Origin of the sequence: Salegentibacter sp. T436 (genome assembly GCF_001932675.1) — a bacterium.
Lineage (GTDB): Bacteria > Bacteroidota > Bacteroidia > Flavobacteriales > Flavobacteriaceae > Salegentibacter > Salegentibacter agarivorans.
In genome coordinates this window covers 3,745,832-3,861,174 of the sequence record NZ_CP012872.1, presented here as the reverse complement: position 1 = coordinate 3,861,174, position 115,343 = coordinate 3,745,832, and the positions used below count along the sequence as shown (strand labels likewise).

Here is a 115,343-nt window from a genome sequence, read left to right as displayed (position 1 = left end):
GAATTATTGGAGGAAAAAGCAGGGTTTCGGAGATCTTAAACAAAAAGAAAAGATTGACAATAGATGTGATTCGAGAATTAGAACGGATTTTAAATATTTCTGCTTCAGTACTTGTGAATAATTATAAGCTGTCGAAGTAAAAAACAAAGGGTACCATCGGTTAATAAACAATTGGTAATTGAAAAGATAAATAATTCAAAACCTGAATATCTACTGTTGTCAACCCTGACCAATGCCATAAATACACAAAACATACGAATGAGGAATTTATTTTTACTACTTCTATTATTAATTTCAAGTCAAGAGAGTTTTTCTCAAAATGAAATTATAGCTGAAGAAGACATTCCAGTATTGGATATTATTATAGATTCGTTGGAAACCGAGTATCAGAACAGTCCCAGATCCAATATAGAATCACTGCCTCAAGGAACCGGGGATTATTTTGAAATAAAAACGAATAAACCTGAAGAATTTATTCTTGCTTTGACCAATGAAGTAGAATTAGACTCTTTGTTGAAAAATTTCCCAAATCTTCAAATTGATCGAGATCTACTGGTTTTAAAAAACAGGGTAGAATATTCCAATGGCGAACAAAAACTACAAATTAAATCTTTTCAAATAAAAAATAACAGTGAGCATCGCATTACAATTGATTATACAGATTCATTGTCTAGGGAAAATATTAAGTTTTATTATACTTCCTACACAAATAAGAAATTAAATTCAACAAATATTAGAGGTTTTAAGATTAAGAAGCATTTTTCAAAAGTCATCTTACCCGAAAAATATGCTGACTGGGTTTCATATACAGACTTTCTTGTTTTACCCAATCAAAATTTATTTTTCAATATTGATAGTAACCACAACTCACTATATAATCGGCAGGAAAATATTATCGATTCCTTAGTTAATTATTATGCAGTAAAAACACATAAACCAAAGCGCTCTAAAAATCAGGAATTTATTTCTTTCCAAAAAAGCTTAAATGATTGGGAGAAAAAAAGATCATTTTTTGCTGATAGCTTGTTTAATGAAGATTCAAAATTTAAGGAATTACTTAATTTATCTTTAGAATATGCCGAAAACGAAGAAAAATCTAACGGTGAATTGGAATTTTTCACTGCGGAGTTAATTTCTAAAAAAAAAACATTGAAATTAATGCGTTTCAACCAGCACGTTGGTTCGTGTAGTTTTGATAATGGTCCAATTATTCAACAAAAAAGGATGGCTAGTTTGGCAGCCCAAATACCAAATTGGGGTGTCTTTATAAAATCATTTTTGAATGTGATGAACGATCAGGTTTCAAGGGTAGCTAATAGTAATATTGCTTCTAACGCGAGAAAAACGTATATAGAAGAATTGAGTAAGCTAAATCTTAATATTCCAAAATTATTACTGGGGTCAAATTTGAGAATCGATAATGAGAACCAGCAACATTACTTTTCGGATGGATCAAAAATAGGTAAAGCTTTTTCCGCATTGGATGAAAAAAATCAGGCGTTTTTTGAACAAACTATTTCAGATTTAATTCAGGATGAGCATGTTGATGCTTTCAATAAATTACATTTTTATAATACTTTAAAACATTATCAATATTTCATAAAAGATACTATTAAAAAGAATGAAATAGAACAAAGAATTACAAAACTAGAAGAGCATATGCCGCCAGTTCTACAATCAAGATTTAAGAACCCAAATAAAGAACTTAAAGACCTTCTACGTGAAGAAATAAATGAACTTGAAAAATTTGAAATTTTAGATACCTCTATCGGTAATATATATTCTTATAGTTATGGCGGAGATTGTTGGATGGCGGAAATTCGAGATAAAGAGAAAAATAGCAAAATAATATATGATCTTACAATGCCAATTGAGGACAGTATTACTCCTCTAGAAAACTTTCTACTTAGAAAAGATTCTTTAACCAATAGAATTAAAGAACATGATTTTATAAATAAACTCTTAAGTACAAATTCAGAGAATCAGTTATATCTTAAATTTACTGGAGATAGGTCATTTTCGAATTTTAGGAATAGAGTTCTAAAAGAAATGCCTAAAAAACTTGAGAAATTAAATTACAATAATGCAATATCCTTCTATATCTCTTATCCCAATAGAAAATATGTTCGATACATTCTACTAGAAAATAGTAATGTAATTATGCTAAGTATACCGAAAGATTTTAAAATCCCAGGATATGATTTTGAAGAATTACTCACAGAAACTGAAGAGAATTTCTTTTCTAAATCCTATAAAAGTTTCAAGATATTTGATGAAAATGGGGAAATGCTGAATTAATAAAGATAAGAAAGTGTCTTATTGCCAGCAAAGAAGAGGTGATTACACTCTAGATGTGATTTTTAGGTAAAATGATTTATTGTAAGCTTCTCTTAAAAGCGAACTTTTTAAAAGTAAAAAATATTATTTTTAAGTAATTACCCTGTAAATTGAATTCTAATGTTAGAACTGGGGAAAGTTTATTTACCAACGTGGCTTTCTTATGACCCGGAAACAAATATGATTTCCCTGGATTTACCTGAAGTTCATACTCCAGATTATTTTAAGAACGTTTTTTATTCTCTACAATTAGTTTTTAGTGGGACTCGTGTTACAGTTATGTACTATGGTGAAGATGACACTTACCTCTCACAGGTTCTTTACTTTGAAAATTGGGATATTGCCGGGGGAGATTTAGAATCAGAAAGTTTCGGTAAAATTCAGGAAAGAGCCTTGAGGGCCCTGGGTAATTATATTCCAGACCTTAATAGGGAGGTATACGATCTTTTTAACGAAGAGTAGACTCAATTAAATAGTGAAAGTTTTTCACTTAAAATTATAAAAAACAACCTACTATTTTTTCTTCTTAGAGTTGTTTTTATCTGAATCTTTAGCTGCTTTTTCTTCTAGCTTCTTCCTTAACTCTTTCATATCCTCACTAATTTTTCTATCCACAATTTTTGCGTAATGTTGGGTCGTTCTCAGATCCTTATGGCCTAGCATTTTGCTTACAGACTCTATAGGCACTCCATTGGAGAGCGTTACAGTAGTCGCATGTATGACGAGCCAGGTGCGTGGTAAGTGTCTTTTTTATTCCACAAAGCACAGCAATCTCTTTTAAAAAAGCATTGTAGTTTTGATTACGTGGAACCGGAAGAATCAAGTCCTTGCCCTTTACTCTTGGATAATCTTTATAGCGTTCAATAATCTCTTCAGCTATTGGGAGTAAGGGGACGCTGGTTATAGATTTAGTTTTCTTTCTTTTTGTTCTTATCCATCTTCCACCATCAATACCTTTAATAATATCCTTTTCAGAGAGTTTTTCCAAATCACCAAAAGCTAAACCGGTATGACAACTGAAAACGAACATATCCCTGGCAATTTTTAAACGGTCAAAATGAAATTCCTTCTCTATCAGGGCTTTCACTTCATCTTCATTTAGGAATTCCCGATCTACGCTTTCATATTGAACCTTATAATTATAAAAAGGATCCCTGTCCATCCATTGATTGGCTAGTGCTATACGAACTATTTTTTTAAAATTGTTGACGTATTTCAAGGCCGAGTTGTGATTACACTTTCTTGTAGTTTTTAAAAAAATATTCAAATCTTGTAATAAACTGGTGGTCTATATCTTTCATTCGGAAATCCTCGGTTTTATAAACCTCCTTTAGAAACTGCTCAAGGTGGTTATAACAGGTCCAATAACGCTTAGCGGTGCTCTTAGAGATACTTTTTCCTGAAAGACGATCCATTTTTTCATTGTGCTCTTTAAACACCTCTAAGGTCATTTTAGATTTGTTTTTGCCAATTCCTTTAAGTTCTCTTATCAAGGTTGTTGCTGTAATTCTTTGATCCTTTTCTAAAAGTGTTTGTTGGATTCGTTTTAGTTTATTTTTTAAAACATCCATATAATTATTTAATTCCTGAGCCTCCTGGCTTCTTCCCATCATTTTTTCAGAATTTACATTCCATTTTCGAGGGTCAACCTTCCTTCCGATACTCATATCAGACCGCTTGGAATTGACTGTAACGCGTAGGTAAATATCACTTTCTGATGATTTATTACTACGGCTTTTTCTAGTGTAAAATGATACGTGATGATAAGTGTCCATAATTTTGAGTTTAAATTGAGTAATTAATGTACACTATTAAATGATAGGTTGGAAAACTTTAATATTTTGTAAACAATTGATATAAAGGCGTTTTTGACGCTCTCAGTGTACAATTTTCCCCGTAGTTATTGGTCACCGGATTGCACACATAATTTTTGATATTATTTGAGTTATTTTGATATTCTTAAAAACAAAAAACCCCGTAAATCCTAGGATTTCGGGGTTTTTGATACATTTTGGAATGTAATAAGTGGAGTCGGAGGCTATTGAATATACTATAATCCAGTTTATTTATCCTATGCAAATAAGTGGTTAAAACCTTTAATTACAGCTTGTTTTATAACATAATATAACTTACTTTTGAAAGTAAATATAAGTATAATTGTCACCTATTTTGTCACCTTTATTGTCACCTCTTTCAAAAGTATAATTATATGACTTCAACTTTTTATCTCAAGGAAGCTAAAACTACTGGCGAGTCCTTAATTTATTTCTCTTGTCACTTTAAAGAGGAAGGTAGGAAATTCGTTTATTCTACCGGTGAAAAAATTGCTCCTATTCATTGGGATCAAAAGAATAAAATGCCTGTAATGCGTGGGAAGAATAAAGCAATCAATCGAGGCTCTATAAAAACACAGTTAGGCAGATATGAAAGTTGTTTTAAAAATACTCGTTCCCGATGTATTGAAATGCAAGAGGATTTCACTTCCCAGGTTTTAAAAACAGCTTTCGATGAAGAGTTTAAAAAATCTCCTACAGGAAAGAATATTTTCTTCGATGCATTCGAGGTTTTTATGGATCAGAAGAAGAAAAACCAGGAGTGGAAAAAATCTACAGAAAAGAGATATAATAATATTCAGAATCTATTAAAATCTTTTCAATCAGAAACAGGGTATAAATTAAATTTTAATGCCATTAATAGTAAGTTTCATTCTGAATTTACCTATTACTGTATGGAAACTAAGGAGCACGTAAATAACACCTATTCCAGGAATTTAGGACTATTTAAAACATTTATGCATTGGGCATTAGAAAACGGCTATACTTATAATGAAGAATTTAAAAAAATAAAGAAAATTCCAAAGGTCGTAACTCAGCAAATAGCGCTGAAAAAATCAGATCTTCAGAAGTTAATGGATCACAATTTTAAACCAAAACAAAAATATTTAGAACGTGTCCGAGATGTTTTCGTTTTTTCCTGCGTTACAGGTTTAAGATTCGGTGAATTAAGCCTTGTATCAAAGAAAAATATCTACGATGGTAACTTACATCTAAAAGAAGAGAAAGGCGCGGAAAAGGAAGCTAGAACAATTCCATTGAATGATTTATCGGAATATATTCTAAAGAAATACAATTACAATTTGCCGCTCATTACAAACCAACGTCACAACGATTATATCAAAGATATTTTTGAGGAGGCTGGGTACACCTGGGAAGTCGAAAAAAACGTAACTAGAGGGAAAAGTGTTGATCGACAAACAATGCCTTTTTATAAACGAGTAAGTACACACACGGCCAGGAGGACATTTATTACAATGCTTAAGCGAGAAGGTAAAAGCGATAAGCTTATTTCTAAAATTACCGGCCATAAAGATCTAAAAACATTAAACCAATATTATCAGGTTGATGATGATGCTAAAAAAGATGCTGTTGCCAGTACTTTTAATATAGAATTTAATCCACTCCGAAAATTAAAATAGTCGCTGATGGAATTCAGAACATTTGCAGTTTCTCGTATTCATAAATATGATGGTGTAATAGAAGAATCACACATAAAAATCGTTTTAGCACATTATTTAAGGGGCTGGGCCGAAGGGTTGAATTTTAAGGATTATAAGAGTTATGCCTTTTCAAGTTTTCTAATTGCGAATGAGGATTCAATTTATTTGCTTACTAATCAAAAAACAGGTCATCTGCCAATTAAAAAAAGAGATTCAAGAATTCTTTTTGAAATCAATGAATTAAAAGGTCACTTAGAGATCTTCCATAGAATTTTTGAATGTGTAAATTTAAATTTTAATGACGTCCAAAAAAAATGTGAAATTCACGCTGTTCAAAATCCAGATCTAAAAATACTTTTGAAGAAGATAAGAAAGGGGGGAATGTCACTTCAAGAAAAGAGAGTGACCATTGGCAATCAATTGAATAAGTCAACTATTAAAGATCTAATATATATGTTGTCCGTTATATACTTGGATTTTTATAAAATATTAGAGGCATATAAATATGAAAAACCTGAGATCTTCGATATTTATATAATAAATGATTTCTCCAAGGATAAATCTAACCAGAGAAAGGTTATAGAACCTATTCAATCCTCTAATACTTCCTCCTATAAAAAAATTGATTTAAATCAGCACGATAAAGTTTTTGAGACCGTATGGCAAGCGGTTCTTTATCATAGTATCTTAGTGGATTGTAAAATTAAAAAGGATTGTTCTAAGAAGGATATACCAAAATTAGTACAGAATTTCTACTTGTCTAATGGGAAGAAAATATCAAAAAATACATTCTACCAAAAGAAAATAGATCTTCCAAATTCAATAAAGTGTTTAAATTCTGAGGCATTATTACCCAAAGGTTCTTACAATGTTAATGATTTTCGATTTGTGAAAAAGCTTTTAGCTAAGGAACATCCAGAGACATTAGAAAGATTCAAGAAAAAGTATTGGCATAATAGCTTATTATAAGGACTTAAATAAGTTAAGCGAAAAAGTAACCCCTTACTGTAACCCCTTACCTATCAAATACCTTTAATTCTTTTACAATTTAGCCTTGAATTTAAAACTCAAGGTAATGGAAAAAATAACTCAAGTACACGGAATCACCAGGGAAGACCTTTTTAATGCATTCCAACGATTGGAGGATAAAATTAATAATCTTCAAGCGGCCAATCGTAAACCAAAAAAACATTCTGTAAAGGAACTAGCTCAGAATTGCGGAGTGGCAGAGCTAACAGTTAGAAACTGGATTACTGATGGTAAAGTCAAGGCTGAAAGGATCGGCCGCAGAATTTTTATTTCTGAAGAAGAATTTCAGAAAGCTTTATCGGAAGTGAAATCAATTAAATACAAAAGGTAGAAATGTAGTGTTTTAAAACACTAGGTTTTTAAGCAATAGTAATTGATTTCTGAGGTAATGAAAGAAAAATACATAAAGCAACCCAATCATATCATCACAGCTAGATTTACCCTGTCCAATCTGGAGAAAAATATTATTTATACAATTCTTAGTCAACTTCAAAAATCAATGAGTAAGGATTTAAATCAGAAATATGTGGAATCTGAAGTTACTATTAAGTTGAAAACCTTAGATAAAAACCGAAATTATAAACGCATTAAATCAGCAATAAAATCTTTGGCCGGAAAGCAAGTGGAATTTGAATTAAACATTCCAAACGGTAAAAAACCTGATAAGATCCAGGCAAACGTAACGTCTCTAGTGAGTGGTTTAAAATACGAGCGAAATTCAGAATTTATTTCTTTTATGGTTCCCTCCCAGGCTAGTAGGTTCTTCTGTTATACAGGGGGAGGATATACTAAATTTCAAAAAACAATCGCTATAAGCCTGACCTCTTATTATTCTAAACGTTTATATGAACTTTGCTGTAGGTGGGCTGATAGGGGAGGATTTGACTGTAAAATTGAAGAATTCAGGAGATTAATGTCTATAGAAAATAAATACAAGCAAATATCCCACTTAAGAACTCGAGTTTTGGAGGATTCACAAAAACAACTAGAAAAATCGGCGGATGTTTTCTTTAAATATACTCTTAAAAAAGAAGGTGGAAAGTATACTGATATCGTTTTTAAAATTCATAGAAACATCCATATTGGAAAGAAAAACCGACAAGTAAGAAGCGATTATTACTCCTTCGTGTATAATTTCCTTAATCAATATTTTCCACGGTATTTAGATGATAGGGCACAAGTATATAGCGATTCTATAGCCTATGCAGACGAATTATATACAGCTTATAAAAGATTCGGTAGATTGGACGATGATCTAACAACGGGTAAAAAAACAAAAAAAGATATTATCAACTTATTGAACGCAGTAATTTTGAAAGAATTAAAAGCGATATAAGGAAAGAAATCAAATCACACTAAAAAAAAGATATGTGTGATATATTCTTTGAACTTCGTCATTTTGTGTGATTGACTTCGTCAATCTGTGTGATTTTACTTTTAAAACTTCGTCATTATGTGTGATTTAAACCTGTTAAGACCTGTAAACACAAGAGCTGAGCGACGACTACAATAAGGTTAACCCACAAGTCTTTACAAGGTTATGGAAGAATATTTGAAAAAAATGCTTTTGAAAAGAAAAAAAGATAACTTTTTCAGCTATTTAAAAAATTTAAAAATTGAGAAATGATTGAAAAGTAAAACTTGGTAAATTGAAAATTTTTGGATCAAATATTTCGTGAAATACAGGAACGGAACCCTCGTCCAAACATTATTTAAGTAAGCATTAAGTTATTTTCATTTCTATTTTCAGAAGCCGGAAAAATTTAGTTTCACAATAGCATTGGAAAAAAAAATATAATATGCATCAAATTAATTTGGGAAATTTTGAAAAACACAAACGTTAATTTCCGGATTTTGGTCTGCAAGATGTGTATTTGTGTCCACAATTTTCAATTTATGGTTCACAAAAACTGACTTGCCGACCTAGCCGGAGAAAAAAAATACTCGCAATTCGAAAATTTTAAAAGGTGGAACAAAGAAAGAAGAGAAAAAAACTTTATAAACCAGAAATTAAAAAAGATTTTAAATGCAAAATCGTGAAGGCTAGGGTAAGTATTGAAGAATTTGAATCAATTAAGGATAAAGCAAATACTGTAAATCTATCAGTTTCAGAATTTTTAAGGCGTCGGGCTTTGAGCGAAGGCAGTACGGCTTTTAATCCTAAAGATATTATAGAGCATTTCTTTCGATATACTGGGGCTGTCAATAAAGTAGGAGTGAATATTAATCAAGTCACAAACTATTTAAACTATTTAAAGAACCAGGGAAGGGCTGAAGCTAAGGAGGTTGAGGAATTTAATAAGCTTTTTCATAAATACGTTTTGGTAATGACCGAGTTGAACGGAATAATGAAGAAGGAACTAAAAAAGATAAAATAAAAAATATAGAATAATTTCTATATTTTATGGAAATGTATTTGAATAGATCAGAATGAAGTTATTTTTTTCCGGCACGCTTGGAAATGAAACAGAATAGATTATTCAATTTGTGCAATAACGGCTTAAATGATATTATAAGAATGAAATGTAAATTTTATGCGAAAAGTTTTTAGTTGCAAAAAAATGTCGAACATCTTGCAAATCTCAAAATCACTGAAATGTTAATTTCCGCGTTTTGGTCTGCAAGATGTGTATTTGTGGCCACAAATTTTCAATTTATGACTCCCAAAAACGACTTGCCAACTTTGTTGGAATGAATATTCGCATAACTCATAGATTAAAGTATTACGTGGCTTGATAAAAAACTATTCTTATCTTTGATAGAGATCTTCTGGGAATTATCTGGAGATCTAAAAACTAAGTAATAAATAATAAAAACTAAATTTTATAAATCCTAAAAATATAATCTATAGAATAAAAAATATATTTTTTATAAAATAAAATTCTTAAGCGTTTAGCTTTTGATTTTGGTCTTAGAAAATCGCCAATTTTTTTACCCACCATTATCAAAGCAAGGCGTCCACGTCACGGCGTGGACTGCTTTTGTTTGGTGGGAAGGTGTTTGGCGATACCTCTGAGACCAGCAAGTTGCAGTTCCACGCTTTTTTTATGCGTGAACTTCAGGATCAAAGGCTGACTTAACCTTTTAAACTTAGCCTATGAAAACTTTTCGATTGCAAAATTACAGCTTTGAAGAAATCTTATTATTAAAAAGCCTGGCCAGGCATCCTGATGATGTTGAATATGCGGTAGAATTAATTGAAGAAGGCCAGGATAAATACGCGTCAAAACGGATATCAAAAATGGTGAATAAATTTCAGGAGGATAAAATCCTCAAATGCGGAATTCATTTACTGGATGAAAACCAGAAGGTACGAGTTCTATTCAATGGCGGCATTCAAAAAATAATTTTAAACGCGCCAAACCCCATTCCTAAAAATATCAGAGAGGAGATAGACCCCATTTCCATTATAAAAAAACTTTCCTGTTCTAATCTTAGCCTCTCCGAGATAAAATACCTCAATAACCTTATTAAAAAAGATATTCTAAATCCTCACGTATGAAAAAAGTAATTTATTTCCTTACCGCAATGCTATTTTCCTGCGGAACAGAAACAAGAAGCCAAGAACTGCTAATTATAAACTATTTAGAAGACGCCTCTAATGGAGTTAAAACAGACCTTAAAATAGATATTTTAGACATTGAAATGTCTGATGTTACCATAGCCGACAGCCTTTCATTTATAGAAACCAAATTCCAGGAGAGAATTGCGAAAGAAGAAGAATCAATTGAAAGTTTCAAATCAAATATAAAATCGGCTAAAGAGGAAAATAAATCATTAGATCGCTCAAATGTTGATAACCTGGCAAAAATCTCAGCTAATAAATCGGTAATAAAACTTTATGAAAATGGCTTAGAGAAAGCTCTGCTTTCACTGAAAAAAAACCAAGATCAGAAAGCAGTAGCATTAGGAAAGTATGAAAATCAGGATGAGAATGTTGTTCTGGTTAAAAAGGGAGTAACTAACTTCTCTTTTTTCAATCCCAAATTAGATACCAGGCAGGAACGAACCGAAACTTTTGTGTTTTCTAAAGATGCCTCAAAGGTTTTAGGAATAATATACAAGGGAAGGTTGGGTAGGAAGCGATGATATTTGAAAAGTTTTCTGAGTGAGCAAATTTTCTTCTGAAATAAATACATAAAATACATTTTATCCCGTCTATTTGTCCTTTAAATATGTATTTTGTGAGTCATAAAAGGAGTTAGCACCCATTTTTAAACAAGCGAAAAACAATTATGGACATAAGATTTCAGGGAAAATATAAATCATTAACAGATTTTGAATGGATCAATATTCCCAATTTTGTAGTATTAACTGGTCCCAACGGATCAGGGAAATCTCAACTTCTTGATATTATACACAACACAATTATAAACAAAAGAAATACATCCGAAAGAGTATCCATTTCAGGAATTCCAATTAATTCAAGTGAAGTAACTTACTTAAAAGGTGAATGGCAGTTACAAAATACCAACCACGTTAATTTGTCAACTATACAACAGCATATGAATGCTCATTATAGTAATTTCAAGGGTGGAAATTACAGGCAACCGAACGAAGGAAACCTTAAAATGTATAGTGCCTGTCAAGAAATTATTAGAAAGACGGGAAAACAATATAACCAAGTAACATTAGAAGAATTTGAAGAATATTTTCCAGAAATTTTGTATGAACAAGAAAGCCAAATAAGTCAGAAAATTGGTGAAGTATTTTATAATTATCGCCTTTCAGAAATTGAACTACAAGCCGAAGGTGAAACACAAGAAAATATCAAAAAGTTAATAGGTGAAAAACCGTGGGTTGTTCTTAGAGAAATAATTAAAGAATCCAAACTACCATTTGATGTAAACGATCCTTCAGATAATAAAATAAGAGATAGCTTTCAATTAAAGTTAACTCATCTAATTTTGAATGAAGAAATAAATTTTAATGATCTTTCATCTGGTGAAAAAGTTCTCATAGCTTTAGTTTTCTATCTTTATAATTCACAAGAAAAGAAAGTATTTCCAAAATTATTATTATTAGATGAGCCAGATGCACATCTACATCCCTCAATGTCTCAACAATTTTTAAATGTTATAAAAAATGTTTTAGTAGACAAATTTGGGGTTCAAGTAATAATGACTACTCATTCTCCTTCTACGGTAATTTTAGCACCAAACGATTCGATATATGAGATGTCAAGAACAGAACCTAGAATTAAAAAATCTCCTTCTAAGAATCACGCCGTTTCATTACTTACTTCCGGTCTAGTTTATGTAGGTGAAGGAACAAAATATTTCTTAGTAGAAGATAATGACGATGTAAATTTCTACTCTTTCGTTTACAACCAATTAACTTCAGACAACTTAATAGATGCGAATATACCATTGGTTTTCATTCCTGCATCTACCAATAATAAATCCGGAGGTAAAGATGTTGTTCAGAATTGGGTAGAAAAGTTGAAATCATCGGGATTAGTCAATGTAGTACAAGGACTGATAGATGCGGATTACGGGAATACAATCTCCGATGGTCTTTATAAGATTAATAGATATAGTATTGAAAATTATTTAATAGATCCTATTCTTGTATACGCAGCGCTAATTGATAAAGAAAAAACACCACAAATTCGGGATATTAATTTAAACGTTGGGGAAGAATATAAATTAAAATTTCTAGATCAGGAAGATTTACAGAAGATCGCTGATAATATCATTTCTACAGTTCAACCATTTATATCAAAATATTTTGATGATTTTGATTCAGCTGAAAATGAAAAAATTGAAGTTGAATTTCAGAATGGTACAAAAATACTATATCCCCGATGGATTTTAGAACGACGTGGTAAGACAATTTTACATCAGGTTTATAATGATGCATTTACAAGTCCTATAATTAATTTTAAAACTTTATTTAAAGCAATGAGGAAGTTGAACTTAATTCCAAATGATCTAACATCTAAGCTAATTGAAATTCAAAACGGGTGCTAACATCGGTTCATCGCAAATAGCGGGTATTGCCGAAAAAGTGTAATTTTAGAAACCAGGAAAGAAAATAGTTAATCCGACAAGTACGCGTCCCTACTCCCGCAACTTGCGATAACCGTAACCGTCAGACTGTCTAATAACCTACTGACTCTTAATAACTTTGTTGATTTCTTATCATTCTGGTTTTATCAACGATTGAGCTTTTGCAGTATCTTCATGCTATGAGATTTATAAAAGGAAAAGATCGCAAACAATCCTCGCTGTTCCCGGTGTCATTAGATGATACCATCGAACAGGAAAACGAGGTCAGGGCCGTAGATATTTTTGTGGATAGCCTGGACCTTGAGCATATGGGTTTTCGGGTACATTTTCCCGAAGGGGGACGTCCAGCCTATCATCCAGGGGTATTGCTCAAGTTATTCATCTATGGGTATATGAACCGGCTTCGCTCTTCAAGGATGTTGGAGCGTGAGTGCAAGCGCAATATTGAACTGATGTGGCTTCTAGGGCAACTTTCCCCAGACCACAATACCATTGCCAATTTTAGAAAAGATAATTCCGAGGCCATAAAAAAGGTGTTCCGAGCTACGGTGGTGCTGGCCAAAAACTTCAACCTTATTGGGGGAAAGCTTATTGCAGGGGATAGTACCAAGCTAAGGGCCCAGAATAGCAAAAAGAACAATTTCAATAAAAAGAAGATCGACCGCCACCTTCAGTATATCGAGAATAAACTTCAGGAATATAACAAGGCCCTGGAAAATGCCGATGGTACTTTAGCTAAAGAAAGCATCCATAAAGAGATGGATAAGCACAACAAACGAAAGAATAATTACCACAGGTTACAGAACCAGTTGGATCAAACCAAAGAAGAGCAGATCTCTACTTCCGATCCCGAGAGCCGGCATATGGTCCTACGCAATAATATTACGGAGGTAGCTTACAATGTCCAGTCCACCGTTGATGCCGAGCATTGCATCCCCATTGATTACGAGGTGACCAATCGCAATGACTCCAAAGCTATGGGGGCGATGATCCGAAGAGCAAAGGCCATCCTGGGAAGCACCGATTTTACCGCACTCTTTGATAAAGGCTACGATACAGGGTCTGAACTGGAAATTGCGCAAAAGCTAAAGATTAAAACCCTGGTGGCTATTCCGGCCCCCGCCTCCAATGCACCAGATCCTAAATACAATATTCAAAATTTTATTTATGACCAGCAAGAAGATCATTATACATGTCCGGAGCAGCATTTACTAAAAACCAATGGGAACTATTACACCAACCACAGGGGAAAATCTAATGAGTCGAAATTCAAACAGTATAAAACAAAAGCCTGCAAGGGATGCCCGGTGCGGGAGTTTTGTACCACGGCCATAAACGGAAGGATCCTTGCCAGGAATATATTTACGGCTGTTTATGAAGAAAACCGAAGGAATATGGAGGCCGATCCTCAATTGTATCGGCAAAGGCAGGCCATCGTGGAACACCCCTTTGGGACTATGAAAAGGCAATGGGGCTTTGACCATATCCTTTCCAAAAAAGGCAAAAAACGTGCTTCTGCAGATGTTGGCTTCATCTTTATTGCCTACAATCTCAAGCGCATCTTGAACCTAATAGGTGAAAAAGACTGGGACAAACTCCTGAAGACTATTCACAGCTATTTTACCACCTGGTTATGCAGCCATAGATCGATTTTAAGGACTAAGAGGCATGTTGATATAGCAGAATACATTTTACCGATCATTTAAAAAACCTTCCCTAAAAAACCTTATTTTAGTCCATAATTGGCAGAAACTAAGAGGTTTTTAGACAGACTGCCGTTGACGATAATTAGAATCAAGATCCAAATGAATACAAAAATTGCAATTTTAAGAGGAATAAATGTAGGTGGAAAAAGAAAAATATTAATGGCTGATTTAAAAGCCTTATGTGAAGAATTGGGATTGGAACAAATAAAAACCTACATACAAAGTGGAAATGTAATTTTTAATTCTAAAAAAGAAAATACTGAATTAGAAGATTTACTTGAAAATGCTATAACAGAAAAATTTGGATTTATTGTACCTGTAATTGTTAGAAATTCGAGCGAATTTGAAACTTCTATTAGTAAAAATCCCTTCTTTAATAAGAATGCTGATATAAACCAATTACACTTGACGTTTTTAAAAGAGAAACCTAAAAACGAATATTTAGAAAAAGTACTATCCTACCATTCCGACCCGGATAAATTTAAAATTGATGAAAAAGAAGTTTTTATATTTTGTGAAGGAAAATATCACGAAACTAAACTAAACAACAATTTTTTTGAGAAGAAACTTAAAGTGGGAGCTACAACCAGAAACTGGAAAACTATCTTAAAATTAATTGAATTAAGTAAAAACTAAACTTTAATGAAAAAAGACCTAATTGCTACAAGTAATATTAAAATACAATCCACCCCTGAGAAGGTTTGGAATGTTTTAACTAATCCCAAAATAATTAAAAACTACTTGTTCGGAACTGAAGTGAAAACCGATTGGAAAGTTGGTAGTCCGATAATATTTCAAGGGGAATATGATGGACAAGAATATTTAGACAAGGGAAATGTAATTGAAAAGAAAGAAAATCAGTTATTGAAATATAATTACTGGAGCGGATTTTCTGGATTAGAAGATAAATCAGAAAACTATTCTTTGATAACTTATAAAATAGATAAGTTAGAAGATAACGCACTAAAATTCACTTGGCATCAGAAAGGATTTTCGAGCGAAGAAGGACAACACCATACGGAACAAGGTTTGAATGAAATGTTAGTTAAAATTAAAAAACTATCGGAAATCTAACTATCGCCAACAAAGACGGTTCATCGCCAATAAGCGGCGGCGTTAGAAAGAAAATATTGAGCTATACATTTAGCTACCATTAATAATTTGGGAATGTAGCCGTGGTTTTCCTTGTATCATTCTCTTTATATTATTGTGAAAAATGGTTTGTTTTGACTGTGATCGATTCAACCTGTATGAATATTCATCCAGGTACCTTCTGACATGTTGTTTTGAAATAGGCGCATGAACTGTCCTCAACCAAGACTTTATCTTGTGGATTATAATATGAAGTTCCTTGAAATTTTTTCCTTTATTACTAGGTACCTGCTCGATATTATACTTTTTCTTTAATGGGCTGTAACCTCGCCATTTGTCGGTAACCACCTTTGCTTCTTCAGATATATGCTGTTCGAACAATGGGGTAAATGACTTGGCGGAATAATCGTCAATTACCTTGGCGTAGGCACGTTTAACTTTGCGTTCTTCATTAAGCTCCACCGCTATTATAACCTTGGTTTTACGGGTGTTGTAGCTTCTGCCAGGAGCATTTTCTTCTTGTCCGCCAATGATAAATTCATCGACATGAACCAAACCTTTCAAAGGATGTTTTTTGCTGCTTTCCATTGCCGAGCGTACTTTGTGCATAAAATACCAGGCTGTGCCCTGGCGGATACCATAACGTTCGCCCATTTGGATACTGGAGAGGCTTTTGCTAGTTGTACTCATCTCAAAAACGATACAAAAGGCTTTTCGTAGCCCGAACTTGACCTTATGAAAAAGTGTTCCGGCCGTTGAAGATTCTACCTTTCCACAACCATAGCAATGATACTTATGGTCTTTTTTTAAGCATCCTTTAGTATGACCGCATTTTGGACAAGTAAATCCATCGTGCCATTTCAAGTTAGCCAAATATTCCCTACATGACCCATCATCCGGAAAGACTTTCATAAAGTCTAGGATATTTTTACCTTTAAATTTATCCATAATCAATGTTTACAAGGGCTAATATACGGCTCTTATATGTATAACTCAAAGAAAATAATTAACTTGACACACAAACCAATACTAAGCCGACAAATCCGCGTCTCTTACTGCGCCAATTGGCGAACCGAGACCGCTGTAAACAATTTTTATATGAAAAATCTGCTCAAAAGCTCCATTTTAACTTTACTCTTGTTAACTCTTAACTTAGGAATTGCTCAAGTAAATCCAGGGGAAAATAATCCGATTTCGACAGAAAGCTATAACTTATATAAACCAGATAAAACTGAAGCTGTTTTAATACTATTTGGTGGATTTCCAGAAAATGGAGAAATGATTGAAAATGAATTTCCTATAACAGATAAAGCTTTAGAAGAAGAAATTGCAGTTATATACATGAATTTCAATAGAAAACTTTGGTTGGAAGAATCTCAGAAAGCTGATCTAGCAAACAATCTAAAGGTATTGTTTGAAACAAATGACCTTCCTAAAAAGAAAATAGTTATTGGAGGATTATCTAGCGGAGGAAGTATTGCACTTCTGATGGGGAATTATCTTACAGAAAATTCTAATTTAAATTTAGAACCAACTGGAGTTTTTGTTGTGGATTCCCCAATAGATCTTGCAGCTTTATATAGAATTACAGAAGATAATATAAAAAGAAATTTCTCAGAAGCTTCCGTTGGAGAAAGTACTTTTATCCACAATTATTTCAAATCTCAACTTGGAAATCCAAATGAAGAAATAAAGCCTTACGAAGATTTTTCAGTATTCACTTGGGAAACTAAAAACTATCAGAACATAGAAGACCTTAAAAACACCAAACTTAGGTTTTATTCAGAACCAGATAAAGAGTGGTGGAAGAAAAATATGGGTGTTGAATATGAGCAAATGAATGCTTTCCACATAAAGAGATTGACTGAATTTTTAAAAGACCAGGATTATAAAAATGTTGAATATTTAACATCAGAGAATAAAGGTTACAGATCCAATGGTGAACGCCATCCTCACAGCTGGTCTATAGTAAACAAAGAAGATTTACTAGAATGGATTTTAGAGGAATAAAAACAATTTACAATAACGCTTCACCGCCAATTGGCGAACCGAGACCGTGTGTTCTCAATAATAAAAATTCATAAAACCACTTGTAATGAAAAATAGGAATAAAATTATAGTCGGTATATTCACTTTGGTACTGGCAATTGTTATGATATTAGCTTTTAATGATGGTAAAACCGACAGTGAAAACGGTAAAGAATTAATAGAAACCTGGAAAGAACATTAATCCGATCAATTCTCAAATTAAGAATAATCAATATGAAAAACCTAACAAAGAAAAAATTTGTACTAATTGTAATATTAATTCTTGCCCTTGCAGAAGTTGGTTCATCTTTCATTACAGGAATATTATCTCCTTTTACAAGTAATTAAATGAGAAAACGAACTTAAGAGGTTTAACCGCAATAGATGGCAACGTCAGAAATAATTAAACTGAGCAAAAACAATCAACGACTACAAATTCACCGCCTTATACATTTTCTGGCAAGATTTTAATTTCAAAATAATGAATATGATTAAGAAATATTTAAAATGGATAATTCCTATAGCTGTTATTTTAGCCATAATTATTTATTTATTCTCATCTTCCGGAATTAGCGACATTGCTACAGATTATGCTCAGTCATATGCTGATACTGAGCTTTACGAAAATGCCCTAGATAAAGCAAAATCGAATAAAAGAGTTACTGAATTGCTTGGAGAAATTGAGCCGATAGATAAGCTTGCAATTTTAGAAGGCCACGTTAATTATTCAAATGACAATAAAACTGTCAATTCCTCTATTCGAATAAGAGGGAATAAAATGAAGGCAATTATGGATATAAGTGCAAATCGAGAAGACAACGTATGGAACTATGAGAAAATAAACATTCGAGTGAAAAACCCGCCGGAAAAGAAACAGACCGTTGAAGTAATTCCGTTGTAGTAACTAAAGAGGCTAATACTGCGGTTATTTCAATCTTTCCTTATAATCTGCTGCATTGCTTCAATAAAATCCTTGTCTGATTCCTTATCAATCTTGTCTTCAATAATTTTGAGATGTTCATCAACATCAATATCCGAATTACCATTCAGCCTGACCAGAATTTCTACCTGGGCTTCTAAGATAGCCCGGAGATAATTGTGATTTATGATATGATAGGAAAGCAAATTAGTGGCATAATTTGCAATATCAATGGGTGTATTTTCATTTTTCAGATTTTCTAAAATTTTATTAATATCCATAAGCTTTTAATTTATGTTTAGACGCTAAACCTCCAATGCAAGAAATTGAATACCGGTAAGTTAATGATTCTTAGTAAATTATTTAGCAGGTGGAATTTCAAATTGGAGGTGTTTTATAAATGGAAGTTGAAAAAATTACAATCTCCATACATTTTATTAATCTGAATTTAAAACCCTATTTTTAGACTCCAAATCCAACCCCGTTTATGAAGTCAACTGAAATCGAGGAAAAAGTAAAAACGCTATTCCAAAATTTTGATCGTGAGAATTTTATATATGATTTATTAAGAGCGTACGGAATCTCCAAAACCTCTATAACCCGCTTACAAAAAGGTGATTTCAACCTATCAAAGAATGAGGGCGAGATTCTGTATAAGAAGAAATTACTTTTTAAAGAAACCGATAGTGACCAGTTATTAGCGATTATCGACGATTTATCTAAAGAAGAGAATTTAAAGCATAATCCCCGTTTTGTGGTGGTGACTAATTATAAAGAATTAGTAGCCAAAGACACGAGAACAGGTAAAAATCTGGATATTGCATTAAAAGACTTACCTAAAAATTTCAGTTTCTTTTTACCCTGGGCCGGCCAGGAAGTCTACGCTGCCAAAAATGAAAATGAAGCAGATCGAAAGGCTTCATATAGGATGGCTAAACTTTATGATATACTGGTGACTGAAAATCCAGAGGTAGCTGAAGATTATGGACATAACCTGAATGTGTTTTTCTCCAGGCTTTTATTTTGTTTTTTTGCTGAAGACACCGATATATTTCCGGTAGAAGGAATGTTTACGAACACTTTGATGCAGCATACGCAAAAGGATGGTAGCGACGTTCATTTATTTCTAAAAAAGCTGTTTAAAGTACTTAATACAAAGGACAACAGCAAAGAGGCAAAATATCTTAGCGAATTCCCATATGTAAATGGTGGTTTGTTTAAAGATGAGATAGTGCTGCCTAAATTTAATAGTGAAGCACGTAGAATAATTGAAGAATGCGGCGACCTTGATTGGAAAGAAATCAATCCTGACATTTTTGGGTCGATGATTCAGGCAGTAGTTCATCCTGGGGAACGTGGCAATTTAGGGATGCATTATACTTCGGTACCTAATATTAAGAAGGTTATTGAACCTTTATTTTTAAATGGGCTGTATGAGGAGTTAGAGAAAGCTAAAGGAAATGCAAAAAAGCTTCGCAGACTCATCACCCGTATCAGTAAGCTTAAAATATTTGATCCTGCCTGTGGGAGTGGAAATTTTCTCATTATCGCATATAAAGAAATGCGAAAGTTAGAGATTGAAATTTGGCAGGAAATTCTGGAAATAGAAAAACAACAAAGTTTTATTTATTCTGAAATTAAACTCACCCAGTTCTACGGGATAGAAATAGACGATTTTGCACACGAAATTGCAATGCTTTCACTTTGGTTAACCGAGCACCAAATGAATAAATATTTTGAACAGGAGTTAGAAATGGGGAAAGCTCTTCCTATTCTACCGCTTAAAGCTTCAGGTCATATTACGCGCGGCAACGCTACACGAATAAATTGGGAAGATGTTTGTCCCAAGAAAGAAGAAGATGAAACCTATTTATTAGGAAATCCACCTTATTTAGGGTTTCGAAATTGGAACGCTGAACAAAAAGAGGATATGAAATTAATTTTTCAGAATTTAGGTAAGGTGAAACGTCTAGACTATATCGCTTGTTGGTTTATTAAAGCTTCAAATTATATAAAGGAAGGGAATTCAAAATTTGCTTTTGTATCCACAAATTCTATCTGTCAAGGTGAGCAGGTAAGTCTTCTATGGCCACTTATTTTTAATAAAGATTTAGAGATATTCTTTGCATACCAACCATTCAATTGGAGTAATAATGCGAAGAGGAATGCTGGGGTTACAGTAGTCATTGTTGGTATCAGGAATAAAGAAGATGCTGGTAAAAATCTTTATATGAACAATATTAAAAATAAAGTTAACAACATAAGCCCTTATTTGATACCAGGTCGTTCCGTCATTATGTACCAAAGAAAGGAACCTCTTTCAAGTTTTCCCAGTATGGTATTAGGCAGTAGTGGAATAGATGGTGGATTTTTAATGGTCAGTGAAGAAGAACGAGTGGACTTTTTAAAGGGGAATCCAAAATCTGAAAAGTTTATTAAACCATTTATTAGCGGAGGAGATTTTTTAAATGGAATTACTAGGTATTGTTTATGGATTAATGATGAAGATTTGGAAGAAGCATATTCCATTGATTCCATTAAAGATAGAATCGATAAATGTAGGAATTATAGATTAAAGGGAGGACGTGACGCAAAAAAAGCAGCTGATGTGCCACATAGATTTTTTTATAGGAAGTACAAAGATACTGATTGTATAATTATTCCTAGAACTAGTTCTGGGCGAAGAAAATATTTGCCCTGTGATTTTTTAGAATCAGGGACTATTATTAGTAACCAGGCTTTTGTTATTTATAATTCCGAACCATACCTTTTTGGGATAATTTCATCTAAACTTCACTCGGTATGGATGTCTATTACAAGCGGCAAAATGAGAAATGATTACAGTTATTCCGTTAATTTAACTTATAATACGTTTCCATTCCCAGAAATAACAGCAAAAGACAAAGAGCGTATAAACCTACACGTATTTTCGGTATTGGAAGAAAGAGAGAACCATCCGGAAAAAACAATGGCACAGTTATATGATCCTGATAAAATGCCTGCTGGATTACGCCGAGCTCATAAAGAATTGGATGAAGCCATAGAGCGTTGTTACCGTCTTAAACCATTTGAAAATGATACCGAACGTCTGGAATATCTTTTCAAGGAATATGAAAAAATGATCAATAAGAATACGCTTATGGAAAAAGGGAAGAAGAAAACTACAAACAAAAGAAAGTAAATATGGAAACCACTCAGACCAAAGTTCTTAAAGCATTAAAAACGAATGGTAGAATTTCATCTACCAAAGATACTCCTGAAGAGGAATCTGTTATTATTGATAAACTTGAAGCTTTTGGTCTTATCCAAAATCATAGAAAGTATTCCTATAAACCTACTCAACGTTTTCATCAATTTTCCGAAGAATTAATTGCAACTCAAACCCCGATTGAGAATTTTCAGTTTAAAGAAGATAAGATCTCGCATAACACTTATAACACTACCATAAATGCAGAACGAATTGGTCAGTTTGCACAGGGTAGTGGCATTTTTCATTTTGATCAAATTAACGTTGATGCTATTCAAAGGACTTTAGAAGAAGTATTAAATCCAGATCAATTAAATGAAATTAAGGAAATTATTAATAAAAAGGATGGGAATCATTTGTTCAGTAAGTTAAAGAGCTTTGGTTCAGATGTTCTTGCAAGCGTCGTTTCAGGAATTCTTACAAGTCCTGGAATATATTCTTAGAATACCAATTCAAAAAAAGTTCGGAAAAATTAAGAACTTTTAGTTATCTTTGTAATTAGATTATAATGAGGTTAATTAATAAAAAGGCACTTGAAAAACTCAAAAGGAAGAAAAGGGGTAATGCTTCTTTAGCTTCAGAAATTGATTTGCTGATTAAAGATTTTGAAACTTATAACTGGCAGAACCAGGAAGAGCTAAAGAAAGATCGCAAAGACGCAGATTGCGTTCATTCTGAAGGTTTCTATTTTTTCAATATAGAAATTCATAGAACAATGATTCTGATTGAATTTGAGGACAATGAAGCTACCATAATATGGGTGGGAGATCACCAGGAATATGAGCGGGTTTTTAAAAATAATAAAATTGCCATTGCAAATTGGTTAAAAAGTAAGGACTTAATCTAGATAGTTATGAAAACACAATTTGATGTAGATAGTTTCCTTGAAAAAGGTAAAATCCAAAACGAATTGGATTTTGAAAGGGCTTTAATTGCGGATAGAAAGTTAAGGGTAATGGTAAAAGAAAACCCTAAACTAAAAACTGTTCGTAAAAAGCTTCGCGATCTTATTGAAGCCTATGAAAATAAAACCTGGTCACCTGATGCTAAAATCACAGAAGATAAACTTAAAGAAAGTGATTGGGCTGAACAGACGGCAGAAAAGGAACGAGTTTTTATCCATAACAGGAAAAAGCTGATTAAAAGTAAGCTGAAAGAATTAGACCTTTCACAACAAGACTTTGGAGTAATTTTAGGTCATACAAGCAAATCGTATATGTCTGAATTGATGAATGGGGTGAGTCCTTTTTCATTAAAAGATTTGGTAGTAATAAGCCAACTTTTAAAAATTGAGTTAACTGATCTGGTGCCAACATTTTTACCTCAAAAAGAAAGAATCAAAATCAAGACTTCCATCAGAAAATTAGATAATCCTAAGCTTAGTTTAAGCGAAGATGATTTTGCCCTGGCTTAAATTTATTTTGCTCAGCCCTATTAATTTCACCCATTACCTTTAATAAAACTTATGCCAGATTTAGTCCACGTTACCTACAAACAAACCGGAAAGAGTAAAAAAACTAATGAATATGGAATGCGCGAAATGCAGGCTAGGGCTTATGACGCCAGAACCGCGCAGTATTTATTAATTAAAGCACCGCCGGCTTCAGGAAAATCAAGGGCTCTAATGTTTATTGGGTTGGATAAACTGAGAAACCAGGATATCAAAAAAGTAATAGTAGCAGTACCCGAACGGTCTATTGGAAATTCTTTTTCTACTACAGACTTAAAATCTTATGGTTTTTTTGAAGATTGGAAGCCTAATCCCATATATAATTTATGCACTCCTGGTGGTGAAAAAAGTAAGGTAAACGCTTTTACAAATTTTTTAAAAAGTGATGAAGAAATTCTTATCTGCACCCACGCCACCTTGCGTTTTGCTTTCGATGCCATTGAAGAAAAAGATTTAAACGATACTTTGCTGGCCATTGATGAATTTCACCACGTCTCCGCAGATGCCACTAATCGACTTGGCGAAGTATTGCGTACTATAATGGTGAAATCTAATGCACATATAGTCGCTATGACGGGATCTTATTTTAGGGGCGATAGTGTGCCAGTTTTACTTCCAGAAGATGAAGCAAAGTTTATTAAGGTTAAATACGATTACTATGAGCAGCTAAATGGTTACGAATACCTTAAATCCTTAGGTATTGGTTATCATTTTTACAGAGGAAAATATACCGGTGCAATTCACGAAATTTTGGATGAGGATAAGAAAACCATTATTCATATTCCCAGCGTAAATTCCGGAGAATCGGAAAAGGAGAAATACGAAGAAGTAAACCGTATAATTGATAGCTTGGGAGAGTTGGATTATCAAGATCCAGTAACCGGTGTTTTGTATGTAAAAAGTAGAGACACGGGCAGAACATTAAAAATAGCCGATCTGGTAAATGATAATCAGAAAGACCGGGATAAAATCCAAAATTATTTAAGGGGAATAGGTAGCGAAAATGATATTGATATTATCATTGCCCTGGGAATGGCGAAAGAAGGTTTTGACTGGCCTTACTGCGAACACGCTTTAACGGTAGGTTATAGAGGTTCTTTAACTGAAATAATTCAGATTATTGGCCGGGCAACAAGGGACAGTAAAAATAAAAATCACGCACAGTTTACCAATTTGATTGCCCAGCCTGATGCAGCTGATGATGAAGTAAAGTTATCGGTGAACAATATGTTGAAAGCGATCACTGCGTCGCTACTAATGGAGCAGGTTCTTGCACCTAATTTCAAGTTCAAAACAAAGGATGACACTAAAGATTACGATTCCGATGATGATGAAATCAATGAAGCAAAGGAAGATGATGATAACCATATTTATATAAGGGGTTTTAAAGAGCCTTCTACTCAAAAGGTAAGTAATATTATAGAGTCTGATTTAAATGACTTAAAAGCGAAAGTATTACAGGATGATGATATGATAAAGGCGATGCCAGGGAATGTTGAGCCGGAAGTAATCAATCAGGTCTTAATTCCCAAAATTATCAGAGAAACTTATCCTGATTTAACCGAAGAAGAAGTTGAAGAAGTTCGGCAGCATATTGTGGTTGATTCTGTTGTCAAAAATGGTACGATTGAAGAACAGGGCGATAAGCGATTTATTAAAATGGCCGATAGCTTTGTGAATATAGAAGATATCCACATAGATTTAATAGACAGCATCAATCCGTTCCAAAAAGCTTTTGAAATACTTTCTAAATCGGTTACCGCTTCTGTATTTAGGGCAATTCAGGAAACCATTGATGCATCCAGAATTACAATGACCGAAGAAGAAGCTATCATTTTATGGCCTAAAATAAAAGATTGGGTTCAGAAAACTGGTAATCAACCTGATATAAAATCTTTAGACCCTAAAGAAAAGAGAATGGCTGAAGCCGTGATTTTCCTGAAGGAATTAAAACGCAAACAGAAACAGAATGTCTAAGAAGAAATTAAGTATAGAAGATATATTGGAGGACGATGATCTCGGTATTTTGGATTCTAAATCGAGTAAATCTTCAGTTAAATCTGAAGATCAACGTCTAATTGATTCTTTTAAAGAAATCAATAGTTTTATTGATGCCAATGGAAAAGAGCCGGAGCAAGGCGGTGGAATATCTGAAATGCGTTTACAACTTAGGCTAAAAGGGTTTCGCGAATCCAAAAACAAAAAAGAAATTTTAAAGCCATATGATAGGCATCATCTTTTATTTCAAAAGCAACCCCCTAAGTCTGTTGCAGATATTTTTGAAGATGATGAACTCGATCTTCTAAGTCCTAATACTGAAGCTGAATCGATCTTTGATTTTAAACATACACCAAAGAATATAGAACGCGCTGAATCTGATTTTGTAGCGCAAAGAAAACCTTTAACCGATAAGGAATTTGAATCTTACAAAAGCCTTTTTAAACAGGTGCATAAAGAAATAAAGTCTGGAAAAAGAATCTTAAGAGAATTTAGAAATACTGATAAAAACCTGAAAGAAAAACACTTTTATATTCTGGACGGCATACTTTGTTATCTGGAACTGGCCAATATTGAGTTGGTAGAGGAAAAAAATATGGGTGGGAAAAGGTTGCGAATGAACGGTCGCACCAGGACAATATTTGATAATGGCACATATAGCAATATGCTTTACCGTTCCTTAGGCAAGCTTTTAACCATAAATGGACGAGTAGTATCAGAAACCGATGAAGCCGCAGAAAATGAACTGTCAGTTAATGCCACACAAGTAGAACCAGAAGATGTTGAAAGTGGCTGGATTTATGTTTTACGTTCAAAATCTAAAAATCCGGAAATTGCTTCTATAAATAACCTTCACAAAATCGGTTTTTCTACAGTTGATGTAAAAAGAAGAACTGTAAACGCAGCGAATCAATCTACCTATCTCAATGCCGATGTGGAAATCGTAGCAACTTTTAAATGCTTGAATTTAAATACGCAGAAATTTGAAAACTTGATTCACCGCTTTTTTAAAGATGTTCAACTTCAAATCGATATTTTAAGTCAGGGTAATCAACGGATTTCCCCCAGGGAGTGGTTTGTAGTTCCCTTTCCTATTATAGAGAGGGTAGTAGAGCTTTTTATATCTGGAGAAATCGTGAATTACCGGTATGATGTGGAGAATGAGGCGATTATTGAGATTTAAGGAAATTTCTCAATTTTATCTTAGCTACCGGTAAAGACAAAGTAGATATAAATGTAATACTGCATTTATTAGTACGTTAGCGGTCAGGCAATAAAACGACCCGAGAAACAAATCGGGTTATTTTTAAAATATTGTATTTTAGCATTTGCTTAAATAAACAAGTTGACTATCTTTGTGTTTATGGAAAACAATTCTTGCATAAGACAACAAGCGGACATTAAACAAATCAACCGTTGTAAAGACCGAGTTGCAGAACTCAACGGCTCGTTTGACTACTTATCGAACGGACTTGAATTGGCGGGTAACAACGTCAGACTGAAAATCCTGTTCCTGCTTTATGAAGAGAAACAACTTTGCGTTTGCGACCTGAGTGATGTTCTTGGAATGACCATTTCGGCAGTTTCTCAACACCTGCGAAAACTCAAAGACCGAAAACTCATTGAAACAGAAAGGCAAGCACAGACCATTTTCTATTCGCTGACAAACGAATACAAAAACTTGCTTGAACCGTTTTTCATAATACTTGACGAAAACAAAATTTTGGAGACAATATGAAAAAGGACAATAAACTAATCGGAGCAGGAATTTTAACGGCATTCGCTGCTTCTCTATGCTGTATTACACCAGTTTTGGCACTAATTGCAGGAACAAGCGGACTTGCTGCCTCTTTTTCGTGGCTTGAACCTTTCCGACCGTATTTAATTGGTTTGACAATTTTGGTTCTTGGTTTTGCTTGGTATCAAAAACTAAAACCGAAAAAGGAAATAGACTGTGATTGTGAAACTGATGAAAAGCCAAAATTCATTCAGAGTAAAAAGTTTTTAGGAATTGTTACAGCATTCGCAATTGTAATGCTTGCCTTTCCTTACTATGCACATATTTTCTACCCTAAGACAGAAAAACAAGTAATAGTAGTTGACAAATCAAATTTACAGACCGTTGAGTTTACTATCAGCGGAATGACTTGTGCAGGATGCGAAGAACACGTAAACCACGAAGTGAACAAACTTTCAGGAATAATCAAATCAACTGCTTCATACGAGAATGGAAACGCAATCGTTGAATTTGACAACTCAAAAACTAACATAGCCGAAATCGAAACAGCAATTAACGGAACAGGATATTCAGTAAGAGACAAAAAGGAAAAATAAAATGGAAATAAAATTGCAATCAACAATCACTTGCCCCAACTGCGGACACAAAAAAGAAGAAACAATGCCGACAGATGCTTGCCAATACTTTTACGAGTGCGAAAACTGCAAAACTGTATTGAAACCACAACAAGGAGACTGCTGTGTTTATTGCAGTTATGGGAGCGAGAAATGTCCACCAATTCAACAAGACGAGAAATGTTGCTGACCGAAGAAAAAAAGCCCGAACCGCTAACAATGTATATACAAAATAGGCGAAATAGCAGTAAATTCAACGGTTGTAGCTCGCTTCAACTTCATCTCGGTTTGATAAGTTTGAAGCCCGCAATCGCCTACTTTGCATATACTAAACGTTATCATTAGTAGATCAACCACATTTTTCTAAAGATTCAAACATTTTCATTAATGCCGTGACGGCAAGTATTTCTTTGTTGTTAGTTGAACCAGAGAGTAGAACCTGGATATTTTATTTATTCCTCGGTATATCTATATATTTAGCGTTGAGCAGCTACATATTAATGTGGCTTAAAAATAGGCCACTGGCAAACGAAAACGAATATGTTCAGTTTTTTCCCGAATAACCGGGAAGTGGGCAGACCTCAAACCTTATTTTCCGCATTTTTTCTGTGGGGAGCTATTTATCAATTTGGACCAGGGAGGCCATTGCTGCTGGGAAAGCATTAAAATCAAATGTCCGATGATTTTTGAAGTTCCAGAAATAATAGAAATAGAAGAAGAAAGTCAAATAGAAGTCACTTAACATGAATCTGATATCTACAACCTGAATCATCATATATTACTATATAGCTAAGTCATTTTGTCACCTCGTTTGTCACCTTAAAATAAATAGCCCCGTAAACATTGATCTTACGGGGCTATCTAGTGGAGTCGGAGGGGTTCGAACCCTCGTCCAAACAAGCAATTCAGATGCTTTCTACACGTTTAGTTTTCACTTAAATTGTCGGGAAAAAGTCTGGCCGAAAACTACCTAACTTCTTCCGTATCCTCAATTAGATTTTAGAACTGCATCAAGGTCCTACAGTTCCTATATTTACTTTATCGGTGCCCCTAATGCGAATGCCGTAAATCAAGGCCTTCGCGGGACATCTTGGCTCCCTGTCTTACAGGGACTAAGCAATCCTACTGTGATTCGGATTATGCAGCCAAGGCGTAGTTATCTTCGCCGTTTAAAAAAGTGTGAAATATGAGATTTACGAGCTATATCCCAGCGCTCGACGTGCTTACAACTCAATTAGACTCGCTGTCAAAACCAAGTCGACCCCATAAATAAAGAACATTGTTATTTCCGCAAAGGCGGAAATCCAGTCAGTTTTTAGCTGCTCTGAGCATGCAAAGATACAATTTTAAATTCATACCTTTGAGTTACACACATAGAAGTACAAAACCCATACCATAAATGATAAAATTTGCACTGATTAAAGAAGAAAAAACGCCATCAGACCGTCGCGTAGTTTTTTCACCTAATAAATTAAAAGAACTCGTAAAAAAGTTTCCGAAAGCTAATTTTAAAGTGCAAAGTTCTAATATTCGTATTTTTACCGATCAGGAATATCGAGATGCCGGTTTTGATGTTACTGAAGATGTTTCAGATTGCGATGTTTTACTGGGTGTAAAAGAAGTTCCACTACCGGCGTTAATTCCGAATAAAAAATATTTTTTCTTTTCCCATACCATTAAAAAGCAACCTTATAACCGCGATTTGCTTAGGGAAATTCTAAAAAATAATATCGAATTATACGACCACGAGGTAATAGTTAATCAAAAAAATCACAGGCTTATTGGTTTCGGCCGATATGCAGGTCTGGTAGGAACTTACAATGGATTTAGAGGAATTGGTTTAAAAGAAAATCTATATACTTTACCGAAAGTAAAATCTCTGCCAGATCTTGATGCCATGTTGGCAGAACTCGATAAAATTAAAATTCCGCCAATTAAAATATTACTAACCGGCGCAGGAAAGGTGGCCCGGGGCGCAAAAGAAATTTTAGATCATTTAAAGATCAGAGAACTGGACGTGGAGGATTTTCTGGAATTTAAAGGAGAAGAGCCGGTATATTGCAATATAGATGTGCTTGATTATAATAAAAAGAAGGATGGCTCAGCGGGCAGTCATAAAGAGTTTTTTAAAGAACCCGGCAAGTACGATTCTAACTTTTTGCGTTTCGCTAAATGCAGTGATTTCTTTATATCGGGACATTTTTATGGAGATGGAGCGCCAGTATTTTTTACTGCTGAAGATGCAAAGTCTAAAGGTTTTACTATAAAATATATAGCAGATATTTCTTGTGATATCAATGAGCCTATTGCCAGTACAATTAGGCCTTCCACCATAGCTGAACCTTTTTACGGTTACGATCCTACAACTGAAAGCGAAGTAGATTTCCGTGAGAAAGAGAGTATCCTGGTTATGGCGGTAGATAATTTGCCTTGCGAATTACCCAAAGATGCCAGCGAAGGTTTTGGCGAAATGTTTATGGAACACGTGATCCCGGCTTTCTTTAATAATGATAAAAATGGCGTCTTAGCCCGAGCGCGGATGACTCAAAATGGCAGGTTAACTCCAAAATTCAGTTATTTACAGAATTATGTAGATGGAGTATAGGATCTGTTCATAATAATCTCTAAAATAAGACAGCTTAAAAGTCCTAACAGGTAAGCAAGCAAATCCCAAACCGAAAAACTGCTACCAAGTATTATCATTATAGGTTTGGGTGGCTGGTATTGGAGTAATTTTACGATATCAATAAGCTGGAGAAATTCTATTATAAAGGAGAATATCAGAACAATAAATAGGCTTTTATAAATGGAGAATCGGCTTATTCCCATTAGGAAACAATAAAGCATTATTACCACCAGGAAATCCCCGAGGTATGGTCTTATAAAATCATCTTTTATAAAGCTGGCGATAAGAATTTCAGTAATTAACAGGGAGAAAAAGCCAATGAGATAGTTTTTTCTGCGATTTCGGTTAAGTGTGAAGATGCTCAATTTTTATTCTTTAGATTCTTCTTTTTTCTTGTGTGGTATATGCATTTTGAATGTCTAAGGATTTAATCTCTTCTTGATATTCTGAAGGTAGGATCAGCGATTTAAGAAGTCCGTCTATTTTTATAATTCTGCTAATTTTATAAATAGGGATCACCGGGTTTAAGAAAGAAAACTTACGCAAATTTAAATAGTTACGAACGCTAACGGGAGTAATAAGGCTTTGTGTTTCCATTAATAGCCTGTAACGCATTAACCCCAGGTGTTTGCGGTACTGTTGGTAAAGGTCTTTGGTATATTCTCCATACTTAAGGTTTTGCTCCAGGTGTTCCTGCCGCATCTTTTCAAATTCGTGGAAATTTTTTGGTAGATATTTTAAATTCATTCTTTTACCTACCCTAAAAAAAACATCAAAAACTTCTTTTTTTTCAGAAAGTTCTAGCTTGCGTTCCAGGATTTCAAAAGACCTGATAGAATAATCTATAAGCATAAAAAGCACGTCCCGGTAAGCCCAGTCTGGAATATTTTTTCCGCGTTTATTTTCCAGCGAAGCGTGAATAGAATTTATATGATCTATTGCCTTAAGTGCCGACGATTTTTCAGCAAAAACTATTTCCCGGGCATAGGAAACCGTTGAGAAAAGCCTGCCAAGCGGATCTTGAGGTAAACGGCCGGTATAATAAAGCCAGTCTACAGCTTTATTGAGCGCAAACTCTGCCGAAGCCCCGGCGAAAATAAAGAGAATGGTATCACCCTTTCCCCAAATTTCGCGAACTATAGAGTTTTTATTTACAAAATATTGCATTAAGCGATTTTAAAATATTGTTCTGATAGTTTTTTTAACTTCCGGCAAAAGGAGTTCCAAAAACACCAACAGCAAGTTCTGCCCAGATCATAAAAAATACTGCAAGAATAATTCCACCGATTATAAGTCGGTTTTTACTGCTGGAAACCTTTCTCAACACAAGGTCAATTCCCAGCCCGGTAACCAGGAGTAAAATTCCCATAATAATAAAATCTGAAACAGTCCAAACCACTTCACTGCTAAACTGCATCGCGATAAAGGGAATCAATAAAAGTGCTCCCACGATAATTAGGATAATTAAAAATCGGTTAGTTTTCATAATAATAAATTTGATTAATAGTTATTTTAAGTACTTTGAATTTCAAAGTTGAATGATAAAAAAATAGGTTTATCCTTATTGCCTCTGTTGCTTTAATAAGTTTTCAATGGCGTCTATATGTTTCTGAAAATCCTTTCGGCCGGTTTTAGTGGCACTGTAGCGTGTATTTGGTTTTCGGTCTATAAAAGATTTTTCTACCGTTACATAACCTTTCTTTTCCAGGGCTTTAATATGGCTCGCAATATTACCATCGGTAACTCCCAGGAGTTCTTTTAGGCTTGTAAAATCAGCATATTCATTTACCATTAATACACTCATTATTCCCAGGCGTACCCGGTGATCAAAAGCTTTATTTATATCACTTATAATATTTTTCATTAAGCATTTTTTCTGTCATACTTATTGTACATCCAGATACCGTAGGCAATATGAAAAAATCCGAAACCAACTGCCCAAAAATATAATCCGTAGCTCAAAAACTGGGTTGCAATAAGGCCCAGGACTAAATTTGAATACCCTAAACTTCTAAGATCGCCAAAAGTATATTTGCTGGCATGAATAAGGGCAAGCCCGTAAAAAATAAGCATAGAGGGAGCTATAAGTCCTATAAGATTATATTGCAAAAGGATTAAACAGAAAATTCCACCTGATGTTAAAGGAGCAAAAAAATTGATAAGTAATCGTTTGCTGGTGCTATCCCAGCTTTTTTCGTTTGTTTTTTTAGCTTTCCTGGTGGTTAGAAAAACCGCCGTACCAATAGCCAGAAGAAGAACAGCAAGAGCTAATAAAAATAACTGCGTCAATATTTTCGCGTCCATTGAAGCCGGGCTCAGCGAATCTATGGCTGAATTATGCCCATCCAATAAACCTTTTCCAACTATAGCTCCAATAATTGCATAGCCACCTGCAAAAACTCCCGCGAGCCCGCTTAGGGAAATAAATCGAGAAGAGCGGTTCATCATGTGCTTGATGTCGCTTAGGTCTTGAACATACTTTTCATTTTCCATTATAAAGTACTTTGAAATACAAAGTAAAATAAAAAACTTCAATTATTCGTTAAAAATCATCAAAATATTAAATTGGCCTGTTTTTTTAATTTTTTTCCGAACTTTATCCAAAATCAGAAATATGATAAACCGAAATTTCTTTGTTTTACTGCTTTTCATTTTTACCGGAACTACTCTTTCTAGCCAGGAAGTAGAACTGATGAGTTACAATATTAAATATGCCAATGAAAATGATGGTGAAAATTCCTGGTCTAATCGCAAGAACCATATAACCAAACAAATTAAGTTTTACGAACCCGGGATTTTTGGAGTTCAGGAAGCTTTGGCGATTCAGTTAAAACATTTCAAAGCCGAAATGGATAATTACAAATATGTTGGAGTAGGGCGAGACGATGGGAAAGAAGCCGGTGAATTCAGTGCTATTTTTTATAATGCTGAAGAGTTTGAAATGCTGGAAAATGATACTTTTTGGCTTTCGGAAACTCCAGCTGAAATTTCGGTAGGATGGGATGCTGCGATGGAAAGGATTTGTACTTATGCAAAATTCAAAGAGAAAAAATCGGGAAAAGTATTTTGGGTTTTTAATACGCATTTTGACCACGTTGGAGAAAAAGCTAGGGAGAACAGTGCAAAATTAATCTGGGAAAGAATTTCAGCATTAAATAAAGAAAATCTGCCGGTGATTTTAATGGGTGATCTAAACCTGGAACCCCATACTGGCGGAATAAGATTTTTAATGCGAAAAATGAATGATTCTAAAGCGGTGGCTAAACTCGATTTTGGACCAGAAGGTACTTATAACGGTTATAATTTTGAGGAATCCGTAACTCGAAGAATTGATTATATTTTTACTTCAGATGAGATTGAAGTTAAAAAATATGGCGTTTTGAGTGATTCCAAAGACCTAAAGTACCCTTCAGACCATCTGCCGGTTTGGGTGGAAGTTGATCTTTAATAGACCCATTTCTGGAGATATTTTTTAAAACTTTTCTCTATAATCTATCCGTAAAAATTCGTCATCCTAAACCAGGTTACAGGATGACGAATTTTATTAGAACTATTTAGAAATCCATAACGGTACTTCGGGGTTTTTCCCGAATAATTCTTCGGTTACACTTCCCACTAATAGGCTGGAAATATTATTCGCACCTTTATCTGCCACAATTAAAATATCAACGTTATTTTTCTTTGCACATTCCAATAAATTGCTGGCCACACTGGCGTCCCTGCCGGGAATAATTAAGGGAGTCACTTCGCCCTGGTAATCTAATTTGATAAGAAATTTATCTCCTTTTTCCCTGGCGTGTTTTTCAATTTTCGGGGCCATTGCTTCTTTAGGAACATAAGGTGAAAATTGCACCGGTACCGAATATACATGTGCGGCAGTTACAGGAGCCGAAGTAGCCTTTTGAAGCATTTGAGCTATTGGAAATATTTTTCGGGATTCACGGGAAAAATCGGTTCCTGCCCAAATTGTTTTTATTTCTGGATGAAAGTCTCGTGGAACAGAGAGAATATCACATTTTAAAAGACGCAGCAATTTATTGCTTACAATTCCGGTTCCTTTTTTTCTGTTCTTGTTTCCAACCATCACCAGGTCTATATAATATTTATTGGCGATATAATTTATCAAAGATTCGGTATAAGGGTCTTCCGAAATAAGAACTTCCCATTCTGCCTTACTATTAAAATGGGTTTCTACTTTTTCATTGAGTTCGTCGCCAATTATCTCATCAAGATTTACATCTTTCATTTGTTCATCAAAAAGCGAAGAAATCTCATATTTCTTAATATTATGAACAAAATATACTTTTTTAATCTTTAGCGTCTCCGATAGGAATGAAGCATATTTTATAACTGAATTATCAATGTCTGAAAGGTCTAAGGCAACCAGAATGTTGGTGAATTTTTCCATAATGCCTGTTTTTTAGTTTTGGTTATTTTTTTTCCCGAGGTTTCTTTTCTTAACAATATCATTCACGATATCTTCATAATTTTCCATCTCCTTTTGTTCTTTTTTATCCTGCATTTCTACCAGGTCTTCTTTTAAACCTTTGTAGAGAGAGTAGCACATAATAAGCAGAATAACAGCAAAGGGTAATCCCGTAACTATGGTTGCGGTTTGGAGCGCTTGTAGCCCGCCACCAATTAATAAAACTGCGGCTACAGTTCCTTCGGTAACTGCCCAAAAGATTCGCTGACCTTTTGGTGCATCTATTTTTCCTCCAGAAGTTAAACTATCAATTACCAAAGATCCAGAATCTGATGAGGTAATAAAAAAGCCGGCAATTAAAATTACTGCTACTACATTTATTACCATAGAAAGCGGGTAATCTTCAAAGAAAACAAATAGGGCAGTGGCAATATCATCGTTAACGGCGTCTATTATACTCATATCCCCACCAAGCGCTTCCTGGATTGAAACACTACCAAAGGCTGAAAGCCAGAAGAAAGTTACTAAAGAAGGTACTAATAATACACCTAACACAAATTCTCTAATGGTTCGTCCTTTAGAAATACGGGCGATAAACATCCCAACAAATGGCGACCAGCCAATCCACCAGCCCCAGTAAAACACAGTCCAGTCGTTTTGCCAGGAGCTATTAGTGAAAGTTTCACTCCAGGTAGAAATTTCAATAAAATTGAAAAGATAACTTCCGGTATTTTCAACAAAAGATCTAAAAATAAAAACGGTAGGACCAAGCACTAAAGCCAGGCCAAGCAAAAGCAAGGCAACCCGCATATTCCATTCACTAAGAAATTTAACTCCTTTATCTACCCCAAGAACTACTGAAATTGTGGCAATAAGCGTAATTCCAGCAATCAATAATACTTGTGTAGTAATTCCGCTGGGAATATTGAAAACGTGATCTAAACCAGAGGCAATTTGCTGAACCCCGAACCCCAGCGATGTAGCTAAGCCAAATAAAGTAGCTAGAACCGCAAAAATATCTATTGCATCTCCAATTTTTCCATAGATTTTATCTCCCAGGAAAGGATAAAAAATAGAACGTATAGTTAGTGGCAAACCTCGAGTGTAGGTGAAATAAGCAAGTGCCAGGCCAACTAAGGCATACACTCCCCAGGCGTGAAAACCCCAATGTAAAAATGTGAAATTCATAGCTTCCTGCGCGGCAGCTGCAGTTCCTGGTTCACCGGTTGGAGGTGCTGTAAAATGCATTACAGGTTCGCCCACACTAAAGAATAACAGCCCAATTCCCATCCCTGCGCTAAACAGCATGGCAAACCATGAGAGGGTTTTAAATTCGGGTTTGGCATTTTGGCCACCTATGCGCATATTCCCAAATTGCCCGAGGGCCAGGTAGACCAGGAAAACCAGGAATATATTTACACACATGATAAAAAACCAGTCGGCATTATTGGCAACCGCGGTTTGAATATCTGCAAAAATAGTTTCTGCCTGTTTTTCAAAAATGAGGGTAAGAGCGATGCTTACAATAATTATAAAGGATGAAATAAAGAAAACGGGACCGTTTACTTCTAATCCAAAAATTGACTTTTTCTCATCGCTTCTGGTAACTTTCTTTGCCATATAAGTGGTTTTCAGAAATTAAATTAAAAATAGTAGCCTATGTTGATGTTGAATCTTGCTTCCCATTTTGCATCAGTGTTACCGGCTGCAAAATCGTCTACAAAATTACCTCCCAACCAGGAGTGATTATAACCGGCGGCGTAATCTATATAAGTATAAACCTGCCCGGCGGTAACCAGTACTCCTGTAACGTTCATATAAGAATCAGTAAAATTGCTCTTATGTTTTTGCATATAACCAAAATCGTTATAGAATTCCAAATTAGAAACGGGCCCCAGGTTTACAGGGATATTTCTTGAAATTGCCAGGGAATATAAATTAAAGTCGGCAGCAACTTCATAAGGTGCGCCATAAGCACCAAAACTTAAAGCTTCCCTGCTTTCTCCTTCGGCATTAATTGGATTATGCGAAGCGGTTAAAGCCTGGGCTTTTAAATTCCAACGATTTTGAGTGATTTCGTAATGCGCGGCCAAACCGTAATGGTTTCCGGTTTCCTGAGTGTCTAAATTATATAGGCCGCCATATTGTGCCGAAACGCCTAATCTATTAGCAGCCTTATCCCCAAATTTATAAACAAATTTCCCGTTAAATTGATTTATTTCTTTGTTTCTGCCTACAACGTCATAAGAATATCTACTGGTAGAAGATTCGGTATCACTGCCAAATCGCAATTCTTCCGAATTTTTAAAGAAAGCAAAGTGATATTCATATTTCTCCCCGGCGTGAATATATTTTATGCCCATATCGTGATCGTCTTCCAGCCCCATATAATAGGTTAAATTAAAGAACCAGTTGTGGGAATTATATTGCTGAATACCAAATGGAACCTGGGTAAGGCCAATTTGAATTTCTTCTATATCATTAAATTTATATCCCATCCAGCCTTGCTTCATTACGCCACCGCCAAAAGCGTCAGAGTATAATCTATATTCAGCATTTAAGTAAACCCCTTTATATTTTGCATTGAAGTTTACTCTAAAAATATCGTAACCAAAATCACCACCACGGTTTTTTTGTCCGTCTTTCCAGGAAGAAAGGTTGTAATTATAACGAAGCGCACCACCAACAGATACTTCTGGTTCTTCCTGCGCAGTTAAAGGAGCTACTAAAAATATACAGAAAATAGCTAAACAGAATTTCCAGGTAAATACACCTTTCGAAATAGGTTGTTTTTGCATTAAGGTTTAGGTTGGTTGAATTTCAAATTAACTTAATTTAAAACGGAAACTCTTAATAATGAATTAGATTAACTTTTATTTAATTAAATATAACAGCTGTTAAGAGAGCTATAGGTTTTGTTTACTAGCAGGAGATAATTAAAGCTATGGACAATAAATGCCCTCCAGCAGCTTTAAAATATAAAAGATTGCAACTGAAGAAAAACAACCTTAAATTTTGATGATTTTATTAAATAGGGTAGTGCAATAACAATCACACCCAAGACATATGACCGGGTGTTTTGATAAAATAAGTGGTAAGTAGAACGACATCCACCTTGGACTTAAAGAAATTTTTATAAGCTATTTACCGTTTTTCTTATTGCAACTAAATTACCTAGTAATTTCTCTAGGTAATTAAGATCTAGCATATTGGCGCCGTCACTTTTAGCATTAGCCGGGTCAAAATGAGTTTCTATAAACAGGCCATCTACTTTATTTACTATTCCTGCGCGGGCAATAGTTTCTATCATTTCTGGTCTGCCCCCGGTAACACCGCTGCTTTGGTTGGGTTGTTGGAGAGAATGAGTAACATCTAAAACGGTAGGAGCAAATTCACGCATAGTGGGAATTCCCCTAAAATCTACAATCATATCCTGGTAACCAAACATAGTCCCACGATCGGTAACCATAACCTGCTCGTTATTGCAATCTGTTACTTTGGTAACCGCGTGTTTCATACTTTCAGGACTCATAAATTGTCCTTTTTTAAGATTAACCACTTTTCCGGTTTCTGCGGCGGCAACTACTAAGTCTGTTTGCCGCACCAAAAATGCTGGGATTTGGAGAATATCTACATATTCAGCAGCCATTTTTGCGTCGCTTATTTCGTGAATATCGGTTATAGTAGGGATCTCAAAAGTTTCAGAAACTTTTCGAAGAATTTTTAAGGCTTTTTCATCTCCAATTCCTGTAAAACTATCAATTCTGCTGCGATTAGCTTTTTTAAAAGATCCTTTAAAAACGTAGGGAATTTCCAGTTTATTGGTTATTTCAACTACTTTTTCAGCTATTCTCAGCGCCATTTCTTCCCCTTCAATTGCACAGGGCCCGGCTAGTAAGAAAAAATTGTTAGAATTAATATGTTTTAACTGCGGAATCTTTTCAAGTTTCATAAAATGGGAATTAGGAAAGCAAAGATAACAGAATTAAGCGGGTGTTACAATTCAAAAAATAAGTGTTTTCCCGAGTTTAATTTTCTACTTACTACATTATACGTAAGAACTATTTGTTGTAATTTCCCGTGGTAATTTTTAAAATATGGAGCTGCAACATTTGCTAATTTCTGAACTACAACACGAAGTTGTGCTTACCGAAAAATTTTTGAAACGTATTCCTGCCGATAAATTGGAATGGCGACCACATAAAAAATCAATGAGCATAAAGCAATTGTCGAATCATCTTGCTGAAATTCCAAGTTGGATAACCGCTACTATGGAAATGGACGAAATGGATATGGTTGGTTATAAATCTCCAGATTTTGATAGTATTGAGGAAATTCTTGAAATATTGCAGAATAATACCTCTGAAGCCGAAGCTGCTTTAAGAAAACCGGATAGTGAATACGAGAAAAACTGGAAAATGATGCAGGATGGCAAAGTGTTAATGGATATGCCTAAATATTCTGTTCTTAGAATGATGGTTCTTAATCAATTGCCACACCACAGGGCGCAATTGGGCGTTTATTTTAGATTACTGGATATACCGGTGCCGGCCACTTATGGGCCATCAGCCGACGAAAATTAAAAGATCAATTTTAAATTCTTAGCTTTGCAAAAAATTTAGCTATGCAAGGATTAAAAGAACAGTTCAGTAATTATTATACCCCTAAGCGTTTACTTATCAACGCACTAATAATGACGGCTGCTACCATTTTCTTTATCTATCAAAGACCCGAAGAGCCTTTGTTTGGTGTTGGTTTCGGAACAATTGCGGCTATTTATTTTGGTTTTTTCGTTTATAAAAAGCTAAAATCTACCTCCTGATTTTATTAAATTGCATTTTCAAAATTAACCTTTTGAATATCAGTTAATTTGCTTCTATATTTTTTATTTTGAATTAGTCGCCTTAGATACTTGTATCTTTAAAATTAGCCGTACATTTGCAGCCTTAAAAATGAGGCGCTTATATGACAGCTATTAAAAACATCGCGATTATCGCGCACGTAGACCACGGTAAAACTACCCTGGTAGACAAGATTATGTATCACTGCCGTTTGTTCAGGGACAACCAGAACACCGGAGATCTTATCCTGGATAACAACGATCAGGAACGAGAACGTGGTATTACTATTACTTCTAAAAACGTATCGGTAGTCTATAAAGACACCAAAATCAATATTATTGATACTCCTGGTCACGCCGACTTTGGTGGAGAGGTAGAGCGAGTATTAAATATGGCCGATGGGGTTCTATTATTGGTAGATGCCTTTGAAGGTCCAATGCCGCAAACACGTTTTGTGTTGCAAAAAGCTATAGATCTTGGGTTAAAACCTTGCGTTGTAGTGAATAAGGTAGATAAACCAAACTGTACTCCAGATGAGGTGCACGAAAAGGTTTTTGACCTTATGTTTGAATTAGGTGCCGAAGAATGGCAGCTTGATTTCCCAACCGTTTACGGTTCAGCACTTAATAACTGGATGAGCGACGATCCAGATGTAAAAACAGATAATATTGAACCGCTTCTTGATATGGTACTGGAACACATTCCATCGCCTAAAGTACAGGAAGGTTCTCCTCAAATGCTTATTACTTCTTTAGACTTCTCTTCTTTTACAGGAAGAATCGCTATAGGTAGATTACAACGTGGGCATTTAAAAGAGGGAATGCAGGTTTCATTAGTGAAGCGTGACGGAAGTATAAAAAAGACAAGAATAAAAGAACTTTTTATTTTTGAAGGTTTAGGCCGTAAAAAAGTAGACGAAGTTCAACCAGGTGATATTTGTGCTATTGTTGGTCTTGAAGGTTTTGAAATTGGTGATACTATTGCTGATATTGAAAACCCTGAAGGCCTTAAGACCATCGCTATAGATGAGCCTACAATGAGTATGCTTTTCACTATTAACGATTCTCCTTTCTTCGGAAAAGATGGAAAGTTTGTGACTTCAAGGCATATTAAGGAAAGACTTACCAAAGAATTAGAGAAAAACCTTGCCCTTAGGGTAAAGGAAACCGATAGTGCCGATAAATTTTTGGTTTATGGCCGTGGGGTAATGCACCTTTCTGTACTTATTGAAACAATGAGAAGAGAAGGTTACGAGCTTCAAATTGGACAGCCACAGGTGATTATCAAGGAAATTGATGGTGAAAAATGTGAACCGGTTGAAGAACTAACTATAGATTTACCTGAAGAAGTTTCAGGAAAAGCGGTAGAAATGGTAACGATGCGAAAAGGAGAAATGCTAAGCATGGAAACCCGTGGCGAACGTATGATTATTCAGTTTATGATTCCTTCCAGAGGAATTATAGGTTTGCGTAACCAGTTGCTTACTGCTACTGCAGGTGAAGCAATTATGGCTCACCGTTTTAAAGAATATCAGCCGTTAAAAGGTGGAATTCCACAGCGTCAAAACGGTTCTTTAATTTCTATGGAACGCGGAAAAGCAATTCCTTATTCTATTGATAAATTACAGGATAGAGGGAAGTTTTTCGTAGATCCGGGAGAAGAAATTTATGAAGGCCAGGTTATTGGTGAAAATTCCCGTCAGGATGATATGGCGGTAAATATTACCAAAACCAAAAAGCTTTCTAACGTTCGTTCTTCTGGAGCCGATGATAAAGCTAAGATTGTGCCTGCACTTAAGTTCTCTTTGGAAGAAGCTTTAGAATATATTCAGAAAGATGAGTATGTTGAGGTTACTCCAAGTCACTTAAGGTTGCGTAAAATTTATCTTACCGAAAACGAGCGTAAGAGAAATAAAATAGTTTAATCACTCAACTTTAAAGAGTTTGTTTGGAGGTTGCTTTCTCCGTCACCCTGAACTCGGTTCAGGGTCTAACATGTTAGATTCTGAAACCAGTTCAGAATGACGAGTTCGGGAACTTTTTCAAACAAACTCTTCTTTTTTTATATGGAATTCCTAGGAATTAGTCTTACTGAATGGATAGGTTATCTAGCCTCCTTTTTTGTAGCGATTTCTTTCTTTATGAAGAATATCATAAAGCTTAGAATTGTAAATAGCCTGGGTTGTGTCTTTTTTATTGTCTACGGAGTTTTAATAGATTCCTGGCCGGTAATTATTACCAACGCGGTAATTGTTTGTGTAAATTTCTACTACCTCTTTATCAATAAAAAACCGCACAGGGTAAAAGCTGATGAAGTTCAGCCTTAAACCGATTTTTGAACAACTTCAAAAACACGCTGCCCGTCACATTTTAAAGTTTTTGAAGGATATTTAAGCAGTAAAGCATAATCGTGTGTAGCCATAAGAATGGTGTTCCCATTTTTGCTAATTTCCTGAAGTACTTCCATAACTTCTACTGAAGTTTGCGGGTCCAGGTTTCCAGTAGGTTCATCGGCAAGAATAAGTTCGGGGTCGTTTAAAAGAGCACGTGCAATAGCTACCCGTTGCTGCTCCCCACCAGAGAGTTGATATGGAAATTTAAATCCTTTAGATTTCATTCCTACTTTATCTAAAACCTCGTCAATTTTAAGATCCATTGCTTTTTGGTCTTTCCAGCCGGTTGCTTTTAGTACAAAAAGTAAATTGTCTTTTATATTTCTATCGGTTAACAATTTAAAATCCTGGAAAACAACACCAAGTTTTCGTCTTAAAAAAGGAATATCTTTTTCCTTAAGTGTACGCAAATTAAAGTCTACAATAGTTCCCTCACCTTCGGTAAGTGGTAAATCGCCGTAAAGTGTTTTCATAAAACTACTTTTCCCGGTTCCGGTTTTACCAATAAGATAAACAAAATCGCCTTTGTTTATGTGTACATCTACTTCAGATAAAATAAGGCTTTCACGCTGATAAATAGCAGCGTTATTTAATTCCAGGACGGTATTAGACATAAAGTTTTAGGCTTTTCTTCAGTGTAAAAATATCGGTAAATATACATTTTTCAAAAGGCGCGGGTTTACTTTTTTTTACATTAACATAATTATCACTTTATATCGGCGTTAATAAAGCAAGGTTTAAATTATCTTTGAATACTCAACTTAAAAATCAATAAATGACACCTAACAAAATTTTACTGTTTGTTGTTTTAATTTTCTTCTCTTTTAAAGGAATTTCTCAGCGATCGGCTAACTATACCCACGATCTCGCTGAATTTAACAAAGCTCTTGAACTTTATAATAATCAGCAATTTTTGGCTGCCCAAAACTTGTTTGATGAAGTAAAAGAGCAAACCGATGACGAGAAAATTGAAGGAGATTGTGCTTATTATATTGCCAATGCGGCCGTAAGGTTAAACCAGCCCGGTGCAGACCGGTTAATGGAGCGCTTTGTAAGTCGTTATCCCACCAGCACAAAAACTAATTCGGCTTATTTGGATGTAGCCGATTATTATTTTCAAACCGGAAAATATTCCCTTGCCCGCAAGTGGTATGATAAAGTTGATGAAAAAAGTATGAGCAGGACAGAAAGGGAACGCTATTATTTTAATAATGGCTACGCCTATTTTAGAGCTAAACAATACGACCAGGCCCGCACATATTTAGAAAGGGTTCGGGATTCGCAGGAGTTTGGTTCGCAGGCAAAATATTACATTGGTTATATGGCCTACGAGGGTGATGATTATGAGGAAGCCAATCAAAATTTTGAAGCGGTACGTAGTAACGACAGGTATAGTGAAGACCTTTCTTATTTCCAGGCCGATATGAACTTTAAACTCGGGAATTTTGAAGAAGCCATAAAACTGGCTAAAGAACAATTACAAAGTTCTAATCGTATAGAACGTTCGCAATTAAATAAGATTATTGGTGAAAGTTATTTCAACTTAGAGCAGTATGAAGAAGCGCTGCCTTATTTAAAAGAATATGATGGTGAACGCGGAAGATGGAATAATACCGATTATTACCAGTTAGGTTATGCTTATTACAAGCAGGGAGATTACGAAAAAGCGATTTCTGAATTCAATAAAATTATTGATGGAAAAAATGAGATTGCCCAAAACGCCTATTATCATTTAGCGCAATCTTATTTAGAATCTAACCAAAAACAGCAAGCTTTAAACGCATTTAAAAATGCCAGTGAAATGGATTTCAATTCTCAAATCCAGGAGGATGCGTATATGAATTATGCAAAACTCAGTTATGAGATAGGAAATAGTTATGAAAGTCCGTCGCAGGTTCTAATCAATTATATTGAGAAATACCCGGAATCTGAAAACCGGGAAGCTATGGAAAGTTTACTTATAGATTCTTTTCTTACTTCAGGAAATTTTGAAGAAGCGATGCGCTTGCTGGAAAACAATCGCAACTTTAGCGATAAACAAGCCTATCAAAAAGTAGCTTACTATTACGGACTTCAGTTATATGAAGAAGGTGATTATGAAAGAGCGATTAATAATTTTGAAAAAGCGCTTTCTGAACCCAGAGATCAAAAAATTACGGCTAAAGCTACTTTCTGGAAAGCCGAAAGTGAATATAACATCAACCGAATTGATGATGCGATAATAGGTTATCGGGAGTTTTCCGGAATGAATGCTGCACAAGGCACCGATGAACTGGAAAACCTGGATTATAATCTTGGTTATGCATATTTCAAAAAAAATGAATATTCGAGAGCAATTGAATTCTTTAAGCGTTATTCAGCGAATGGATCTAGCGATGTTGCCCGTAGAAATGATGCTTTATTGCGTTTGGGTGACACATATTTTGTAAGCAGCCAATATTGGCCGGCCATTGAAGCCTATGATGAAGCACTTTCGCTAAGCGGCGATAATGATTATGCTGCGTTTCAAAAAGCAATGAGCTATGGGTTTATTGATAGAAGAGACACCAAAATTTCTGACCTAAAAAGCTTTATAAATCAATATTCTCGTTCTTCTTTTAGAGACGATGCAATGTACGAATTGGGAAATACTTATGTTGCTGCAAATAATATTTCTGAAGCCTTATCTGCTTACGACAGGCTAATTAGAGAAGTGCCTCAAAGTGCATTTGTACCCAAAGCAATGCTTAGACAGGCGCTTATTCATTATAATGCCGATAACGGCAACCGTGCTTTAGAAAGATTAAAAAAGGTGGTAAACGATTATCCTAATACACCTGAAGCTATGCAAGCCGTTTCTACAGCAAGAATGGTTTACGTAGATCTTGGCCGAACCGATGAGTATGCCAGCTGGGTACAAAATATAGATTTTGTTGAAGTGACTGATGCCGATTTGGATAATACTACTTACGAGTCTGCAGAAAATCAATATTTCAAGAATGAATATGACAGGGCGATTAGTGGCTTTGAAAATTACCTGCAACGTTTCCCAAATGGAATTCATTCTATAAACGCGAATTTCTATTTAGGACAAATGTATTTTAGAAATGGAAACAAGCAGAAAGCGGCTGCCAATTACCGTTCTGTAGCCAATAAGCCTAAAAATGAATTCACTGAAGATGCGCTTTCAAGGCTATCTGAAATCTTACTTGAAAATAAAAATTACCGGGAAGCGGTAAGTTATTTAGAAAGATTAGAGAAGGAAGCGAGTTCTGAACAAAATGTGATTTTTGCACAATCTAACCTTATGAAATCTTATCTTGAATTAGACCAGCCAGAAAAAGCTGCAACTTATGCCGATAAGGTGTTGGCTAATTCAGAGTCAGATTCTGAGGCGAGAAACGATGCGCGTGTAATAGTGGCACGTGCTGCTTTTGCTTCCGGAAATATGAGTAAAGCAAAAAATGCTTATTCAGAAGTTCAAAAAACTGCTAAAGGAGAATTAGCTGCTGAAGCTTTATATTACGATGCTTACTTTAAAAATGAAAGTGGAAATTACGAAGCTTCTAACGCAGCGGTGCAAATCCTGGCAAAAGACTTCTCTGGCTATAAACGCTGGGGCGCTAAAGGCTTGGTTTTAATGGCCGATAACTTCTACGAGCTGGATGATGCTTACCAGGCTACTTATATTCTGGAAAACGTAATCAATAATTTCTCTAATTATCCTGAAATTGTTCAGGAAGCTAAGCAGGAATTGTCCAGAATAAAGACAGAAGAAGCAAAAACCAATTCTTCGGTAGAAGCGAACAACTAATTCAACTTTCAATCTAACATTTAAGAATTTCTATATGCAAATGTTTTCAATAAAAAGAAACCTGTTTTTAAGTCTGTTTTTAATGAGTGGGCTTCTTTTTGCTCAGGATCCTATAGACAGCGAAACTGTAACCGTAGTAAAACCATATACCCCAACAGTTAAAGATGCAAATAAAATAAAGCAAACTCCCAAAGAGTCAGATTCTATACGTACAGAAAAAAGACCGGTGCAGTACAGTATATTTTCAGTGCCTGTAGCTTCTACTTTTACACCCGCAAAAGGGCGTGCTACCACAGTAGAAAGAGAACGCCCGGTAAAGGTTTACGATAATTATGCAAGTCTTGGATTTGGAAATTATGGCAACCTTTTAGCTGAATTTTACAGTAACCTGGAAGTGAACCGCACCGATAATTTTGGGGTTTATTTAGACCATAATTCGTCCCAGGGTGGAATTGACGGGATTGCGCTAGACGATAAATTTTATGATACCGAGCTTAACCTAAGTTATAACTCAAAAACGAGGAATTTAGGTTGGAAAACCGAAGTAGGAGCGCAGCACCAGTTATTTAACTGGTATGGTTTACCGCAAGATGCTAATTTTAGCAACGAAGAAATAAATTCAATAGATCCTGCACAGAATTATTTTTCAGCTTATGCAGGAGCCGAAATTGAGCTTTACGATTCTTTTTTCGATAATGCCCGTGGTACTTTTAGGCATACCGGAGATTCCTATTCTTCTTCAGAAAATCATTTTGATGCCCGCGGTACTTTTGAACTGAATATTGCCGATGAGCTAATCACCACAAATATTTATACTGATATTGTAAACGGACAAATGGGAGAACAATTCCTGGCAACCGATACTTATGATTATACTTTTATGAATTTCGGTATAAATCCCAGTTTATTAATTTTAAGAGATGACCTTACGTTAAATCTTGGTGTTGCATTTTTCTATAGTCAGGATGTAGAAAATAGTGATGGTAATTTTTATATCTATCCTAAAGTAACCGCTAGCTATAGATTAGGTGGCGATTATTTTACCCCTTACGCCGGTTTGGAAGGTGGCCTGCAACAAAACACTTATTATAGTTTTATAAAGGAGAATCCTTACGTTTTTCCGGGCTTGGTAATAAAACCTACAGATAATGAGTATAATGCTTATGTTGGTGCCAAAGGAAAGTTAAGCAATAGTATTTCTTATAATTTCAAAACCGGTTATGAGTCGCAATTTAACAAAGCATTGTTTAGGCGAAATGCCCGGGCTAACGATATCACTACCGAAAATTATGCCTACGGAAATTCTTTTGAAGTGGTTTATGACGATGTAAAAACCCTTTCGGTTGCCGGGGAATTAAATGTAGATGTAAACCGAAATTTTAGATTGGGAATTAATGCTGAATATTTTAATTACAGCACAGATAACCAGGTTGAAGCCTGGAACCTTCCAGATTTTAAAGCTTCATTAAATGCCGATTATCAAATTAATGAAAAGTGGTATACCGGCGCTAATTTATTTTACGTAGGCGAGCGTTTTGACCAGGAAAGAATTGCTTCAGCAGGAGAGCCTTCTATGAATACAATTAGCCTGGATAGCTATTTTGATGTAAACGCTCATTTAGGCTATAGGTTTAATGATAGGCTTTCAATATTTGCTAAAGGAAGTAACCTTTTAAATAATGATTACCAACGTTGGACAAATTTCCAGGTACAGGGATTACAAGTACTGGCAGGAGCGACTTATAAATTCGATTTTTAATAGAAAAGCCATCTTTAAATTAAAAAAAGCATCATTTATTGATGCTTTTTTTTGTTATTAATAATATCTTGGGCCAGTTAATAGCCGGTAGGTAGCTTCAATTCAAGTGTTTATAGGAGTTTGTAAGGTAAAATTCCTTAACAATAACACAACATTGGAAATTCAAAATTAACAATAGAACTAACTAATATTGTATCCAAATTTTTAAGGGGGTCTTTTAGTAAAGACCAAAATCTAAGTATCAAAACTATTAAAAAAGCTACTTAAATGGCAAAAGGCAAAAAGTTTAAAAGGAGTGACCGGTCCCGTCCCTATTTGAATATTCTGGACTTTATGGTTCAGGAAAAGGCATTCCTTGCAATTGTTATAGTTGGTATTATTATGGCCGGAATTTTTACCGGTAATAAAACTGCAGCCATGTGGCTTGGTTTTTTCTTCGCTGCCTATGCAACGGTAGCTAATGATAGTATCCAGTCTTTGGGAACTTTTATTGAAAGTAATAAAGCCAAACGTTGGTGGATTCTATGGCTCTACGTAGGTACCATCTTTTTGGGAGTTGTAAGTTTCAGTTGGTTTTATTTTGATGGAGATGTGACCTTTCAGCGTTTGCTGAAACCCGATGGAACCTCACCTTATCCGCACCCTGAATCTTTCAGTTTCTTTCAAATTATAGCACCTTTGGTGCTATTAATCCTCACCAGGCTTAAAATGCCGGTTTCTACCACTTTTCTTATTTTAAGTGTGTTTAGTGCCGATACCTCTGGGATTACCTCGGTAGTTTGGAAGAGTTGGACAGGCTATATTATGGCTTTTATACTATCGTTTTTAGTATGGTATCTTTCTTATAATTTTATAAAAAAATACTTTAAAAGCAGGAAATTTAATCACAGCTGGACGGCAGTTCAATGGATTGTAAGTGGTACACTGTGGGGAGTTTGGGTAATGCAAGATGGAGCTAATATAGCAGTATTCCTTCCGCGAAGCCTGGACACTTTCCAATTTATAGTCTTTGCCTTAACAATATTTGGTGGCCTGGGACTATTATTTTACTTAAGGGGAGATAAAATTCAGGAAGTGGTGAGTGAAAAATCCAGGATTTCTGATATTCGTGCAGCCACCTTAGTAGATTTAACCTACGTAATCCTGCTTATTTACAAACTATTTATAAGTACCGTACCAATGAGTACCACCTGGGTTTTCCTTGGAATTATTGGTGGGAGGGAAATTGCAATTAGTTTGGCAAGAACTAAAAAAGGTAAAAAACACCGTAAGAAAGCCGGTAAGATGATCTTTAAAGATTTCTCTTACGCGATGATTGGTTTATTCGTTTCTGTAGCACTTGCTGCAGCGGCAAACAAAAGTATTCGCGATCAAATTATCAATGCTATTTTTTAAGCAGTAATTAAATAAAACTCATAAAATGCGCCTTTAACGGGCGCATTTTTGTTTGCCCTGCATGCAAACAATTCCGGGACTTGAAAGAAAGCCCGCTCACCTGATCGGAGGGAAGAGCAATGTAAAGTCAAGTGCGTCACTGGCAACGGTGGGGTGTGAAGGAAGACCTAGCAAGTTAGTGGAACATAGAGAAATCGAACCGATTCTGGCATATATTGGGGGTAAGGTTGCAAAAAGTGCCGATGCCCAAAATCCGAATAGCAATATATGTTAAAACGGATGGCTTCACTAACAGGAATGTTTGCTTAACGGGGGAAGCCTGATTATTCGCCTTTCCAGGCTAAGCAGAAACAAGTCGAGAGACAAGGATTTGTTATGGAAAATCAGGTGGCAGATGAGTCCGTAGTAGTGAGAAAATTTAGGCCTGAGAAGCACTGGTGACAGTGTGGAGGAGAAAACCCAAATGACATTGCACAAGAATCGCATAATCGGTTGCAATGACTGTCACAGATTAACTGTGGCGGATGCGAAGGGACGAAGTTAAATTAAGTACAGGAAGTTCTTTAAAGGAATTAGCCATAAGCGAAGACAATCGGAATTGAAACATTCTGAGGAATTGCAGCAAAGAGGAGTGACGAGCTAACTCTGGCTGTTAATCCGCGCGAGTATTGAGTAGTAAGATTTTCTTTTACTGTTATAGATTGCCACAGTGCTAAAGACAACAGTATACCTTATGAACAAACAATCTGTCTAATTCTGCCTAAAGAAATAAACCGTACTGCAAAGAAGAGAAAGTTTCATTATGCGAAAATGGTACAGTCTTATAGACAAGGTATATGCATTACCGAGGCTGGAACAAGCCTACCGTGAGGTAAGGAAAAACAAAGGTTCCAGAGCCAAGGGAGTGGATAACCAAAGTATAGCTGATTTTAGTTCAGCTTTAGAGGAGAATTTGTGCCAACTCTCCAGGGAACTGAAAGAGGGGAGATATAGGCCACAGCCGGTAAGGCGGGTCTATATCGATAAACCAGACGGGAGCAAGAGAGGATTGGGTATCCCAACCATCAAAGACCGCATTGTACAACAATCGCTGCTTAATGTGTTGCAACCTATCTTCGATCCCGAATTCCATCCCTCCAGTTATGGGTATCGTCCTAAACGAAGTGCTCATCATGCCATTGCCAAAGCAGAGCGCTTTAGTCGGTACTATGGTCTGGATCATGTAGCAGACATGGATTTATCCAAATGTTTTGATACTCTAGACCATCGGCTGATAGTGCAAAGCGTGGGCAAACGGGTAAGCGATGGAAAGATACTTAAACTGATAGGGAGCTTTTTAGAATCCGGCGCACTTGATGGAGCGCGCTTCACACCTACAAAGAAGGGGAGCCCACAAGGGGGAATTATCTCACCGCTTCTGATGAATATCTATCTGGACGCATTCGACCAGCATATGAAAAATTCAGGCATACGAATGGTGAGGTTTGCTGATGACGTGCTGTTGTTTGCACCAACCAAAGCTCAAGCTGGAAAATACATGGCTAAAGCCACGAGTTATCTGGAAAAAGAGCTTCGGTTAGAAGTGAATAAAAACAAGAGCAGTCTGACAAACCTTGAAGAAGGCATCCACTATTTAGGTGTGGTGATAAAGCCCTATGGAGTAGTGGTATCCCACAAAAGCATCAAGAGGTTCAAAAAGAAAGTAAAATTACTAACCCCTCGAACTAAAGGGCAAAGTATAGCTTTCTATATTAAAGAACTGAACCCGCTATTAAGGGGTTTTGCCAATTACTTCCGAATAGGCTTGACCAAAAAGCTGTTCCAGGATCTTTTAAGCTGGATCAGGAGAAGGTTACGAATGATGGTGATGAAAAGCTGGAAAAGCTGGAAACCTCTTCACCGACAACTAAGGCGTATGGGCTATAAGGGGAATTTTCTTAAGATATCGGTAACCCGATGGAGAAACTCCTCCACCAATTTAATACACTATGCCCTGCCCAATAAGTACTTCTCAGAATTAGGGTTGTACGCAATGGACACAGTTGAAGGGAATACTTTGCATCAGTACTATCAAACAGTACTGAATAAGATTTAACATGAGCCGTGTACGAGACCCGTATGCACGGTTCTGGAAGAGGGATGAAGATAATAAATGCTCAAATATTTATTATCTTCACCCTACTTGATTATTTTTATACGAAAATTGAAAACAATGAAAAAAATATTACTTCTTGGGCTATTCAGCCTGATGCTTATTTCCTGTAATTCTATAGATAAAGAAAAAGCCGACCTTCTGGTTTTTAATGCTGAAATTTATACTGTGGACGAGAACTTTAGTACTGCTGAAGCTTTTGTAACTAAAGACGGTAAATTTCTGGAAATAGGCACAGCTGAAGCGCTTGAGGAAAAATATGATATAGCTGAAAAGCTTGACGCAGGAGGCAAAAGTGTATTTCCCGGTTTTATAGACGGGCACGCTCACTTTTACCGCTTGGGCTTACAGCAACAACGGGTAGACCTTACCGGCACCAAAAGTTTTGATGAGGTTGTACAACGAATTGTTGATTTTCAAAATCAACGTGGCGCAGAATTTATAACCGGGAGAGGATGGGATCAAAACGATTGGGAAAACAAAGAATTTCCCACAAAAGATACCCTGGATGAATTATTTCCCGATACTCCAATTGCTGTTACCCGTATAGATGGTCACGCACTTTTAGCCAATCAGGCTGCGTTAGATAAAGCGGGAATAACTACCGAAACTCCTTTTGATGGTGGCGATATTGAACAAAAAAATGGCAGGCTTACCGGCATTATTGTAGATAATCCTATGAGTCTAATTACCAATGCCCAACCGGAACCTTCTACGCAAGAGCAGGTGAACGCCTTGCTGGACGCTCAAAAAATTTCTTTTGAATACGGACTTACCACAGTGGTAGATGCGGGAATTGATAGGGAAACTATAGAACTTATGGATAGCCTTCACCAGGAGGAAAGTCTTAAAATAAGGCTGTATGCGATGATTAGTAACACCGAGGAGAACCTTGATTATTATCTGGACAAAGACCCAATTAAAACCGAAAGATTAAATGTACGGTCGGTTAAATTTTATGGCGATGGGGCACTGGGTTCCAGGGGCGCGGCTTTAAAAGAAGAATATAGCGATCGTGCCGGGCATTTTGGAGCATTACTTTCACCGGTTGAAGATTTTAAAGAAACCGCTGAACGCCTTGCTGCTTCAAAGTTTCAGTTAAATACTCACGCAATTGGAGATTCAGCTAATTACCTGGTTTTAAAAATTTACGATGAACTCTTAAAAGATGGTGGAGACCGCCGTTGGAGGGTAGAACATTCCCAGGTGATAGATACGGCAGATTTTAAATATTTCAGCAAAAATATTATTCCGTCGGTACAGCCTACACATGCAACCAGTGATATGTATTGGGCAGAAGATCGTTTGGGTGAAGAAAGAATGCAAGGGGCATATGCCTTTAAAAAATTACTGGACCAAGCTGGGATTGTTGCCCTTGGAACCGATTTTCCGGTAGAAGAAGTGAGCCCGTTTCTTACTTTTTACGCGGCTGTAGCTAGACAGGATACTGATAATTATCCTGAAGATGGCTTTATGATGGAGCAGGCCTTATCTCGCGAAGAAACTTTAAAAGGAATGACTATTTGGGCGGCTTACGCTAATTTTGAAGAAAAAGAAAAAGGAAGTATTGAAGCAGGTAAATTTGCCGATTTTATAATTCTTGATAAGGATATTATGAAAGTTGATGCCGCTGAAATTCCTGGAATAAAAGTTTTGGAAACTTACGTAAATGCTGAAAAAGTATATTAATGCATTCTATTAAAATAGATATCTTTGCACCTTAAAAATATAAGAAAATGAACGACGGATTATATGCAAAATTTTATACCACTAAAGGCCAGATTTTAGTGGAACTTGAATTTGAAAAAGCACCCGGTACAGTGGGTAACTTTGTAGGTCTTGCTGAAGGTAAAATGGAAAACGAAGCTTTTCCGCAGGGAAAACCTTATTATAACGATCTTAAATTTCACCGTGTGATTCCTAATTTTATGATTCAGGGTGGTGATCCCCAGGGTACAGGTGTTGGTGGCCCTGGTTATAAATTTGAAGATGAAATTCACCCCGATTTAAAACACGATGCCCCGGGAAAACTTTCTATGGCAAACGCCGGTCCCGGTACTAATGGAAGCCAGTTTTTTATTACGCATACCGAAACTCCCTGGTTAGACGGGAAACACACTGTTTTTGGTAGCGTTATTGAAGGCCAGGATGTGGTAGATAGTATTAAGCAAGGAGATAAAATTGAAAAATTGGAAATCCTTAGAGCTGGAGAGAAAGCAGAAAACTATAATGCTGTAGAGTCTTTTAGACAATTTGATGGAGCTAAAGCTAAAAGAGAAGAAGCTGCTAAAAAAAGGGAAGACGAACTGCTAGGAAAACTTTCAGAAGGTTTTAAAACCACAGAAAGCGGACTTCGGTATAAAATTGAAAAGAAAGGCGAAGGCGCAAAACCTGAAAAAGGACAAACCGTTTCAGTTCATTACAAAGGAATGCTTACCGATGGTAGTGTTTTTGATTCTTCTTACAAGAGAAATCAGCCGTTGGAATTTCCGGTAGGAGTTGGGCACGTAATTAGCGGATGGGATGAAGGTATTTTACTATTGAATGTTGGAGACCAGGCTCGTTTTGTGATTCCGTCGCATTTGGCTTACGGGGAACAGGGCGCCGGTGGTGTGATACCGCCAAACGCAGCTTTGGTTTTTGATGTGGAATTGGTTTCGGTAAAATAACAGCCCCCTAACCCCTGGAGGGGGAATTTGAATAAAAAAAGACCTCACAAGTTTCGAAACTTGTGAGGTCTTTTTTTATGCGTCATTCTGAATTTATTTCAGAATCTAAATTGTTTCGAAATATAAAAGCTTAGAATCCCGATTCAAATTCAGAATGACGTGCTTAATAGCAGTTCGTTTTACTTAGAATCTGGTTGCGGGGTCATTCTAAGGTATGGTTTTACCTCTTTAAAACCTTTAGGGAACATCTCTTTGGCATCTTCATTAGAAACCGAAGGACTTATCACTACATCGTCTCCGTGCTTCCAGTTAGCCGGTGTGGCTACTTTTTGATAGGCGGTAAGTTGTAGCGAATCTATTACCCTAAGTAATTCATCAAAATTTCTCCCGGTACTGGCGGGATAGGTAATCATTAATTTAATGGTTTTATCTGGCCCAATTACATAAACCGAACGTACTGTAAGCGTGTTGTCGGCTTTTGGGTGAATCATTCCATATAGGTTAGAAACCTTCTTATCTTCATCGGCAATAATTGGGAAATTAACCGTAGTATTCTGGGTTTCGTTAATATCGTCTATCCAGCCTTTATGAGATTCAACGCCGTCTACACTTAAAGCCATTACTTTAGTGTTACGGGCTTCAAATTTATCTTTATATTTCGCTACCGTTCCTAACTCGGTAGTACAAACCGGAGTATAATCGGCAGGGTGCGAAAATAAAATTCCCCAGCTATCTCCTAAATAATCGTAAAAATTGATTTTTCCTTCTGAAGTTTCAGCATCAAAATTTGGTGCTTTATCTCCTAATTTTAATTCGCTCATAATATTATATTTTTAGTGATTCGAATTATAAAATTAAAGAATAATATTCAGTAAAACCTATTAAACCAATAGGATTTACTTGCTTTGTGATAAGATTAACTGATTGTTACTTTTTGCTTTAAAAATGAGCAAATTTCTATGCTTAAGATTCCGGGGCATATTTCCATTTAATACTACAGCCCAAACTGGGTTTCTGTAGCTCAGGAACTTTTTTATTAGAAAGAACGGCATCCATAGCATCCCGCAAATGTCTACCGTTTACGGGAATTCCATTTCCGGGCCTGGAATCATCTAACTGGCCGCGATAGATTAGTTTTAATTCATCGTCAAAAAGATAGAAATCTGGTGTACAGGAAGCTTTATAAGCTCTTGCTACTTCCTGGGATTCGTCATAGAGATAAGGAAAAGAATATTGATGTTTCCTGGCTACCTCGTTCATATTATCAGGATGATCTGCCGGGTAATTTTCTACATCATTACTCATAATAGCGGCAAAACCAAAACCCAAAACACGGTAATCGCCCGCCAGTCTCACTATTTCTTCGTTTACATGTTTTACAAAAGGACAGTGGTTGCTTATAAACATAATTAAAGTGCCCTTTTTTCCCCGAATATTTTCAAGAGAATACCTATTGCTGGTAATTACATCTACAAGGTTAAAATCTGGGGCCCTGGTACCCAAAGCGATCATATTTGAAGCAGTTCTGGCCATAGTCTCTTTTCTTATAAATTTACTCGATAGTTGAGAATTAAAATGCTCCCGTGCTTGCCTTGAAATTAAAATATTTTTCCATATTTATGCCTCACTGGCTCGCCACAAGGTAATTTACGAATTCACTTCGGAATAGCCACTTTTTTTCTAAATTGGACTTAAAAATAAACTATGGAAATTTCCTGGAAAGATTTTGAAAAAGTGGAAATGCGAATAGGGACTATTACTGAAATTTCCGACTTTCCTGAAGCTAAAAATCCTGCCTATAAAATGCTTATCGATTTTGGAAAAGAAATTGGGGAAAGAAAAACTTCCGCTCAAATCACTAAGCGTTACAAAAAAGAGGATTTACTCAACAGGCAAATTGTAGCGGTGGTTAATTTTCCGAAGAAACAAATCGCTAATATTATGAGCGAATGTTTGGTTTTGGGGGCAGTAGGTAAAAACAATGATATTGTGCTACTAAACCCCGATTTTAAAGTTGAAAACGGCTTGCGGGTAGGTTAAAATTTAATCTTCTATTTTTTCATATTTACTCCCACAAGCTTCAATACATCTTGGGCTATGAGGATAAATAAATAATTTTCCTTCTTTTAATTCATATTTAAGCTCAAAAGTATTTTCACCGCAATCTGTACTTATCATTTTTTCAGCGTTATCGTACGAGGTTTCATTTATTTCCTCTTCGTTGCAAAAGCTACCTGAAGTCTTCACTAAACCATTAGAGGTAAATTCGAGGGTTCTTCCATTTTCAACAGTTTGCCAGGTACCGCTTCCGTCACCGGGATCGGCGAGGGTTTCGGTTAATTGCCATATTCCGGTAATTTCTTGGTTATCTAAATTAAGGTCTGGACTATTTGGAGTGGTAGAACAACTTGTTATCGCTGCGAATAATACAATAAAGAGCAAATTTTTCATCTTTTGGTTTTTAGTTATATTAAATAGATGCACACAACCGCAAAAGGTTGCGTGCATCTATCCAGAAATTTACATCTCATCGCCAAAGAAGATAGCATTCATCAATAATTTATTGGTTCCAAACCAGAAAGCTCTAAAGTTGGTATTATCGGTGAACAATATAACATTTCCGCGTCCCATTCCTGTATGTTTAAACGGAACCGTCCCGGCAATAGAATCTAATCTCGGTGCGCTAATATAACCGCTTAGTAAAGGTTCCTCGGTATACTGAATTGGATTATTATAACTCTGTTTATCTGCTTCTACAAAAATCGTAGTATTTCTAAATAAAGGAAGTTTATCATTTGTATAACCAAAGTTCGCTGGATGAGAACGATCTATATTAGCTTCAAAAATAGCGCCGCCAATTCCCTGTGCACCTCTAAAATCTCGTTGTTCTTCAAAACTAATATTTTCGGCCACCAGGCTGTCTTTTTTAATTTCGAGATCCATAAAATCCTCTTTTTCAAAAAATCGAGCGGCATTGCGATAACCAATTAAAGTTCCGCCATCGCGAACCCATTCTTTTAATTTATCAATATCACTATCATCTAAAGCGCTGCCCCAGGAATTTGGCAGAATAATGTCAGTATATCTACTTAGATCTGCTCTTGAAAAATTTCGGGTGTCAAGTTTTGTAATTTTCATGTCGTAACGCTGATCGAATAAATGCCAGATCTCACCAGCATCGTACGGCGTGATCCCTTCGCCTACAATTAAAGCAACTTTAGCAGGTTGCAATGCTCTAAATTGATTACTTCCAAGGTTTACGCCCTGGGTTAGACCGGTGTTTATCCCTTCTATTTGTACATTTGATTTTTGAGATACTTCTTGCAGAAATTGGTGCATTTTATCAGCCTCTAATTCTTGATTTTGAACCGGAATTAAAATTGTTCCATAATCGTATTCTTTATTTTCCAAAGAAAATGGTTGCATCCCAACTTTTGCACGCAAACCTTTTTCCAGGATCATATTTAAAGCTTTCGGTGAATAGAAATCGTGCCAGTGCATCACATAAGCATAATTGCTTATTTCTACCTGATCAATTTCTGGCTTTTCCAGGTTTTTTATTTTCTCCCCGGCTTTATTCATTTTTACGTCTTCAGCATAATCCAGGTTGAAAGCTAAAGGAAGCGTCCAGGCCGAAATATCGTAGAATAAACTATCTTCAAACTCGGTTCTACGCTCAAACATAGCTTTTACCAATCTATGCTGGCGCTGATTTTTAGGAACTACATAAGCCGAATTTTTTTTGAAATTCTTCCCGTCAGATTCAAAATTTTCCTTGATTTTATGAATTTCTATTTTATGTTTTTCCAGGATTTTCGCCAGTTCGTAAGCTGATGAAGCATCTTTTTCACTGCCGAAAACATAAGCTCCATTTTCAGCAGAATTGCGGGCATTCTTATAAAAATTGCGTTGATAATTAAGAATTTTCTCTCGCATATTTTTAGCAGCCTCTAAAGTAGAAAGTGCCGCAGTAAATTGATTTCTTATGGTGAACGGAAAAGTAAGAATACCGTTATCGGTTTCCTGGGCGTGGCCACGGGAACTTCCCTGTTCAAAAAGAATTCCTATACTTCCATTGATATCGGGGAAAGTAGAGCCTTTTCCGTAGTAAAAGTCGTCGTAGTTCTCTTCGGTATAATAAAAGGAGCCTAACTCATCAAAAGCTGCTGCGTGATAAGTGCCGATTTCCTTTGTAAGTTCCTGGTTAATATCGGGCGTAAGCGGGTGTGTTCTTGAGGGAATTCCTGGCTGAAAGAAAAAACTGGAATTAGAGCCCATTTCATGATGATCGGTTAAAATATTCGGCATCCATTTATGAAAAGTTTCAATGCGAGCCTGAGACTCCGGTAATTGTACCGGCAGCCAGTCACGATTCATATCAAACCAATAGTGATTTGTTCTTCCGCCCGGCCAAACTTCATCGTACTCCCTATCCTGCGGATCGGGATTTATATTTTCACTTTTATGGGTGTTAGCCCAGTAGGAGAAACGTTGTAAACCATCAGGATTAAAAGCTGGGTCAAAAAGAATAATCGTATTGTCTAATAATTCCTGAACTTCCTCACCTTCAGCCGCAGCCAGGTGATAAGCTGCTAAAAGCGCAGCATTAGAACCGCTTGCTTCGTTCCCGTGAATGGAAAACCCCTGGTTTACTACAATGGGCATTTCTTCGGTATTAAGCGAAGAAGCGTTTTCCCGGGTTAGAGCAAGATGATTTTCCCTGATTTCTTCCAGGTTATTATGATTTTCTTCTGAGGTTATAATAAGCAGAATAAGCGGTCTGCCTTCATAGGTTTTGCCGCGATTTTCTACCTCAATTCTCGGGGAAACTCTTGCAAGTTCCCGCATATAATTTAAAAGTAAATCGTGGGTTACGTGCCATTCTCCCGGGATGTAGCCAATAATATCCTGGGGTTTTGGAATTTCTTCATTGTAACTTACATCCTGGGGTAGGTAATAATCTAAACTCAGTTCTTCTTGTTGGGCAAAAGCGCTAAAACAAAGAAAGAAAATAAGTAGGGGTAAAAGTCTTTGCATGTTATTTTTATTTAGTTATAAATATAAAAAAACCGTCCTGAAAATATCGGGACGGTTTTGTAGAGTTTTTAAATAGTTAACTCGAAACAAATGCACGAGGCACTTTATAAAATTACTGTAATTTTAAGTTAAGCATTAGAGCAATTAATCTCAATGCTCAGGTAAAATTTTAGATGTCGTCAAAACTCACATCGGTAAACTTCTCTGGAGAAACACCTTGCGTCTCACCGTTTTCTGAAGTTTCATATTCTTTTTTGAAATCTTTCTGGTGACGTTCGCTAATTACCTCTTCTCCTTTTTCATTCAGAATAAAGTCGGTCATTTCCTGTAAAATTTCATTAAAACCGGCAAAATCCTCTTTGTAAAGGTAAATTTTGTGTTTTTTGTAGAAAAAAGAACCGTCATCGTTGGTAAACTTTTTACTCTCGGTAATAGTTAGGTAATAATCGTCTGCACGTGTGGCTCTCACATCAAAGAAGTAAGTTCTTCTTCCGGCCCTTAGCACTTTAGAGAATATTTCTTCTTTCTCCATCATTCCCTTGTCGCTCATAAAATAGATTCTTTATAATTTGGTTTAGTACTGCTCAAAAATCTAAAAATTTTTAACATCTAGCAAAAAATTTTCACATTTCTTTTTCATTTAGCTGTTTTGCATACAATTCTTTGTAATAGCCTTGCTGGTTTAGTAATTGGGAATGAGTCCCTTGTTGCACTATAGCGCCGTCTTCCAGAATAATAATTTTATCGGCATTTTTTGCTGAAGAAATCCTGTGACTTACAATTATGGTCGTTTTTTCTTTTGAAATTTTAAAAAGGTTATTCAGTATAGCCTCTTCAGTTTCAGTATCTACGGCAGAAAGACAATCGTCAAACAATAAGATCTTAGGATCGTGAATTATGGCACGCGCAATAGAAACACGTTGCTTTTGACCGCCGGAAAGCGTTATACCGCGTTCTCCTAAAACCGTATCATAACCTTTGCTGAAGCCAACAATATTTTTATGAACCGATGCATTTTTGGCAGCTTCAAAAATTTCTTCGTCGCTGGCATTGGTTTTTCCGAATTTGATATTGTTTTTAATAGAATCACTAAATAAAAATGCATCCTGGGGAACGTAACCAATGCTGTTTCTTAAGCTATCCAGGTTTAGATTTTCAATATTTTTTCCGTCTATACTAATAGTGCCCTGGTCAACATCATACAGTCTTCCAATAAGTTCCAGGATGGTAGATTTTCCTGCGCCGGTTTTTCCAATTATGGCGAGAGTTTCTCCACTTTCAACTTCAAAAGAAACATTTTTAAGCGCAGTAATATTCGTATCATCGTAGGTAAAACTCACATTATTAAAAGCGATGCTCCCGTGAATTTCATCTGGTGTTTTTTTCTTATTCGTAATTTCAGGTTTTTCGTCTAAAAATTCATTGATGCGTTCCTGGGAAGCATCAGCTTGCTGTACTAAAGAAGTTACCCAACCTATAGATGCAATTGGCCAGGTAAGCATATTTACATAGAGGAGAAATTCAACAATAACTCCAATATTATCAATCTCGCCGTTTATATATTGATTACCACCTATATAAATTACCAGTACATTACTAATCCCTATTAATAATACCATTAGCGGGAAGAAAAAAGCCTGGACTTTAACCAAATCAATATTTTTATCGCGACTTCCATTAGCCAGGTCTACGAAATTGTGGTTAATCTGGGTTTCCATCCCGTAAGATTTTATAACGGCAATTCCACTGAAACTCTCCTGTGTAAATGTATTGAGCCTGGAAAGATATTGTTGCACTACAGTACTGCGTTTATGAATGGCAACGCTAATTTTATAGATAGAAAATGCTAAAACCGGTAAGGGTGCTACAGTATATAAAGTGAGCTCTGGCGCTGCCTGAACCATAAAAATTAAAACCACAACGGTAGAAGTGAACGTGGTAACCGTGTACATAATGGCCGGGCCAAGGTACATCCTTACTTTACTCACATCTTCGCTAATTCTATTCATTAAATCGCCGGTACGGTTCTTTTTATAAAAATTAAGCGAAAGTTCCTGGTAGTGTTTGTAAATCTCGTTTTTAAGATCAAATTCAATATAACGCGAAACCACAATAAAGGTCTGTCGCATTAAAAAGGTAAGAAATGCAGCTACTAATGTTGCTCCTATAATTAGCGCAATGTTTATAGCAAGTTCGGTTCTAAGAACGTCAATAGTACTTATTTCACCGTTAATATATTGCTCTATCGCATCAGTAGAATCACCGATTAACGGAATATAATACAATGCGAAAATACGGGCAACGATGGTAATTACGAGGCCAATTAGTAGTTTCCATTTATACTTCAGGAAATATTTATTGAGATGCTTAAGGTTCTTCATTTAAGAGTAAAAAAGCTAAAAATTGAGGATATGTTATTTTAACACGTTTTAAAAACCTCTTTGTTGAAATATTCTTTATTTTTGCCCTGTGATTTTCAGAAATATGAAAACACTAATTTATAAAATGTAACAAGTTATGCAAGTTGATGTTCTAAATGCAAATGAACTTAAAAAGTCTGCACCGGTATTCGGTCAGCTCTCTTTTGACAACCACGAGCAAGTAGTTTTTTGCAACGACAAAGATACAGGTTTAAAGGCAATTATTGGTATTCATAACACGGTTTTAGGACCAGCACTTGGTGGTACCCGAATGTGGAATTACAGCAGTGAATGGGAAGCCTTAAATGATGTTTTGCGTCTTTCTCGAGGTATGACCTTTAAAAGTGCGATTACCGGACTTAATCTTGGCGGTGGAAAAGCCGTAATTATTGGGGATGCTAAAACCCAAAAAACTCCTGAACTTATGAAAAGTTTTGGACGTTTTGTAGATTCCCTTAGCGGAAAATATATCACAGCAGAAGATGTGGGAATGGAAACTGCAGATATGGATACTGTTCGTGAAGTAACTAAATACGTTACCGGAATTTCTGAAGATAAAGGTGGAGCAGGAAACCCATCTCCAATAACCGCTTACGGTGTTTTTATGGGAATAAAAGCCGCTGCAAAACACAAATTTGGAAGTGACGATCTTGAAGGGAAATCCGTATTGGTTCAGGGGATTGGTCACGTTGGTGAGACCCTTGTAGAGCATTTAACTCAAGATGGAGCTAAAGTTTTTATCAGTGATATTAACGAAGAACGTCTTGAAGCAGTAAAAAATAAATATGGAGCAATTATTTATGATGACGCTGATGTATATGCAGCCGAAGTAGATATTTACGCCCCCTGTGCCCTTGGCGCTACCATTAACGATGATACAGTAAACCGTATTAAGGCTAAGGTAATTGCCGGTGCTGCCAATAACCAGTTGGCTGATGAGGTTACTCACGGTACAATTTTAAGAGAAAGAGGAATTGTTTACGCTCCGGATTTTCTAATTAATGCCGGCGGAATTATAAATGTTTACGCCGAATTAGAGAATTATGATAAAAAGGAAATTATACGTAAGACTGAAAATATCTACAATACTACGCTAGAAATTCTTTCTAAAGCAGATAAGGAAGATATGACATCCCACTTTGCAGCACTTAAAATTGCACAGCAAAGAATTGATGATAGAAAAAAACAAAATTTGAAGTAATCAATTTCAAAAGTTTGGTATTTTTGCAAGGCGAAAGAATATTCTTTCGCCTTTTCTAATTCTAAAAAGTTCTTTTACACTTATGTTGACAAGAAGACATATTCGGGTTAAAGTAATGCAATCACTTTACGCCTTTAACCAAAGCCAAAACGACAACCTGGGAACCGAGGAGAGATTCCTGCTTAAAAGTATGGAAGAGATGTACGACCTGTTCCTTGTACAATTAAGCCTAATTGCAGAACTAAAGGGCCAGGCCGAAAACTTTTTAGAAAAATCCCAACAAAAACATCTTGCTACCAGCGAAGATAAAGATCCTAATAAAAAATTTGTTTCTAACGCCATTTTTGAAATTCTAGAGCATAATGAAAGCCTGCAGGACGCACTGGAATCAAGAAAAATAACACACTGGAAAAGGGATGATGATTATGTACAAATTATCTGGCAGGAGATAAAGAAGAGCGATCTTTACGAAAATTACATGGAAACCCGCGATTCCAGTTTTAAAGAAGACAAAGAGTTTATCATAGCTATTTTTAAAGAAGTAATAGCACCCAATGAAAAATTATACGATTATCTAGAAGATGCGAAACTTACCTGGGTAGACGATCTACCGCTGGTAAACACGGCCGTGCTGAAATTCCTTCAGAAATTAAAGCCTAATTCTGCTGAAAATCTTAAGATAGGGAAACTATATAAAAATGAAGAGGATAAAGATTTTGCCAAAGAATTATTCAGAAAAACGTATTTGAATGATGAAACTCTGGCCAACGAAATGCTAGGGAAAACCCCCAATTGGGATAAAGATAGAATTGCTGAAATTGATATGATCCTTATTAAAATGGCAATTTGTGAGTTTTTAAAGTTCCCATCAATCCCGGTAAAGGTTACTATTAACGAATACCTGGAACTTGCCAAAGAGTATAGTACCCCAAAGAGTAGCATTTTTATTAACGGAGTTTTAGATAAACTTTCTAAAGAATATAAAGATGATAATAAGTTAAATAAAGTAGGGCGGGGCCTTATGTAGTCAATAAAATTTCTTATTTTTAAAAATTAAATTATAAAGTTCACTATTATGAAAAATGGAATCTTAATGTTAGCTGCAGTAGGGGCGCTGCTATTTACTTCTTGTAAAGAAAACAACAATAACGCCTCAGAAAAAGTTAAAGCCGAAAACGTAGAAAGCGCTGCAGAGCGTGATGCTCAGGCTACTGTTTATCCTAAAATGGAATTTGAGAAATCTGAACATGATTTCGGGAATATTCCAAAAGGTGAGAACGTAGAGCATACTTTTACATTCACTAATACCGGCCAGGCACCATTGGTAATTACCAATGCAAAAAGTACTTGCGGTTGTACAGTACCAACCTGGACCAAAGAACCAATTCAGCCAGGAGAAAGTGGTGAAATGTTGGTTAAATTCAACGGTTCTGGAAAAGGACAGGTAACAAAAACTGTTACAGTAACTGCTAATACTGAAGCTGGTACAGAGCGTCTTAGAATTAAAGCCTTTGTAGAAACCGAAGAAAATGCTAGCTAGTAAATGGATCAATTAACCCAGTTTGCCCCAATAATATTAATGTTTGTGGTGGTGTATTTTTTTATGATACGCCCGCAAATGAAAAAAGCTAAACAGGAACGTAATTTTGCATCAGAATTAAAGCGTGGTGACCGTGTGGTTACCAAAAGCGGAATGCACGGCAAAATTGTTGATTTTAGCGAAAAAAATAATGCGGTAATTATAGAAACCGGAGCAGGAAAAATAACCTTTGATCGTTCTTCCATCTCGATGGAAATGAGTAAAAAACTCAACGAACCGGCGAAGCCAGAAAAAGAAAGTAAGGCAAAAGCTATTAAAGAAAAGAAATAGTTTTTTCTGTTTTAATCAATAGAATTTAGAATCCCCAGGCCATAGCGCTGGGGATTCTTATTTTATAGAAGATTTAAGAACTGTAAAAAACGTCATTCTGAACTCGTTTCAGAATCTAAGATATTAGAAACAGAAACTGTTTTAGGTTCTTATAAAAGATCTTAGCAATTTTTATACTTATCATTTAACCCGACCCCGCTTAGAATCATCGGTTTAATTTTCTCCAGGCGGGATTTTTTTGTAACCTCTCTTTTTGCTTCAGAAATATAATCGGCGTATTCCCTTTGTTTACCTTTAGTTAACTGATAATAGGAATTCTTGAAATGTTCATCTTTTTCTAATGCCTCTTTGAGATCTAAAGGCAGTACCAGTGTTTTATTTTTTAAAGGTTTTATTTCTTTTCCTTCCCGTTGATTCTGTATGGCTTCGGCTATATACTTCTGAAGAATTTCCGGTTTTATTTCATCTTCTTTTTTAAACCTTATTTGTCTTAAAGCTTTGGTTTTATCTTCCTGGGCATTGTAAAGTAAAGCGGTATTTTCTTTTAATAAAGCGCCATTAAAAAACCAAAGTGCACAATGATTTTTAAAAGCAGCCATTCCTACTACATTTTTCCCATCTAAAGCATAAACGGGTGCACCCCATTTTATACATTCTTCCAATTCAGTGTTTTGTAGTATTTCACGTAAAGAAAGTAATTCCTGCTCCCAGGTTGGGTGGGTTTCAATATACTGATCTACCGATTTTACTGCCATTTTTAACTTTTAGACAAACTGATTACTTATAATTTTCTGAAGTTAATTCAGCGATTTTAACAATTACTTCAGTGGCTTTTTGCATACTTTCTACCGGTACATATTCATACTTCCCGTGGAAGTTGTGGCCGCCGGCAAAAATATTAGGACAGGGTAGTCCCATGTAACTTAGTTGCGCGCCATCAGTTCCGCCACGAATTGGTTTTAAAATAGGCTCAACATTTACTGCCTTCATTGCATTCTCAGCTATTTCAATAATATGCATTACCGGCTCTATTTTTTCTTTCATATTAAAATATTGATCGATAATTTCAACTGAAATACAATCATTTTCATATTGCGAACAAATCTCTGAAGCCAGGTCCTGTATCATTTCTTTACGAGCTTCAAAATGGCCTAAATCGTGATCCCGAATTATATATTCCAACACGGTTTCTTCAACATCGCCTTTCATATCACTTAGGTGAAAAAATCCCTGTCTGCCTTCAGTATGCTCTGGGGTTTCCAAACGCGGTAGCGAGTTAATAAAATCTACGGCAATATACTGGCTGTTTACCATTTTATCTTTTGCGTAGCCGGGGTGAACACCTTTCCCATTAACTTTAACAATTGCTTTTGCGGCATTAAAATTCTCAAATTCCAGTTCGCCAATTTGGCTACCATCCATAGTATACGCCCATTCTGCACCAAATTTTTCTACATCAAATTTATGAGCACCACGACCTATTTCTTCATCGGGTGTAAAACCTACCCTAATTTTCCCGTGAGGAATTTCAGGATTATCCAGCAAATATTTCATTGCGGTCATAATCTCGGTAATTCCCGCTTTATCATCGGCGCTTAAAAGGCTGGTACCATCGGTTGTAATTATAGTTTGGCCTTTATATTGTTTTAAATCATCAAAATATTCTGAAGATAATATGATGTTTTTTTCCTTATTCAGGATAATATCATTACCGTCGTAATTTTCAATAATTTGGGGTTTTATATTGGTAGCATTAAAATCTGGCGAAGTATCAAAATGCGAAATAAATCCAATTACCGGTACTTTATGCGGAACATTTGCCGGGAGCGTAGCCATTACATAGGCGTGATCGTCTATGCTTACCTCGGTCATTCCCATTTCTTTTAATTCACTAGCCAGTTTTTGGGCTAAAACCCATTGTTTGTCGGTGCTTGGAGTTGTTGTGCTATGGGGATCGCTTTGGGTATCAATTGTAATATAGCTAATAAAGCGATCTATGATGCGCTGTTTATTAATCATTGGTTAGTAGTTTGATTCAAAATTAAACATTCACGTTTCAGCTTCAAAACCTTTTAAGATTTACTGCCGGTTTTTTATGATTTCTGCTATTTTTGCACAAACCAACCGCCATGTATAAATCTTCGATTAGGCCTTTATTATTTCGTTTTGACCCGGAATGGGTACATCACTTCACCTTTAAAACACTAAAGAAATTCGGCAAAACAGCTGCTTTTAAAAGTTTTGTGCGGAAGAATTTTCGGGTGGAAGATTCGAGGTTAGAGCGTGAAGTTTTCGGTTTAAAGTTTAAAAATCCGGTTGGGCTTGCTGCCGGTTTTGATAAAGACGCAAAGCTATTTCAGGAATTATCAGATCTTGGCTTCGGTTTTATTGAAATTGGTACCGTGACTCCAAAGCCGCAACCCGGAAATGAAAAAAAGCGATTATTCAGATTAAAAGAAGACGGCGCGATTATTAACCGAATGGGTTTTAACAACGATGGTGTAGAAGCCGCTGTTGAAAGACTAAAAAAGAATAAAAACGTGCTGATTGGCGGAAATATTGGTAAAAATAAAATTACGCCAAACGAGAATGCCGTAGACGATTATAAGATTTGTTTTGAAGCACTCTACAATTATGTGAATTATTTTGTGGTAAATGTGAGTTCCCCCAATACTCCAAACTTACGGGAATTACAGGATAAAGAGCCACTCACTAATTTACTAAATACGCTGCAAAGCTTAAACGCTACAAAGCCAAAACAGAAACCAATTCTACTAAAAATTGCACCCGATCTTACTGATGCGCAACTTTTAGATATTATAGACATAGTTAAGGAAACTAAAATTGCCGGGGTTATTGCTACAAATACCACCATTGCGCGAGATGATTTACAGTCAGAAAACAAGAACGAAATGGGCGGCCTAAGCGGAAAACCCCTAAAAAATCGCGCTACAGAAGTGATTAGGTTTCTTTCTGAAAAAAGCAATAAAGCTTTTCCTATAATTGGTGTAGGCGGAATTCATTCTGCAAAAGATGCTTTGGAAAAACTTGAAGCCGGTGCCAGTTTAGTACAACTTTATACGGGGTTTATTTATGAAGGCCCAGAATTAATAAAAAAGATTAACCAGGCAATTTTAGCTAAAAACAAGTCATAAATGAAGAAATTTCACCTAAGTTTTTTATTAATAGTTATAATTAGTCTTGATGCCTATAGCTTCTCTGAAACTACTTCTGAAGTTACCCATACAGTAATTAGGAATGGGATTAGTTTAGGAACCGTTGTAGCTGCCATCACCTCATGGGAGCGTAACCGTTCGGTTTTATTAATGATTATACACGGAATTTTTAGCTGGTTTTACGTGATTTATTTTTTGCTTACTAGGAAAAAATCTGAAAGAAGATAAATTTTGTTAGAACAACTTATTCCGTTTTTAACTGCCTCGGCAATTCTTACCATTTCTCCCGGTCCCGATATTATTTATGTAATGGTACAGGGAATGGCCAATGGAAAAAAACACGGTCTTGTAACTGCTTTGGGGCTTGCTGCGGGGATTATTATTCATACCAGTCTTGTGGCCTTTGGAGTTTCAGCTATAATTAAAAGTTCTGAAAGCCTCTTTTTTATTATTAAACTGTTCGGCGCTGTTTACCTTTTATATCTCGCCTGGCAGGTTTACAAAAGTGATCCCGAAATTGCCTATTCGGCTGAAGGAATAAAAGAAAAATCCCTGTTATCACTTTTTAAACAGGGTTTTATAATGAATATGCTGAACCCTAAAGTTACTATCTTTTTTCTCGCATTCTTTCCGGGTTTTCTTTGGGAGCCCGGAGGAAATACAGTGATCCAATTTTATATTCTGGGAGCCATTTTTATGCTTTTAACCATTCTTATTTTTGGAAGCGTAGCCTTGCTGGCGGGAAAAATATCTACCTATCTTAAATTACATAAACATTCTGGGGTGGTTTTAAAATGGTTGCAAATTGTAGTTTTTATAGGAATTGCAGTTTTTATATTAGTTTAAAAGAAACTTAGTTAGAGCGGTGCTATTATACTTTCAATTTAATAAAATGAATTAATTTCTAAAGGTTTTTAGATATTCCTTAAAATACTATCTTTGAAAGTATGGATAAAATCAAGCTTATAGAGTGTCCACGAGATGCAATGCAGGGAATTAAAACCTTTATTCCTACCGAAAAAAAGGTACAGTATATTCAATCTTTATTGCGCTGCGGATTTGATACCATAGATTTTGGAAGTTTTGTTTCCCCTAAAGCAATCCCGCAAATGGCAGATTCTGCCGAGGTTTTATCCAAACTAGATTTGAGCACCACTAAAAGTAAATTACTGGCTATTGTTGCCAATACCCGGGGTGCAGAGAATGCTTCCGTTCACAACGAAATTGATTATCTGGGCTATCCGTTTTCTATTTCTGAAAATTTCCAGATGCGTAATACGCATAAAACCATCGCCGAATCGGTAGATATTTTAAGTGAGATCCTGGAAATTGCTGAAAAAACAAACAAAGAAGTAGTAGCCTATCTTTCTATGGGCTTTGGGAATCCTTATGGAGATCCATGGAATGTGGAGATAGTAGGGGAGTGGACAGAAAAATTGTCGGCCATGGGAGTGAAAATCCTTTCTTTATCTGATACTATTGGGAGCTCTACTCCTGATATAATTGAATATTTATTTTCAAATTTAATTCCAGAATATCCTGAAATTGAATTTGGAGCTCATCTCCATACCACCCCAACAAAGTGGCACGAAAAAATTGATGCAGCATACAAATCGGGTTGTAGAAGATTTGACGGAGCGATCCAGGGATTTGGCGGTTGCCCAATGGCCAAAGACGAATTAACAGGAAATATGCCTTCAGAAAAAATGCTTTCCTATTTCAATTCCAAAAAAGCAGATTCAAATATAAAAATGACGAGTTTTGAATCGGCCTATAACGAAGCATCTAAAATCTTTACCGCTTATCATTAAATCTTATAATTTAATTTTCTGATAACTAATATCTTTTAAGCCAGATTTTGCTATAAAAAGCTTATATTTGCACGCAATTAAATCTTTAATTGCTATGATCGCACACGATTCCAAAATCTTAGGAGAAGGCCTTACTTACGATGATGTATTGCTAGTTCCCGCTTACTCTGAAGTACTACCTCGAGAAGTAAGTATTCGCACAAAATTCACAAAAAACATTTCTATAAATGTGCCCATAATCTCGGCCGCAATGGATACGGTTACCGAATCCAGGATGGCTATTGCTATGGCCAGGGAAGGCGGAATTGGTGTTTTGCATAAGAATATGACTGCCGAGCAACAGGCACTTAAAGTTCGTAAAGTAAAGCGTGCCGAAAGCGGAATGATTATAGATCCCGTTACTTTACCTATTACTGCCAATGTGAGCGATGCGAAAGCAAATATGCGCGAGCATAGTATTGGTGGAATCCCAATTGTAGACGATGATGGGAAATTGCTGGGCATTGTTACAAACAGGGACCTTAGATTTGAAAAAAATAATAGCAGGCCAATTGCTGAGGTTATGACTTCAGAAAACCTGGTAACTGTGGCCGAAGGCACTTCGCTGGACGAGGCAGAAGATATTTTACAGGAAAATAAGATTGAAAAACTTCCTGTGGTTAATAAAGATAACAAGCTTGTTGGGCTTATAACTTTTAGGGATATTACTAAACTTACCCAAAAGCCTAATGCAAATAAAGATAGCTTTGGAAGACTTCGTGTTGCTGCAGCCATTGGGGTAACCGCAGATGCGGTAGATAGAGCAGAGGCTTTGGTTAATGCAGGGGTAGATGCAATTATTATTGATACTGCACATGGGCATACCAGAGGTGTGGTTTCGGTTTTAAAAGACGTAAAAGCAAAGTTCCCTGATTTAGAAGTGGTAGTAGGAAATATTGCTACTGGTGAAGCTGCTAAATATTTAGCTGAAGCCGGAGCAGATGCGGTAAAAGTAGGAATTGGTCCCGGTTCAATTTGTACTACCAGAGTTGTGGCAGGAGTTGGATTTCCTCAATTTTCTGCAGTTCTTGAAGTTGCAGCAGCACTAAAAGGAACTGGCGTTCCGGTAATTGCCGATGGCGGAATTCGCTATACCGGTGATATTCCTAAAGCTTTAGCTGCCGGAGCCGATTGTGTAATGCTTGGATCCTTGCTTGCCGGAACTAAAGAATCTCCAGGGGAAACAATTATTTACGAAGGAAGAAAATTTAAATCCTATCGCGGTATGGGATCTGTAGAGGCTATGCAAAAAGGCTCTAAAGATCGTTATTTCCAGGATGTGGAAGATGATATAAAGAAACTTGTACCGGAAGGTATTGTTGGTAGGGTTCCTTATAAAGGAGAGCTGGAAGAAAGTATACACCAGTTTGTAGGTGGTTTAAAAGCCGGGATGGGTTATTGCGGCGCGAAAGATATTCCAACATTAAAGGAGAATGCAAAGTTTGTGAAGATTACCGCTTCAGGAATTCACGAGAGCCACCCGCACGATGTAACTATTACCAACGAGTCGCCTAATTACAGTAGGTAGACTAGACGGCTATTCAAAAATATAGACCCCACAAGTTTTATGAACCTGTGGGGTCTTACTTATTTATTCCAGTATTAAATGAAATAGAGTCTCTAAACTCTATTCTTCTTCTTCTGTTGTTTCAGGAATTTCAATTCCCATTTTATTCATTACTTTTTCGGTAATATCATATTCTTCAGCCGAAAAAGCAAGACTGTTTCCACCGGCGTGAAGAATTTGCGTAAAACCTTCTTCCTGTATTACTGCTCGCATAGCGACATTAATTTTTTCGTAAAGCGGATTGGTAAGTTCGTTTCGTCTCATTTGCATCATTACCTGGGCTCTTTGTCTAAATTGCTTGATTTGGTTTTCCAATTCAATAATTTCAGATTCACTTTGTTGCCGGGCTTCATCGGCAAGTGTTTCTACATTTGCCTGGTAGCTCTTTACCAGGGTGTCATATTTTTTCACACTTCCCTGGAAATCTTGTTGTAATTGCTTATCGTAAGCCTGTAAGCCTTCATTTACCTCTTCCATTTCGGGCATTTGGGAAAGGATGTAATCGGTATCTATGGTTCCTACTTTTGTTTGTGCGCTAACAAAAACGCTAAAACATAAAAAAGCAATTAATAAACTGCTGCGTATCATAATAATATTGTTTTTGGCAAATATAATAGCAGGTTTTAATTATTCATACAAAATCTCTTAAAACTATTGCAGCTTCAAAATTATTTTAGTCATTTTCAATTTAACAAGCCTATTTCATTTTAAAATTATAATTTTAAGAAGCTTATAATCGTTTAGCCATAAGCTTGTAGAACCTATAGGAATTCTTATTTTTGCCTACGCGCAAATTACAGGCTGTTAGTCTTTTAAAAATGGTATGTAAATTGCTATCTCAACTTAATGAATTTGAAGATATCATCGTTTTTTATAGTTTCTTTAATTGCCGCTTTTTTGCTCGCAAGTTGTACTTATTTTGAGAAAGATGAAGCGCGTAAAGTGATAGTAAGAGTGAACGATTCTTATTTGTATGAAGAAGATATTAATGCTTTAATTAACGAAAATACGTCTACAGAAGACAGTAGTCTTATTGTGTCTAATTACATTACACGTTGGGCAACACAGCAATTACTTATAGACCGGGCGCAATTAAACCTTCCTGAAAGTCAGCAAAAAGAGTTTAGAGACCTTATAGAAAACTATAAAAATGAACTTTATACAAGTGCATATAAAGATGCTGTAGTAGGCAGGCAATTAGATAGTAGTTTAACCAAGAGCGAGAAAAAGGTGTATTTTGAAGAAAATAAAGGAAATTTTAAACTTACTGAAGATTTATTGAAACTAAGGTATGTAAGCCTGGAAGAGAATAATACTAATATAGAGGAAATAAAAACTTATCTCAAACGCTTTAATGAAGAGGATAAAGAAGAACTTGAAAAATTATCGCTTCAGTTTAAAAATTACTCGTTAAACGATTCGGTTTGGGTAAAGATTAAAACGGTTTACGATAAGATCCCCGCGTTATCATCTAATAATAGGGACAATCTATTAAACAAATCTAATTTTTTTGAGGTAGAAGATTCATTAGGTGTATATTTGATCTACGTAAATGATGTGTTGGAACATGGGCAGGATGCTCCATTTGAGTATGCAGAACCTACCATAGAAAAGATTTTGCTTAATAAGCGAAAAAGAAATTTAATAAAAGAACTGGAAAAAGATATTACAAAAGATGCAATTAAAAATGAACAATTTGAAATCTATAATTAAAAATACGGGCTTTCTTTTGGCCGTTTTACTGGGTTTTACCGGTTATTCGCAAGATGTGATTGTAACCGATAGTACCTCAATTCAACCAGAAGAGGAGATCGCACAAAATACCGTTGCCGAAACTAACAATTCAGAACGTCGTAAAGTAGACGGAATTGCGGCTGTAATTGGAGATTATATTATTCTTGACAGCGATGTAGATATGATGTACAAAGATATGCAAAGCCAGGGAATGTCTACTGCAGATGTGACCGATTGCCAACTGGCCGGTTCCCTTATGGAAAACAAGCTTTATGCACACCACGCCATCCAGGATAGTATTATTGTAATGGATGCCGAGGTTAATAGTTATATAGATCAGCAAATTTCTGAAATGGTACGCCAGGTAGGTTCTATGGATAAAGTCCTGGAATTCTACAATAAAGAAAATGAAGCTGAATTTAGAAGCGAATTGTTCGAGCTTAATAAAGAGCGACAGTTAGCAAACCGTATGCAGCAAAGAATTGTGGAAAATGTAGAAATTACTCCTGAAGAAGTAAGAGCTTATTACGAAAGCATTCCCGAAGACGAATTACCGGTTTTTGGAGAAGAAGTAGAGCTTTCTCAAATTGTTATAGAGCCGGAAATTCCTGAAAGTGAAAAACAAAAAGTAATTGATCGTTTAAAAGACTTTAGGGCAGATGTTTTAGATAACGACGCCAGCTTTGCCACTAAAGCGGTGTTATATTCTCAAGACCCTGGAAGTGCAAGGGACGGGGGTAGAATTTCTCTTTCAAGAAAAGATAATTTTGTAAAAGAATTTAAAGACGTAGCTTTTAGTCTTCAAGCAGGGGAAGTGAGCGAACCTTTTGAAACCGAATTCGGTTTTCATATTATCCAGGTAGATAGAATTAGAGGACAAAACATAGACCTAAGACATATACTACTTATTCCAGATGTTACCAATGCTTCAGTAGAAGAAGCCAAGGCAAAAATTGATAGCATTAGAAAAAGAGTAGACGAAGGGGTTTTAGATTTTGCTGAAGCTGCCCGTGAATTTTCTGATGAAGAAGAAACCAGGGGAGATGGTGGGAAACTTATAAACCCAAGAACGGGTGATACTCGTTTTGAACTTTCTAAGATAGACCCAAAATTGTATGATGAGGTAGGAGATTTGCAGGAAGGTGAACTTTCTTTAAGAATGCGCGACCAGGATAGAACCGGGCGCCCGTTTTTTAAACTTATAAAAGTAAATAAAAGAATAGCGGAGCACGAAGCTAATTACGCTACAGATTTTACAAAGATCAAAGAGCTTGCGTTAAGAGATAAACAGTTAGAAGCTATAGAAGAGTGGCAACAGGAAAAAATAGGAGATACCTATATAAAAGTAAACGGAAAGTTTAAAGACTGTGAGTATAGCAGTAACTGGTTAAAAAAATAGCATTTTATCAATGTCAGACGTTGCTCTAGTAGAAAAACTGGTGGTTAAACACCGGGATTTAAAGAAAGAAATTGCCAAAATAATAGTAGGGCAGGATGTGGTTATAGACCAAATCCTGCTTTCGGTTTTTTCAGGAGGGCATTCGTTGTTGGTTGGGGTTCCCGGTTTAGCCAAAACCTTAATGGTAAATACCATTTCCCAGGCTTTAGGCCTCGATTTTAAAAGAATACAATTCACCCCAGATCTTATGCCCAGCGATATTTTGGGCGCAGAGATCCTGGACGAAAACAGGAGCTTTAAATTCATAAAAGGTCCGGTTTTTTCAAATATCGTCCTTGCCGACGAGATTAATAGAACCCCGCCTAAAACCCAGGCTGCTTTATTAGAAGCTATGCAGGAAAGATCTGTAACCGTTGCCGGGCATAATTACAAGTTGGCCAATCCTTATTTTGTACTAGCTACTCAAAACCCAATAGAGCAGGAGGGAACCTATCCCTTACCTGAAGCGCAGTTAGACCGGTTTATGTTTTCTATTCTTCTGGAATACCCAAGTTTTCAGGAAGAAGTAGACGTGGTGAAAAGCACAACTTCAGATAAAACTCAAAAGATAAATGCGTTATTTTCTGCGGAAGAAATCGTAGAAATTCAGCAATTAATTCGTAGAATTCCTGTGGCCGATAATGTGGTGGAATATGCTGTGAAACTGGTAGGAAAAACCAGACCAGGTTCTCCTGAAGCCCTGCAATTTGTAAAAAACTATTTAGATTGGGGAGCAGGGCCAAGAGCCTCTCAAAATCTTATTCTTGCCGCTAAATCTCACGCAGCGGTGAATGGAAAATTCTCCCCCGATATTGAAGATGTACAGGCGGTAGCTATTGGAATTTTACGCCATAGAATTATTAAAAATTACAAAGCTGAAGCCGAAGGAATTTCAGAAGAAAAAATAATTCGAGACCTTTATTAAGAGCTGGGATTTCGCTTAATTCTATTTGAAAATAATTGGGCATAACTTTCGTACTGGAAGGCTTTTCTATTTTTGGGGCTTTTTTCTCAATTCTGAGAAAAAAACTTATTCCACCTTTAAAATAACAGGTTCAAGAAATTCAAGTAAGGTCTCACCAGCATTTGCTTATCAAGAATGGGTTTAAATTTTGATTTATTCAGTACGAGTAATTGAATTTTTGAGAATTCGGTTATATTAATTTGCGGAATTCATAATATTCATCCCCAATATTATCTTTAGTTGAATTTAAGTTATTATAAATTATGAAATGTAAAATTATTTTCATTAAATTTTGATAATCACTTCTTATTTTCAAAATCCACTCGAAATCCTTAAATTTGCTAGACTTTTTTAGAACTAAATATATAATAATATGGCATACGATATTGATATGATCAAGAAGGTGTACAGCCAAATGGCCGAACGTGTGAATACTGCACGTGAGGTGGTTGGAAAACCTTTAACCCTTTCAGAAAAAATCCTTTATTCGCATTTATGGGATGGTGCAGCCAAAGAGGCTTACCAAAGAGGAAAAGACTATGTAGAATTTGCGCCAGACAGGATTGCCTGCCAGGATGCAACGGCCCAAATGGCTTTATTGCAGTTTATGCAAGCCGGGAAAAAACAGGTTGCAGTTCCAACTACAGTGCATTGTGATCACCTTATCCAGGCCAAAATGGGAGCTGCAATAGATTTGCAGGCTGCCAATAAATCAAGTAGTGAAGTTTTTGATTTTCTTGAATCTGTTTCTAACAAATATGGAATTGGTTTTTGGAAACCGGGAGCAGGTATTATTCACCAGGTTGTTTTAGAAAACTATGCATTCCCTGGAGGAATGATGATTGGTACCGATTCTCACACGGTAAATGCCGGTGGGCTTGGAATGGTTGCCATTGGTGTTGGTGGTGCCGATGCGGTAGATGTAATGGCCGGAATGGCCTGGGAGCTTAAATTTCCAAAACTTATTGGCGTTAAACTAACCGGAAGCCTTTCTGGATGGACCGCTGCAAAAGATGTAATTTTAAAAGTTGCCGGGATTCTTACTGTAAAAGGGGGAACGGGAGCAATTATTGAATATTTTGGCGAAGGTGCCCGCTCTATGTCGGCTACCGGAAAAGGAACTATTTGTAATATGGGAGCTGAAGTTGGTGCCACCACTTCAACTTTTGGGTACGATGAGTCTATGGACCGTTACCTACGTGCTACAGATCGTGCTGAAGTTGCAGACGCCGCCAATGAGATTAAAGAACACTTAACAGGAGATGATGAGGTTTATGCAAATCCTGAACAATATTTTGATGAGGTAATTGAAATTAATCTATCAGAATTAAAGCCTCACCTTAACGGGCCATTTACGCCAGATTTAGCAACTCCTATTTCTGAAATGGGTGCTAAAGCAAAAGAAAACAACTGGCCAATTAATGTAGACTGGGGATTAATAGGATCCTGTACCAACTCTTCTTATGAAGATTTAACCCGGGCAGCTTCTATCGCAAAACAGGCGGTAGATAAAAAAGTAAAAGCAAAATCTGATTTTGGTATTAATCCAGGATCTGAACAAATTAGGTTTACTGCAGAACGTGACGGATTGTTAAAGATCTTTGAAGATCTTGATGCTACAATTTTCACCAATGCCTGTGGACCTTGTATTGGCCAATGGGATAGAAGTGATAGAAAAGGGGACGAGAAAAACACTATTGTGCATTCTTTTAACCGAAACTTTTCAAAACGTGCCGATGGTAACCCAAATACCCACGCCTTCGTAGGTTCTCCAGAGATGGTTGCTGCAATAGCGATTTCAGGTAGATTGGATTTTGATCCAACTCGCGATAAGCTTATCAATGAAGATGGGGAAGAAGTGATGTTAGACGAACCAACAGGAATTGAATTACCTTCTGATGGGTTTGATGTTGAAGAAGATGGGTATGTGCCACCAAACGAAGATGGAAGCTCTGTAGTAGTAAAAGTAGCTGAAGACAGTGAAAGACTACAGTTATTAACTCCATTTGAGCCCTGGGATGGTAAAAATCTTATGGGAGCTAAGTTGTTAATTAAAGCTTTTGGTAAATGTACTACCGACCATATTTCTATGGCAGGACCGTGGTTACGTTATAGAGGTCACTTAGATAATATTTCTAACAATTGCCTTATTGGGGCTATTAATGCTTACAATAAAAAGACAAACTTTGTAAAAAGTCAACTTACCGGTGAGTATGACGGTGTTCCCGCTGTACAACGTACTTATAAAAAAGAAGGTGTTCCAACTGTAGTTGTAGGAGACCACAATTATGGGGAAGGTTCTTCTAGAGAGCACGCGGCTATGGAGCCTCGCCACCTGGGAGTAAAAGTGGTATTGGTAAAATCTTTTGCCCGTATTCACGAAACCAATCTTAAGAAACAAGGTATGTTAGGATTGACTTTTGACAATGAGGCCGATTATGACCTTATCCAGGAAGACGATACTTTCAACTTTATAGATCTTGAAGATTTTGCTCCAGACAAGCAAATTACTGTAGAGATTGTACATGCTGATGGTAGTAAGGATACTATTAAAACAAACCATACTTATAACCAACCTCAAATTGAGTGGTATAAACATGGTTCAGCTTTAAACTTAATTAAGAAGCAAAACGCCGCTTAATTAGTTTAGGATTATATTTATAAAGAGGCTGATTAATTTTTGATCGTCTCGTCATTCTGAACTTGTTTTCAGAATTTAAATTCTTAGGAGTTAGACCCTGAAACAAGTTCAGGGTGACGTGGAGAAAATCAATTTTAATCAGCCTCTTTTTTATGGATTAAATTTAGATGTTAAGTACCTTTGTTATATACGTCTAAGTATTAAAATTCGGCAATGAAGAAGCTTTTCAAGAATCAATGGTCTAACATTATTTTTATTGTAATTATCCTGGTAATGATTATCCCACAAACCCGGAAACCCATTCAAATTGTGGTAAATAAAATTTTTGCGTTTAGCCCTTCGGCAACAGATGAAGAAGACAGGAAAGAGCTGAAAACTTACAATTGGACCTTGGAAACGAAAGATGGGAATAGAGTTGATTTTGCTGAATCTAAAGGAAAAGTGATAATCGTAAATTACTGGGCTACCTGGTGCCCACCCTGTATTGCTGAAATGCCAAGTTTCCAGGAACTTTATACAGATTATAAGGACGATGTAGCATTTTATTTTATCTCTGGCGAAGATCACGAAACTACCAACAACTTTCTGAAGCGTAAAGGCTATAACTTCTCCAGTTACAGGATGCTCTCAGAAGATCCCAAACCTTTAGATGGTTATACCTTACCTTCTACTTATGTAATTGATAAAAGCGGAACTATTGTAGTAGATAAAAAAGGCGCGGCCGACTGGAATAGTCAGAATTTTAGAAACCTGTTAAGTCAGCTTTTAGCTGAATAAATTAAAAGGTTTTCCTGAAAAATGATTTCACAAAATCGAAACTATAAAGCGAAAACATAATTTTTAAGTCTTCTGAAACTGAAGTTTCTTCATCCAGGTATTTAAAAATATCCTGTGGAGAATTTTTAGTGTAAAATTTGGTAAAAATTTCTTCTCCTTTTTGATTATTCTGGGCGAGTACATCCAGAAAAATTGCATCGTACTTTCTGAATTTTTCATTGATTAAGTTTTCTCCCGGTATTTTTCCGCTTTTAATATTTTTAATTATTCGGTTTATACGCTTTTCTGTGTTTTTAAACGAATAACCGGTAGAAGGTTTTACCCAGCCACCACCGGTACCAATTTTGGTAATTTGTTTAGTGTTTGCTTTATTAAAAGGGAAATCGGTCATTGGGATTATGCCGGTTTCAGTGCTTTTAATCGTAAAATCCTTTGTTTTTAAAACCTTTTCAAAATATTTCTGAAGCATTTCGTCATACACTTTATCTTCAGTTAAAAAGGGAGAGAAAAAAGTATATTCAACTAATGCTTTTCTTTCAGTAAATGGGAGGATATAAGTAAAAGCGGTAGCGCCGGGATACTTAATTCTATAATCCATCATCGTAAAAGAATCTGGGCTAAAAGTGGGTTTTTCGGTTTCTACTTCCCAGCCTTTAAAATGCTGAAAAATAGTAGTGTGTTTTTTACTTTCCAGGTAAGAAGGATCTACCCTGCTGTCAAAAAAATGAGTAGCGCCATAAGATGTTTTTCGGCCTTTGGCTTTCATAGTTACGGGATCAATTTTCTGAATTTCATCGGTAATAAATTCAATATCACCAGATTCTTCTATCTCTTCCTGCAATTTTTGATGATAATCTGCAGCCTTTATCATCTTATAGGAATAAGGGGAAAGTTGTAATTCTATATTTTCTTCAGAAGAAATGAATTTTCCGTTATTCCAGGATTTGGTAAGTAGATGATCCCATTTGCCTGAGCCTTTTTCCCAATAACACCAGGTTTTAACCGGAACAGAAAAATCAGAATCTATTATGGCAATCTTTTTTCCTTTGAAAAAAACATCCCGGCTAAGTTGCCGGGCTAATTGAAGGCCTGCAAGTCCTCCACCAATAATAACATAAAAATATACGGGACCTAGCATAAATTACTAACGCAGCATTACTATTTTATTTTTTAAAGTATTTGAAAGGTACGAATAACATTCCAAAACATTCGCCATCGTCTTTGCCAAGATGTTTATGATGCATTTTATGTGCTCTTCTTATTCCTTTAGCGAAACGGTTATTAGCATTTCTAAACATTTTAAATCGTTGGTGTATAAAAATATCGTGAACCGTAAAGTAAGTAATGCCATAGGCTAAAATTCCCAGGCCAATGGGTAGGCCAATCCAAACATCTTCATAACGCCAAAGTAGGAAAAAACCAATACTAACCAGTGCGTAAAAAATAAAGAAAAGATCGTTGCGTTCCCACCAGTGGCTGTGGTCTTTGTGGTGGTGGTCTTTGTGCAGTTTCCAGAGTAATCCGTGCATAATATATTTATGGGTAAACCAGGCCATTCCTTCCATACCGGCGAAAGTGCCCAGAAAAACCAGAATCCATAATAAAATATCCATATTAAATAAGTTTTAATCTATAAGAAATATACGATTTGGCCAAGAGCCCTGCTTTTTGATAATCTGGAACCCTTATCCTGCTGTTCCTAATTTCTAAAGAAGGTACTTTTTTAAGCTTGTGCAATAATTTTCTATAATAAATATATGCGGTGTAAACACCAAATTTAGCTTCTACTGGTAAATGCGAAATTCCGCTTAAACCATGTTTAAAATCTTCTTCTATTTCTGCTATAATCTTTTGTTTGCTGGCTTCATCTAATTGTTCAAGATTGGTGCCGGGGAAATAACTACGGCTAAGATCTTCAAAATCGGCTTTAAGGTCTCTTAAAAAATTCACCTTCTGAAAAGCAGAGCCTAAACTCATTGCAGATTGCTTCAGCGATTCATATTTTTTATGATCCCCCTTTACAAAAACCTTTAAACACATAAGGCCTACTACGTCTGCACTTCCGTAGATATATTCTTTATATTCGGCAATACTAAGATAGTCAGATTTATGCAAATCTAAGCGCATACTCTTCATAAAAGCGCGATAAAGCGATTCGTCTATTTGATACTTATGTACGGTTTCCTGAAAAGAATTTAAAATAGGATTTAGGCTAATTTTATCTTTAATTGCTTTATAAAGATCTACTTCAAAATCGTTAAATAGTTTTTCCTTATCATAGTCATGAAATGTGTCTACAATTTCATCGGCAAAGCGCACAAAGCCATAGATATTATAAATATCCTGACGAATAGAGGGCGCGAGCATCCTGGTTGCCGTAGAGAACGAGGTGCTGTAATGGTGAGTAACAGTTTTACTACAAGCCCGTGAAACATTGTCAAAAATGGCTTTCATAATTTAATTTTCTTTTTGAATTAATCCCGCAGCGAGCTTTCCCGAAATAAGGGAAGGAGGCACGCCGGGGCCGGGAACACTTAACTGCCCGGTAAAAAATAATTTGTGCACTTTTTTACTCTTTAATTTAGGTCTTAAAAATGCAGTTTGTAAAAGGGTATTTGCCAGGCCATAAGCATTACCCTTATAAGAATTATAATCTTCTTTAAAATCTTTAACACAAAATGATTCTTTAAAAAGAAGATGATCGGTTACATTTTGATTGGTTAAACTTTCAAACCGGCTTATAATTTTCTGAAAATATTTCTCCCTAATTTCTGGAGTATCTTCCACATCGGGTGCCAGCGGAATTAAAAATATACCGGCTTCTTTTCCTTCTGGCGCGGCGGCATCATCTGTAACTGATGGAAAGCTTGCATAAAACAACGGATTTTCTGGCCACTCGGCATCATCGTAAATTGCTTTTGCGTGTTTCTCGAAGTCGGTATCAAAAAATAAGGTATGATGCGTTACATTCTCTAATTTCTTATTAAAACCGGCAAAAAATAATAAAGCTGAAGGAGCAAAGGTCTTTTTTTGCCAGTAAGACTCCTTGTATTGTCTTTTGTATTCCGGCAGTAAAGTTTCGGTATGATGATAATCGGCACCGCTAAGAATATAATCGGCTTCTATTTTTTCACCGTTTACCTGCATTCCTGTTGCGGTATTGTTTTCAACAAAAATTTCAGAAACCGCGGCATTCGTATTTATTTTAACTCCCAGGGAATTAGCCAGGTTTTCCATGGCTTCAATCACCTTATACATTCCGCCTTTGGGGTGCCAGGTGCCCAGGCCAAAATCGGCGTAATTCATAAAACTATAAAAAGCCGGGGTGTGGCTGGCTTTAGCTCCAAGAAATAGTACCGGAAATTCAAGAATTTGAATAAGTTTCTGGTTGGTAAATTCTTTCCTGACTTCTTTAGAAATTGTGCTAAAAAACTGGCCTATTTTGCCTGCGGTGGTGGGCGTAATTAATTCTAAAGGAGAAACGCCGGGGCGATATACCAAATCTTTAATGGCTATATCATAATTGTTTTTAGCTTCCTCAATAAACTGTTTTAGCTTTATTGAACTCCCGGGTTCTTCGGCTTCAAAAGCCGCGCAAATTTTATCGAGGCTGTCTTCTATGGTAATGCTATCATTTTTTCCGAAGAAAACTTTATAAGCGGGACTTAGTTTTTCCAGCTCATAATAATCTGAAGGTTTTTTGCTAAAATCGGCAAAAAAACGTTCAAAAACATCGGGCATCCAATACCATGTAGGACCAATATCAAAACAGAATCCGTCTTTTTTTAGCTGGCGTGCCCGCCCGCCGATGTTTGCATTTTTTTCAAATATATCTACCCTATAGCCATCTCTTGCGAGGTAGCAGGCCGCAGCGAGGGAAGCAAATCCGGAACCAATAACAGCAACTTTCTTCTTCATATTTAAAGGTTATCTATAAATTGGTTTAGGTTGGTGTGGGTTTTCACAAAAGCGGGAAGCTCTTTATGCTGAATTTCCCTTATTTTATGCCCAAAAAGTAATAATTCGTAAGTTTTCTTTTCGCAAACTTCCTCGTTAAATTGATTTATAAAATCTTCTACATCTCCGGGTGCGGTGGTAAAATAACTTACAAAACTCAGGTTGTCGTGGCGCTCTAACAGATAGCCAAGATCGGTTAAAGGTAAACTTGGGCCCAGATAAATTGCCTGGTTCCCGTGATATAGAAGTTCATAATACAGGTAAATAATCCCAATATCGTGAATTTCATTTTCGGGAAGAAAGAGTACGTATAACTTATCGGAAGTTGGTTTGACCTCTTTCTTTATTTCAGCGAGATTAAAATATAATTTTTGTTTAATAAGATCTACAATATAATGCTCGTGAATTGGCTTAATGGTATCGGTTTGCCACAACATACCAATTTGCTCCAGTAAGGGAAGAAAAACCTGGTGAAAAATTTGCCTGAAGCTTTTATCTTTCTGTAGCGTCTCGTATGTATTATTAAAAAGCTCTTCATCAAAATTCATCATAGAAAGTTTAAATGAATTTTGAGCTCGGTTTTCTTTACTTGTACTGGCAGAAATACTTCTTACCATTTTAGCAATTTCTTCATCACTGAGTTTGGAAATCCTTGAGATTTTATAGCCGTGTTCGTTTAAGAAAGCAACGTTTAAGATCTTTTGAAGATTAGAACTATCGTATGTCCTTATATTTGTAGAAGTACGATCGGGATTTAAGATATTATATCTTTTTTCCCAAATTCTTATGGTATGAGCCTTGATTCCGCTTAAATTTTCAAGGTCTTTTATACTGAAATTTTGCTTAATTAGTTCCATATTGTGTTTAAGATAGTCAAATCTAATTAAAATTGAACATTAAACACTTTACGAAAGTGTTAAAATGTTTAATTGTTTAGTTAAAAAGTTAAACACTAAAATTTATGACGACGATTTCTTCAAAACTTGTCCTTATAACCGGTGGCGCATCTGGTATAGGAAAAATAATGGGCAGGGAAGTATTAAAGCATGGGGGTAAATTGGTAATTTGGGATGTGGATAAACTCAATTTACAAAAAACACTTAATGAATTTGAGGAATTGGGGGAGGTATATGGATACACCATAGATATCACCAATACCGTGTGGGTAAAGGAAATGGCCAGGCAGGTAGAGGAAGAAATTGGAGGAATTGATATTTTAATCAATAATGCCGGAATTGTGTATGGTGGTTATTTTCACGAGAATTCTTCAGAAAAAATAGAAAAGACAATGAAGGTAAATGCCATTGCCCCAATGCAACTTGCATTAACTTTTCTTCCCGGTATGATCAAAAGGAAAAGAGGTCATATTTGTAATATAACCTCTTCTGCCGGTCTGGTCTCTAATCCAAAAATGGCGGTTTACGCCGGCAGCAAATGGGCTGCCACCGGTTGGTCTGATAGTTTACGGTTGGAAATGGAACAGCTTAAAACGGGCGTTGGCCTAACCACGGTTACTCCTTATTATATTAATACCGGAATGTTTGACGGGGTGAAATCTAATATCCCTATTCTGGATCAAACTAAAGTGGCTAAAAAAATAATTAAAGCAATTGAAAAGAACAGGATCTATCTAAGTATGCCGTGGAGTATGCGTTTTGTAAGATTTTCACAGGGACTTTTTCCAATTTGGTTTTACGATTGGTTTGTAGGAAGGGTAATTGGGGTGTATAAAACAATGGATGAATTTAAAGGTCGAAAAAAATAAGGATATGGAAGAAACTTCAGCAAAAGAGATAGCCGAAATATATAAGAATCAAAGAACGTTTTTCGCTTCTCAGGAAACTAAAAGTATAGATTTCAGGCTTCAGCAGTTAAAGAAATTAAAAAAAGCCATTCTTCAATATGAAGATAAAGTGAATAAAGCTTTATGGGAAGACCTTCATAAATCTAAGGAAGAAGCTTTTCTTACCGAAACCAGTTTGCTTATAGAAGAGTTGAATTATCATATTAAAAGCCTCAAGAAATGGTCACAGCCTAAAAAAGTAGGGACACCTTTACAAATTAAACCTTCCGGCTCAAAAATCTATTTTGAGCCCCTGGGCATTGGTCTAATAATCGCGCCGTGGAATTACCCGTTTCAGCTTACTATAAATCCATTAATTGGTGCCATTTCTGCCGGATGCTGTGCGGTGCTAAAACCTTCACCAGACACACCAAATGTAGCCAGGGTTATAAAAGAAATGATTTCAGAATTTTTTCCTTCAGAATATATTTCGGTAGTGCAGGGAGGGAAGGAAGCTAACCAGGAGCTGTTTAAATTTCCATTTGATGTTATGTTTTTTACCGGTAGTCCGGGTGTGGGGAAAACCGTAATGAAAGCTGCTGCCGAGCATTTAAGCCGAGTGGTTTTAGAACTGGGAGGTAAAAGCCCCTGTATAGTAGATAAAGCGGCAAACCTAAAAATTGCCGGAAAAAGAATTGCCTGGGGTAAAATTATAAATGCAGGCCAAACCTGTATCGCACCAGATTATTTGCTGGTTCACAAGGATATTAAGAAAGATCTCTTAGCTGAAATTTCTAAATCTTTTGAAGAAATGCTGGGAGATAATATCGCAAATTCTAATCATTATGGCCGAATTGTAAACCCAAATGCAATGAATAGGTTAATGAAATATTTAGATGGCGATATATATTACGGCGGAAAAGTAAATTTAGAAGAAAAATATATTGCTCCTACGATTTTAAATAACGTAAAACCTGAAGATGAGATTATGCAGGAAGAGATCTTCGGGCCTATTTTACCGGTAATGGAATTTGAAGAAATAGAGCAAGCTTTATCTTATATAAACAAGAATGAAAAACCGCTTGCACTTTATTATTTTGGAAAAGATAATGGCGCAGATCAAGTTTTGCGGGAAACAAGTTCTGGGGGAGCCTGTATAAACGATACGCTCTTACACGTAGCGAACCATAAATTGCCTTTTGGAGGTGTGGGAAATAGCGGAATGGGGAAATATCACGGTAAAGAAAGTTTCCTGGCTTTTACGCACGAAAGAGGCGTGGTAAATTCAACTACAAAACTGGATATACCATTAAAGTATCCACCTTATAAGTTTTTTGGATTAATAAAGAAAATAGTAGGATAGGAATTTAGAAAGTGCCCGGAGCGGGAGTCGAACCCGCACGCCCTAATGGACACATGGCCCTCAACCATGCCTGTCTACCAGTTCCAGCACCCGGGCTTAAAACAAGTCTGGAAATAGTACATTTCCTAGGGCTGTTGCAAAAATTGAATTCAAAGAATTCTGAACTTAAAAAGTGATCTGGCTGGGGCTCGAACCCAGGACCCTCTCCTTAAAAGGGAGATGCTCTACCAACTGAGCTACCAGATCGGTTGTGAATATTTCAAAAAAATAAATTCAATTAAGAATTCTGAACTTAAAAAGTGATCTGGCTGGGGCTTCCCGAAACTCTACTTTACTGCGTTTCGTTAGGGACAGGTTTCTCGCCAACTAAATCAAAATTTATTTTGTGATCTGGCTGGGGCTCGAACCCAGGACCCTCTCCTTAAAAGGGAGATGCTCTACCAACTGAGCTACCAGATCAATAAAAAGCATCCGTCTTTTTGCGAATGCGGGTGCAAATATACATTCATTAATTTATTTTTCAAGCCTAAATTGAGATAAATTTATATTAGATTTGAATCCTTCTAATAATAAGTACTTTAACTATGAAAATTTTTTTAACCGGGTATATGGGATCGGGTAAGTCGGTGGTAGGAGAGAAGCTTGCTAAAAATCTGAATTACAAATATGTAGATCTCGATGATCAAATAGAAGTGATCCAGGGAAAAAGTATTAATGATATTTTTGAGGATAGAGGCGAACTTTATTTTAGAAAACTGGAATCACAAATTTTAGACGATATTTTGGAAAATAATTCAGATATGGTGATCTCTTTAGGAGGGGGAACGCCATGTTACGGAGATAATTTTGACCGAATTTGTGCCCAAAAAGATGCAAAAAGCATTTACTTAAAAGCATCTATCCCAACATTAACCGAAAGGCTTTTCCAGGAAAAAGTTCATAGACCGGTAATTAGTCATTTAGACTCCCGGGAGACTTTAGAAGAATTTATTAGGAAACATCTCTTTGAGCGCGCCTATTATTACAGCCAGTCGGATATTACCGTAAACGTAGACGAAAAAGAACCTGAATTTATTGTAGATCAAATTATAGAAAAACTATAAAAGCTCTGCTTTAAATTTATTTGCTTCAAAAGAAACTTCTACCATTTCGTTTAAAGAAGTGGAGAGCGAAATTCCTTTAAAATCGGCTTTTACAGGGTATTTTTTATGATTTCGGTCTACTAAAACCGCTGTTTTAAATTGTTTAAGCGGAACATTTAAAAAATGTCTTACGCCATAAATTAAGGTGGTCCCAGAGTTTAAAACATCATCTACCAAAATAACCGATTTATCTTGATAAACCTCGGGTTCCAACGAAGTAGTAATTTCTTCCAGCGGATTTTTCTTATTTACGTAAACTTCGCACAACTTGATTTTTAGCGGAGAAATCGTTTCTAAAGCTTCTTTTAAATGCAAGGCTAATTGATGGCCCTTTTTAGAAATACCGGCAAGAATAATTTCCTTTTCATCAATATTGCTTTCGTAAACCTGGTAGGCTATACGTTTAATTTTATGCTGAATTTGTTCGTGATTTAAAATAAGTACACGTTCTTTCATTTGCTTATATGTTTGGGTTCAGCGTCAAACTGACTTTTTTCTGAATTTAAAAAATAATTCGTTTCCCTGCCTTGGTTTTATAGAATTGTAGCAGGTTTCGAGGATTTCAATTTTAAAATACGGACTAAAATACGTTAAATATTCTTCTTTGTTTCCGCCAAAAGGCGGACCTTGTTCTGTAAGCGGAAATTTAAAAAGCAGTCCGCTTAGCAATCCATTCTCATTTAAAATTTCAGCAGATTTTTTTGCATAATCCTGCCTGGAACTTACCGGAAGCGCACAGAAGAAGGTTTGCTCTAAAATAAGATCAAAAGAATCTTCAATTTCAAAGAAATTAATGGGCAATAATTGTTCTTCCGGAAAATTGGGTAAACGGTTTTTTAGATTTTTTAGGGGATTTTTGCTAATATCGGCTACATATACATTTTTAAAACCCTGTTTAAATAAATATTCGGCTTCATAGCCATTTCCGGCGCCGGGAATTAATATTTTAAGTTCCCTGTCTGCAAGCTGATCTATATACTGTTTCAGTGGGGGAGATATTTCGCCAATATCCCAGCCGGTTTGGTTTTCTTCGTAGCGTTGCGACCAAAATGCCGAAGAAAAACTACGATTTGATGTCATCTGGATTGGGATCTGTGTTTTCAAACCAATCGTCTATATCACGACGATCTTTTTTAGTAGGTCTTCCTGTACCTTTTTTACGATAATAATCTTTAGAGTATTTTAAAAGCTCTAATTTTTCAAAAGCTTCTTTTGGGGTTACATCAATTATATAAAGATTTACCAGTTTTGCGCCAACCCGGTTGGGCGGAAGGTCTAAAACTTCAATTTGATAATCTATCTGGTTTTTTCTTACGGTAAGTTTATCGTTTGGAAAAATTTCTTTAGAGGGCTTTACATTAGCGCCATCTACTTTCACTTTTCCCTGCTTGCATGCGTTGGTGGCAATGCTTCGGGTTTTAAAATATCTTACGCACCATAAAAACTTGTCAACTCTCATAAAATCTCTCCTTTAAAACTGCGTTAATCTTAAACAAAAATACAAGAATATTGTATCTTGCGCGCCAAAAATAAAGACAATGCGATTAAACAAATTTTTTATTCTAAGCCTTATTTCAGCTTCAACTCTAATTTCCTGTAACGATGATGATAATAGAAATACGCCGCAAATTGAGGAAAGAGACCCTGAAGAGCAGGCTTTGACTGATGCCGATTCAATAAATAATTTCCTGGACACCCATTTTTACAATTACGAAGAGTTTGAAAATCCTTCAGATGATTTTGATTATATGGTTCGTCTTGATACAATTGCCGGTGAAAATGCAGATAAAACACCACTTTCTGAAGAGGAAAACCTGATTATGAAAACGGTGGTGAATAATGATGTAGAATACAATATGTATGTATTAAAGGTTAGAGAAGGGGAAGGCCAACAACCAAAATTCACCGATTCTACTCTTGTTAGTTACCGCGGGGAACTATTAAACCTTACCGCTTTTGATAATGCAAATACACCTGTTTGGTTTGATCTTACCACACTAATAAAAGGCTTTACTGAAGGAATTATAGAATTTAAAGGAGCTTCGGGATATAAGGTAAATCCAGATAATACGGTAGATTTTAATGACGATTATGGCATTGGAGCTTTAATTTTTCCTTCAGGTTTAGGATATTTTTCAAGTTCACAAACCAGTATTCCACCTTATAGTCCTTTGGTTTTTAACGTGCAGTTATTCCGTGTTAATGAAACCGATCACGATCGGGATGGTATTCCCAGCTGGATGGAAGATTTAAATGAAAATAACAATATTTTGGACGATGATAGCGATGGTGACGACACTCCAAATTTTGCTGATGCCGATGATGATGGTGATGGAAAACCAACCCGTGATGAAATAATTATCAATGAAGATGGTAGTATAGAGTTTCCAGATTCTAACGGAAATGGAACTCCAGATTATTTAGATCCCGATACTTTTGAATAAGTAAAAGCTTAAGTATTTTATATAGAAAAGAGGTTAAGTAGAAAGTTAACTTAAACGTCATCCTGAACTTGCTTCAGGATCTAAGTTGTTTTAAAACATATTAGAAGCTGAAACTAGTTCAGCTTGACGAAGAAAGTCTTTTTACTTAACCTCTCCTTTTTTATTAAACAGAATAGAACTTTCCTGTTTGGTTACTTTTAACTTAAAAAGCGTAAGACAAACTCAAAATCCATTGAGAAGGTCTGGAATCTATTGAAAAATTATCTGAAGCTTCTTCACTAAAAGCGGTATTTTCGGTAAAAGCGCCTTCATATCTTACATCAAAACCTAATCTACCCAGATTTATACCGGCACCTACCTGGTAACCTACCGTTATATCTTTTTCAACATCGCCAATTTTTAGCGGAGTATCTTCCAGCTCATTATTTATAATATACTGAAATGAAGGACCTGCTTTTATATTTAAGGGTCCTAAAACATTTACGCCCAATAAAATAGGCGCATCAATTTTATCAATTTTATAGTTGAAAGTTTCATATTCGGTATTCAGGCGAGTGAACATTAGTTCTGGCTGAAGAAAAATTCCCACAATCTCAAAACGACTGAAAAGCCCTATATGATACCCTGATTTTTCTTTACCTTCAATGATATCTCCTAAATCGTTAGAAGCATTTTCCATTTTAAGATCTCCGGTAGCCCCGTAGTTGAAACCACCTTTAATTCCAAAATCTGCTTCCTGTGCTATGAGTCCAGCAGAGGAGCACACAAAAAAAGCGATAAACATTAATTTTTTCATAGTAGATTGTTTTATTGTTAGGTTTAAATAACGCACAAATAGTGCCTGTTATTTTTTACTGAATAAAAAAAGCCTTTAAGAATCACATTCTTAAAGGCTTTAAAGATAATTAAAAAGAAGTTTTATTTTCTTTTTAGCACTTTTTCTGTGGCTTTAATAATCGCTTCTGCGTTAAGTCCGTATTTTTCAAATAATTGTTCCGGGGTGCCGCTTTCTCCAAAAGTATCCTGGGTGGCCACAAATTCTTGTGGTGCCGGATTATTTTCGGCTAAAGTGCGGGCAACGCTTTCTCCAAGACCGCCAAGGAAGTTATGTTCTTCGGCAGTTACCACACATCCGGTTTTCTTAACCGATTTGATAATGGCTTCTGCATCTAAAGGTTTGATCGTGTGAATATTGATCACATCAGCACTAATTCCTTTTTCTGAAAGTTTTTGGGCCGCCTGTATCGCTTCCCAAACCAAATGGCCGGTAGCAATTATAGTTACATCATCCCCTTCATAAAGTTGAACTGCTTTCCCAATTTCAAACTTTTGATCTTCCGGAGTGAAATTAGCTACTTTTGGTCGTCCAAACCGAAGGTAAACCGGGCCATCGTGCTCAGCAATAGCCAAAGTTGCGGCTTTGGTCTGGTTAAAATCGCAGGTATTTATTACCGTCATTCCTGGTAACATTTTCATAAGGCCTATATCTTCCAGGATTTGGTGGGTGGCTCCATCTTCTCCTAAAGTTACTCCAGAGTGAGAAGCACAAATCTTTACGTTCTTCCCCGAGTAGGCGATAGATTGTCTAATTTGGTCGTAGACTCTTCCCGTCGCGAAATTTGCAAAAGTACCTGCAAATGGAATCTTCCCGCCAATGGTAAGACCTGCGGCCATTCCCATCATATTGGCTTCGGCAATTCCTACCTGAAAGAAACGCTCCGGATTTTCATCTATAAAATCCTGCATTTTAAGCGATCCTATAAGGTCGGCACAAAGTGCTACTACGTTAGGATTGGTTCTGCCAAGCTCGGTAAGTCCCGCACCAAAACCGGAACGGGTATCTTTTTTTCCTGTATCTGTATATGTCTTCATTCTAAATTTCTTTGTCATTTCCACTTTTCTGGAAATCTATATTATTTTATATCCATTCCCCTTAAAATCAAATTCCTCCCCTTCGGGGAGGCTAGGTGGGGCTTTTAATAATCTCCTAAAGTTTCAGGATTTTGAGAAAGCGCAGTTTCTAATTGCTCATCGTTAGGCGCTTTTCCGTGCCAGGCGTGGGTATGCATCATAAAATCTACACCATTACCCATAACGGTAGTCATAAGTATACAAACCGGTTTTCCTTTTCCGGTACGGGATTTGGCTTCAGTTAATCCATCAATTACCTGTTGCATATCGTTACCATCTTCAATCTCCATTACATCCCAACCAAAAGCTTCAAATTTAGCTTTCAGGTTACCCATTGGTAAAACGGTTTCTGTACTTCCGTCTATTTGCTGGCCATTTACGTCTACTGTAGAAATGATATTGTCTACCTTATTACCGGCGGCATACATAATAGCCTCCCAGTTTTGACCCTCCTGTAATTCACCATCTCCGTGAAGGGAAAATACTAAATGCTTATCCTTATTCAGTTTTTTAGCCTGAGCAGCTCCAAGAGCAACCGACATTCCCTGGCCCAAGGAACCTGAGGCAACACGAATTCCCGGCAGGCCTTCGTGCGTTGTAGGGTGCCCCTGCAACCTGGAATCTATAAGTCGGAAAGTATTTAATTCATCTACAGGAAAATAACCACTACGAGCTAAAACGCTATAGAAAACCGGTGAAATATGACCGTTGGAAAGAAAGAAAAGGTCTTCGTCTTTCCCGTCCATATTAAACTCGGGTTTGTGTTCCATAATTCCGCCCTGGTACAAAACGGTGAAAAATTCTGTGCAACCAAGCGAACCTCCCGGGTGTCCCGAATTCACCTTGTGAACCTGCCTTAAAATATCCCGGCGTACCTGGGTGGCAAAATCTTCTAATTCTTTGATCTTTGACATTAAAGTAAAATTGTGTTGTTAAAATGATAGCCACAAAAATAGCTTTTTATAAAGCTTTGTCAAAGTGCTTGCCTTCCAGTTATTAAGAAAACTAACCAAGTAACTAACAATTTCCTGGTGTAAACTTCTTTTATTAAATTTTCAATCGATTGCGATATTTGAAAGCTCGGCTGTCTTTAAATCAAAAAAAAATTTTAATACCCCTTGGGTTTGTCAAAAGGAAGTTTACTTGAGTATCTTTGCACTCACTTAAAAAGTATTATGAAATTTGATTTGTTGAGTACCGATACCGGTAGTAAAGCCCGCGCCGGGACCATTACCACCGATCACGGTAAGATTGAAACTCCTATTTTTATGCCTGTTGGTACAGTAGCTTCGGTTAAAGGAGTACACCAGCGGGAACTTAAAGAAGACATTAATCCTGATATAATTTTAGGGAATACCTATCACTTATATTTACGTCCCCAAACCGAAATTCTTAAGAAAGCCGGTGGCTTACATAAGTTTATGAACTGGGATCGAAATATTTTAACCGATAGCGGTGGGTACCAGGTATACTCTCTTTCTGCGAGAAGGAAAATTAAGGAAGAAGGGGTAAAATTCAAATCACATATAGATGGTTCTTACCACGTTTTCACTCCAGAGAATGTGATGGAAATTCAACGGACTATTGGTGCCGATATCATTATGGCATTTGATGAATGTACACCATATCCTTGTGATTATAAATACGCAAAACGTTCTATGCATATGACGCATAGGTGGCTGGACAGGTGTGTAAATCATTTGCAAAAAGTAGATCCTTTATACGGGTTTGATCAAACGCTTTTTCCCATAGTTCAGGGAAGTACTTATAAAGATTTAAGGAAACAATCGGCAGAATATATAGCTTCAGTAGGAGCAGAGGGTAATGCGATTGGCGGACTTTCAGTTGGAGAACCTGCTGAAGAAATGTACGCGATGACAGAAGTTGTTACTGAAATTCTTCCGGAAGATAAACCGCGATATCTAATGGGAGTAGGTACACCTATTAATATTTTGGAAAATATTGCACTGGGAGTAGATATGTTTGATTGTGTGATGCCTACCAGAAATGCCCGTAACGGGATGCTTTTTACGGCTCACGGGACAATTAATATTAAAAATAAAAAGTGGGAAGACGATTTCTCTCCTCTAGATGAAATGGGAACTACTTTTGTAGATAAAGATTATAGCAAAGCTTATGTTAGGCATTTATTTAGTGTAAATGAACTTCTCGGCAAGCAAATTGCTACTATTCATAATCTCGGATTTTACATGTGGTTGGTACGTGAAGCCAGAAAACATATCTTAGCCGGAGATTTTGCCAGATGGAAGAATATGATGGTAAAACAAATGGATAAAAGACTTTAGACTTTGAAAATTTTAGATTGGTACATATTAAAACGTTATTTGGGAACTTTCTTCCTTATGCTTTTACTATTTATACCAATTGGAATTACAGTTAATCTTGCTGAAAAAATTGGGAAAATACTGGATAATGAAGTACCTTTTATAGAAGTGGCTCTTTATTATGTAGACTTTACAATCTATTTTGCCAATTTATTATTTCCGCTTTTCCTGTTTTTATCGGTGATTTGGTTTACCTCCAAACTTGCAAATAATACTGAAATTATTGCCTTTTTAAGTAGTGGGGTTTCCTTTTGGAGGTTCTTAAGACCTTATCTTATTGGTGCAACCATTGTTTGTATTTTAGCGCTCATTCTTGGTATGTTCCTCGCACCAAAAGCCAGTAAAGGTTTTAATGAATTTAAATATGAATATCTTAAAAAAGGAGCCGAAACCCAGGAAACCAGGGATGTATATAGGCAAATAAATGATAACGAATTTATCTATGCCAGCCATTTTCAGCCATTGGGGAAATCGGCTAGAAATTTCACTTTAGAACATTTTGAAGGCAATAAACTTGAATATAAAATAAGTGCCTCCAGCCTAAGATTTAATCCTGAAGACACCACTTATTCTTTAAGGAATGTAAATAAACGAATTGTTGGGGTAGATGAAGATTCTATAATTCATCAAAATAAACTGGATACCATTCTTCCTTTTGAATTTGATGAATTAACCCCTGAAACTTATATCGCCGAAACTTTAAACTATACCGAGCTAAACGAGTTTATTGAACAAGAACGCCGCCGCGGTTCTGGAAATATAAATAGATATTTGGTGGTAGCTTATAAGCGATGGAGCATTCCTGTTTCCGCATTTATTCTTACCATAATTGCGGTAGCTGTTTCCTCTATGAAACGTCGTGGAGGGATGGGTGTAAACCTTGCCGTTGGAATTACTTTAGCCTTTATATTTATATTTTTCGATAAGGTTTTTGGGACTATGGCCGAGCAATCTACCTTTTCTCCTTTAATTGCTGTTTGGTTTCCTAATATCAGTTTTGGTATTCTGGCAATTTTTCTACTTTATAGAGCCAAAAGATAAGAGAAGAAATTTCTCAAAATTTAATGGTCTTTCTGTATAATTCTTCCTTTTAAAGTTTGTTATATTTGTAGGCTAATAAAAAACAAACCATATCAACTTATGGAATATTTAGAATTTGAATTACCCATTAAAGAGTTGGAAGAGCAGTACGCGAAAGCCTGTAACATAGGTGAAGAGAGCGATGTTGATGTTACGGCTACCTGCAGACAAATTGAAAAGAAATTAAAGGAAACCCGAAAAGATATATATAAGAATTTAACGGCCTGGCAACGGGTTCAGCTTTCCAGGCATCCAAACCGCCCCTATACTTTAGATTATATAAATGCAATTTGTGGTGATACTTTTTTAGAGCTTCACGGCGATAGAAATGTAAAAGACGATAAAGCAATGATTGGCGGGCTTGGTAAAATTGAAGACCAGAGTTTTATGTTTATAGGTCAGCAAAAAGGCTATAATACTAAAACGAGACAATATAGGAATTTTGGGATGGCAAATCCTGAAGGTTACCGTAAAGCTTTGCGTTTAATGAAATCTGCAGAGAAGTTTGGTCTTCCTGTAGTGACATTTGTAGATACTCCGGGAGCATATCCTGGGCTTGAAGCTGAAGAACGCGGCCAGGGAGAAGCTATTGCCCGCAATATCCTGGAAATGACAAGGTTAAAAGTGCCAATTATTGTAGTTATCATTGGAGAAGGTGCCAGTGGAGGTGCTTTAGGAATTGGAGTTGGCGATAAGGTAATGATGCTTGAAAACACCTGGTATTCGGTAATTTCTCCTGAATCTTGTTCTTCTATTCTTTGGCGTAGCTGGGAGTATAAAGAGCAGGCGGCAGATGCTTTGAAACTTACCGCTAAGGATATGAAAAAACAGAAATTGATAGACGAAATTGTAAAAGAACCAATTGGAGGTGCTCATAGCAATAGAGAGGAAACTTTTAATACGGTAAAAAATGCAATTTTAGGAGCTTATTCTGAATTTAAAAACTTATCACCAACAGATTTAGTTAATAAAAGAATGGATAAGTATTTAGATATGGGGGTTTTTAAAAGCTAATACCTTACATACCATAACTTCTTAAATTTCCGAAACCCTGGTTTCGGTTTTTTTTGCACTTATCAACACTATTATTAAGTTTTCAACAGGCAGATTGTTGATGACTGGTTAATTAAGTAAGTGAATTATAATTAAGATGCTCTTAACAAATTTTATACTTTCGTGATATGGAAAAAATCACCGCCCCACAACAATTTTCGGCAAAGAAAAGCAACGTAATTAGCCTTGAAAAAGGAAAACTTCCTCCACAAGCTGTTGATTTAGAAGAGGTTGTGTTAGGGGCAATGATGATTGATAAAAAAGGGGTAGATGAAATTATTGATATCCTTAGCCCTGATGCTTTCTATAAAAACTCCCACAAATTAATTTTTGATGCCATACATAAACTCTTCGAAAATACAGAGGCGATTGACTTATTAACCGTTTCTAACCAATTAAAGAAAGATGGTAATTTTGAAAAAACCGGGGGTGATTATTACCTTATTCAGTTAACTCAAAAAGTATCATCTTCAGCGCATATTGAATTTCATGCGCGTATAATTCTTCAGAAATATATTCAGCGTAGTTTGATTAAAATTTCAAACGAAATTATTGAAGAAGCCTACGATGAATCTACAGATGTTTTTGATCTTTTAGACAGTGCTGAAGCCAAATTGTACGAAGTAACCCAGGGGAATATTCAAAAATCTACAGAGACTGCTCAAAGTTTGGTGATTCAGGCGAAGAATAGAATTGAAGAGATCTCGAATAAAGAAGGTTTAAGTGGTGTTCCTTCAGGATTTGATAAGTTAGACCAGTTAACTTCCGGGTGGCAGCCCAGTGACCTTATTATTGTTGCTGCACGTCCGGGTATGGGTAAAACGGCCCTTACCTTATCTATGGCCAGAAATATTTCTGTTGGCCAGAATATGCCGGTAGCATTTTTCTCTTTGGAGATGTCGGCAGTACAGCTAATTACCCGATTAATTTCTTCGGAAACCGGTCTTTCTTCAGAAAAATTAAGAACGGGAAATCTTGAAAAGCACGAATGGGAACAACTTAATGTGAAGGTAAAAGATCTTGAAAATGCACCTCTATTTATAGATGATACGCCTTCACTTTCAATTTTTGACCTTAGGGCAAAAGCCAGGAGGTTGGCTTCCCAGCACGGGATTAAGCTTATTGTAATTGATTATCTGCAGTTAATGACTGCCGGTGGAAGCCAGAAAGGTGGCGGAAACAGGGAGCAGGAAATTTCTACAATTTCGCGTAACCTTAAAGCACTTGCCAAAGAATTAAACATCCCAGTAATTGCACTTTCCCAGTTATCACGTGCCGTGGAAACCAGGGGAGGAAGCAAGCGACCATTGCTTTCTGACCTTAGGGAATCTGGAGCGATTGAGCAGGATGCCGATATTGTTTCCTTTATTTATCGTCCCGAATATTATAAAATTGAAGAGTGGGATGATGAAGAACGTACACCCACCGATGGGCAGGGAGAATTTATTGTTGCCAAGCACAGGAACGGTGGACTGGAAAATATACGTCTTAAATTTATTGGTCATCTTGGTAAATTTGATAACTTAGAAGAGTTCGATTCGCCTTTTGAATATCATTCAAAAATGAATACCGGCGAAAATGATGAGAATGAATTTAATTCTCCAAACCTGCCTAATCCAAGTGCGAACGAAGCTTTTGGTAGCTCTATGAATAGTGGGTTTAATAATGATGACGATGACGAAGTTCCATTCTAAAAATTCTGATAAAATAAAGAGGAGTACACTTAATAACATTGTTTTAAAAGACCAGAAAAGCGGGAAATTTACCGTTCTTCTGGTCTTTTTTGTTTTCCTGTTTCTAAATTCTATTCAGGTTTTAGCATCACAATTGCTTATTCCTATGGACGGAGACTCTCAGAAGAATCATTTAAAAGCTTACGGAATAACCTATTTTGCTTTAGAAGAAGAGTTAGAAGTTAGATGGTTGTTAAATTATCGCGGTGGTTCGTTTTTAATTTCAGATACCGAAGAATTACGTAAAGAATGCCAAATACGAGGAGTTTCTTTTGAAGTAATAAGTGACGATAAAACGCAGTCTATTTTAGAAGAAATCAGTAGTCCTTCCCAAAATATGGAGACCGTGGTCTTAGAGAAAGCTCCAAAAATTGCGGTTTATTCTCCCCAGGGAAATAAACCCTGGGACGATGCGGTTACTATGGCGCTTACTTATGCTGAAATTCCTTACGAAACTATTTACGATGAAGCCGTTCTAAACGATGCCCTGGTTTTATTTGACTGGCTTCATTTACACCACGAAGATTTCACAGGCCAATACGGGAAATTTTACAGAACATTTAGAGCCACGCCCTGGTATATTCAGGAAAAAGAAGAATCTGAAGCTTTGGCGCAAAAGTTAGGCTATGATAAGGTTTCACAAGAGAAATTAGCCGTAGCTCTAAAGATAAGGGATTATGTTGTTGGTGGCGGCTTTATGTTTGCCATGTGCAGCGCTACCGATAGTTTTGATATTGCTCTCGCCGCAGAAGGCGTGGATATTGCTGAAACTATGTTTGATGGTGACCCCAGCGAACCCGGTTATCAATCTAAAATCAATTTCAGTAATACTTTCGCTTTTACCGATTTTACTCTGGAACGAAGCCCAATGGTTTACGAGTTTTCTTCAATAGATATGACTGCTAAAAGAAATATTCCGAAGGAAACCGATTATTTTACGCTGATGGATTTTTCAGCAAAATGGGATGTAGTGCCAACTATGTTAACTCAAAACCACACGCGATTGGTTAAAGGATTTATGGGGCAAACTACAGCATATAACCCTGATAATATTAAAGCCAATGTCCTGGTGATGGGAGAGAGTAAATTAAATGGTGAAGCACGTTATATTCACGGAATAAAAGGAAAAGGATTTTTCACTTTTTACGGAGGCCACGATCCTGAAGATTATCAGCATAGGGTTGGGGATCCAAAGACCGAACTTGATTTACACCCAACTTCCCCGGGTTATAGGCTGATCCTAAATAATGTGCTCTTCCCGGCGGCGAAGAAAAAGCCTCAAAAAACCTAAGATGAAACTAAGTCTTTTATTGAAAATACTAAGTGTGGTCAACTTAATTTTTGTAATATTTCTCATATTAGATTTAACTAATATAATTACATTGCCTTCTTCGGTATATGGAATATTATTAATTTCAGTTGGGATTTTAACTGCAACAGGAATTTATTTAAAAGAAAATAATAAGAAGTAACTATGAAATTCTTTCAGAAGGAAATAAAATTAAAAGCGAGATCAAGAGGTTTTCATATTGTCACTGGCGAAGTTGAAAATGAATTAACCGAATTGAAGGAAATTAATTCTGGAATGTTGAATGTTTTTATTAAACATACTTCAGCAGGAATTACCATCAATGAAAATGCCGATCCTACGGTGCGCGATGATTTTGAGAGTCATTTTAATGAAATGGTTCCGGAAAACATGCCATATTACAAACATACTTTAGAAGGGGCAGATGACATGCCTGCGCATATAAAAGCATCTTTACTTGGCAGTTCGCTTCAAATTCCTGTTACAAATGGAAGATTAAATTTAGGAACCTGGCAGGGAATTTATTTGGCAGAACATAGAAATAATGGCGGTTCCCGAAAATTAGTTTTAAGCCTTTACGGAGTTTAAGCGGAGATACCTATACGCTGAATTGGCTGATAATATTAGTGTACTGGTGGCAAATAATAGATCATTAGTAAATATAAGTACAAAAAAATCCGGCTCAAAAGAACCGGATTTTTAAATAAGAGAGTGTATAACTGTTTGTATTTACTTTACTTTATCTACAACTGCTTTAAAAGCTTCTGGATGGTTCATTGCCAAATCGGCAAGTACCTTACGGTTTAAACCTATTCCATTTGCTTTTGCAGCTCCCATAAATTGAGAATAAGACATACCGTGTTCACGGGCTGCAGCGTTGATACGCAATATCCACAGTGAACGGAAATTACGTTTCTTTACTTTGCGGTCTCTATATGAGTAAAGCATTGCTTTCTCTACCGCGTTTTTGGCTACTGTCCAAACGTTTTTACGACGTCCGAAGTAACCTTTTGCTTGCTTAAGAACCTTTTTTCTTCTGGCTCTCTTTGCAACTGAATTTACTGATCTTGGCATATTTATATGTGTTTTGTAGCAGGCGGTCGATAATCGACACTTTTAACTTAAACTTCAATCTGTCACACTAAGCGCAGTCGAAGTGTTGCCCAACTCCAGGGTTTTTAAATTAATTAAACCGTTAAGAGCTTATTGTTACTTTAAACGCAACATAAGTTTAACATTGTCCTTATCTGCATCGTGTACTAAAGTACTATGCGTTAAGGCTAGCTTACGTTTTTTAGACTTCTTTGTTAAGATGTGACTTTTAAACGCGTGCTTTCTTTTTATTTTACCAGTACCGGTAAGCTTAAAACGCTTTTTGGCACTAGACTTTGTTTTCATTTTCGGCATGTTATCCTCTTTTTATATTATAACTCTCTTATTATTCTTTATTCTATTTTGCTTTTCTTGGAGATAAAAACATAGTCATACGTTTTCCCTCAAGTTTTGGCATTTGTTCTACTTTTCCAAGTTCTTCAAGATCCTGAGCTAATCTAAGCAATAGGATTTCCCCTTTATCTTTAAAAACGATAGATCTACCTTTAAAAAATACAAAAGCTTTTAGTTTTGCACCATCTTTTAAAAATTTCTCTGCATTACGTTTTTTAAACTCGTAATCGTGATCATCTGTATTAGGACCAAAACGTATTTCTTTTACAACAACTTTGCTCGCTTTGGCTTTCATTGCCTTTTCGCGTTTCTTTTGTTCGTAAAGAAACTTTTTGTAATCCATCGCTTTTACCACCGGTGGTTTAGCATCTGGAGATATTTCTACCAAATCCAAACCTAAATCTTCGGCTATGGTTAATGCTTCTTTGGTTGGATAAACGCCCATTTCTACATTATCACCTACAAGGCGAACTTCTTCTGCCCTGATTTTTTGGTTAATCCGGTGTTGATCCTCTTTAACTGCTCTAAGCGGTCTTTTCGATTTTTTTCTACGTATTGCTATGGCTGATCTATTTTTGGTTAAACTTCAAACGTCTTCAACGTTTTTTTGATTTCGTTATTTATAATTGCGGCAAAGTCTTCTACTGGCATAGTGCCAATATCGCCTTCCCCTCTCTTTCGTACAGAAACCGTACCATCCTGTTCTTCCTGTTCCCCTATAATCAACATATATGGGAATTTGTTCATTTCGGCTTCCCTAATTTTCTTCCCAATGGTTTCATTTCGGTTGTCTGCCAAAGCGCGAATTTCGTTATTTTCCAGCAAAGTTAAAACTTTTTGGGCGTATTTTTCATATTTCTCACTGATTGAGAGCACCATAGCCTGCTCGGGCATCAACCATAATGGAAAGTTACCTGCTGTATGTTCCAGTAATATGGCGATAAAACGTTCCATACTACCAAATGGCGCACGGTGAATCATGACCGGGCGGTGTGTCTCATTGTCACTTCCTTTGTAAGTGAGTTCAAAACGTTCTGGCAGATTGTAGTCTACCTGAATGGTGCCAAGTTGCCAGCTTCTGCCAAGTGCATCCTTCACCATAAAATCTAACTTAGGTCCGTAAAACGCGGCTTCCCCGGTTTCAACAACATAATTAAGCCCTTTTTCCTTAGCTGCATTAATAATGGCAGTTTCGGCTTTTTCCCAAACATCGTCAGATCCTATATACTTCTCTTTATTCTCCGGATCTCTTAAGGAAACCTGGGCGGTGAAATTTTCAAAACCTAAAGAATCAAATACATATAAGGTAAGGTCTATCACTTTTTTGAATTCCTCATCTAATTGATCTGGAGTACAAAAAATATGAGCATCATCCTGGGTAAAACCTCTAACCCTGGTTAAGCCGTGTAATTCTCCACTCTGTTCGTAGCGATAAACGGTGCCAAATTCAGCAAAACGTTTTGGAAGATCACGGTAACTCCAGGAGCTAGCGTTATAAATCTCACAGTGATGCGGGCAGTTCATAGGTTTTAATAAGAATTCTTCACCTTCATTAGGGGTATGAATTGGCTGAAAACTGTCTTCACCGTATTTAGCATAATGGCCGGAAGTTACATAAAGTTCTTTTTGACCAATATGCGGACTTACCACCATCTCGTAACCTGCTTTTTTCTGTGCCTTTTTTAAGAAATCTTCCAGTCGTTCTCTTAAAGCCGCTCCTTTTGGTAACCATAATGGAAGTCCCTGTCCAACTTTTTGAGAAAAAGTAAATAACTCAAGTTCTTTTCCAAGCTTACGGTGATCCCTTTTCTTAGCTTCTTCAAGTAGTTCTAAGTATTCTTTTAGTTCTTTTTGCTTCGGAAATGAAATTCCATAAACACGAGTTAACTGCGGATTGTTTTCATCGCCGCGCCAGTACGCGCCGGCAACACTCATTAACTTTACCGCTTTAATAAAGCCGGTATTTGGAATATGGCCTCCGCGGCAAAGGTCTGTAAAGTTGTCGTGATCGCAGAAAGTGATCTCACCGTCTTCCAGGTTTTCGATTAACTCTACTTTAAACTGGTTATTTTGTTCCTTATAATAGGAGAGGGCATCTGCTTTTGAAACTTCCCTTAATTTAAAGTCATGTTTTTCACGGGCAATCTCAAGCATGCGGTCTTCGATCTTTTTAAAATCGTTTTCCGAAATCTTATGTTCGCCAAAATCTACATCATAATAGAATCCATTTTCAATTGCCGGACCAATGGTTAATTTAGAACCGGGATACATTTCTTCTATAGCCTGGGCCATTACGTGAGAGGTAGAATGCCAAAAAGCTTTTTTGCCGTCGTCGTCCTTCCAGGTAAATAAGGTTAAACTTCCATCTGTAGTTAATGGCGTAGAAACTTCTACGATATTATTATTGAATTTTGCTGAAATTACGTTTCGGGCCAGTCCAGAGCTAATGCTGTTAGCAACATCCATTGGAGTGGTACCTTTTTCAAATTCTTTTATACTGCCATCGGGCAAGCTTACCTTAATCATGTATATGTAGTTTTAATGAGCGCAAAGATAATAGGTTGATTTTGCCTGCGCAATATACTTATATATAAAGGAGGATATTTATTGCTGAAATATTAAAAAGAAGTAGTTTTTCTTTATGCTGAAACATTAACTTTTGTCTCCCCAATATTTCTTTAAAATTTTTTATCTTACAAGTTCCTTTTATTGAGAAGTTTAGGAATTGGTTTTAAGATTTCTTTAAAAAATTATTATTTGGAGCTTGCGGGGGAATAAAACAGCAGTATATTTGCACCCGCTTTGGGACACAACTAGGGTTGGGAAGTAAAGTGGGAAGTTCATTACATATTGGGATACGGTGATTTTTTAAGGAAATAAAAGCTTAAAAAAATAAAAGTAAAAAAACTTATTTTTTTACTTGCCAGAATCAAAAGAGGGTGTATATTTGCAGCCGCAAAAACAGCGAAGGTTTTTATAGGAAACGGGAGTTGTTTTTAAAGTTCTTTTGAGAATGGAAAGCTTTAAAAAAAAGTCAAAAATTTTTCTAAAAAAGATTTGGCGGGTAAAGAAAAAGCATTGTATATTTGCAGCCGCTTACAGCGGAAACAAGTTCCCAAAAATACTGAAAAGAAATCCCGGGTGGGTGAGATAGAGAGAGGTTCGAGTCCTTTAATTTCGGCAAGAATATCCTGGGTAATACCGGGGAAGTTCATTGATTTATTGAATTGACAGCGCGTACATTTTTCGAGAGAGAAATGATACAAATAATTTAGAATTAAGACTAGAGAAGTCATCTTTGAGTACAGACGATTTGATTGTTGTAATTATATTTAAGAAACAACGATGAAGAGTTTGATCCTGGCTCAGGATGAACGCTAGCGGCAGGCCTAACACATGCAAGTCGAGGGGTAACAGGGAAGAGCTTGCTCTTTCGCTGACGACCGGCGCACGGGTGCGTAACGCGTATACAACCTACCTTTTGGAGGGGAATAGCCCAGGGAAACTTGGATTAATGCCCCATAGTATGGGAATATCTCCTGATATTTTCATTAAACATTTATGGCCATTAGATGGGTATGCGTCCTATTAGTTAGTTGGTAAGGTAACGGCTTACCAAGGCAGCGATAGGTAGGGGTCCTGAGAGGGAGATCCCCCACACTGGTACTGAGACACGGACCAGACTCCTACGGGAGGCAGCAGTGAGGAATATTGGACAATGGGCGAGAGCCTGATCCAGCCATGCCGCGTGCAGGAAGACTGCCCTATGGGTTGTAAACTGCTTTTACAGAGGAAGAACCACTCCCACGTGTGGGAGTTTGACGGTACTCTGCGAATAAGGATCGGCTAACTCCGTGCCAGCAGCCGCGGTAATACGGAGGATCCAAGCGTTATCCGGAATCATTGGGTTTAAAGGGTCCGTAGGCGGGCAGTTAAGTCAGTGGTGAAAGTCTTCCGCTCAACGGGAGAACTGCCATTGATACTGATTGTCTTGAGTTATTATGAAGTGGTTAGAATGAGTAGTGTAGCGGTGAAATGCATAGATATTACTCAGAATACCGATTGCGAAGGCAGATCACTAATAATATACTGACGCTGATGGACGAAAGCGTAGGTAGCGAACAGGATTAGATACCCTGGTAGTCTACGCCGTAAACGATGGTTACTAGCTGTTCGGCCCGATTAAGGGCTGAGTGGTTAAGCGAAAGTGATAAGTAACCCACCTGGGGAGTACGTTCGCAAGAATGAAACTCAAAGGAATTGACGGGGGCCCGCACAAGCGGTGGAGCATGTGGTTTAATTCGATGATACGCGAGGAACCTTACCAGGGCTTAAATGTAGTCTGACAGGAGTGGAAACACTTTTTTCTTCGGACAGATTACAAGGTGCTGCATGGTTGTCGTCAGCTCGTGCCGTGAGGTGTCAGGTTAAGTCCTATAACGAGCGCAACCCCTGTGGTTAGTTGCCAGCGAGTAATGTCGGGAACTCTAGCCAGACTGCCGGTGCAAACCGTGAGGAAGGTGGGGATGACGTCAAATCATCACGGCCCTTACGTCCTGGGCCACACACGTGCTACAATGGTAGGGACAGAGAGCAGCCACTTCGCGAGAAGGAGCGAATCTACAAACCCTATCACAGTTCGGATCGCAGTCTGCAACTCGACTGCGTGAAGCTGGAATCGCTAGTAATCGCATATCAGCCATGATGCGGTGAATACGTTCCCGGGCCTTGTACACACCGCCCGTCAAGCCATGGAAGCCGGGGGTACCTGAAGTCGGTCACCGCAAGGAGCCGCCTAGGGTAAAACTGGTAACTGGGGCTAAGTCGTAACAAGGTAGCCGTACCGGAAGGTGCGGCTGGAACACCTCCTTTCTAGAGCAATGCACTTTAAGTGCAACGCGCAATAATCAAAAGGGAAGTTCTTAAAGACCTTTTTTGGTCTTGATTCTAAGCTGTCGATTTAATATTTAAAGAATAAAGGACAGTCTCATAGCTCAGCTGGTTAGAGCGCTACACTGATAATGTAGAGGTCGGCAGTTCGAGTCTGCCTGAGACTACGACGCGCTAAGGCGCAGTTCAAAGTTAAAGGTTCATAGTTCAAAGTAATTTGAATTTGAGACAACAACGTTCATTACAAATTGAAAGGAAATTTTAGAAGTTGGGAAACCAGTTTAGAGTACGCAGTGAGCAGTACGCAGTACAGTTTTAACTGAATACTGAATACTAATTAACTGCCAACTAACAAACGGGGGATTAGCTCAGCTGGCTAGAGCGCCTGCCTTGCACGCAGGAGGTCATCGGTTCGACTCCGATATTCTCCACGATTCCTTAAGATCTAGGGGAGATAGGTAATACAAACATCAGGAAACGCGTAAGCATATTCGTTTGTTTGCCATTGATTTTAGGTTGCTTAAGAGGAAAAAAGTTCATTGACATATTGAGAAACAAAGAATACGAGAAAACTACAGTTATAGAAGTTTACTTTTATAACGAGGTAAATTAATTAAATTAATAGAATATATTGTGATTTAAGGTCACGAGAAATTCGAGCATAAGCAAGAAGCATACAAGCTAGATAAGGGCGTATGGGGAATGCCTAGGCTCTCAGAGGCGAAGAAGGACGTGATAAGCTGCGAAAAGCTGCGGGGATTGGCACATACAAGTTGATCCGCAGATATCCGAATGGGGCAACCCACTATACTGAAGGTATAGTATCCGCAAGGAGGCAAACCCGGAGAACTGAAACATCTAAGTACCCGGAGGAAGAGAAAACAATAGTGATTGCGCTAGTAGCGGCGAGCGAACGCGCATTAGCCCAAACCATAAGGTTTACGGACCTTATGGGGTTGTAGGACCACAACATTTGTTGCAAACAGAATTAGAACAGGTTGGAAAGCCTGGCCATAGACGGTGACAGCCCGGTATAGGTAAAGAATGCAATGATAGTGGTATCCTGAGTAGTGCGGGGCACGAGAAACCCTGTATGAATCCGGCGGGACCATCCGCCAAGGCTAAATACTCCTGAGAGACCGATAGTGAACCAGTACCGTGAGGGAAAGGTGAAAAGAACCCTGAACAAGGGAGTGAAATAGATCCTGAAACCATACGCTTACAAGCGGTCGGAGCCCTTTAGGGGGTGACGGCGTGCCTTTTGCATAATGAGCCTACGAGTTACCGTTTCCAGCAAGGTTAAGCAGTTCAGCTGTGGAGCCGTAGCGAAAGCGAGTCTTAATAGGGCGAATTAAGTTGGTAATGGTAGACGCGAAACCGTGTGATCTACCCTTGGGCAGGTTGAAGCTGTGGTAACACATAGTGGAGGACCGAACCCGTTGACGTTGAAAAGTCTTGGGATGACCTGAGGGTAGGGGTGAAAGGCCAATCAAACTCGGAAATAGCTCGTACTCCCCGAAATGCATTTAGGTGCAGCGGTATAATAGTTTTATAGAGGTAGAGCTACTGATTGGATGCGGGGGCTTCACCGCCTACCAATTCCTGACAAACTCCGAATGCTATAAAATGTTTTATATCAGTGAGGGCATGGGTGCTAAGGTCCGTGTCCGAGAGGGAAAGAACCCAGACCATCAGCTAAGGTCCCCAAATATATGTTAAGTTGAAGAAACGCGGTTGGACTGCCCAGACAGCTAGGATGTTGGCTTGGAAGCAGCCATTCATTTAAAGAGTGCGTAACAGCTCACTAGTCGAGCGGTCCGGCATGGATAATAATCGGGCATAAACATATTACCGAAGCTATGGATTTCATATTTAGATATGGAGTGGTAGGGGAGCATTGTAACAGAGATGAAGGTGTACTGCGAGGTATGCTGGATTGGTTACAAAAGAAAATGTAGGCATAAGTAACGATAATGCAGGCGAGAAACCTGCACACCGAAAGACTAAGGTTTCCCCAGCTATGCTAATCAGCTGGGGGTTAGTCGGGACCTAAGGCGAACCCGAAAGGGGTAGTCGATGGACAACAGATTAATATTTCTGTACTTGCCCCACGTTAAAGCGGACGGAGGCGAACAGTTGGTGCGTGCTGACGGAATAGCACGTTGAAGGGAGTGGTAACACCCCGATAGTACACAAAAGCTTCGGCCGGCGTGATAATCCAGCGAATCGACTTCCAAGAAAAGCGAGTGGTGGCAACCCGTACCGTAAACCGACACAGGTAGTTGGGATGAGAATTCTAAGGTGCTCGAGAGATTCATGGCTAAGGAACTAGGCAAAATGGGCCCGTAACTTCGGGAGAAGGGTCGCCCCGCTTTAGGCGGGGCCGCAGTGAAGAGGTCCAGGCGACTGTTTATCAAAAACACAGGGCTCTGCTAAATCGAAAGATGATGTATAGGGCCTGACACCTGCCCGGTGCTGGAAGGTTAAGAGGAGATGTTAGCTTCGGCGAAGCATTGAATTGAAGCCCCAGTAAACGGCGGCCGTAACTATAACGGTCCTAAGGTAGCGAAATTCCTTGTCGGGTAAGTTCCGACCTGCACGAATGGTGCAACGATCTGGACACTGTCTCAGCCATGAGCTCGGTGAAATTGTAGTATCGGTGAAGATGCCGATTACCCGCTACGGGACGAAAAGACCCCGTGCACCTTTACTATAGCTTAGTATTGACTTTGGACAAGTGATGTGTAGGATAGGTGGGAGACTTTGAAGCGCCGTCGCCAGGCGGTGTGGAGTCATTGTTGAAATACCACCCTTTACTTGTTCGGAGCCTAACCTCATTAGATGAGGGACAGTGCTTGGTGGGTAGTTTGACTGGGGTGGTCGCCTCCAAAAGAGTAACGGAGGCTTCTAAAGGTTCCCTCAGCACGCTTGGTAACCGTGCGTAGAGTGCAATGGCAAAAGGGAGCTTGACTGAGAGACATACAGGTCGATCAGGTACGAAAGTAGAGCATAGTGATCCGGTGACACCGCATGGAAGGGTCATCGCTCAAAGGATAAAAGGTACGCCGGGGATAACAGGCTGATCTCCCCCAAGAGCTCACATCGACGGGGGGGTTTGGCACCTCGATGTCGGCTCGTCACATCCTGGGGCTGGAGAAGGTCCCAAGGGTTGGGCTGTTCGCCCATTAAAGTGGCACGCGAGCTGGGTTCAGAACGTCGTGAGACAGTTCGGTCTCTATCTGTAGTGGGCGTTAGAAATTTGAGTGGACCTGATCCTAGTACGAGAGGACCGGATTGGACCAACCTCTGGTGCACCAGTTGTTCCGCCAGGAGCATTGCTGGGTAGCTACGTTGGGAAGGGATAAGCGCTGAAAGCATATAAGCGCGAAACCCACCACAAGATGAGATTTCTTTAAAGGACCGTGGGAGACGACCACGTTGATAGGCCATAGGTGTAAAGGCAGCAATGTCATAGCCGAGTGGTACTAATAATCCGTAAAGCTTGATGCGACGCTTCCTATCCTGCAAGGGATGGGAAGCACTTGAATGCTTTTACCGCAGTACTTTCTTTATTCTTTGTTTCTTATATATGTCAACTTATTAGGTATGACATCTAGTAGGGACCAGGGCATTACTGCCCACTGGTTACTGAACACTGCATACTAAAGACTTAAGGTGGTTATGGCAACGGGGCTCACCTCTTCCCATTCCGAACAGAGAAGTTAAGCCCGTTAGCGCAGATGGTACTGCTATTTGTGGGAGAGTATGTCACCGCCTTTTTTTTAAACCCTTCATCATTCATTTGGTGAAGGGTTTTTTTATGGGATGAAGTGAAAAAAAATATTCTCGGTTTCTTCAAACTAACTTTATAAATATAGGTATAGAGTAGATAGACTAAAGTCTATAGGAAAGTCCTAAAGAGCCAAAATTATATCGAATTAACTATAATTTGCTTATTGAAGGTTGATAAACTTCAGCTCATATCAGTTTAAATAAGCCTTAGCATTATAAGTTAAAATTTATTAAGAACTGGTTCTTTTTTAGAAGGAATACAATTCGATTTTATAAGAATGTTTTAGTCAAAAATCGATTTAACAATGGTCATAATTCCTCGAAACATTAAAAATATTGCTGCTATAAGAGCAATAATCCCTACGATTAATACAGGTATATAATATGGATGATCCTGATTATTAAATGCGGTAAACAGTACTGAAGGGCCTATTAAGCTTAGGGGCAAGGCAAACGCCAGATACTTAACTCCTTTTCCTAATATTTTTTTATTAGTATGTTTCATCTTACTTTCTTAGAGTACAATATATGTAGTAGAATCGACTTCTGAAAGTCTAAAGTATCCAAAAGGATAATTTTCTGGATTGGTTTGATTCACTATATTTCCTTTAACTGTGGCGGGTTGTGACTGGAACGGGCCGCCTCCGTTATTGCCTCCCTGGGAACGAAGTATAAATAAATAATTATAAAAAGGTTCTGATATTCCTTCCATAGTAATGTGAATTTCATTTTCTGCCGCCAAATCTTCGTTAGAATATGATGAGGAAACATGGTTGCCATCTGTGAATTCATCTTCATAAATTTCCAGGGAGAATTTAGAAGTAGTGATATTACTAAAGCTAAAAAGGTAGAAATTGTCCTCACCGGCCGGATCTGTGAAAAATACTTCAACCTCAAGGTCTTCACGTGTGAATCCGCCTTCATCATTCTGTTCAATATAGTCTATACCTGCAACAGGAACAAAACTGGAAGTAGCCGTGTAAATCTCATCATTATAGCTTATTTCCAGCGTATAATTTTCGTCAAATTCCGGAATAAAATTAGAATTTTGGTATATACCATTTTCCTGATGAGTAAAATTAAATTCTTCACCACTACCAGTTTCAATAATTACTTTAGCTTCTGTTACCGGCTCAATTCCTTCTTCGTAAAAGCCAATGGTTTCTGATAGTTTTATTTGCTGATTGTTACCCGGTGTGCCTATATACCATAGCATAGAAGCGTCTATCACTAATCTTGGTTCACTTTGATCCAAATCTAAATCTATTACTTCTTCGCAAGAAGTGAATGTAAGAAGAAGGATTATAAGTGATAAAATATATAAATTTTTCATCTTAAAAACTGAAATTATAGGTTATAGAAGGTATTATTCCGAACAGACTTAATTTAGCCGATTCGTTTCTTCCGGTATCTTCATTCTCCCTAAAACTTATAGAATTAGCATTTTTCCGGTTATAAACATTGTAAATGCCAAAATTCCAGGAAGATTGAAAGCCTTGTTTTTTATTAGGTTTCGGAATATACGTAGCAGAAAGATCGAGCCTGTGGTAGGCCGGTAATCTATTACTATTTCTATCTCCATAAACCGGAACATTTATTCCGTTAAAATCATATTGCCCTGTTGGGTAAGTGACCGGTAAACCTGTTTGAAATGCAAAATTGGCACTAAAATCCCATTTCTTATTATAATCGTAAGTGGCGGTAAGACTTATATCGTGCGTTTTATCGTAGTTAGTTGCATACCACTTTCCATTATTAATTCCGCTTTCCGCCGTAGTTCTTCCGGGAGTTTGTTGCTCAGATCTTGACAGGGTATAGGCGAGGCAACCAGTAAATCTACCTTCGTTTTTCTTTGCCAAAATTTCCAGACCATAAGCCCGGGATCTACCATTTAAAATTATAGTTTCAATATTATTATTAGCGATAAGATTTGCTCCATTAACATAATCTATCCTGTTTTGAATATCCTTATAAAAGATTTCAGTCTCCAGGCTATATTTTCCGTCATCAATATTTCGAAAATACCCCAGGGCGTATTGATCTAAAATTTGAGGTTTAATAAAGGGTCCGCTGGGGGCCCATACATCAAGAGGAGTGGGAGAGTTAGTGTTGGAGATTAAATGTAAATATTGAGCCATCCTGTTATAACTCGCTTTAACCGACTGATTTTCGCTGAAATTATAAGCTAACGCCAGCCTCGGTTCAAAGTTGGAATAGGTTTTTATAACCTCAGATCTGGAATAGGAATTCTGGTCTACAGGTTGCGCTTCTTCATAAATATCTAATGCTTCATTATAAATAATTGGGTTGTCATTTTCATATTCATTTAAACTTTCCTGGCCTAATCGTAAAAAATTACTAAATCTAAGTCCGTATTCTGCCGTAAGTTTATCTGAAATATTATGTTCTACGGAAAAGTAAGCCGCATTTTCAAGTGCATATTTATCGGTTAGTTTAAAGAAATTTATCCCAGAGTTTTCATCTATTGGAGCAATCTCTCCCGGATTAAATTCATGGTATGTACTGTGGAGACCGTACTCTAATTGAAATGTATTGTTTAAATAGTGGTTAAAATCATATTTTATATTGAGGTTCTTTATACCACTGTCCCAATTGAAGCCAACAAAATTAAGGGTTAAACCATAGTAATAATCACTATAAATAAGTGATAAATTGGTAAAAATATCATCTGAAACCACGTGATTCCATCTAAGGTTAAAGACTGAATTTCCGTAGGTATTTAAAAAGTTTTGATTGATATCAAAAACATCGCGGCCAAAATATCCGGAAAACAATAGCTTATTTTCATCATTTAACTTGTAGGTTAGTTTTGTATTGAGATCATAGAAGTAAGCAGAGTTTGGATTATCGGCCAATTTCAGGAACAAATGCGCATAAGAACTTCTACCGGCAACCAAAAAAGAACCTTTATCTTTTACAATGGGTCCCTCAGCCAGTAACCTACTTGAAATTACCCCAATTCCGCCCTGTGCTTTAAATTCTTTACTATTACCGTCACGTTGATAAATATCAAGAACAGAGGATACCCTTCCGCCATATTTAGCCGGAATTCCACCTTTATATAATTTTAAATCTTTTACAGCATCGGGATTAAACACCGAAAAGAAACCAAAAAGGTGAGAAGAATTAAAAATAGTAGCTTCATCTAATAGAATTAAGTTTTGATCTACCGCGCCACCGCGTACATTAAAGCCAGATGCGCCTTCTCCTGCATTAGAAACTCCCGGTAGGAGCAATAATGATTTTACGATATCTACTTCTCCAAAAACCACCGGTAATTTTTGAATGGTATTAATAGAAAGTTTATTAACGCTCATTTCCGGACTCTTAATATTAAAACCTTCACTATTAGACTTTATAACTACTTCGTCTAAATTTTCAGAACCTTCAGTCATTTCGGTATTAAAGGTGGTATCTTCTGCGATAGTTATTGTTTCTCTTATGGTTTGAAAACCCAGGTAAGAAATTTCAAGTGTATAAGTACCTTCCTGCAGTTTTATGGAATAGAATCCATATTCATTGGTAACCACGCCTTTTTGTTCTTCCGGAATAATAACATTTACACCTATTAATGTTTCATTACTGGACGCATTGGTAATAGTTCCTTTGAGCGTATAGGTTTCCTGAGCATTGATTCCCATTGAAATACACAGGAAAAATAATAAAAGCGGAAAGTGAAATAATATTTTCAAATTTTTTAGGTAAAGATAGTGTAGAAACTCTGTAAAATTGAAAATATACAGAAATTATTAAGATTTGTTTAAAAAGATTAAACAAAAAAATAAAATAAAAAAGCCGAAAAATTAATTTCGGCTTTTAAAAACTATTAAAATTATAAATTTATCCTAGAATATCATTCAATAATTTGCTTGGTCTCATAGCCTTAGAAGTAAGATCTTCGTCTGGTTTATAATAACCTCCAATATTTACAGAAGATCCCTGAGCATCTATTAATTCCTTATTAATTTGCTCTTCGTTTCCTTCTAATTTTGAAGCAACATTAGCAAAATGTTCTTTTAACTCGGCATCCTTATCTTGTGCGGCCAAAGCCTGTGCCCAATATAAAGCCAGGTAAAAATGACTACCGCGGTTATCCAATTCGTTTACTTTTCTGGATGGCGATTTACTATTTTCCAAGAATTTATTGGTAGCGTCGTCTAATGCTTCAGAAAGCACAAGCGCTTTTTTATTCTCATATTTTTCGCCTAAATGCTCTAAGGAAGCTGCAAGAGCAAGGAATTCTCCAAGAGAATCCCAACGCAAGTGGCCTTCTTCAAGAAACTGTTGTACGTGTTTTGGTGCAGATCCACCGGCACCGGTTTCAAATAATCCACCACCATTCATTAAAGGTACAATAGACAGCATTTTTGCACTGGTTCCTACTTCTAAAATTGGAAAAAGGTCGGTTAAATAATCTCTTAACACATTACCTGTAACAGAGATGGTGTCTTTTCCAGCTTTTACTCGTTCCAGCGTATATTTGGTAGCTTCAGCAACCGACATTATTTTAATATCTACACCTTGAGTATCATAGTCTGGAAGATATTGATTCACTTTTTTAATAAGCTCAGCATCGTGAGCACGATTTTCATCTAACCAGAAAATTGCCGGCCAACCGGTAGCTTTTGCTCTGTTTACCGCCAATTTAATCCAATCCTGGATTGGAGCATCCTTAACCTGGCACATTCTCCAGATGTCGCCTTCTTCAACTTCGTGCTCTGTCAAAGTTTTTCCACTTTTATCAATTACACGCACAGTACCGGCAGCGGGAATCTCAAAAGTTTTATCGTGAGAACCATATTCTTCGGCTTTTTGAGCCATTAAGCCCACGTTAGGAACAGTTCCCATGGTAGTAGGATCAAAGGCACCGTGCTTTTGGCAGAATTCAATAGTTTCCTGGTAAAGGGGAGCATAACTACTATCTGGAATTACCGCTTTGGTATCTTGAGTTTCGTTATTTTTATTCCACATTTGGCCCGATGTTCTAATCATAGCGGGCATAGATGCATCTATAATCACATCACTTGGTACGTGAAGGTTGGTAATTCCTTTATCAGAATTTACCATTGCTAAATCTGGTCCTTCTTCAAGATCGGCTTTTATTTTAGATTCAATTTCTGCTTTTTTATCGGCAGGAAGTTTTTCAATGGCATTTAATATATCTCCCAGTCCGCTGTTTGGATCTCCTCCTGCGTTTTTAAGCTCTTCGCCATATTCGTTGAAAACATCTTCAAAAAATACGCGTACTGCGTGACCAAAAATAATGGGGTCTGAAACCTTCATCATCGTGGCTTTCATATGTAAAGAAAAAAGCACTCCTTTTTCTTTAGCATCTTTAACCTGTTCTCTAAGAAACTGTAAAAGTGCTTTTTTACTCATTAAAGTGGCGTCAATAACCTCTCCTTTAAGCAAGTGCAAATTATCTTTTAGAAATTTTTTATCGCCATCTTTAGAAGTAAATTCAATTTTTACATCGGTTTCCTCGTTAAGGGTTAGAGATTTTTCATTGGCTTTAAAATCTCCACCATTCATTGTAGCCACATGAGATTTGGAATCTGAACTCCATTCTCCCATAGAATGCGGATGTTTTTTAGCGAAATTCTTTACCGCTTTTGGAGCTCGTCTATCTGAATTTCCTTCACGTAGCACTGGATTTACCGCACTACCTTTTACTTTATCGTAAGTAGCCTGGATTTTCTTTTCTTCATCATTTGAAGGTTCGTCTGGATAGTCTGGTAATTTATAACCTTTTTCCTGTAGCTCTTTAATGGCAGCTTTTAACTGCGGAATAGAAGCACTGATATTAGGTAACTTAATAATATTAGCTTCGGGTTTTTTAGCCAAATCACCAAGTTCGGCTAAATCATCGCTTACTTTTTGATCGTCTGAAAGGTATTGTGGAAACTGAGATAAAATTCTACCTGCCAGGGAGATATCTTTAGTTTCCATCCCAACATTTGCCGCTTTGGTATACGACTTTACAATAGGATAAAAAGAATAGGTAGCTAAAGCCGGGGCTTCATCTGTTTTGGTATAAATGATCTTTCCAATCTGTGTCATTTTGTAATTTTTATAGCTGATTAATTTTGAAATGTCTAAACTCAATGAACGCCCAATTTTCACTGGGCGTTCGAGCTCTGCGCAATATAATATTTTTCAAGCTTTTATCATAGCTGAAGCAAGGTTAAAGCCTGTTAATTATTACAAAAAGGGCATAAAAAAAGCCATTTCATCTTAATAACTAAAATGAAATGGCTTCAACTGAAATAATACGTTCTCACTGAATTTTCGAAATTCTTTAAGGGAAAAATCCCGGTGTGCATTATTTCAATGATTCAAAAATAAAAACTTAGTAAAGTTAGATTTTTGAATCTAAAGGGTTTTTATCTTTCAAACTATTTTTGACCTGGCAAAACATGAGCGTTATATAGAAGATAAAAACCGTATGTAAAGGATTTTAAGCTTTACGCGGAATTTCAATTTAATAAGAAATCCTTTTGTCATTCCCTTCAACTAAATTCCATATTAAATATACAACAAAACGACAGTAAAATAAAATTTTTAACTTTTTGTTATACAGTGAGTTGGAAGCCTATAGAATGCCGATATTTACGCATAAAAAAGCCCCGAATTTCGGGGCTTTCTATATTATTAAATTTGAAGCAGTTTACTCGGTTACTG

The 115,343-nt window shown here is 36.7% G+C and carries 106 protein-coding genes, 5 tRNA genes, 3 rRNA genes and 1 other RNA gene (2 of these 115 running past the window's edge); 68 read left to right on the top strand and 47 right to left on the bottom strand.

The window, feature by feature from the left end:
* From AO058_RS17275 to AO058_RS17265, 3 genes are all read left to right on the top strand, one after another.
* Window positions 1–140, top strand: the end of a protein-coding gene (locus AO058_RS17275) for a helix-turn-helix domain-containing protein (protein WP_075327668.1). 229 nt of this gene lie to the left of the window's left edge; only the last 140 of its 369 coding nucleotides appear in the window; its start codon lies beyond the left edge, outside the window; its stop codon occupies window positions 138–140.
* Window positions 141–258: 118 nt separating this feature from the next.
* On the top strand, window positions 259–2,298 hold the full coding sequence (locus AO058_RS17270; RefSeq protein ID WP_075327667.1) for a hypothetical protein: 2,040 nt from the start codon (window positions 259–261) through the stop codon (window positions 2,296–2,298).
* Between the two features lie 159 nt (window positions 2,299–2,457).
* Window positions 2,458–2,799 (top strand): hypothetical protein, encoded by a 342-nt coding sequence (locus AO058_RS17265; protein ID WP_075327666.1) that lies wholly within the window; start codon window positions 2,458–2,460, stop codon window positions 2,797–2,799.
* A gap of 187 nt (window positions 2,800–2,986) precedes the next feature.
* Here AO058_RS17265 and AO058_RS18820 read toward each other — a convergent pair whose 3' ends face one another.
* Entirely contained in the window at window positions 2,987–3,604 is a 618-nt protein-coding gene (locus AO058_RS18820; RefSeq protein ID WP_335740072.1) for a site-specific integrase, read from the bottom strand.
* The gene (locus tag AO058_RS18815) at window positions 3,570–4,112 is read right to left on the bottom strand and encodes a phage integrase SAM-like domain-containing protein (RefSeq protein WP_250637706.1); all 543 of its coding nucleotides are present in this window, start codon (window positions 4,110–4,112) and stop codon (window positions 3,570–3,572) included. The genes AO058_RS18820 and AO058_RS18815 overlap by 35 nt, the downstream gene beginning before the upstream one ends.
* Before the next feature lie 434 nt (window positions 4,113–4,546).
* Here AO058_RS18815 and AO058_RS17255 point away from each other — a divergent pair, with 434 nt between their 5' ends.
* The 11 genes from AO058_RS17255 to AO058_RS17205 all read left to right on the top strand — a co-directional run bounded on the left by AO058_RS17255 (window position 4,547) and on the right by AO058_RS17205 (window position 15,653).
* Window positions 4,547–5,812: a site-specific integrase gene (locus tag AO058_RS17255; protein WP_075327665.1), complete on the top strand. Its 1,266-nt coding sequence runs from the start codon at window positions 4,547–4,549 to the stop codon at window positions 5,810–5,812.
* Window positions 5,813–5,818: 6 nt separating this feature from the next.
* Window positions 5,819–6,802 (top strand): hypothetical protein, encoded by a 984-nt coding sequence (locus AO058_RS17250; RefSeq protein WP_075327664.1) that lies wholly within the window; start codon window positions 5,819–5,821, stop codon window positions 6,800–6,802.
* A gap of 106 nt (window positions 6,803–6,908) precedes the next feature.
* On the top strand, window positions 6,909–7,193 hold the full coding sequence (locus tag AO058_RS17245; RefSeq protein ID WP_075327663.1) for a helix-turn-helix domain-containing protein: 285 nt from the start codon (window positions 6,909–6,911) through the stop codon (window positions 7,191–7,193).
* A 57-nt stretch (window positions 7,194–7,250) separates the two neighbouring features.
* Entirely contained in the window at window positions 7,251–8,198 is a 948-nt protein-coding gene (locus tag AO058_RS17240; RefSeq protein WP_075327662.1) for a replication initiation protein, read from the top strand.
* Window positions 8,199–8,829: 631 nt separating this feature from the next.
* Complete coding sequence (locus AO058_RS17235) at window positions 8,830–9,240, top strand: plasmid mobilization protein (protein WP_075327661.1); 411 nt, start codon at window positions 8,830–8,832, stop codon at window positions 9,238–9,240.
* 719 nt (window positions 9,241–9,959) lie between these two features.
* Window positions 9,960–10,364 (top strand): hypothetical protein, encoded by a 405-nt coding sequence (locus tag AO058_RS17230; RefSeq protein ID WP_075327660.1) that lies wholly within the window; start codon window positions 9,960–9,962, stop codon window positions 10,362–10,364.
* On the top strand, window positions 10,361–10,951 hold the full coding sequence (locus AO058_RS17225) for a hypothetical protein (RefSeq protein WP_075327659.1): 591 nt from the start codon (window positions 10,361–10,363) through the stop codon (window positions 10,949–10,951). The genes AO058_RS17230 and AO058_RS17225 overlap by 4 nt, the downstream gene beginning before the upstream one ends.
* Window positions 10,952–11,097: 146 nt before the next feature.
* Complete coding sequence (locus AO058_RS17220) at window positions 11,098–12,834, top strand: AAA family ATPase (protein ID WP_075327658.1); 1,737 nt, start codon at window positions 11,098–11,100, stop codon at window positions 12,832–12,834.
* A gap of 218 nt (window positions 12,835–13,052) precedes the next feature.
* Complete coding sequence (locus tag AO058_RS17215) at window positions 13,053–14,579, top strand: IS1182 family transposase (protein WP_075327657.1); 1,527 nt, start codon at window positions 13,053–13,055, stop codon at window positions 14,577–14,579.
* Between the two features lie 99 nt (window positions 14,580–14,678).
* On the top strand, window positions 14,679–15,215 hold the full coding sequence (locus tag AO058_RS17210) for a DUF1697 domain-containing protein (protein ID WP_075327656.1): 537 nt from the start codon (window positions 14,679–14,681) through the stop codon (window positions 15,213–15,215).
* Window positions 15,216–15,221: 6 nt separating this feature from the next.
* The gene (locus AO058_RS17205) at window positions 15,222–15,653 is read left to right on the top strand and encodes an SRPBCC domain-containing protein (protein ID WP_075327655.1); all 432 of its coding nucleotides are present in this window, start codon (window positions 15,222–15,224) and stop codon (window positions 15,651–15,653) included.
* A 69-nt stretch (window positions 15,654–15,722) separates the two neighbouring features.
* Here the strand turns inward: AO058_RS17205 and AO058_RS17200 are convergent, their stop codons facing one another.
* Window positions 15,723–16,619, bottom strand: a complete 897-nt coding sequence (locus tag AO058_RS17200) for an IS1595 family transposase (RefSeq protein WP_057481168.1) — start codon at window positions 16,617–16,619, stop codon at window positions 15,723–15,725.
* Between the two features lie 150 nt (window positions 16,620–16,769).
* On the opposite strand from AO058_RS17200, the gene AO058_RS17195 reads away from it, so the two are divergent.
* The 3 genes from AO058_RS17195 (at window position 16,770) to AO058_RS17190 (ending at window position 18,600) form a co-directional block, all read left to right on the top strand.
* Window positions 16,770–17,681, top strand: a complete 912-nt coding sequence (locus tag AO058_RS17195; RefSeq protein ID WP_075327654.1) for a hypothetical protein — start codon at window positions 16,770–16,772, stop codon at window positions 17,679–17,681.
* Between the two features lie 85 nt (window positions 17,682–17,766).
* A complete protein-coding gene (locus tag AO058_RS18850; protein ID WP_257787183.1) occupies window positions 17,767–17,901 on the top strand; it encodes a hypothetical protein in 135 nt (44 codons plus the stop codon).
* 285 nt (window positions 17,902–18,186) lie between these two features.
* Window positions 18,187–18,600, top strand: coding sequence for a cytochrome c oxidase assembly factor Coa1 family protein (locus AO058_RS17190; RefSeq protein ID WP_232228865.1), 414 nt, complete (start codon window positions 18,187–18,189; stop codon window positions 18,598–18,600).
* Between the two features lie 29 nt (window positions 18,601–18,629).
* Here the strand turns inward: AO058_RS17190 and AO058_RS17185 are convergent, their stop codons facing one another.
* Window positions 18,630–18,899, bottom strand: coding sequence for a hypothetical protein (locus tag AO058_RS17185; RefSeq protein WP_075327652.1), 270 nt, complete (start codon window positions 18,897–18,899; stop codon window positions 18,630–18,632).
* Window positions 18,900–19,105: 206 nt separating this feature from the next.
* Between AO058_RS17185 and AO058_RS17180 the strand changes: the two genes are divergently transcribed.
* The 9 genes from AO058_RS17180 (at window position 19,106) to AO058_RS18795 (ending at window position 27,855) form a co-directional block, all read left to right on the top strand.
* Window positions 19,106–21,799, top strand: a complete 2,694-nt coding sequence (locus tag AO058_RS17180; protein ID WP_075327651.1) for a class I SAM-dependent DNA methyltransferase — start codon at window positions 19,106–19,108, stop codon at window positions 21,797–21,799.
* A 2-nt stretch (window positions 21,800–21,801) separates the two neighbouring features.
* Entirely contained in the window at window positions 21,802–22,308 is a 507-nt protein-coding gene (locus tag AO058_RS17175; RefSeq protein ID WP_075327650.1) for a hypothetical protein, read from the top strand.
* Window positions 22,309–22,373: 65 nt separating this feature from the next.
* Window positions 22,374–22,712, top strand: coding sequence for a type II toxin-antitoxin system HigB family toxin (locus tag AO058_RS17170; protein ID WP_075327649.1), 339 nt, complete (start codon window positions 22,374–22,376; stop codon window positions 22,710–22,712).
* 6 nt (window positions 22,713–22,718) lie between these two features.
* Window positions 22,719–23,279 (top strand): helix-turn-helix domain-containing protein, encoded by a 561-nt coding sequence (locus AO058_RS17165; protein WP_075327648.1) that lies wholly within the window; start codon window positions 22,719–22,721, stop codon window positions 23,277–23,279.
* Between the two features lie 51 nt (window positions 23,280–23,330).
* Window positions 23,331–25,292, top strand: coding sequence for a DEAD/DEAH box helicase (locus tag AO058_RS17160; protein ID WP_075327647.1), 1,962 nt, complete (start codon window positions 23,331–23,333; stop codon window positions 25,290–25,292).
* Window positions 25,285–26,496: a GIY-YIG nuclease family protein gene (locus AO058_RS17155; RefSeq protein WP_075327646.1), complete on the top strand. Its 1,212-nt coding sequence runs from the start codon at window positions 25,285–25,287 to the stop codon at window positions 26,494–26,496. Before AO058_RS17160 ends, AO058_RS17155 begins: the two co-directional genes overlap by 8 nt.
* A gap of 180 nt (window positions 26,497–26,676) precedes the next feature.
* The gene (locus AO058_RS17150; protein WP_008992945.1) at window positions 26,677–27,051 is read left to right on the top strand and encodes an ArsR/SmtB family transcription factor; all 375 of its coding nucleotides are present in this window, start codon (window positions 26,677–26,679) and stop codon (window positions 27,049–27,051) included.
* Window positions 27,048–27,647, top strand: coding sequence for a mercuric transport protein MerTP (merTP, locus tag AO058_RS17145; protein ID WP_008992944.1), 600 nt, complete (start codon window positions 27,048–27,050; stop codon window positions 27,645–27,647). The genes AO058_RS17150 and merTP overlap by 4 nt, the downstream gene beginning before the upstream one ends.
* Before the next feature lies 1 nt (window position 27,648).
* Window positions 27,649–27,855, top strand: a complete 207-nt coding sequence (locus AO058_RS18795; RefSeq protein WP_008992943.1) for a GDCCVxC domain-containing (seleno)protein — start codon at window positions 27,649–27,651, stop codon at window positions 27,853–27,855.
* A 672-nt stretch (window positions 27,856–28,527) separates the two neighbouring features.
* Here AO058_RS18795 and ssrA read toward each other — a convergent pair.
* Window positions 28,528–28,930: a transfer-messenger RNA gene (gene ssrA / locus AO058_RS17135) on the bottom strand.
* Between the two features lie 134 nt (window positions 28,931–29,064).
* On the opposite strand from ssrA, the gene AO058_RS17130 reads away from it, so the two are divergent.
* Window positions 29,065–30,270 carry an NAD(P)-dependent oxidoreductase gene (locus AO058_RS17130; protein WP_075327645.1) on the top strand — a complete coding sequence of 402 codons (1,206 nt, stop codon included), beginning with the start codon at window positions 29,065–29,067 and terminating at the stop codon, window positions 30,268–30,270.
* Here AO058_RS17130 and AO058_RS17125 read toward each other — a convergent pair.
* From AO058_RS17125 to AO058_RS17105, 5 genes are all read right to left on the bottom strand, one after another.
* Window positions 30,252–30,656, bottom strand: coding sequence for a ribosomal maturation YjgA family protein (locus AO058_RS17125; RefSeq protein ID WP_232228864.1), 405 nt, complete (start codon window positions 30,654–30,656; stop codon window positions 30,252–30,254). The genes AO058_RS17130 and AO058_RS17125 overlap by 19 nt on opposite strands.
* A 10-nt stretch (window positions 30,657–30,666) precedes the next feature.
* Window positions 30,667–31,458 (bottom strand): oxygenase MpaB family protein, encoded by a 792-nt coding sequence (locus AO058_RS17120; RefSeq protein ID WP_075327644.1) that lies wholly within the window; start codon window positions 31,456–31,458, stop codon window positions 30,667–30,669.
* A gap of 34 nt (window positions 31,459–31,492) precedes the next feature.
* Window positions 31,493–31,777, bottom strand: a complete 285-nt coding sequence (locus AO058_RS17115; protein ID WP_075327643.1) for a hypothetical protein — start codon at window positions 31,775–31,777, stop codon at window positions 31,493–31,495.
* A 75-nt stretch (window positions 31,778–31,852) separates the two neighbouring features.
* Window positions 31,853–32,155: a winged helix-turn-helix domain-containing protein gene (locus AO058_RS17110; protein ID WP_075327642.1), complete on the bottom strand. Its 303-nt coding sequence runs from the start codon at window positions 32,153–32,155 to the stop codon at window positions 31,853–31,855.
* Complete coding sequence (locus AO058_RS17105) at window positions 32,155–32,784, bottom strand: hypothetical protein (protein ID WP_075327641.1); 630 nt, start codon at window positions 32,782–32,784, stop codon at window positions 32,155–32,157. The genes AO058_RS17110 and AO058_RS17105 overlap by 1 nt, the downstream gene beginning before the upstream one ends.
* 121 nt (window positions 32,785–32,905) lie before the next feature.
* On the opposite strand from AO058_RS17105, the gene AO058_RS17100 reads away from it, so the two are divergent.
* Window positions 32,906–33,739 (top strand): endonuclease/exonuclease/phosphatase family protein, encoded by an 834-nt coding sequence (locus AO058_RS17100; RefSeq protein WP_075327640.1) that lies wholly within the window; start codon window positions 32,906–32,908, stop codon window positions 33,737–33,739.
* 102 nt (window positions 33,740–33,841) lie between these two features.
* Here the strand turns inward: AO058_RS17100 and AO058_RS17095 are convergent, their stop codons facing one another.
* The 4 genes from AO058_RS17095 to kdsA all read right to left on the bottom strand — a co-directional run bounded on the left by AO058_RS17095 (window position 33,842) and on the right by kdsA (window position 38,669).
* Window positions 33,842–34,699: a universal stress protein gene (locus AO058_RS17095; RefSeq protein WP_075327639.1), complete on the bottom strand. Its 858-nt coding sequence runs from the start codon at window positions 34,697–34,699 to the stop codon at window positions 33,842–33,844.
* A 12-nt stretch (window positions 34,700–34,711) separates the two neighbouring features.
* A complete protein-coding gene (locus AO058_RS17090) occupies window positions 34,712–36,337 on the bottom strand; it encodes a BCCT family transporter (protein WP_075327638.1) in 1,626 nt (541 codons plus the stop codon).
* 23 nt (window positions 36,338–36,360) lie between these two features.
* On the bottom strand, window positions 36,361–37,515 hold the full coding sequence (locus AO058_RS17085) for a hypothetical protein (protein WP_232228863.1): 1,155 nt from the start codon (window positions 37,513–37,515) through the stop codon (window positions 36,361–36,363).
* Window positions 37,516–37,850: 335 nt separating this feature from the next.
* Window positions 37,851–38,669, bottom strand: coding sequence for a 3-deoxy-8-phosphooctulonate synthase (gene kdsA, locus AO058_RS17080; RefSeq protein WP_075327637.1), 819 nt, complete (start codon window positions 38,667–38,669; stop codon window positions 37,851–37,853).
* Between the two features lie 145 nt (window positions 38,670–38,814).
* On the opposite strand from kdsA, the gene AO058_RS17075 reads away from it, so the two are divergent.
* From AO058_RS17075 to AO058_RS17060, 4 genes are all read left to right on the top strand, one after another.
* Window positions 38,815–39,300, top strand: coding sequence for a DinB family protein (locus AO058_RS17075; protein ID WP_075327636.1), 486 nt, complete (start codon window positions 38,815–38,817; stop codon window positions 39,298–39,300).
* A 41-nt stretch (window positions 39,301–39,341) separates the two neighbouring features.
* Complete coding sequence (locus AO058_RS17070) at window positions 39,342–39,539, top strand: hypothetical protein (RefSeq protein ID WP_075327635.1); 198 nt, start codon at window positions 39,342–39,344, stop codon at window positions 39,537–39,539.
* Between the two features lie 143 nt (window positions 39,540–39,682).
* On the top strand, window positions 39,683–41,482 hold the full coding sequence (typA, locus tag AO058_RS17065; RefSeq protein WP_075327634.1) for a translational GTPase TypA: 1,800 nt from the start codon (window positions 39,683–39,685) through the stop codon (window positions 41,480–41,482).
* Window positions 41,483–41,623: 141 nt separating this feature from the next.
* The gene (locus tag AO058_RS17060; protein ID WP_075327633.1) at window positions 41,624–41,884 is read left to right on the top strand and encodes a YgjV family protein; all 261 of its coding nucleotides are present in this window, start codon (window positions 41,624–41,626) and stop codon (window positions 41,882–41,884) included.
* On the opposite strand, the gene AO058_RS17055 is transcribed toward AO058_RS17060, so the two are convergent.
* Window positions 41,881–42,564, bottom strand: coding sequence for a cell division ATP-binding protein FtsE (locus tag AO058_RS17055; protein WP_075327632.1), 684 nt, complete (start codon window positions 42,562–42,564; stop codon window positions 41,881–41,883). The genes AO058_RS17060 and AO058_RS17055 overlap by 4 nt on opposite strands.
* A 161-nt stretch (window positions 42,565–42,725) precedes the next feature.
* Here AO058_RS17055 and AO058_RS17050 point away from each other — a divergent pair, with 161 nt between their 5' ends.
* The 6 genes from AO058_RS17050 (at window position 42,726) to AO058_RS17020 (ending at window position 53,718) form a co-directional block, all read left to right on the top strand.
* Complete coding sequence (locus tag AO058_RS17050; protein ID WP_075327631.1) at window positions 42,726–45,743, top strand: tetratricopeptide repeat protein; 3,018 nt, start codon at window positions 42,726–42,728, stop codon at window positions 45,741–45,743.
* Window positions 45,744–45,825: 82 nt separating this feature from the next.
* Window positions 45,826–47,502 carry a TonB-dependent receptor domain-containing protein gene (locus tag AO058_RS17045; protein ID WP_232228862.1) on the top strand — a complete coding sequence of 559 codons (1,677 nt, stop codon included), beginning with the start codon at window positions 45,826–45,828 and terminating at the stop codon, window positions 47,500–47,502.
* A gap of 267 nt (window positions 47,503–47,769) precedes the next feature.
* Window positions 47,770–48,897 carry a hypothetical protein gene (locus AO058_RS17040; protein ID WP_075327629.1) on the top strand — a complete coding sequence of 376 codons (1,128 nt, stop codon included), beginning with the start codon at window positions 47,770–47,772 and terminating at the stop codon, window positions 48,895–48,897.
* Window positions 48,898–49,699: 802 nt separating this feature from the next.
* Window positions 49,700–50,992 carry a group II intron reverse transcriptase/maturase gene (ltrA, locus tag AO058_RS17030; RefSeq protein ID WP_075325137.1) on the top strand — a complete coding sequence of 431 codons (1,293 nt, stop codon included), beginning with the start codon at window positions 49,700–49,702 and terminating at the stop codon, window positions 50,990–50,992.
* A gap of 117 nt (window positions 50,993–51,109) precedes the next feature.
* Complete coding sequence (locus AO058_RS17025) at window positions 51,110–52,738, top strand: amidohydrolase (RefSeq protein ID WP_075327628.1); 1,629 nt, start codon at window positions 51,110–51,112, stop codon at window positions 52,736–52,738.
* A gap of 47 nt (window positions 52,739–52,785) precedes the next feature.
* Window positions 52,786–53,718: a peptidylprolyl isomerase gene (locus AO058_RS17020; RefSeq protein WP_075327627.1), complete on the top strand. Its 933-nt coding sequence runs from the start codon at window positions 52,786–52,788 to the stop codon at window positions 53,716–53,718.
* 179 nt (window positions 53,719–53,897) lie between these two features.
* On the opposite strand, the gene AO058_RS17015 is transcribed toward AO058_RS17020, so the two are convergent.
* Together AO058_RS17015 and AO058_RS17010 are read right to left on the bottom strand one after the other, a co-directional pair.
* Complete coding sequence (locus AO058_RS17015) at window positions 53,898–54,539, bottom strand: peroxiredoxin (protein ID WP_075327626.1); 642 nt, start codon at window positions 54,537–54,539, stop codon at window positions 53,898–53,900.
* Window positions 54,540–54,681: 142 nt separating this feature from the next.
* Complete coding sequence (locus tag AO058_RS17010; protein ID WP_075327625.1) at window positions 54,682–55,251, bottom strand: thioredoxin family protein; 570 nt, start codon at window positions 55,249–55,251, stop codon at window positions 54,682–54,684.
* A gap of 171 nt (window positions 55,252–55,422) precedes the next feature.
* Between AO058_RS17010 and AO058_RS17005 the strand changes: the two genes are divergently transcribed.
* Window positions 55,423–55,758 (top strand): tRNA-binding protein, encoded by a 336-nt coding sequence (locus tag AO058_RS17005; protein WP_075327624.1) that lies wholly within the window; start codon window positions 55,423–55,425, stop codon window positions 55,756–55,758.
* Between the two features lie 3 nt (window positions 55,759–55,761).
* Here AO058_RS17005 and AO058_RS17000 read toward each other — a convergent pair whose 3' ends face one another.
* From AO058_RS17000 to AO058_RS16985, 4 genes are all read right to left on the bottom strand, one after another.
* On the bottom strand, window positions 55,762–56,169 hold the full coding sequence (locus tag AO058_RS17000) for a hypothetical protein (RefSeq protein ID WP_075327623.1): 408 nt from the start codon (window positions 56,167–56,169) through the stop codon (window positions 55,762–55,764).
* Window positions 56,170–56,238: 69 nt separating this feature from the next.
* Complete coding sequence (locus tag AO058_RS16995; RefSeq protein WP_075327622.1) at window positions 56,239–58,755, bottom strand: M14 family metallopeptidase; 2,517 nt, start codon at window positions 58,753–58,755, stop codon at window positions 56,239–56,241.
* A 169-nt stretch (window positions 58,756–58,924) separates the two neighbouring features.
* Complete coding sequence (locus AO058_RS16990; RefSeq protein WP_075327621.1) at window positions 58,925–59,305, bottom strand: PUR family DNA/RNA-binding protein; 381 nt, start codon at window positions 59,303–59,305, stop codon at window positions 58,925–58,927.
* A gap of 73 nt (window positions 59,306–59,378) precedes the next feature.
* A complete protein-coding gene (locus AO058_RS16985) occupies window positions 59,379–61,136 on the bottom strand; it encodes an ABC transporter ATP-binding protein (RefSeq protein ID WP_075327620.1) in 1,758 nt (585 codons plus the stop codon).
* Window positions 61,137–61,272: 136 nt separating this feature from the next.
* Between AO058_RS16985 and AO058_RS16980 the strand changes: the two genes are divergently transcribed.
* The 4 genes from AO058_RS16980 (at window position 61,273) to yajC (ending at window position 64,246) form a co-directional block, all read left to right on the top strand.
* Entirely contained in the window at window positions 61,273–62,376 is a 1,104-nt protein-coding gene (locus AO058_RS16980) for a Glu/Leu/Phe/Val family dehydrogenase (protein WP_075327619.1), read from the top strand.
* An 82-nt stretch (window positions 62,377–62,458) separates the two neighbouring features.
* Window positions 62,459–63,403, top strand: coding sequence for a transcription antitermination factor NusB (gene nusB, locus AO058_RS16975; protein WP_075327618.1), 945 nt, complete (start codon window positions 62,459–62,461; stop codon window positions 63,401–63,403).
* A 48-nt stretch (window positions 63,404–63,451) separates the two neighbouring features.
* Complete coding sequence (locus tag AO058_RS16970; RefSeq protein WP_075327617.1) at window positions 63,452–63,916, top strand: DUF1573 domain-containing protein; 465 nt, start codon at window positions 63,452–63,454, stop codon at window positions 63,914–63,916.
* A 3-nt stretch (window positions 63,917–63,919) separates the two neighbouring features.
* Window positions 63,920–64,246 (top strand): preprotein translocase subunit YajC, encoded by a 327-nt coding sequence (yajC, locus tag AO058_RS16965; protein WP_070053409.1) that lies wholly within the window; start codon window positions 63,920–63,922, stop codon window positions 64,244–64,246.
* A gap of 161 nt (window positions 64,247–64,407) precedes the next feature.
* On the opposite strand, the gene AO058_RS16960 is transcribed toward yajC, so the two are convergent.
* Window positions 64,408–65,001 carry a YdeI/OmpD-associated family protein gene (locus tag AO058_RS16960; protein WP_075327616.1) on the bottom strand — a complete coding sequence of 198 codons (594 nt, stop codon included), beginning with the start codon at window positions 64,999–65,001 and terminating at the stop codon, window positions 64,408–64,410.
* A gap of 22 nt (window positions 65,002–65,023) precedes the next feature.
* On the bottom strand, window positions 65,024–66,265 hold the full coding sequence (pepT, locus tag AO058_RS16955; protein ID WP_075327615.1) for a peptidase T: 1,242 nt from the start codon (window positions 66,263–66,265) through the stop codon (window positions 65,024–65,026).
* 110 nt (window positions 66,266–66,375) lie between these two features.
* Here pepT and AO058_RS16950 point away from each other — a divergent pair, with 110 nt between their 5' ends.
* The 5 genes from AO058_RS16950 to guaB all read left to right on the top strand — a co-directional run bounded on the left by AO058_RS16950 (window position 66,376) and on the right by guaB (window position 70,800).
* Window positions 66,376–67,401: a quinone-dependent dihydroorotate dehydrogenase gene (locus AO058_RS16950; RefSeq protein WP_075327614.1), complete on the top strand. Its 1,026-nt coding sequence runs from the start codon at window positions 66,376–66,378 to the stop codon at window positions 67,399–67,401.
* Complete coding sequence (locus AO058_RS16945) at window positions 67,402–67,650, top strand: hypothetical protein (RefSeq protein WP_075327613.1); 249 nt, start codon at window positions 67,402–67,404, stop codon at window positions 67,648–67,650. It abuts the gene before it with no gap.
* A 3-nt stretch (window positions 67,651–67,653) separates the two neighbouring features.
* Entirely contained in the window at window positions 67,654–68,268 is a 615-nt protein-coding gene (locus tag AO058_RS16940; protein WP_075327612.1) for a LysE family translocator, read from the top strand.
* A 101-nt stretch (window positions 68,269–68,369) separates the two neighbouring features.
* Window positions 68,370–69,233, top strand: a complete 864-nt coding sequence (locus tag AO058_RS16935) for a hydroxymethylglutaryl-CoA lyase (RefSeq protein ID WP_075327611.1) — start codon at window positions 68,370–68,372, stop codon at window positions 69,231–69,233.
* 94 nt (window positions 69,234–69,327) lie between these two features.
* Entirely contained in the window at window positions 69,328–70,800 is a 1,473-nt protein-coding gene (gene guaB, locus AO058_RS16930; protein ID WP_075327610.1) for an IMP dehydrogenase, read from the top strand.
* Between the two features lie 99 nt (window positions 70,801–70,899).
* Here the strand turns inward: guaB and AO058_RS16925 are convergent, their stop codons facing one another.
* Window positions 70,900–71,427 carry an OmpH family outer membrane protein gene (locus AO058_RS16925; protein WP_075327609.1) on the bottom strand — a complete coding sequence of 176 codons (528 nt, stop codon included), beginning with the start codon at window positions 71,425–71,427 and terminating at the stop codon, window positions 70,900–70,902.
* Window positions 71,428–71,685: 258 nt separating this feature from the next.
* Between AO058_RS16925 and AO058_RS16920 the strand changes: the two genes are divergently transcribed.
* The 5 genes from AO058_RS16920 (at window position 71,686) to AO058_RS16900 (ending at window position 78,393) form a co-directional block, all read left to right on the top strand.
* Window positions 71,686–72,552 (top strand): peptidylprolyl isomerase, encoded by an 867-nt coding sequence (locus tag AO058_RS16920; RefSeq protein WP_075327608.1) that lies wholly within the window; start codon window positions 71,686–71,688, stop codon window positions 72,550–72,552.
* On the top strand, window positions 72,515–73,972 hold the full coding sequence (locus AO058_RS16915) for a peptidylprolyl isomerase (protein ID WP_075327607.1): 1,458 nt from the start codon (window positions 72,515–72,517) through the stop codon (window positions 73,970–73,972). The genes AO058_RS16920 and AO058_RS16915 overlap by 38 nt, the downstream gene beginning before the upstream one ends.
* A gap of 10 nt (window positions 73,973–73,982) precedes the next feature.
* On the top strand, window positions 73,983–74,936 hold the full coding sequence (locus AO058_RS16910) for an AAA family ATPase (RefSeq protein ID WP_075327606.1): 954 nt from the start codon (window positions 73,983–73,985) through the stop codon (window positions 74,934–74,936).
* A 412-nt stretch (window positions 74,937–75,348) separates the two neighbouring features.
* Window positions 75,349–77,616, top strand: a complete 2,268-nt coding sequence (locus AO058_RS16905) for an aconitate hydratase (protein WP_075327605.1) — start codon at window positions 75,349–75,351, stop codon at window positions 77,614–77,616.
* 213 nt (window positions 77,617–77,829) lie between these two features.
* Window positions 77,830–78,393 carry a TlpA family protein disulfide reductase gene (locus AO058_RS16900; RefSeq protein ID WP_075327604.1) on the top strand — a complete coding sequence of 188 codons (564 nt, stop codon included), beginning with the start codon at window positions 77,830–77,832 and terminating at the stop codon, window positions 78,391–78,393.
* A gap of 1 nt (window position 78,394) precedes the next feature.
* On the opposite strand, the gene AO058_RS16895 is transcribed toward AO058_RS16900, so the two are convergent.
* Genes AO058_RS16895 through AO058_RS16875 form a run of 5 tightly spaced genes read right to left on the bottom strand, consistent with a single transcriptional unit; the run spans window position 78,395 to window position 83,207 of the window.
* The gene (locus AO058_RS16895) at window positions 78,395–79,531 is read right to left on the bottom strand and encodes a lycopene cyclase family protein (protein ID WP_075327603.1); all 1,137 of its coding nucleotides are present in this window, start codon (window positions 79,529–79,531) and stop codon (window positions 78,395–78,397) included.
* A gap of 25 nt (window positions 79,532–79,556) precedes the next feature.
* Window positions 79,557–80,006 carry a sterol desaturase family protein gene (locus tag AO058_RS16890; RefSeq protein ID WP_075327602.1) on the bottom strand — a complete coding sequence of 150 codons (450 nt, stop codon included), beginning with the start codon at window positions 80,004–80,006 and terminating at the stop codon, window positions 79,557–79,559.
* Window position 80,007: 1 nt separating this feature from the next.
* Entirely contained in the window at window positions 80,008–80,847 is an 840-nt protein-coding gene (locus AO058_RS16885; RefSeq protein ID WP_075327601.1) for a phytoene/squalene synthase family protein, read from the bottom strand.
* Window positions 80,848–80,850: 3 nt separating this feature from the next.
* Complete coding sequence (locus tag AO058_RS16880; protein ID WP_075327600.1) at window positions 80,851–82,311, bottom strand: phytoene desaturase family protein; 1,461 nt, start codon at window positions 82,309–82,311, stop codon at window positions 80,851–80,853.
* A gap of 2 nt (window positions 82,312–82,313) precedes the next feature.
* On the bottom strand, window positions 82,314–83,207 hold the full coding sequence (locus AO058_RS16875) for a MerR family transcriptional regulator (RefSeq protein WP_075327599.1): 894 nt from the start codon (window positions 83,205–83,207) through the stop codon (window positions 82,314–82,316).
* Between the two features lie 104 nt (window positions 83,208–83,311).
* Here AO058_RS16875 and AO058_RS16870 point away from each other — a divergent pair, with 104 nt between their 5' ends.
* A complete protein-coding gene (locus AO058_RS16870; RefSeq protein ID WP_075327598.1) occupies window positions 83,312–84,115 on the top strand; it encodes an SDR family oxidoreductase in 804 nt (267 codons plus the stop codon).
* Window positions 84,090–85,496 carry an aldehyde dehydrogenase gene (locus AO058_RS16865; RefSeq protein WP_232228861.1) on the top strand — a complete coding sequence of 469 codons (1,407 nt, stop codon included), beginning with the start codon at window positions 84,090–84,092 and terminating at the stop codon, window positions 85,494–85,496. Before AO058_RS16870 ends, AO058_RS16865 begins: the two co-directional genes overlap by 26 nt.
* A 12-nt stretch (window positions 85,497–85,508) precedes the next feature.
* Here AO058_RS16865 and AO058_RS16860 read toward each other — a convergent pair.
* The 3 genes from AO058_RS16860 to AO058_RS16850 all read right to left on the bottom strand — a co-directional run bounded on the left by AO058_RS16860 (window position 85,509) and on the right by AO058_RS16850 (window position 85,955).
* Window positions 85,509–85,592: transfer RNA gene (locus tag AO058_RS16860), tRNA-Leu, on the bottom strand.
* 77 nt (window positions 85,593–85,669) lie between these two features.
* A tRNA-Lys gene (locus AO058_RS16855) sits at window positions 85,670–85,742 on the bottom strand.
* A gap of 140 nt (window positions 85,743–85,882) precedes the next feature.
* Window positions 85,883–85,955, bottom strand: a tRNA-Lys gene (locus AO058_RS16850).
* A gap of 125 nt (window positions 85,956–86,080) precedes the next feature.
* Here AO058_RS16850 and AO058_RS16845 point away from each other — a divergent pair.
* Entirely contained in the window at window positions 86,081–86,599 is a 519-nt protein-coding gene (locus tag AO058_RS16845; RefSeq protein WP_075327597.1) for a shikimate kinase, read from the top strand.
* Here AO058_RS16845 and AO058_RS16840 read toward each other — a convergent pair.
* The 3 genes from AO058_RS16840 to AO058_RS16830 are packed head-to-tail and all read right to left on the bottom strand — an operon-like array spanning window position 86,594 to window position 88,097.
* The gene (locus AO058_RS16840) at window positions 86,594–87,094 is read right to left on the bottom strand and encodes a phosphoribosyltransferase family protein (protein WP_075327596.1); all 501 of its coding nucleotides are present in this window, start codon (window positions 87,092–87,094) and stop codon (window positions 86,594–86,596) included. The genes AO058_RS16845 and AO058_RS16840 overlap by 6 nt on opposite strands.
* Before the next feature lie 24 nt (window positions 87,095–87,118).
* The gene (locus AO058_RS16835) at window positions 87,119–87,742 is read right to left on the bottom strand and encodes a methyltransferase (protein ID WP_317040678.1); all 624 of its coding nucleotides are present in this window, start codon (window positions 87,740–87,742) and stop codon (window positions 87,119–87,121) included.
* A complete protein-coding gene (locus AO058_RS16830) occupies window positions 87,702–88,097 on the bottom strand; it encodes an RNA-binding S4 domain-containing protein (RefSeq protein WP_075327594.1) in 396 nt (131 codons plus the stop codon). Before AO058_RS16830 ends, AO058_RS16835 begins: the two co-directional genes overlap by 41 nt.
* 79 nt (window positions 88,098–88,176) lie before the next feature.
* Between AO058_RS16830 and AO058_RS16825 the strand changes: the two genes are divergently transcribed.
* Window positions 88,177–89,082 carry an FKBP-type peptidyl-prolyl cis-trans isomerase gene (locus tag AO058_RS16825; RefSeq protein WP_075327593.1) on the top strand — a complete coding sequence of 302 codons (906 nt, stop codon included), beginning with the start codon at window positions 88,177–88,179 and terminating at the stop codon, window positions 89,080–89,082.
* A 202-nt stretch (window positions 89,083–89,284) separates the two neighbouring features.
* On the opposite strand, the gene AO058_RS16820 is transcribed toward AO058_RS16825, so the two are convergent.
* From AO058_RS16820 to AO058_RS16810, 3 genes are all read right to left on the bottom strand, one after another.
* Window positions 89,285–89,878, bottom strand: coding sequence for an outer membrane beta-barrel protein (locus tag AO058_RS16820; protein ID WP_075327592.1), 594 nt, complete (start codon window positions 89,876–89,878; stop codon window positions 89,285–89,287).
* A gap of 122 nt (window positions 89,879–90,000) precedes the next feature.
* Entirely contained in the window at window positions 90,001–90,954 is a 954-nt protein-coding gene (locus AO058_RS16815) for a transketolase family protein (RefSeq protein WP_075327591.1), read from the bottom strand.
* Window positions 90,955–91,058: 104 nt separating this feature from the next.
* Window positions 91,059–91,907 (bottom strand): transketolase, encoded by an 849-nt coding sequence (locus AO058_RS16810; protein ID WP_075327590.1) that lies wholly within the window; start codon window positions 91,905–91,907, stop codon window positions 91,059–91,061.
* 261 nt (window positions 91,908–92,168) lie between these two features.
* Here AO058_RS16810 and tgt point away from each other — a divergent pair, with 261 nt between their 5' ends.
* The 6 genes from tgt to AO058_RS16780 all read left to right on the top strand — a co-directional run bounded on the left by tgt (window position 92,169) and on the right by AO058_RS16780 (window position 99,101).
* Complete coding sequence (tgt, locus tag AO058_RS16805) at window positions 92,169–93,299, top strand: tRNA guanosine(34) transglycosylase Tgt (protein ID WP_075327589.1); 1,131 nt, start codon at window positions 92,169–92,171, stop codon at window positions 93,297–93,299.
* Between the two features lie 3 nt (window positions 93,300–93,302).
* Window positions 93,303–94,379 carry an LptF/LptG family permease gene (locus tag AO058_RS16800; RefSeq protein WP_075327588.1) on the top strand — a complete coding sequence of 359 codons (1,077 nt, stop codon included), beginning with the start codon at window positions 93,303–93,305 and terminating at the stop codon, window positions 94,377–94,379.
* 99 nt (window positions 94,380–94,478) lie between these two features.
* On the top strand, window positions 94,479–95,432 hold the full coding sequence (locus AO058_RS16795) for an acetyl-CoA carboxylase carboxyltransferase subunit alpha (RefSeq protein ID WP_075327587.1): 954 nt from the start codon (window positions 94,479–94,481) through the stop codon (window positions 95,430–95,432).
* Between the two features lie 167 nt (window positions 95,433–95,599).
* Window positions 95,600–97,165 carry a replicative DNA helicase gene (dnaB, locus tag AO058_RS16790; RefSeq protein WP_075327586.1) on the top strand — a complete coding sequence of 522 codons (1,566 nt, stop codon included), beginning with the start codon at window positions 95,600–95,602 and terminating at the stop codon, window positions 97,163–97,165.
* 145 nt (window positions 97,166–97,310) lie between these two features.
* Window positions 97,311–98,495, top strand: coding sequence for an asparagine synthetase B (locus AO058_RS16785; RefSeq protein WP_075328015.1), 1,185 nt, complete (start codon window positions 97,311–97,313; stop codon window positions 98,493–98,495).
* A gap of 183 nt (window positions 98,496–98,678) precedes the next feature.
* Window positions 98,679–99,101, top strand: coding sequence for a secondary thiamine-phosphate synthase enzyme YjbQ (locus AO058_RS16780; RefSeq protein ID WP_075327585.1), 423 nt, complete (start codon window positions 98,679–98,681; stop codon window positions 99,099–99,101).
* Between the two features lie 141 nt (window positions 99,102–99,242).
* Here the strand turns inward: AO058_RS16780 and rplT are convergent, their stop codons facing one another.
* The 4 genes from rplT to thrS all read right to left on the bottom strand — a co-directional run bounded on the left by rplT (window position 99,243) and on the right by thrS (window position 102,485).
* The gene (gene rplT / locus AO058_RS16775; RefSeq protein WP_075327584.1) at window positions 99,243–99,587 is read right to left on the bottom strand and encodes a 50S ribosomal protein L20; all 345 of its coding nucleotides are present in this window, start codon (window positions 99,585–99,587) and stop codon (window positions 99,243–99,245) included.
* 135 nt (window positions 99,588–99,722) lie between these two features.
* Window positions 99,723–99,920, bottom strand: coding sequence for a 50S ribosomal protein L35 (gene rpmI / locus AO058_RS16770; RefSeq protein WP_037319922.1), 198 nt, complete (start codon window positions 99,918–99,920; stop codon window positions 99,723–99,725).
* Between the two features lie 43 nt (window positions 99,921–99,963).
* A complete protein-coding gene (gene infC, locus AO058_RS16765) occupies window positions 99,964–100,458 on the bottom strand; it encodes a translation initiation factor IF-3 (RefSeq protein WP_106197154.1) in 495 nt (164 codons plus the stop codon).
* Window positions 100,459–100,538: 80 nt separating this feature from the next.
* Window positions 100,539–102,485 carry a threonine--tRNA ligase gene (gene thrS, locus AO058_RS16760; protein WP_075327582.1) on the bottom strand — a complete coding sequence of 649 codons (1,947 nt, stop codon included), beginning with the start codon at window positions 102,483–102,485 and terminating at the stop codon, window positions 100,539–100,541.
* Window positions 102,486–103,301: 816 nt separating this feature from the next.
* Between thrS and AO058_RS16755 the strand changes: the two genes are divergently transcribed.
* From AO058_RS16755 to rrf, 5 genes are all read left to right on the top strand, one after another.
* Window positions 103,302–104,831 (top strand): 16S ribosomal RNA (locus tag AO058_RS16755).
* A gap of 111 nt (window positions 104,832–104,942) precedes the next feature.
* Window positions 104,943–105,016, top strand: a tRNA-Ile gene (locus AO058_RS16750).
* Between the two features lie 190 nt (window positions 105,017–105,206).
* Window positions 105,207–105,280: transfer RNA gene (locus tag AO058_RS16745), tRNA-Ala, on the top strand.
* A 242-nt stretch (window positions 105,281–105,522) separates the two neighbouring features.
* A 23S ribosomal RNA gene (locus tag AO058_RS16740) occupies window positions 105,523–108,359 on the top strand.
* Between the two features lie 161 nt (window positions 108,360–108,520).
* Window positions 108,521–108,629, top strand: a 5S ribosomal RNA gene (gene rrf, locus AO058_RS16735).
* The 16S, 23S and 5S rRNA genes sit together here with 2 tRNA genes alongside, the layout of an rRNA operon.
* Before the next feature lie 295 nt (window positions 108,630–108,924).
* Here rrf and AO058_RS16730 read toward each other — a convergent pair.
* From AO058_RS16730 to AO058_RS16710, 5 genes are all read right to left on the bottom strand, one after another.
* The gene (locus AO058_RS16730) at window positions 108,925–109,146 is read right to left on the bottom strand and encodes a DUF6095 family protein (protein WP_075327581.1); all 222 of its coding nucleotides are present in this window, start codon (window positions 109,144–109,146) and stop codon (window positions 108,925–108,927) included.
* 9 nt (window positions 109,147–109,155) lie between these two features.
* Window positions 109,156–109,974, bottom strand: coding sequence for a DUF4249 domain-containing protein (locus tag AO058_RS16725; RefSeq protein ID WP_075327580.1), 819 nt, complete (start codon window positions 109,972–109,974; stop codon window positions 109,156–109,158).
* 1 nt (window position 109,975) lies between these two features.
* Complete coding sequence (locus tag AO058_RS16720; RefSeq protein WP_075327579.1) at window positions 109,976–112,303, bottom strand: TonB-dependent receptor; 2,328 nt, start codon at window positions 112,301–112,303, stop codon at window positions 109,976–109,978.
* 199 nt (window positions 112,304–112,502) lie between these two features.
* Window positions 112,503–114,722, bottom strand: a complete 2,220-nt coding sequence (locus AO058_RS16715) for an NADP-dependent isocitrate dehydrogenase (protein WP_075327578.1) — start codon at window positions 114,720–114,722, stop codon at window positions 112,503–112,505.
* Between the two features lie 607 nt (window positions 114,723–115,329).
* Window positions 115,330–115,343 carry the 3' portion of a S8 family peptidase gene (locus AO058_RS16710; protein ID WP_075328014.1) on the bottom strand. The gene runs 1,405 nt beyond the window's last position, so 14 of the gene's 1,419 nt are visible here — the last part of the coding sequence; the start codon falls outside the window, past its right edge — the gene reads right to left on this strand; the stop codon is at window positions 115,330–115,332.

What these genes read in the sequence shown, in the direction of transcription:
- AO058_RS17270 (WP_075327667.1), top strand. Translation starts at nt 259, where the DNA reads ATGAGGAATTTATTTTTACTACTTCTATTATTAATTTCAAGTCAAGAG.
- AO058_RS17265 (WP_075327666.1), top strand. Translation starts at nt 2,458, where the DNA reads ATGTTAGAACTGGGGAAAGTTTATTTACCAACGTGGCTTTCTTATGAC.
- AO058_RS18815 (WP_250637706.1), bottom strand. Translation starts at nt 4,112, where the DNA reads ATGGACACTTATCATCACGTATCATTTTACACTAGAAAAAGCCGTAGT.
- AO058_RS17255 (WP_075327665.1), top strand. Translation starts at nt 4,547, where the DNA reads ATGACTTCAACTTTTTATCTCAAGGAAGCTAAAACTACTGGCGAGTCC.
- AO058_RS17250 (WP_075327664.1), top strand. Translation starts at nt 5,819, where the DNA reads ATGGAATTCAGAACATTTGCAGTTTCTCGTATTCATAAATATGATGGT.
- AO058_RS17245 (WP_075327663.1), top strand. Translation starts at nt 6,909, where the DNA reads ATGGAAAAAATAACTCAAGTACACGGAATCACCAGGGAAGACCTTTTT.
- AO058_RS17240 (WP_075327662.1), top strand. Translation starts at nt 7,251, where the DNA reads ATGAAAGAAAAATACATAAAGCAACCCAATCATATCATCACAGCTAGA.
- AO058_RS17230 (WP_075327660.1), top strand. Translation starts at nt 9,960, where the DNA reads ATGAAAACTTTTCGATTGCAAAATTACAGCTTTGAAGAAATCTTATTA.
- AO058_RS17225 (WP_075327659.1), top strand. Translation starts at nt 10,361, where the DNA reads ATGAAAAAAGTAATTTATTTCCTTACCGCAATGCTATTTTCCTGCGGA.
- AO058_RS17220 (WP_075327658.1), top strand. Translation starts at nt 11,098, where the DNA reads ATGGACATAAGATTTCAGGGAAAATATAAATCATTAACAGATTTTGAA.
- AO058_RS17215 (WP_075327657.1), top strand. Translation starts at nt 13,053, where the DNA reads ATGAGATTTATAAAAGGAAAAGATCGCAAACAATCCTCGCTGTTCCCG.
- AO058_RS17210 (WP_075327656.1), top strand. Translation starts at nt 14,679, where the DNA reads ATGAATACAAAAATTGCAATTTTAAGAGGAATAAATGTAGGTGGAAAA.
- AO058_RS17205 (WP_075327655.1), top strand. Translation starts at nt 15,222, where the DNA reads ATGAAAAAAGACCTAATTGCTACAAGTAATATTAAAATACAATCCACC.
- AO058_RS17200 (WP_057481168.1), bottom strand. Translation starts at nt 16,619, where the DNA reads ATGGATAAATTTAAAGGTAAAAATATCCTAGACTTTATGAAAGTCTTT.
- AO058_RS17195 (WP_075327654.1), top strand. Translation starts at nt 16,770, where the DNA reads ATGAAAAATCTGCTCAAAAGCTCCATTTTAACTTTACTCTTGTTAACT.
- AO058_RS18850 (WP_257787183.1), top strand. Translation starts at nt 17,767, where the DNA reads ATGAAAAATAGGAATAAAATTATAGTCGGTATATTCACTTTGGTACTG.
- AO058_RS17190 (WP_232228865.1), top strand. Translation starts at nt 18,187, where the DNA reads ATGATTAAGAAATATTTAAAATGGATAATTCCTATAGCTGTTATTTTA.
- AO058_RS17185 (WP_075327652.1), bottom strand. Translation starts at nt 18,899, where the DNA reads ATGGATATTAATAAAATTTTAGAAAATCTGAAAAATGAAAATACACCC.
- AO058_RS17180 (WP_075327651.1), top strand. Translation starts at nt 19,106, where the DNA reads ATGAAGTCAACTGAAATCGAGGAAAAAGTAAAAACGCTATTCCAAAAT.
- AO058_RS17175 (WP_075327650.1), top strand. Translation starts at nt 21,802, where the DNA reads ATGGAAACCACTCAGACCAAAGTTCTTAAAGCATTAAAAACGAATGGT.
- AO058_RS17170 (WP_075327649.1), top strand. Translation starts at nt 22,374, where the DNA reads ATGAGGTTAATTAATAAAAAGGCACTTGAAAAACTCAAAAGGAAGAAA.
- AO058_RS17165 (WP_075327648.1), top strand. Translation starts at nt 22,719, where the DNA reads ATGAAAACACAATTTGATGTAGATAGTTTCCTTGAAAAAGGTAAAATC.
- AO058_RS17160 (WP_075327647.1), top strand. Translation starts at nt 23,331, where the DNA reads ATGCCAGATTTAGTCCACGTTACCTACAAACAAACCGGAAAGAGTAAA.
- AO058_RS17155 (WP_075327646.1), top strand. Translation starts at nt 25,285, where the DNA reads ATGTCTAAGAAGAAATTAAGTATAGAAGATATATTGGAGGACGATGAT.
- AO058_RS17150 (WP_008992945.1), top strand. Translation starts at nt 26,677, where the DNA reads ATGGAAAACAATTCTTGCATAAGACAACAAGCGGACATTAAACAAATC.
- merTP (WP_008992944.1), top strand. Translation starts at nt 27,048, where the DNA reads ATGAAAAAGGACAATAAACTAATCGGAGCAGGAATTTTAACGGCATTC.
- AO058_RS18795 (WP_008992943.1), top strand. Translation starts at nt 27,649, where the DNA reads ATGGAAATAAAATTGCAATCAACAATCACTTGCCCCAACTGCGGACAC.
- AO058_RS17130 (WP_075327645.1), top strand. Translation starts at nt 29,065, where the DNA reads ATGATAAAATTTGCACTGATTAAAGAAGAAAAAACGCCATCAGACCGT.
- AO058_RS17120 (WP_075327644.1), bottom strand. Translation starts at nt 31,458, where the DNA reads ATGCAATATTTTGTAAATAAAAACTCTATAGTTCGCGAAATTTGGGGA.
- AO058_RS17115 (WP_075327643.1), bottom strand. Translation starts at nt 31,777, where the DNA reads ATGAAAACTAACCGATTTTTAATTATCCTAATTATCGTGGGAGCACTT.
- AO058_RS17110 (WP_075327642.1), bottom strand. Translation starts at nt 32,155, where the DNA reads ATGAAAAATATTATAAGTGATATAAATAAAGCTTTTGATCACCGGGTA.
- AO058_RS17105 (WP_075327641.1), bottom strand. Translation starts at nt 32,784, where the DNA reads ATGGAAAATGAAAAGTATGTTCAAGACCTAAGCGACATCAAGCACATG.
- AO058_RS17100 (WP_075327640.1), top strand. Translation starts at nt 32,906, where the DNA reads ATGATAAACCGAAATTTCTTTGTTTTACTGCTTTTCATTTTTACCGGA.
- AO058_RS17095 (WP_075327639.1), bottom strand. Translation starts at nt 34,699, where the DNA reads ATGGAAAAATTCACCAACATTCTGGTTGCCTTAGACCTTTCAGACATT.
- AO058_RS17090 (WP_075327638.1), bottom strand. Translation starts at nt 36,337, where the DNA reads ATGGCAAAGAAAGTTACCAGAAGCGATGAGAAAAAGTCAATTTTTGGA.
- AO058_RS17085 (WP_232228863.1), bottom strand. Translation starts at nt 37,515, where the DNA reads ATGCAAAAACAACCTATTTCGAAAGGTGTATTTACCTGGAAATTCTGT.
- kdsA (WP_075327637.1), bottom strand. Translation starts at nt 38,669, where the DNA reads ATGAAACTTGAAAAGATTCCGCAGTTAAAACATATTAATTCTAACAAT.
- AO058_RS17075 (WP_075327636.1), top strand. Translation starts at nt 38,815, where the DNA reads ATGGAGCTGCAACATTTGCTAATTTCTGAACTACAACACGAAGTTGTG.
- AO058_RS17070 (WP_075327635.1), top strand. Translation starts at nt 39,342, where the DNA reads ATGCAAGGATTAAAAGAACAGTTCAGTAATTATTATACCCCTAAGCGT.
- typA (WP_075327634.1), top strand. Translation starts at nt 39,683, where the DNA reads ATGACAGCTATTAAAAACATCGCGATTATCGCGCACGTAGACCACGGT.
- AO058_RS17060 (WP_075327633.1), top strand. Translation starts at nt 41,624, where the DNA reads ATGGAATTCCTAGGAATTAGTCTTACTGAATGGATAGGTTATCTAGCC.
- AO058_RS17055 (WP_075327632.1), bottom strand. Translation starts at nt 42,564, where the DNA reads ATGTCTAATACCGTCCTGGAATTAAATAACGCTGCTATTTATCAGCGT.
- AO058_RS17050 (WP_075327631.1), top strand. Translation starts at nt 42,726, where the DNA reads ATGACACCTAACAAAATTTTACTGTTTGTTGTTTTAATTTTCTTCTCT.
- AO058_RS17045 (WP_232228862.1), top strand. Translation starts at nt 45,826, where the DNA reads ATGAGTGGGCTTCTTTTTGCTCAGGATCCTATAGACAGCGAAACTGTA.
- AO058_RS17040 (WP_075327629.1), top strand. Translation starts at nt 47,770, where the DNA reads ATGGCAAAAGGCAAAAAGTTTAAAAGGAGTGACCGGTCCCGTCCCTAT.
- ltrA (WP_075325137.1), top strand. Translation starts at nt 49,700, where the DNA reads ATGCGAAAATGGTACAGTCTTATAGACAAGGTATATGCATTACCGAGG.
- AO058_RS17025 (WP_075327628.1), top strand. Translation starts at nt 51,110, where the DNA reads ATGAAAAAAATATTACTTCTTGGGCTATTCAGCCTGATGCTTATTTCC.
- AO058_RS17020 (WP_075327627.1), top strand. Translation starts at nt 52,786, where the DNA reads ATGAACGACGGATTATATGCAAAATTTTATACCACTAAAGGCCAGATT.
- AO058_RS17015 (WP_075327626.1), bottom strand. Translation starts at nt 54,539, where the DNA reads ATGAGCGAATTAAAATTAGGAGATAAAGCACCAAATTTTGATGCTGAA.
- AO058_RS17010 (WP_075327625.1), bottom strand. Translation starts at nt 55,251, where the DNA reads ATGGCCAGAACTGCTTCAAATATGATCGCTTTGGGTACCAGGGCCCCA.
- AO058_RS17005 (WP_075327624.1), top strand. Translation starts at nt 55,423, where the DNA reads ATGGAAATTTCCTGGAAAGATTTTGAAAAAGTGGAAATGCGAATAGGG.
- AO058_RS17000 (WP_075327623.1), bottom strand. Translation starts at nt 56,169, where the DNA reads ATGAAAAATTTGCTCTTTATTGTATTATTCGCAGCGATAACAAGTTGT.
- AO058_RS16995 (WP_075327622.1), bottom strand. Translation starts at nt 58,755, where the DNA reads ATGCAAAGACTTTTACCCCTACTTATTTTCTTTCTTTGTTTTAGCGCT.
- AO058_RS16990 (WP_075327621.1), bottom strand. Translation starts at nt 59,305, where the DNA reads ATGAGCGACAAGGGAATGATGGAGAAAGAAGAAATATTCTCTAAAGTG.
- AO058_RS16985 (WP_075327620.1), bottom strand. Translation starts at nt 61,136, where the DNA reads ATGAAGAACCTTAAGCATCTCAATAAATATTTCCTGAAGTATAAATGG.
- AO058_RS16980 (WP_075327619.1), top strand. Translation starts at nt 61,273, where the DNA reads ATGCAAGTTGATGTTCTAAATGCAAATGAACTTAAAAAGTCTGCACCG.
- nusB (WP_075327618.1), top strand. Translation starts at nt 62,459, where the DNA reads ATGTTGACAAGAAGACATATTCGGGTTAAAGTAATGCAATCACTTTAC.
- AO058_RS16970 (WP_075327617.1), top strand. Translation starts at nt 63,452, where the DNA reads ATGAAAAATGGAATCTTAATGTTAGCTGCAGTAGGGGCGCTGCTATTT.
- yajC (WP_070053409.1), top strand. Translation starts at nt 63,920, where the DNA reads ATGGATCAATTAACCCAGTTTGCCCCAATAATATTAATGTTTGTGGTG.
- AO058_RS16960 (WP_075327616.1), bottom strand. Translation starts at nt 65,001, where the DNA reads ATGGCAGTAAAATCGGTAGATCAGTATATTGAAACCCACCCAACCTGG.
- pepT (WP_075327615.1), bottom strand. Translation starts at nt 66,265, where the DNA reads ATGATTAATAAACAGCGCATCATAGATCGCTTTATTAGCTATATTACA.
- AO058_RS16950 (WP_075327614.1), top strand. Translation starts at nt 66,376, where the DNA reads ATGTATAAATCTTCGATTAGGCCTTTATTATTTCGTTTTGACCCGGAA.
- AO058_RS16945 (WP_075327613.1), top strand. Translation starts at nt 67,402, where the DNA reads ATGAAGAAATTTCACCTAAGTTTTTTATTAATAGTTATAATTAGTCTT.
- AO058_RS16935 (WP_075327611.1), top strand. Translation starts at nt 68,370, where the DNA reads ATGGATAAAATCAAGCTTATAGAGTGTCCACGAGATGCAATGCAGGGA.
- guaB (WP_075327610.1), top strand. Translation starts at nt 69,328, where the DNA reads ATGATCGCACACGATTCCAAAATCTTAGGAGAAGGCCTTACTTACGAT.
- AO058_RS16925 (WP_075327609.1), bottom strand. Translation starts at nt 71,427, where the DNA reads ATGATACGCAGCAGTTTATTAATTGCTTTTTTATGTTTTAGCGTTTTT.
- AO058_RS16920 (WP_075327608.1), top strand. Translation starts at nt 71,686, where the DNA reads ATGAATTTGAAGATATCATCGTTTTTTATAGTTTCTTTAATTGCCGCT.
- AO058_RS16915 (WP_075327607.1), top strand. Translation starts at nt 72,515, where the DNA reads ATGCAATTAAAAATGAACAATTTGAAATCTATAATTAAAAATACGGGC.
- AO058_RS16910 (WP_075327606.1), top strand. Translation starts at nt 73,983, where the DNA reads ATGTCAGACGTTGCTCTAGTAGAAAAACTGGTGGTTAAACACCGGGAT.
- AO058_RS16905 (WP_075327605.1), top strand. Translation starts at nt 75,349, where the DNA reads ATGGCATACGATATTGATATGATCAAGAAGGTGTACAGCCAAATGGCC.
- AO058_RS16900 (WP_075327604.1), top strand. Translation starts at nt 77,830, where the DNA reads ATGAAGAAGCTTTTCAAGAATCAATGGTCTAACATTATTTTTATTGTA.
- AO058_RS16895 (WP_075327603.1), bottom strand. Translation starts at nt 79,531, where the DNA reads ATGCTAGGTCCCGTATATTTTTATGTTATTATTGGTGGAGGACTTGCA.
- AO058_RS16890 (WP_075327602.1), bottom strand. Translation starts at nt 80,006, where the DNA reads ATGGATATTTTATTATGGATTCTGGTTTTTCTGGGCACTTTCGCCGGT.
- AO058_RS16885 (WP_075327601.1), bottom strand. Translation starts at nt 80,847, where the DNA reads ATGAAAGCCATTTTTGACAATGTTTCACGGGCTTGTAGTAAAACTGTT.
- AO058_RS16880 (WP_075327600.1), bottom strand. Translation starts at nt 82,311, where the DNA reads ATGAAGAAGAAAGTTGCTGTTATTGGTTCCGGATTTGCTTCCCTCGCT.
- AO058_RS16875 (WP_075327599.1), bottom strand. Translation starts at nt 83,207, where the DNA reads ATGGAACTAATTAAGCAAAATTTCAGTATAAAAGACCTTGAAAATTTA.
- AO058_RS16870 (WP_075327598.1), top strand. Translation starts at nt 83,312, where the DNA reads ATGACGACGATTTCTTCAAAACTTGTCCTTATAACCGGTGGCGCATCT.
- AO058_RS16865 (WP_232228861.1), top strand. Translation starts at nt 84,090, where the DNA reads ATGAATTTAAAGGTCGAAAAAAATAAGGATATGGAAGAAACTTCAGCA.
- AO058_RS16845 (WP_075327597.1), top strand. Translation starts at nt 86,081, where the DNA reads ATGAAAATTTTTTTAACCGGGTATATGGGATCGGGTAAGTCGGTGGTA.
- AO058_RS16840 (WP_075327596.1), bottom strand. Translation starts at nt 87,094, where the DNA reads ATGAAAGAACGTGTACTTATTTTAAATCACGAACAAATTCAGCATAAA.
- AO058_RS16830 (WP_075327594.1), bottom strand. Translation starts at nt 88,097, where the DNA reads ATGAGAGTTGACAAGTTTTTATGGTGCGTAAGATATTTTAAAACCCGA.
- AO058_RS16825 (WP_075327593.1), top strand. Translation starts at nt 88,177, where the DNA reads ATGCGATTAAACAAATTTTTTATTCTAAGCCTTATTTCAGCTTCAACT.
- AO058_RS16820 (WP_075327592.1), bottom strand. Translation starts at nt 89,878, where the DNA reads ATGAAAAAATTAATGTTTATCGCTTTTTTTGTGTGCTCCTCTGCTGGA.
- AO058_RS16815 (WP_075327591.1), bottom strand. Translation starts at nt 90,954, where the DNA reads ATGAAGACATATACAGATACAGGAAAAAAAGATACCCGTTCCGGTTTT.
- AO058_RS16810 (WP_075327590.1), bottom strand. Translation starts at nt 91,907, where the DNA reads ATGTCAAAGATCAAAGAATTAGAAGATTTTGCCACCCAGGTACGCCGG.
- tgt (WP_075327589.1), top strand. Translation starts at nt 92,169, where the DNA reads ATGAAATTTGATTTGTTGAGTACCGATACCGGTAGTAAAGCCCGCGCC.
- AO058_RS16795 (WP_075327587.1), top strand. Translation starts at nt 94,479, where the DNA reads ATGGAATATTTAGAATTTGAATTACCCATTAAAGAGTTGGAAGAGCAG.
- dnaB (WP_075327586.1), top strand. Translation starts at nt 95,600, where the DNA reads ATGGAAAAAATCACCGCCCCACAACAATTTTCGGCAAAGAAAAGCAAC.
- AO058_RS16785 (WP_075328015.1), top strand. Translation starts at nt 97,311, where the DNA reads ATGGACGGAGACTCTCAGAAGAATCATTTAAAAGCTTACGGAATAACC.
- AO058_RS16780 (WP_075327585.1), top strand. Translation starts at nt 98,679, where the DNA reads ATGAAATTCTTTCAGAAGGAAATAAAATTAAAAGCGAGATCAAGAGGT.
- rplT (WP_075327584.1), bottom strand. Translation starts at nt 99,587, where the DNA reads ATGCCAAGATCAGTAAATTCAGTTGCAAAGAGAGCCAGAAGAAAAAAG.
- rpmI (WP_037319922.1), bottom strand. Translation starts at nt 99,920, where the DNA reads ATGCCGAAAATGAAAACAAAGTCTAGTGCCAAAAAGCGTTTTAAGCTT.
- thrS (WP_075327582.1), bottom strand. Translation starts at nt 102,485, where the DNA reads ATGATTAAGGTAAGCTTGCCCGATGGCAGTATAAAAGAATTTGAAAAA.
- AO058_RS16730 (WP_075327581.1), bottom strand. Translation starts at nt 109,146, where the DNA reads ATGAAACATACTAATAAAAAAATATTAGGAAAAGGAGTTAAGTATCTG.
- AO058_RS16725 (WP_075327580.1), bottom strand. Translation starts at nt 109,974, where the DNA reads ATGAAAAATTTATATATTTTATCACTTATAATCCTTCTTCTTACATTC.
- AO058_RS16720 (WP_075327579.1), bottom strand. Translation starts at nt 112,303, where the DNA reads ATGGGAATCAATGCTCAGGAAACCTATACGCTCAAAGGAACTATTACC.
- AO058_RS16715 (WP_075327578.1), bottom strand. Translation starts at nt 114,722, where the DNA reads ATGACACAGATTGGAAAGATCATTTATACCAAAACAGATGAAGCCCCG.